This window comes from Streptomyces sp. NPDC050287 (assembly GCF_044459385.1).
Classification (GTDB): domain Bacteria; phylum Actinomycetota; class Actinomycetes; order Streptomycetales; family Streptomycetaceae; genus Streptomyces.
The window spans coordinates 798,677-911,892 of record NZ_JBITIY010000001.1; the positions used below are offsets into that span (position 1 = coordinate 798,677).

Below are 113,216 nucleotides of genomic sequence, written 5' to 3' on the forward strand. Positions count from 1 at the left end.
GACCGACGGCCGACAACGTCCCCGCCGCCCCCGCCGCCCGCGCCCGTTGGCGCCCGCGCAGGCGACTCTCCCCCTCCCCTTCGACCACCCCGCCTCCCCCGCAGGTCGCCGAGGCCCGTTCCCTCGCCGTCCGCCGTGGCCGCGTCCAGGCCCTGCGCCACATCGACCTCACGGTCGTCCCCGGCGAGACGATCGCCCTCATGGGCCGCAACGGTGCCGGAAAGTCGACGCTGCTCGCGGCGCTGGTCGGACTGGTGGCGCCGGCCGCCGGATCCGTGCGGGTCGGCGGGGCCGTACCGCATCGCACGGCCCCGCGTGATCTCGTACGCCGGGTGGGTCTCGTACCGCAGGAACCCCGGGACCTGCTGTACGCCGACACGGTCGCCGCGGAGTGCGCGGCGGCCGACCGGGACGCGGGCGCGGCGGCCGGCACCTGCCGGGCCCTCGTCTGCGAGCTGCTGCCCGGCATCACCGACGACACCCACCCGCGCGACCTCTCCGAGGGGCAGCGGCTCGCGCTCGCGCTGGCCGTGGTGCTCACGGCCCGTCCTCCGCTGCTGCTCCTCGACGAGCCGACCCGCGGCCTGGACTACGCGGCGAAGGCCCGTCTGGTGGGCGTGCTGCGGGGGCTGGCGACCGAGGGGCACGCGATCGTGCTGGCCACGCACGACGTCGAACTGGCCGCCGAGCTGGCGCACCGGGTGGTCCTGCTGGCCGACGGCGAGGTGATCGCGGACGGTCCTACGGCCGAGGTGGTGGTCGCCTCCCCGTCCTTCGCCCCGCAGGTCACCAAGGTCCTCGCGCCACAGAAGTGGCTCACGGCGGCCCAGGTGCGGGCGGCCCTGCGATGACCCCCGTCTGGAAGACATCCGCCTGGAAGACATCCGCCTCTGCCTCCAAGACGTCCGCCTCGAAGACATCCGCCTCCAAGACCTCCGCTCTGATGACCTCCCCCACCACAGCCGTACGCCAGGCCCGCCCCGTCCGCCTGGGTCCCCGCTCCCTGCTCGCCCTCGCCCTGGTCAGCGCGGTCGGCGCGGTCGCGTTCTGCTGGCCGTTCCTCGCCCCGCCGACCTCGCAGGTCAGCGCGCACGCGCAGGACGCGCCGTGGCTGTTCGCGGGACTGCTGGTCCTGCTGGTCGCCGTCGTCGCGGCGACGATCTCCGAGTCGGGGCTCGGTCCGAAGGCGGTGGCGATGCTCGGCGTACTGGCGGCGACGGGCGCTGCGCTGCGGCCGATCGGGGCCGGGACGGCCGGTATCGAGCCGATGTTCTTCCTGATGGTGCTGAGCGGACGCGTCCTCGGCCCCGGCTTCGGCTTCGTGCTGGGTTCGGTGACGATGTTCGCGTCGGCGCTGCTCACGGGCGGGGTGGGGCCGTGGATGCCGTTCCAGATGCTCGCGATGGGCTGGTTCGCGATGGGCGCGGGCCTGCTGCCGGGCCCCGACCGGCTGCGCGGCCGTACCGAACTCGCGCTCCTCGCCGGGTACGGCTTCCTGGCCGCCTTCGCATACGGCACGGTGATGAACCTGGCGGGCTGGCCGTTCATGCAGGAGAACGCGTCGAACATCGCCTTCGACCCGGACGCCACGGTCCCCTCCAACCTGGCCCGCTTCCTCGCGTACTGCCTGGCCACCTCGCTGGGCTGGGACCTGGGCCGGGCCCTGGTCACCGTCGCCCTGACCTTCCTGGCCGGCCCGGCGATCCTGCGCGCCCTGCGCCGGGCCACTCGGCGGGCGGCGTTCGAGGTCCAGGTCACATTCGACACGCACCCGAGCGGGCTGGACGGTGAACCGCCCCACATGACCCAGGTCACCTACTACCGGGGCCAGTAGGAAGATATGCGACATACGCCACCATCCGCACCCCTCTTGACCTGCACATTGGGATCCTGTTCACACCGGCGGCCGCACACCCGAATGCGGCCATAACTAGTAAGGAGGGTCATTGCGGACATCTTCCGCGCCTGCTTCTCTGGATGACGTCGCACGGCGCCGACGTGCCCCCAGGGCCGCGGCGCCGACACATGCCACCGCCGCCACCGCCGCGTATCGCGTGGTTCCGGCATGCCGCGGCCGCCCCGTCCCCGAAGAAATGGTGCCCTGTGTTTCGCTTGTCCGTCTCTCGCCGCCGGCTCCGTCGTATGGCCACCCCGAAGAAGGCCCTCACCGCCGCCGCGCTGGCCGCCGCCACCACCGGCATGGTGCTGGCCGCGGCCCCCGCCCAGGCCGCCCCTTCCTCGGCCGCCCAGGCCCAGTCGGTCGCGCACCGGATGATCCCGAACGCGGCCCAGTACAACGCGTTCAGCAAGATCGTCGACCACGAGAGCGGCTGGAACACCACCGCGACGAACTCCTCCTCCGGTGCCTACGGCCTGGTCCAGGCCCTGCCCGGCTCCAAGATGGCCTCGGCCGGCGCCGACTGGAAGACCAACCCCGCCACCCAGATCAAGTGGGGTTTGAACTACATGAACTCCCGCTACGGCAGCCCGGCCGGTGCCTGGGCCTTCTGGCAGGCCAACGGCTGGTACTGAGCCGCGTTATCTTGCTCGGGTGCCGTGGCCGAAGGCCGTCTCGTCAGCCCAACGGGCTGTCCCGGGCAAGGAGTTGAACATGAGAGCGCAGGACGCGCGGGACGTGCGGGACTTGCAGAACGTGCCGGACGTGCGGGACGCACCCGACACGCAGGCAACGGCCAAGCGGCTTCGGGCCATCTGCGACGAGCTGTCGGACCGTTTCTACGAGCGGGCCGACGTCGTGCGGACGCTGGTGGTGACACTGCTGGCCGGGCAGCACTCCTTGGTGCTCGGCCCGCCCGGAACGGCGAAGTCCGAGCTGGCCCGCGAGCTCACGGGCCGGGTCGAGGGGGCGTCCTACTGGGAGATCCTCCTGTCCAAGTTCACCGCGCCGACGAGGATGTTCGGTCCCATCGACGTCGCCGCGCTGGCCCGGGGTGAGTACCGCCAGGTGTACGAAGGCCGTGCCACGACCGCGCATGTCGCGTTCATCGACGAGATCTTCAAGTGCTCCACGGCGGCGCTGAACGAGACCCTGGGCTACCTCAACGAGCGGATCTACCACCCCGAGAACGGGGGCGAGCCGATCCGCTGCCCGCTGATCGGGGCCATCACGGCGAGCAACGAACTGCCCAGCGAAGAGGACGCGGCCGCCATCTACGACCGGCTGCTGGTGCGGATCGAGGTCGGATACCTGGAAGACCCCTCGAACTTCGCCGCACTGGTCCGCTCCGCCGTCAGCCGCCCGGCGGCACCGGCCCGCACCACCGTCGAACTGGCCGCGTTGCGGCACGCCGTGACCGACGCCGTCCCGGCCGTGGACGTCCCCGACGTGATCGTCGACGCGGTCTGTACGCTGCGGGCCGCCCTGCGCCGCAAGGAACTCGTCGCCTCCGACCGCCGCTGGCGGCAGGCTGTGGGCCTGCTCCAGGCGTCCGCGTACCTCGGCGGCCGCCCTGCGGTCGCCGAGAGCGACCTGTCCGTGCTGACGCATGTCCTGTGGGACTCCCCCGCCCAGCGCCCGACCGTCGAGCGCGAGGTGCTGCACCTGGTCAATCCCGACGCCAAGGAGGCGCTCGACCTTGCCGACGCCATCGAGGAGCTGGAGGCCCAGCTCGACGCGATGGCCGGGCAGTCCCGCGAGGCGCTGAGCGAGTGGGTCATCACGAAGGCCCACAACAAGCTCGCCATGGCGGGGAAGCGGCTGGAGAAGCTGCGCGAGGAGGCGGCGGCCGCCGGCCGTTCCACCGCCGCCATCGACCGGGTCACCGGCCGCCAGCGCGCCGTCCGCGCCCGCGTCCTCACCGAGGCCCTCGGTGTGGACGCGAGCATGCTGCGGACGCAGCTCTGAACACCACGGACACCGAGGGATCAGCACCATGGGGCAGACGGATGAGCCGGGCGAGACGAGCCAAACGGACCGGACGAGCCGGACAACCGGCACGCTCGACGAGTTGGCGGGCCGGGCCGGGAAGTGGCTGCTCCTGTCCGCGGCCGCCACCGCTGCCGAACGGCACACCGGGGCCGTGGTCGCCGACCGGTTCGACCGGATGGCATGGCGCGACACCTACGAGCAGTCGGCCGGGCTGCGCGAGCTGGCGGAGGAACTGTACGAGCGCTACGACCACACCACCACCGACCTCCTGACCGACGTGTTCCTGGCCGCCTACAAGGTCGGGCCGCGCTTGCGCGAGCAGGCGGAGATGGACCTCTCCCGGCTGGTCAACCACCAGATCATCACCTCGCTCATGGAGTCACCGCACTTCGCCGGGCTGCACCGGGAGACGGCCGGCGACCCCTACGCCGCCGCCATGGCCGTACTCGCCCAGGCCGCCGCCCTGCGCCGGATGCTGGAGCGTTCCCGGGACGCCCGGGAACAGGCCGAGCAGGCGAAGAAGGCCCGGCAGGACGCCGGAAGCGCGGCGACCGCCGTGGGCGAAGAGCTCCAGCGGGCCGCCGACCCCGCACCACAGGCGATGAACGCCGAACAGCAGGCGATCGAGACCGCGCAGCAGGCGATCGAGGCCGCCGAGACCGCCGAGACCGCCGCGCGGCAGGCCGCCCGGGACGCCGGGCAGGCCCTCGCGGCCGCGGCCCCCGGTGTCCGGGCCGCCGCGCGGAACGCGACGGCGAACGCCGCCGCGGCCGTGCGGGAGGAGGCGGCGCTGATGCGGGCGTGGGGCGTCGGCCCCGGCAAGCTGGAGCGGATGCCGTTCGACCAGCGGGCCCGGCTCGCCGAGCGGCTGCGCACCGGCCGTCTCGCCCGATGGGCCGAACTGATCGGCCGTTTCCGGCAGATGGCCGGCGGCGAGCGCGCCCGCAAGGTGGAGAACGCCGCCGGGGAGCTGGTCGGCGTCACGCTCGGCAACGACCTCTCCCGCGTCATCCCCTCCGAGCTGGCGGCCCTCGGCGTGCCGGAGCTGCGTGCGGTGTTCGCCGCGCGCTACGCCGCCGGGGAGCTGATGCTCTACGACAGCCAGGGCGAGCAGGCCACCGGCCGCGGCGCCGTCATCGCGTGTGTCGACACCTCGCACTCCATGTACGCGGAAGGGCCCGGCGGAGTCACCCGGGAGGCCTGGGCGAAGGCGTGCGCTCTGGCGCTGCTGGACCAGGCCCGTGAAGCCGGGCGGGACTTCGTCGGCATCCTTTTCTCTGCCCCGGGCAAGATCAAGGTCTTCCGCTTCCCGGCCGGCGAACGCGCCGGCATCGCCAGGACCCTCGACTTCGCGGAGACCTTCCTCGGCGGCGGCACCAGCTTCCAGACGCCGCTGACGGCGGCGTCCGAGCTGCTGTCGGAGGAGTTCGACGACGCCGGCCGGATGCGCGGGGACATCGTGATGATCACCGACGAGGAGTGCGACGTCACCGAGGAATGGATGCGCGACTGGAACGACGCCAAGCACCGGCTGGGCTTCCGCGTCTTCGGCGTGGCCATCGGCGCGCCGCCCGCCGCCGAAGCCGGCTCGGTCCTCGACGCCCTGTGCGACAACATCCGCTCCATCGAGGACCTCACCGACGTCCACGCCGCCGCCGACCTCTTCCGTGTGATCTGATCCGGGCGCGCCCGTGGTGGACTGGGGTGCACCGGATCCGTCCCGCTGACCGGAGGCCGCATGAGCGCGGAGCACGCGGAGAGCTCGGAGAGCGCCGAGAGCACACCGACGTACGACCGTGAGGCGCGCGGACTGCGTCTGGTGGCCGTGCTGTTGGGGCTGACGGTGGTCAGCGGCCTGATCGACGCGGTGAGTTACCTGGGCCTCGGGCATGTCTTCACCGCCAACATGACCGGCAACGTGGTGGTCCTGGGCTTCGCCGCCGCCGGGGCGCCGGGCTTCTCGGTCCCGCACACCCTGGCCTCGCTGGGTTTCTTCCTGGTGGGCGCGGCGGTGGGCGGCCGTACCGCCGTACGGCTCGGCAGCGGTTCGCGCCGTACCTGGGCACGGCTGACCCTCGCCGCCGAGGCGGTCCTGCTGGGCGCGTCGGCGGCGGTCGCCTTCGCCGCGCCCGACGCCACCGCGACCGTCTACGTCCTGATCGCCGTCACGGCCTTCGCGATGGGCGTACGCAACGCGACCGTCCGCAGGCTGGGCGTCCCCGACCTGACGACCACGGTCCTGACCATGACCCTGACCGGCCTGGCCGCCGACTCCCGCGCGGGCGGCGGCCCGGGCACGCATTCCCCGCGCCGTACGGCCTCAGTGGTCGCGATGCCGGCGGGCGCGGCGCTGGGGGCGTGGCTGGTGATCCACCACGGGATGGGGATTCCGCTGCTGGTGACGGCCGTGGTGGTGGCGGTGCTGGCGGCGGTGGCGTCCGGACGGGAGTGACTGCCCCGGCGAAAGGCGGTCCTGGGTGGACGGCGGTCACGCCTGCATGAGTTGCGGTTCCGGCTGCTGGGCGGCGGCGGCCACCGGATCCCACTGCTTCGTGGTCCGCAGGTAGCCGTAGACAACGGAGCCCGCCGCGAGGAGGAGAAGGGGGCCGAACGCCCACGGATGCCGGGCCATCTCCACCGGCAGCCAGCGATACGACACCAGGAGAGCGGTGAAAACCGTCGTGCCGTAGCTGACCAGCAGGATTCCCTGCCGGTCCCAGCCGCGGTCGAAGGAGCGCATCGCCGTCTCGATGGTGAGCGCGAACACCGCACCGGCAAGGAGATCCGCGCCGTAGTGGTAGCCGAATCCCAGCGTCGCGGTGAGCGTGCCGATCAGCCAGAACGTGCCGGCGAACCGCATGAACCGTGGGGCCTTGCGGGAGTGGATGAAGAGCGTGGTGGCCCAGGCGGTGTGCAGGCTGGGCATGCAGTTGCGCGGGGTGATCCCGTCGAACGGGACCGGGTGCGGAGCGGTGAGCGGGGGCGGCGTGCCGGGCCACAGGTCGGCCACCGCCCAGTGACCGCCGTCCGAGCCGTAGGCGAAAACGGGGCCGACGACCGGGAAAATCATGTAGACGGCCGGTCCGATCAGGCCGATGGCCAAAAAGGTGCGCACCAGATGGTGGCCCGGGAAGCGGCGCTCGGCCGCGACGTTGCGCAGCTGGTACAGCCCGAAGAGCGCGGCTGCCAGCGGGAGCTGGCCGTAGATGAGGTGGAGGATGCCGGAGCCGATCGGACCGGTGGCCTCGACGAATTGGCCCACCAGCCACGAGGGGTCGCCCAGCGCGTGATCGGCGGTCGCCACGTACGGGTCGAGCACCGACGGCCGTGTCTTCGACGTGATGAGCAGCCAGGTGTCGCCGGTCTTGTGGCCCGCCACCAGAAGCAGACCCAGCCCGGTGCCCTTCAGCAGCAGGGCACGATCCCGGCCGGTGCGGCGCGTGACCGCGATGACCGCACAGCCCAGAATCACCCACAATGCCCCGTTGCCGAAATTCAACCGGGCGTCGAACACCCACCGCATCAGCAAGAACACGACATCGATACCGAGGGCCGCACCGACCGCGACGAACCGTTGCCGCCAGGTGAGCACCACCAGCATCAGAGCCAGACCGCCGTACAGCAACGGGCCTGACTGGGGGCCGAATATCACCTCTCGTCCCAGGCTGCTGATCGGCCCCCGCGCGCCGTAGTGACGCGCCGTTATCTCCAGCGCGACCATGAATCCGAGGGTCAGCACACCTGCCGCGATCCACAGCGTCATCTGTGGTCGAGCCCGCACAGCAGACGCGATACTGCTGTTTGTTCGCGAAATCGTTCGCGATCTTATAGATATCAACAGTTTGACCGATTTATTAGATTTCAGACGACAATGAGCAATCAGGGCGTTGATCGTGAGCCGGATCATATTATCCGAGCAGGTGTGCTGGAGTTCGCTGCTCCGGCTCATGGCACGAGGACGATCTTCCCGTTGGTGCGCTTCTCCTCCAGTTCCCGGTGGGCCGCGGCGGCCTCGGCGAGTGGGTAGGTGCGCTGGACGACGACCTTCAGCCGGCCCGCCTCGACCCGCTCGGTGATCTGCTCCAGCACCGCACCGGAAGGCTCGGCGGCGACCCACACGTACCGCAGCCCGCGGGCGGCGGCCGCCTGTCCGTCCGTTCCCGGATCGATCGCGGCACCGATCAGCAGCCCGCCCGGCCGCAGGACGTCGAGGGAACGCGGCCCGTAGGCCCCGCCGACCAGATCGAGGACGACGTCCACCGGTCCGACGGCCTCCCGGAAGTCGACGGAGGTGTAGTCGACGAGCTCGTCCGCTCCCAGGCCCCGCAGGAAGGCGTGGTTGGCCGCCCGCGCGGTCCCGATGACATGGGCCCCGAGCTCCTTGGCGAGCTGGACGGCGACGTGCCCGACCCCGCCCGCGGCCGCATGGATCAACACGCGGTCGCCGGGCCGTACTTCGGCCAGGCCGGTCAGGGCCTGCCAGGCGGTGAACGCGACGAGCGGCACGGCGGCGGCGTGCACGAGGTCCAGATTCCTGGGCTTGGGGGCGAGGAGGGCGGCCGGTACGACGGTGAACTCGGCGTAGGCGCCGCGCCGGGAGAGCCCCATCAGCCCGTACACCTCGTCACCGGCCGCGAACCTCGTCACCCCGCCGCCGACCCGTTCCACGACGCCCGCCACGTCGTTCCCCGGCGTCCACGGCAGAGCGACCAGCTCCGGCACCCTCCCCGACCGCAGCACGGTGTCCCCCGGGTTGACCCCGGCACCGGCGACGCGCACGAGCACGTCCCCCGGGCCGGTCTCCGGCACGTCGGTCTCCACATAGGTGAGCACCTCGGGTCCGCCGAACCCGGTCTGGACGACGGCATGCATACGAGCGGACATCCGGGGCTCCTCAAGGGGACAAGTGGGCAGGCTGCAAGGGAGTGCAAGGGGTGCCGGCGGTGCGGGGCCTTTCGGTGATGACCGACCTCATGCTGTGCCCCGGCAAAGGCCCGGCGGAAGAAGGCACTTGTCTGATATCGAGTTTCCTCATGGAAACCGACTCCGGCTTCGACCTGAGACAGCACGGCGGCGTGGACGTCTTCCTGCGGGACTGCCCCACCCGGGCCGTGCTGGAGCTGATCGCCGGCAAGTGGACCATGCTGGTGCTGGTGGCGCTGGAGGACGGCGACCCGATGCGGTTCGCGGAACTGCGCCGCCGCCTGGACGGAGTCACGCCGAAGGTCCTCACCCAGACCCTGCGCGCCCTGGAACGCGAGGGCCTGCTGACCCGCACCCTGTACCCCACGGTCCCGCCCCGCGTGGAGTACCGGCTCACCGGCCTGGGGCGGGAGGTGGGCGCATTGATCCAGCACATCACCGACTGGTCCCAGGCGAACATCACGGCGATCCAGGCGGCCCGCACGCAGTTCGACGAACGGACGGCCGGCCAGGACGCTGCCGCCGTCCCGGCCGGCTTCTGGAGCTCGCCGAGATCGTAGGTGGCCCCGTCGGGTGCGGCCCGTCAGCGACGCGCGCGGGTGTTGAGGCGGGCGGCCTGGCGGGTGAGGTGGTCGCGTTCGGCGAGGCTGGGGGCCTTTCGGGCCGCCTCGGCGTAGAGGCGCGCCGCTGCCGCCAGGTCGCCGTCGCGTTCGTGGAGATAGGCGGCGACCGCGGTGTGGCGGGGCAGGGTGTCGTCCAGGGCGGCGAGTGCCGCGAGGCCGGCGCGTGGTCCGTCGGCCTCGCCGACGGCCACCGCGCGGTTGAGCTGGACGATGGGGCTGTCGGTGAGGCGGGCGAGTTCGTCGTACCACTCGACGATCTGGACCCAGTCGGTCTCCTCGGCGGTGGGTGCGTCGGCGTGGAGGGCGGCGATGGCGGCCTGGGCCTGGTACTCGCCGAGCCGGTCGCGGGCCAGGGCCGTCTGGAGGATGGCGACGCCCTCGGCGATCAGCGCGGTGTCCCAGCGGGTGCGGTCCTGCTCGGCGAGCGGGATCAGGCTGCCGTCCGGTGCGGTGCGCGCGGTGCGGCGGGCGTGGTGGAGGAGCATGAGGGCCAGCAGTCCCGCCACCTCGGGGTGGTCGAACGCGGCCGAGAGCTGCCGGGTGAGGCGGATGGCTTCGGCGGCCAGATCGATGTCACCGGAGTAGCCCTCGTTGAAGACGAGGTAGAGGACGCGCAGCACGGTGGCGACGTCGCCGGGCTGGTCGAAGCGCACCCCGGAGACGGTGCGCTTGGCCCGGCTGATCCGCTGCGCCATGGTCGCCTCGGGCACCAGGCAGGCCTGGGCGATCTGCCGGGTGGTCAGCCCGCCGACCGCGCGCAGCGTGAGCGCCACCGCGGACGAGGGCGTGAGCGAGGGGTGGGCGCAGAGGAAGTACAGCTGGAGCGTGTCGTCCACCGCGGGCGCGGGCCCGGGCACCGGCTCTTCCTCGACGAGGTCCTCACGCCGCCGGCGGGCCGCCTCCGCCCGCCTGCCGTCGAGGAACCGGCGCCAGGCCACGGTGACCAGCCACCCCTTCGCATCGCACGGCGGGTCGGCCGGCCAGACACGGAGCGCCTCGACGAGCGCGTCCTGTACGGCGTCCTCGGCCGCCGCGAAGTCGGCTCCGCGGCGGACGAGGATCCCGAGCACGCTCGGTGTGAGGCTCCTGAGCAGGACCTCGTTCAATGGTGGGCGCACTCCGCGACGGTGGGCGACGCGCCCAGGAACGGGCGCAGCTCCAGCCACTCGTGGATCGGCTTCCCGCCCGCCCCGGGAGCGGCCGACAGCTCCCCGGCCAGCTCGACGGCGCGCTCATAGCTGTCGACGTCGATCACCATCCAGCCGGCGATCAGGTCCTTGGTCTCGGCGAACGGGCCGTCGGTGACCGGCGGGCGCCCCTCACCGTCGTACCGGACCCACGCTCCCTCGGGCGCGAGCGCCTTACTGTCGACGAACTCGCCGGTCTTCTCCAGCCGGGCCGCGAAGTCGTTCATGTACTGCACGTGCGCCGAGATCTCCTCCGGCGTCCACTGGTCCATGGGCACGTCGTTGGCCGAAGCCGGGGCGCCGCGGTAGTGCTTGAGAAGCAGGTACTTGGCCATGGTCGTTCTCCTCGGTCCTGATGCGACCCATTGTGGTCGCCTTCACCACGGGGACGGAGCAGGCCACGGCTTCTCGACATCATCGGCGGAATCACCGAGATATTTTTTTGGGACAAGGACCGGGAACCCGGCGGGGCCGGCCCTCGCCCTGTCGCCCCCGCCGCGTTCACCTCGTTCGTGGACCGGACGGTTACAGCCGCTGAATGATCGTCCCGGTGGCCAGGCCGCCCCCCGCGCACATGGTCACCAGCGCGAACTCCTTGTCGGTCCGTTCCAGTTCGTGCAGGGCCGTCGTGATGAGCCGGGCGCCGGTGGCTCCCACCGGGTGCCCGAGGGCGATCGCGCCGCCGTTGACGTTGACCTTCTCGAGGTCCTGTTCGAAGACCTGGGCCCAGCTCAGCACCACGGAGGCGAAGGCCTCGTTGATCTCGACGAGGTCGATGTCCTTCAGGGACATCCCGGCCTTGCCCAGCACGGCCCGGGTCGCGTCGATCGGGCCGTCGAGGTGGAAGTGCGGGTCGGCGCCGACCAGTGCCTGGGCCACGATCCGGGCCCGGGGCCGTAGTTTCAACGCTCGCGCCATCCGTTTCGACGCCCACATGATCGCCGCGGCGCCGTCGCTGATCTGGGACGAGTTGCCCGCCGTATGGATGGCCGTGGGCATGACCGGCTTGAGCTTCGCCAGCGCCTCCATCGACGTGTCGCGCAAGCCCTCGTCGCGGTCGACCAGCCGCCACATGCCCTGACCGGCCCGCTGCTCGTCCTCGGTCGTCGGTACCTGCACCGCGAACGTCTCCCGCTTGAAGCGCTCCTCGGACCAGGCGACAGCGGCCCGTTCCTGGGAGACGAGCCCGAGGGAGTCGACGTTCTCGCGGGTCAGGCCGCGATGGCGGGCGATACGTTCCGCCGCCTCGAACTGGTTGGGCAGGTCGACGTTCCACTCGTCGGGGAACGGCTTGCCCGGGCCGTGCTTCGACCCGGAGCCCAGCGGCACCCGGGACATCGCCTCGACACCGCAGCTGATCCCGACGTCGATCACTCCCGCCGCGACCATGTTGGCCACCATGTGCGACGCCTGCTGCGAGGAGCCGCACTGACAGTCGACCGTCGTCGCGGCCGTCTCGTACGGCAGGCCGACCGTCAGCCAGGCCGTGCGCGCGGGGTTCATGGACTGCTCGCCGGCGTGCGTGACCGTGCCGCCGACGATCTGTTCGACCGCGTCGGCGGGGATGCCGGTGCGGCCGAGGAGTTCACGGTAGGTCTCGCCCAGGAGATAGGCGGGGTGCAGGTTGGCGAGCGCGCCGCCGCGCCTGCCGATGGGAGTGCGTACGGCTTCGACGATCACGGGTTCCGCGGCCATGGGGAGTTCCTCTCCTCCGGTACCCGCGCGGCGCGGGGGCGTCCCGGCCCAGCCCGCCACGCGGAACTAGTACGTGTTCTAGTTCCACACGCAGTGTGCTGACCGGCCGCCCGCGACCGCAAGGGGCGTGCAGGCAATTCGACGCGCCGTGCCTCTTGCTACTTCTGGAACCCGTTACTACCTTCACGGCGACCTCATTCCTGATGGACCGTCAGAACCAATGCGGCCAAGAACCTCAGCCGGAGTCGCCCATGCCCTGTCCTGCTCTCCCCGACGGGTTCGACTTCACCGATCCCGACCTGCTGCAACACCGCGTCCCCTTCCCGGAGTTCGCCGAGCTGCGCCGGGCGGAACCGGTCCGCTGGATCCCGCAGACGGTCAACGTCGCCGGTTTCCAGGACGAGGGGTACTGGGCGGTGACCCGGCACGCGGACGTCAAGTACGTCTCCACGCACCCGGAGTTGTTCTCCTCGTACCTCAACACGGCGATCATCCGCTTCAACGAGCACATCGAGCGGGACGCGATCGACGCCCAGCGGCTGATCCTGCTGAACATGGACCCGCCGGAGCACACCCGGGTCCGGCAGATCGTGCAGCGGGTGTTCACGCCGAGGGCCATCCGGGCGCTGGAGGACAACCTGCGTGCGCGCGCCCTGGCGATCGCGGCGAACGCCCGCGCCCGCACCGGCTCCTTCGACTTCGTCACCGAGGTCGCCTGCGAGCTGCCCCTGCAGGCCATCGCCGAGCTGATCGGCATACCGCAGGACGACCGGGCCAAGATCTTCGACTGGTCCAACAAGATGATCTCGTACGACGATCCGGAGTACGCGATCACCGAGGAGGTCGGCGCGGAGTCGGCCACCGAACTCATCGCGTATGCCATGAACATGGCCGCCGATCGCAAGCAGTGTCCGGCGAAGGACATCGTGACGACGCTGGTGGCGGCGGAGGACGAGGGCAACCTCAACTCCGACGAGTTCGGGTTCTTCGTGCTGATGCTGGCGGTGGCGGGCAACGAGACCACCCGCAACGCCATCACCCACGGCATGCACGCCTTCCTCACCAACCCCGGGCAGTGGGAGCTGTACAAGAGGGAGCGTCCGGCGACGGCGGCGGAGGAGATCGTCCGCTGGGCCACCCCCGTCAACTCCTTCCAGCGCACGGCGACCCAGGACACCGAACTCGGCGGCAAGCGGATCAGGAAGGGCGACCGGGTGGGGCTGTTCTACGCCTCCGCCAACCATGACCCCGACGTCTTCGAGAACCCGGACGTCTTCGACATCACCCGCGACCCCAACCCGCATCTCGGCTTCGGCGGCGGAGGCCCGCACTACTGCCTCGGCAAGTCCCTGGCCGTGCTGGAGATCAACCTGATCTTCAACGCGATCGCCGACGCGATGCCGGATCTGAGGCCGACCGGAGACCCGCGCCGGCTGCGCTCGGCATGGATCAACGGCGTGAAGGAGCTACAGGTCAGCGCGGGCTGACCCCACCCGGGTACTCGGGCCGACGGCTTCCCGGCGCCGTCGGCCCGTCCCTGCTCAGGACGGAAGGACCGGCCGGCAGTGGCCGGGGCGGGCGTACACGAGGAGTTGCGCGCCGAGGAGCGGGACGCGCCGGCAGACCTCGAAGTCCTCCCTCAGGACCTGCAGTTTGACCTTCTCCTGAGGGAACGGGTCGAGAGGCTGGCCCGGCGGGTCGGTCAGGGCGATGACACGGTGCGCTGCCAGGATGCGGCGGCGGATCTCGGAGGCGGGCAGTTCGGTGCCCTGGAGGGTGCGGGAGGACGCCGGGGGCCGGGCGAGGGCGAGGTCGTCGAGGCGGTCGTAGATCCTGGGGTACGACAGGAGCCACTCGCGGCGGCGGGAGGGCATGAACAGGACGGCGTCGCCCTGCCGCGCGGTCCGCTCCACGGCTCGCGCGACCGCGACGACGTCGTCCTTGCGGCTCTCCGGCGAGCGCACCAGCAAGGACCACGGCAGCAACACCGCGACGGCCGCGACGGCCGTCAGGCAGGCGGCCAGCGCTCGGGGTACGGGGGCGAGCCGGTGCCGCTGCTCGAACGCCCGGGCCAGCGCGGCCCCGGCCGGCAACGCCAGCCCGGTCATGCCGTACAGCACGTACCGGTCGACGTACCAGGGCTTGACCAGCGACACCGTCATCAGGAGACCGGCGGGGGCGATCAGGAGCGGGAGGGAGAGGCGGACGAGTGCGTCGGCAAAGCCCGCGCGCACCAGGAGCCGGCACAGCAGCGCCCCCGCCGCCGAGACCGCGACGAACTGCAGCCATGCGCTCGTGCCGGGCCGCCCCAGCCAGCCCAGTTGCTGCTCGGCCTGCCCCGCGCTCACCGCCACCAGCGGCAGCAGCGCCACCGTGACACAGCCCGCCGCGATCCCCCACCTGAGCCACATCCGACGCGTCACCCGTGCCCACCACAGCGTCAGCCCATGGGCCGCCACCACCAGCACAGCGAACTCGTGCAGCCAGGAGGCGATCCCGAGAGCCAGGGCGTACGCGACCCACCAGCGGTCAGGAGAGCCGCCCCCGGGGCGCGCGTCCGCAGCGGGAGGAGGGCCCCCGGTGCGCGGCCCCTCGGCAGCGCGCGGCTTCTCGGCGGCATGGACGCCACCCGCCCCGCGGACGTCGCCCGCCGCCCGTACGAAGAAATACGTCGCCCACGTCACTCCCGCCGTCACCAACGGGTACGAACGGCCCTCCTGGGCGTACTGCTGGGTGACCGGGAGCACCGCGAAGACCAGGCCCGCCAGGGTGCCCGCCCGGCGGCCCGCCAGGCGGGCACCGATCGCGCCGACCCCCGCCGCGGCCAGCGACGTCGCCACGGCGGACGGGAGTCTGAGGGCCACCGGGCCGCCTTGCTCCCACACGGCGAACACCGCGTGCATCAGGAGGTAGTACAGGCCGTGCACGGCGTCGATGTGGCCGAGCAGGCCCCAGAGGTCGCCCAGTGAGCGGTGGGCCACCTGGTAGGTGACCGACTCGTCCCGCCACATGCTGCCGTGCCGGTCGATGCCCCACAGACCCAGGGCGAGGGAGGCGAGAGCGGGGACGGCCGGCGGCACCGACCGGGCCAGGCGGCCGGCCCGCCGTACGGTGCCGGGCGGCGCGGCCGGGATGTCGGGCGGCGCGGCCGGGGTGCCGTCGTCGCCCGCGGCAGGCGAGTACCGCATCAGTTCCGGGTACCGCCCGCCTCGGCGAGGGGGCTGTCGACCGGCTCCTGCCGGGGGCGGGTCCCGGCGGCGGTCTCCGACGCCGCCCGCGGCCCCGACAGCAGGTAGGTGAGCCCGAACCCGGCGCCCACGATGACCGCGCCCCCGACCGCGTCCAGCACCCAGTGGTTGGCGGTCGCGACGATCGCGGACGCCGTGAACAGCGGATGCAGCAGCCCCAGGGCCTTCATCCACCACTTGGGTGCCAAGGCGGCGATCACGATGCCGCACCACAGGGACCAGCCGAAGTGCAGGGACGGCATCGCCGCGTACTGGTTGGTGACCTCGGTCATCACGCCGTAGTCCGGCTGCGAGAAGTCCTGGACGCCGTGGACCGTGTCGATGAAGCCGAGGCCCGGCATCAGACGGGGCGGGGCGAGGGGGTAGAGCCAGAAGCCGAGCAGGCCGAGCAGGGTGGCGAGGCCCAGTGCGGAGCGGGCCCAGCGGTAGTCGACGGGGCGGCGGACGTAGAGCACGGCGAGGATCGTCAGCGGGACGGCGAAGTGGAAGGACGCGTAGTAGAAGTCGAAGAAGCTCCGCAGCCAGTCCACCTTCACCACGGCGTGGTTCGCCCGGCGCTCGATGTCGATGGACAGCCACTTCTCCAGCGCGTGGATCTCGCGGCCGTGGCGCTCGGCGGTGGCCCGGTCGGCGGTCACCCCGAGCCGTACCTGCTGGTAGGCGGCGTACGTGACGCGGATGAGCAGCAGCTCCAGCAGGACGCTCGGGCGGGTGAGGACGCGGCGCAGGAACGGCAGGAGCGGGACGCGCCGGAAGCGGGCCGGCACCGGGGGCGCGTACGCGGTGGGGACCGGTGACCGGTAGTACGGCGAGGTGCGGCAGAGGAAGGGCACGACCGCGGCGGCGGCGACGGCGGCCAGCAGCACCACGTTGTCCCGCACGATGTACAGCGCCGCCATGTCCGGCAGCATTATCGTCGCGGGCAGGGTCATCACCAGGACGACGGCCACCGGCCACACGTACCGGTCCGAGGCCCGCTTGCCGGCCCGGCCGACGACCGCGAGCACCACCCACAGCAGTTGGTGCTGCCAGGCGGTCGGCGAGACGGCGATCGCGGCGCAGCCGGTGATCGCGACGGCGAGCAGCAGCTGTCCGTCCCGGGCGTAGCGCACGGCGCGGCGCAGGCCGAGGGCGGCGACGCCCACGCCGAACAGCAGGAAGAGTGTGACCTCCAGCGGGCCGGACAGGCCGAGCCGGAGCAGGGCTCCGTGCAGGGACTGGTTGGCGAGGTCGTCGGCCTCGCCGCCCAGGCCGGTGCCGGCCATGTGGTGCACCCAGTACATGTACGAGTCGTGCGCCATCGCCACCCAGGCGACCGCGGTGCACGCGACGAACGTCCCCGCGGTGGTCAGGGCGGCCGTGCGGCGGCCGGTGAACCAGAGCAGCGGGACGAAGAGCAGCACCGTGGGTTGCAGGGCGGCGGCGAAGCCGATGAGCAGGCCGCCGGCCCGCCGGCCGCGTACGGCGAAGCAGCCGAGCAGCACCAGCAGGACCGGGATGATGCTGGTCTGGCCGAGCCACAGCGTGTTGCGCACCGGCAGCGACAGCATCAGCAGGCTGATCGCGACCGGCGCGGCGAGCAGGGAGGTGCGTCTGCTGACCGGCTGGGGCAGGGCGCGCGCTGCGACCAGGCCGAGGGCGGCGACCAGGAGCAGGGTGCCGAAGGTCCAGCCCCAGCCGAGGGCCTGCTCGGCCGTTCTGGTGAGCGGCTTGAGTACCAGTCCGGCGAACGGCGTACCGGTGAACCGCGTCGAGTCGTACAGTGAGCCGTTCACATGCAGGACGCCGTAGGGACCGACCCAGGTCTCCAGATCCGTCAGCCGCTCGCCCCGAGGCGTTCTGAGGACGACGGCCACCTGTCGTGACGCGAGTACTGCAACGACGAGCCACAGGGCCAGCCGCGCCGCGCGCAGTCGGGCCTGAGCAGGCGTCGCCGGCCCGACGGCCGTCGGTCCGAAGGCTTCCGCCGGTCGCCCGCTGCCTTCCGCGTTCGCCACGCCTCGTTGGCCTCCCGCCCCGTCCGCCCCACGCGTCGCATGCGTCGGGAATGCTCGGCGAACCCCGTCGAGGTTCGAACCACCCCCCGAAGGAGGACGCAGGCAGCCCACGCTTCACCTGCCGCCCTTATCGCTTTTGTCCGGATGACGATAGTGCGAGGAGGCTTCGGTTGCCTCCACAAAAGGCGAGAAGGATCACAAATCAGGCCGGTGCGGAACCGTTCGGGCGGGGGATCGCGGGCCTGCTTGCACGGCATTTGGATGCCCCGTGCATCGACTTCCTCACGGTCCGTGTCCGGGGCAGGTGCCCCTAAGGTCGCTTTCCGGCCTGTCCGCCGCCGTCGTCGCCCGGGCCCGTCCCTGTCCCCGTCGAAAGGCAGGCGAGCAAAGCTTTGCCGACCGCCACCGTCGCCACGCCCCCCGCACACAACCCGACCGCCCCGAAGCACGTCACCACCACCGACCCCGCGCTCGTGAAGCGTGCCGTGAAGGCCGCCGCGCTGGGCAACGCGATGGAATGGTTCGACTTCGGTGTCTACAGCTACATCGCGGCCACCCTGGGCAAGGTCTTCTTCCCCTCCGGGAACCCGACCGCCCAGCTGCTCTCCACCTTCGGTGCCTTCGCCGCGGCGTTCCTGGTCCGGCCGCTCGGCGGCATGGTCTTCGGTCCGCTCGGCGATCGCGTCGGGCGCCAGAAGGTACTGGCCGTCACCATGATCATGATGGCCGCGGGCACCTTCGCCATCGGCCTGATCCCGTCGTACGCCTCGATCGGCGTCGGCGCGCCCCTGCTCCTGCTGGCCGCCCGCCTGGTCCAGGGCTTCTCCACCGGCGGCGAGTACGCCGGCGCCTCCACCTTCATCGCCGAGTACGCCCCCGACAAGCGGCGCGGCTTCCTCGGCAGCTGGCTCGAGTTCGGCACCCTCGCCGGGTACATCGGCGGTGCCGGCCTGGTCACGCTGATGACGGCACTGCTGTCCGACGACGCCCTGGTGTCCTGGGGCTGGCGGATCCCGTTCCTGATCGCGGGCCCGATGGGCGTCATCGGCCTGTACCTGCGACTGCGCCTGGAGGAGACCCCGGCGTTCACGGCCGAGGTCGAGAAGGCCGAGAAGGCCGGGCGGACGGAGAAGGCCGGGCAGGCCGAGTCGGACCGTCCGAAGGTGCCGCTGCGCGAGATGATCACCGGCCAGTGGAAGGCGCTGCTGCTGTGCGTGGGTCTGGTGCTGGTCTTCAACGTCACCGACTACATGCTGCTGTCGTACATGCCGAGCTACCTGACAAGTGAGCTGCACTACGACGAGACGCACGGGCTGCTGGTCGTGCTCGGTGTGATGGCCCTGATGATGATCGTCCAGCCGTTCGCCGGCGCCCTCACCGACCGCGTCGGCCGCCGCCCGGTCATCGCGGCGGGCTGCGCGGGCTTCCTGCTCCTGTCCGTCCCGGCCCTGCTCCTGATCCGGCAGGGCAGCCTGGCCGCGGTCGCGCTGGGCATGGCCGCTCTGGGGCTGCTGCTGGTCTGCTTCACGGCGGCCATGCCGTCCGCCCTGCCGGCCCTGTTCCCGACCCGGGTCCGCTACGGCTCCCTCTCGATCGGTTTCAACGTCTCGGTGTCGCTGTTCGGCGGGACGACGCCGCTGGTGGTGACCGCGCTGATCGGAGCGACGGGGAACATGATGATGCCCGCCTACTACATGATGGCGGCGGCCGTCGTCGGCGGGATCGCGGTGTGGTTCATGACGGAGTCGGCGGGCAGGCCGCTGCCGGGGTCGGAGCCGTCGGTGGAGGGCAGGCCGTAGCGTTCCCAGAGGGTGCCGCGGCCCCAAAGGCACCAGCGGCACCAGAGGCCCCAGCGGCCGGGAACCTGGGCCGATCGGCTGAAACCGGCCGCTCGAAATCCCCTGTCCCGCCCTGACATCTCCTGACAGAGGAGCGGTGCGGGGCTATATTCGTTAGCGCGGCTAGTTAGCAGATCTAACTAGCCATACGAAAGGTACAGGTGCATGAGCGAGTCGCAGCTCTGGGACGCCGTCGACGACTACTTCACCGCCCACCTCTCGCCCCAGGACGAGGCCCTCGACGCGACCCTGCGGGACAGCGAGGCCGCCGGGCTCCCGCACATCGCCGTCACAGCGCCCCAGGGCAAGCTGCTCCAGCTCCTCGCCGAGATCCAGGGCGCCCGAACCGTCCTGGAGATCGGCACCCTCGGCGGCTACAGCACCATCTGGCTGGCCCGCGCGCTGCCCGCCGACGGCCGGCTGGTCACGCTGGAGTACGACCCCCGGCACGCCGAGGTCGCCACCCGCAACATCGCCCGCGCGGGCCTCGACACACTGGTCGAGGTCCGGGTCGGCCCGGCGCTCGAGTCACTGCCCCGGCTGGCCGACGAGAACCCGGCCCCCTTCGATCTGGTCTTCATCGACGCGGACAAGGTCAACAACCCGCACTACGTGGAGTGGGCGCTGAAGCTGACCAGCGCGGGCAGCCTCATCGTCCTCGACAACGTCGTACGGGGCGGCCGGGTGACCGACGCCGACAGCACCGCGCCGGACGTCCAGGGCACCCGCACCGCCCTCGAACTGATCGGCAGTCACCCGCGCTTGAGCGGCACGGCGGTCCAGACGGTGGGCAGCAAGGGCTACGACGGCTTCGCACTGGCCCGGGTGCTCGAATGAGGCGCGTCGGGTGCCCGGACGAGGGTACGTAGGGAGAGGTTTGCTCCCGTGAGGCCGGCGGGCACGGTCGCTCACGGGAGCTCGGGCGTCGGAGGACGGCGCTCGCGTCAGGCCTCGTGGTAGAAGCCGACGTTGACGCTGCGCGGAGCGGTGCGGTCCTGGATGATGATCTCGCCACTGCCGCCCCGGGGCAGCGGGACCGTACCGCCGTAGGACAGGGGCTGCGCGTACTCCCCGACGGTCAGCCGGACCTCGGAGGACGGGTCGGGCTGTGAGCCCTGCAGCCAGGTCAGGTGCCAGGTGCCCTCGGGCCCGCACAGGAACTCCAGGTGAACCCGGGAGACGAACAGCCAGTCGTCGGGTGTCGAGAGCCTGCACACCGTCTTGTCCCGGCCCACCCGCAGCACGGCGCCCGGGTCACTGGGCGAGTCGGCCATGAGCATGCCGGCCGTGGCGCCCGAGTCCGCCGCGGAGACGGCGGCCATGGTGAGTTCGAGCACGTGCGCTCCTTCTGAAGTGCCTGAAGTGTCCTTGTACAGCCGCCGTATGATAAATCGCCCGGCCCCGACACGTCCGGCACAATGGACCCATGACCGAGCGAAAGCCACCCGGTGTTCCGTTCGAGTCCTGGGTGGACAAGCAGATCCGCGAGGCAGAACGCCGCGGTGAGTTCGCCCGACTCCCGGGCGCGGGCAAGCCGTTGCCGCAGGGCACCGACACGACGTACGACGAACTGTGGTGGATCAAGCAGAAGATGGCCCGCGAGGGCCTGTCGGTCCTGCCACCGACGCTGGCCCTGCGCAAGGAGGCCGAGGACACACTCGCCGCGGCCCTGCATGCACCCAGCGAACGAATCGTCCGCAAGCTCGTCGAGGACATCAATGTCAAGATCCGCGACGTCATGTTCAAGCCGCCGCCCGGGCCCCCGCTGGGGATGAAGCCGTACGACGTCGAAGAGGTCGTACGCCAGTGGCGGGAGCGCCGGGCGGCGGCTGAGTAGGCAGCACTGAACGGGTAGGGGTCAGTGGGCCTCAGTGGGCCCGTGGGGCGGGGGCCGGCGGCTCAGAGGTGCAGCAGCCGGTCCGCCAGTTCGCGGTAGTCCCGCAGGGCCAGCCGGAGTTGCTCGGTGTCGGCGCTGGTCGCGGGCTTGCCCTCGGCACCGCCGTCCGTGGTCTGCCAGGAGCTGCGGAGCGTACGGCGGCGCTGGGTCACGGCCTCGGTGAAACGGGCGGCCGCCTCCTCCAGCACGTGGTCGGCCTCCGCCACGGAGTCCCGCGGCCCGTCCACGAACCCGGCGACGGCGTGCTGCAACTCCTGGGCGAGCTTGTCGCACTCGTCCCGCGGAAGCAGCCGGCCACCGTGAGCGCCGGCCCCGCTCCCCGCCGCGGCACCGGTGGCCTCACGGCCACGGGCCGCCGCGGAGTCGCCCTGCGTGCGCGTACCGGCCGGGCCGCGGGTGGTGGCCAGGTCCGGGGTGGTGGCGGCCGGCCTGTCCCCGGTGCGCGCCGCCGTGTCGGGGACGCTGTCGCGCCCCGCCGCGGTCTCGCCACCGAGGCCGCCTGCCCGGCCGGTCTCGCCGCCCGTCCCGGGCTCCCGGCCCGTGCGGGGTTCACCGCCGAACGGGCCGGCGCCACCGCGTGCGGTGTCGCCGCCCGATGCCGGTTCACGGCCCCGTGCGGCGTCCGCGCCGGGTTCCATGCCGCCCTGTGCGGTGGTGCCCGACGCCGGGGCGCCGCCGGTCGTCCTGCCGGCCGCTTCGCCCGGGGCGGTCTCACGTCCGTCGAGCGTCTCGCCGCCGAACGGGCCGGTCGTGCCGCCGCGGGCGGTGTCGTCGGCCGTCCCCGGCTGACGGTCCCGTGTGGGGTCCGCGCCGGATGCCGCGCCTGCTCCGGTACCCGGTTCGCCGGACGCCGTCGGCGGGTCCGTCACCGGGTCGTGGCCGGGGGGTGTGGCCGGGAAGGTCGCCCGGCCCCTTGCCTTGCCGTCGCGGGGGGCGCCCTCGGCGCCCGCGCCGCTCGTGGCGTCCGTCATGTCGCTCAACTCCCCTTCGCGTGGCGCCTGGTGAATCCGCGCGGCAGGTGGGCACGGCTGTCGCCGCGGGCAGGTGTGCCGCTGCCGGACCTTTCGAGGGGCTTCCGGGTCCGTGTCTCCACCCGGTCGTCACGGTGGTCGTGGTGGTTCTTCTCGTGCCGGGCCGGGCTCACCAGGTCCTCGAACAGGGCCCGGGCCTCGACCATGGCCTCGCGCATCTCCTCGGTGCCGGCCCGGCCGTCGCCGTCCTGACCGGCGACCGTGCCCGCCTGGGCGACTCGGTGTACCCGCCGATAGCCCTGCACATGGTGCGCGTGGTGGACGGAGAGCGCGGCGAGCTGCTCCTCGTACTGCGTGCCGTCCGGGAAGCCCCGCGTGCCGGCCAGCTCGGCCAGCAGCCGGTCCGCCTCGGCCACGGCCTCCCGCGGCGAGTCGACGAAGCGTTCCTGGGCGGCCGTCCAGCGCGCCTCGTACTGCTCGCGCTCGGCCGGCTCCAGCGGCCGCTCGCGCAGCGCACCGTGCCGCTCCACGCGCTCGGCGAGCTCGCGCTCGGCGGCCTTGGCGTCGCCGTCGTGCCGGGCCACGGCCCGGTCGTACTCGGGACCGAAGCGCCGCTTCAGGTTCTGCCCTGCCGGCCCACGCCGGGCCCGCAGGGCCAGGACGGCCGCGACGACGAGAATCGCCGCGACTATCACGATCAGAGCGATGATCACGCCTGTGGACATGAATGCCTTCCGGGGTTCTCTACCCAACCGGCTCCGTGCGGACCGGTTCCCCGACCGGGTAGCCCCGGCGGCGCCCGCCAAACGGCACCGTCCGCGGTAGTCACCGGGTGTCGATCCGGCGCCGGCCCGATCGACGCGCGGCCGGCGGGCACCGGACGAGTGCCGGGCAGCACATAAGGGGAACCGGCCGGCAGCGTGGGCGTACGCCTGCTGGAGGGCGGGACGACGGCCGAGCTGACCTGGGTCTTCGGGTACGAGGGGATGCGCGGCGGGGCGGCGCCCCGGTGCTCGTCCGGGCGGCGGAGAAACGTGGCACGCGCCCTCGGTGCCACGCGGGTGATCCCGGATGATCCTCGACACCCGCAGCGACCTGCTGGAGACCCGGGCCATGTACGCGCGGACCGGCTACGGGGAGACGGAGCCGCACAACGACGACGTCCCCGTCTCCGCCGAGCACTGGTTCCGCAAGGTGCTCAGCTGAGCCGGGGCGCCCGGCGCCCGTCCTCCACCGGGCGTCCGTCGTGCGGGCGCTCCGCGTCCGAGCCGCACAGTTCGCGGGTCAGCTCCTTCACCAGCTGCACCAGGTCCGTCGGCCGGTCCGGGCCCCACCAGTCGCCGAGGAGCTCGGCCAGCGACTCCTCACGGGCCAGGGAGAGCCGGTCGGCGACCTCGTGTCCCCGCTCGGTCAGGAGCAGGTCGACGCCTTCGCGGGCGGCCAGGCTTCGTTCCTCGACCTGGCGGACGGCATCGATGACGACGGACAGCGGGACCGGGCCGCGCTCGGCGAGCACGGCCGGTTCCACCCGGCCGTACTTCTTGATCCGCAGCAGCAGCCAGCTCGCCGCGGGGAGCAGGTCGTAGCCCGCGCGAGCGGTGATCGTCCGGTAGATCTCGCGCCGGCCCTCGCGGGTGCCGAGCACGGACAGCGCACGGCACACCTCGTCGTACGAGGATCGCTCCACGGGATTGCTGGCGAGGGTCTCCGTGATGTCCGGTGCCGTGACCGAGCCGCGCAGCGGGTCCTCTTTGAGGAACCAGGCCAGCACGAAGCCGAGGAGGGCGACGGGAGCGGCGTACAGGAACACGTCGGTGATCGAGGTGGCGTACGCGTGCAGGGCCGGGGGGCGCAGGGCGGCCGGCAGGGCGCCGATGCCGCGCGGGTCGGCTTCCAGGGCGCCGACGGAGACGCCGGGCGGAAGCCGGATGCCGCTGAAGGCGTCGGTCAGCTGGTCGCCGAGGCGGTTCGCGAAGACCGTGCCGAAGATGGCGACGCCGAACGAGGCCCCGATGGACCGGAAGAAGGTCGCGCCGGAGGTGGCGACGCCGAGATCCTCGTACGAGACGGCGTTCTGCACGATGAGGACGAGGACCTGCATCACCAGGCCCAGTCCCAGACCGAAGACGAAGAAGAAACAGCTCATCTCGAGGGTGGAGCTGTGCTCGTCGAGCTGGTGGAGCAGGAGCAGACCGAAGGTGGTCACGCCGGTGCCCGCGACAGGGAACACCTTCCAGCGGCCGGTGCGGCTGACGATCTGGCCCGAGACGGTGGACGCCAGCAGCAGCCCCGACACCATCGGCAGCATGTGCACACCGGACAAGGTCGGGCTGATGCCATGGACGACCTGGAGGAACGTCGGCAGAAAGGTCAACGCGCCGAACATCGCGAAGCCGACGACGAAGCTGATGACCGCGGAGAGCGTGAAGGTGCGGATCCGGAACAGCCTGAGCGGCAGGACGGGTTCGGCGGCCCGGCGCTCGACGGCCACGAACGCGACGGCGAGTACGACGCCCAGCACCGCCAGTCCGACGGTCTGTGGCGAACCCCAGCCCCAGGTGGTGCCGCCGAGGGACGCCACCAGGACCAGACAGGTGGCGACCGAGGCGATGAGGAAGGTGCCGAGGTAGTCGATGACGTGCCGCGTGGACTTGCGCGGGATGCGCAGGACGACGGCGATCACGGCGAGGGCGACGACACCGATCGGCAGGTTGACGTAGAAGACCCACCGCCAGCTCAGGTGCTCGGTGAACAGTCCGCCGAGGAGCGGGCCGAGGACGCTCGTCGCCCCGAAGACGCCACCGAAGAGCCCCTGGTAGCGGCCGCGTTCGCGCGGCGGGACGAGGTCCCCGACGATCGCCATCGACAGCACCATGAGCCCGCCGCCGCCGGCGCCCTGCAGGGCGCGGAAGCCGATGAGCTGGGGCATGTTCTGCGCGGCGCCGCACAGCGCCGAGCCGACGAGGAAGATCACGATCGCGATCTGGAAGAGCCGCTTCCGGCCGTACTGGTCGCCGAGTTTGCCCCACAGCGGTGTCGCGGCGGTCGAGGCCAGCAGGTATGCGGTGACCACCCAGGAGAGGTGATCCAGTCCGCCGAGTTCACTGACGATCGTGGGCAGCGCGGTCGACACGATCGTCTGGTCCAGGGCGGCGAGCAGCATCCCGAGGAGCAGGGCACCGATGGAGACGAGCACGTTGCCGGACACGTGCTCGCTCCGCTCACCCGGCCGGTCCGGCTCCTCCTGTTCATCCCGCGAGTCCCGTGGGTCCCGCCGGTCCCGTTGGTCCTGTTTGTCCCGCTCGTCCGCTGCGTCTGGCGCCTTCCCCGGCGCAGGGCGCGCGTCCTCGGCCATGAAAGACCTCCTGAGGGTCCCGATTCCCCTCCCATCGTGATCGGTGTGACCGGTTATGGCCTGTTGAGTCCTGTTGGAAGCGACGATTCCGGGGGCTTGTGGGCGACGTTGTGGAGGAGATCTGCATAATCTCTGGAGTTCGCGAGGGGAGGGACGAACACGTGACCGAGCCGAAGACACACCTGTGCCCTGAGTGCGGAACGCCCAGAGGAGCCGACAACACACCGACCTGCGGCTGCACCCGACGAGCGTCCGACGCCCTGCGCGACGCCCGCACGGCGGAAGCAGCGGCGGCGGAGGACTTCGACCCGCTGCGGATACGGCCGTATGTGGAGCTGGGGCCGGATCCAGAGCGGGGGCCCGAGGCGGGTTCCGAGCGGGGGCCTGGGCCCGGTTCCGAGCCGGGGCCTGGGTCGAGGCCCGGTTCCGAGCCGGGGCCTGGGTCGAGGCCCGGTTCCGAGCCGGGGCCTGGGTCGAGGCCCGGTTCCGAGCCGGGGCCTGGGTCGGGCTGTTCGGCGGATTCGCCGGGAGAGGCGGCGGTCGATGCCACGATGATGCTGCGGGCGGTTGATCCCGGGGCGCTGGGGGACGACGGGGCGGGGGCGCCTGGGCGTGGTGCAGGGGACGCCGCACCGACCGACGCGGACCCGACCGCGGCGTTACCCACCGTGGACACACGCACCGGGCGGCGTGCCGCCGGGAGCGCCGCACCAAGCACGCCGTCGCCTGCCACACCCAGCAACGTTCCGTCCACCACGCCGACCGACGCGGACCCGACCGTCGCGCTGCCCACCGTGAACACGGGCACCGGAAGCCGTGCCACCGGGCCCACCGCCCCGAGCACCACCTCGCCCGGCACGAGCGCCTGGAACGCTCGCCTTGACGCGGACGCGGACGCGGACGCGAGTGACGCGACCCGCGCACTGCCCACCCTGGACACGCACTCCGGGAACCGGGCCGCCAGGCCCACCGCCCCGAGCGCCACCGCGCCCGGCACGAGCGCCTGGAACGCTCGCCTTGGCGCGGACGCGGACGCGGAGGAGGACGTGGACGCGGGTGATTCGACTGCCGCACTGCCCGCCTCCGACGGGACCGCCGTGCCCCGCGCGGCCCGCACGACCGGCGCTCGGCGTGCGGCCGACGCGCCGCCGCCCGTCGCGGACGCGGGGCACGGCCCTCGCGCGGCCGGGCCGGCTCCCGCGCCGCACCCGACCGACGTACCCGGCGCCGCCGACGCGACCACCGTGTTGCCCGCGGCCGACGCCACCATCGCGTTGCCCGTCACGGACCCGGTCAACGAGGCAGGCCACGCGGGCCCCTCTGCCGGCGCGTCCGACGTACCCGGCGCGCCGGACGTGACTGCGCCGCTGCCCGTCGCGGGTGCGCCGCTGCCCGACGTGACTGCGCCTCTGCGCGTCGATGACGCACCGCGCCCGCCTGCCCCTACGCCTACGTCGCCCACCGCACCGCCCGCCGACGCGACCTCCGTCCTGCCCACTCCCCTGGCTCCCCCGGCCACCTCCCCCAGCCCCACTGACCTGCGGTTGTTCGAGACGGGTGGGGACGGCCCCGTCGTGTCCGGGCCGGGCGGGGAGGAGCGGCGGCCGACAGGGCGGCGGCGTGGCGTTGTGGTGGCCGCCGGTGGGGCCGTCGTCGCGGTCGTGGCGGCCGCCGGGTTCGCCGGCGGGCTGTTCTCCTATGAGACGCCCACCCGGGAGGGGACACCGCCCAAGGACGTACGAGCGGCCGTCCCGGAGATCTCGACCAGCGCGGCGTCGGTGTCCCCGGCCACGGAGAGCGCGTCGGCGCCGCCGACGTCCGCCACTCCCTCTCCGACGAGCGCGAGCCCCTCGCCCCCGTCGTCACCCAGCTCGTCACCCCCCGCTTCCAGCGCCTCGCCGAGCCCCTCCCGGTCGGCCACGCCGACCGGGACACCGACGAGCAGCGCCACCAGCTCCGACGCGAGCTCGGGAGCCGCCGGAGAGAGCGGCCGCACCGACCGGAACGCCTCCGTCCTGCGGCGCGGTGACCAAGGTCCCGAGGTCACCGAACTCCAGCAGCGTCTGCACCAGCTGTACCTCTACAGCGGCCAGATCGACGGCGACTTCAGCAGCCAGGTCGAGGACGCGCTGCGCAACTACCAGTGGTCCCACAACGTCGGCACCGACGATCTCGGCGTCTACGACCAGGAGACCCGGAAGTCTCTGGAGGCGACGACGTCAGAGCCGTAGCGGTGCGGGGGCACGCTGGGAGCGCTGGACGTGCTGCACGGGCGTGCCGTCGCCGGTGGCACGCCCCCGGTGCCTGCAACACCCCCGGAGTCGGTGCGGGCGCCGCCCTCACCCCACGTACACCCTCAAGGTGCCGTCCCCCGCCGCCTCCACCCGGATCTCCGTCAAGTCCCGCACCACCGCGTCCGGCCCATGGAGCCCGGCCCGGGGACCGACCCCGACCACCCGCATCCCGGCGGCCCGCCCCGCCTGAATACCCGCGCCGGAGTCCTCGAAGACGACACAATCGGCCGGAGCCACTCCCAGCTCGGCCGCACCCTTGAGGAACCCCTCGGGGTCCGGCTTGCTCGCGCCGACGGACTCGGCGGTGATCCGGACGCCCGGCAGGTCCAGTCCCGCCGCGGCCATGCGCGCGGTGGACAGGGGGACGTCGGCGGACGTGACCAGCGCGTGCGGCAGCCCCCGCAGGGACGCGAGGAACTCCTGCGCGCCGGGGATCGCGACGACGCCCTCCATGTCCGCCGTCTCCTCGACGAGCATGCGGGCGTTGTCGGCGTGGTTCTGCTCCACGGGGCGGTCGGGCAGCAGCAGGGCCATGGAGGCGTGGCCCTGGCGGCCGTGCACGACCTTCATGACCTCGTCCCCGTCCAGCCCGTGCTGTTCGGCCCAGCGGCGCCAGATCCGTTCGACGACGGCGTCGGAGTTGACGAGCGTGCCGTCCATGTCCAGCAGGAGGGCGCGGGCGGTGAGAACGGTGGGCACGGTGGTGGCCGTCATCGGCAGCTCCAAAGCGCGGGGGACGAGGGGGCACAGGGAGTTCCCCGGCCGGCCCGGAAGGACAAGGTGGCCCCGCCCGCCGGTCAGGGAAAACAGGCGGGAGCCACTTTGTTCCTCCACGGTACAAAACGAGTGCGCCTTCCCGCCACCATCTCCGGAAAGAGTTCACACCCCGTTCAGCGCCGCCCGACCGCTCCGGAGCACTCAACCGGGCGCCCCGGGTCCCCTCACCCAGCCACAACCAGCCCAGCCCCAGCCCCCTCACCCGGTCGCCGCGAGCCACCCGCAACCAGTCCGAGCCCCCTCACCCGGTCGCCGCCTCCCACAGACTCCACACCCCGAGACCCAGCATCAGCGCAGCCGCGATCTTGGTGATCAGCCGCAAGGGCACCTTCTTCATCAGCGCCCTTCCGCCGACGATGCCGAGACCCGCCACCGCCCACAGCGCGAGCACCGCGCCGAGGCCGACGGAGAGCGGGTCGTCGTAACGGGCGGCGAGGTTGGCCGTCATGATCTGGGTCAGATCGCCGAACTCGGCGACCAGGATGAGCATGAAGCCCGCCCCGGCGACCTTCCAGAAGGACTGGTTCTCCGGCTTGCGGATCCCCTCCTCACCATCGGCCCCGTCGTTCGTCCTCAGCAGCACGGCCGCGCCGCCGAGGAAGAGCACACCGGTCAGCGCGTGCACGATCTGCTGCGGCAGCAGCGTCAGCACGCTGCCCGCCGCGACGGCGAGGGCGACATGGAGCGCGAAGGCGGCGGCGACGCCCGCGAAGACATAGGAAGCGCGGTACCGGGTGCCGAGGACGAGACCGGCGAGCGCGGTCTTGTCCGGCAGTTCGGCGAGGAAGACGACGCCGAAGACGAGCGCCGTCACGGTGAAGCTGATCAAGGTTCCTCAATCGGTCGGGGCCGCCCCACCGAGAGTCATGAGCCTTCTCACCAGACGCCTCGGCACGGCAGCACACGGTCCACCCGTGCCGTACGGCACGGGCGTGCACTGCTTGCCGAAGGTCTCGCTGGCCGGCCCACATCGGTGGGCCTGCCTCCGGGCGCCGGCTCAGACGAGCTGAGCAGTATGTCGACGGTCCGGCGAAGAGCTACTCCCCTTCTGCGCCGTCCATCGTACGCGAGGCTCGCACGAAGCCGACCGCCAAGCAGACCGCCCCGGCTTCCACGTCACATCTCGTCACACGTCTTGTTCTGTCATGAACACGTCACTAACTTCTCACCATACGCACATCTCCCCGCAACACGGCGTGGCGAGCATTCGAACGCTCGCACTCCAACGCCCCCACACCCCAAGGGAGTTCGCATGCCGAAGTTCTACGCGCGTCGACGGCTCAGCATACTCGCGGCGCTCACCGGAGTCATGGCCTCGATCGCCGTTTTCAACGGTCCGACCGCCTCCGCCGCCCTCCCCACCCCGGTCAGCGCCGCCACCGCCCGCACCTACCTCGCCTCCCTCACCGTGGCCACCGAGGACCGCACCGGCTACGACCGCGACCTGTTCCCGCTCTGGATCACCCAGTCCGGCACCTGCAACACGCGCGAGACGGTCCTCAAGCGCGACGGTACGAACGTCGTCACCGACTCCGCCTGCGCCGCCACCAGCGGCAGTTGGTACTCCCCGTACGACGGCGCCACCTGGACCGCCGCCTCCGACCTCGACATCGACCACCTCGTCCCGCTCGCCGAGGCCTGGGACTCCGGGGCCGACGCCTGGACGACCTCGCGGCGCCAGGCCTTCGCCAACGACCTGACCCGGCCGCAGCTGATCGCCGTCACGGACAACGTCAACCAGGCCAAGGGCGACCAGGACCCGGCCACCTGGATGCCGTCGCGCACGGCCTACCGGTGCACCTACGTCCGCGCCTGGGTTCAGGTGAAGTACTACTACGACCTCTCGGTCGACTCGGCCGAGAAGAGCGCACTCACCAACTACCTCGCGAGCTGCTGACGCCTCTTCCGCCGGCTGCCGGCCCTCGTCCCGCCAACAACTGACCACCGTCCCCCGAGCCACTGACCACCGGGCAACCGGGCAACCGTCCCGCGAGCCGCCGACACAGGATCCGCACACCGGGATTCCCGAACCGTGACCCGCGGAAACTCCCCGCCCACCTCCGTCGTTCCGTACCGTACGGGGCGACGGAGGAGGGCGATCACGTGGCGGGACTGCGCCTGGGACCACTGCTGAGGTACGTCGACGGCACGTCCGCGACCGTGTGGGTCGAGACGAGCCGTCCCTGCACCGCCGAGGTGCGCTGCGCCGACGGCACCGGCGGCGAGGCCCGCACCTTCCAGATCGAGGGCCATCACTACGCGCTCGTCCCGGTGACCGGCCTGACGCCGGGTACGACACGGGCGTACGAGGTCCACCTGGACGGCACGCGCGTGTGGCCGCTGTCCGACGCACCGTTCCCGGAGTTCCCGGACTCCGTCATCCACACCCCCACCGACCGGGCCGCCGTCCGCGTCGCCTTCGGTTCCTGCCGCTGGGCCGCACCCCCGTCCGGCGAGAAGGACCCGGTCGGCCCGGACGCCCTGGACACCCTCGCGACCCGGATCGCGGCCGACCCCGGCGGCGAACGGCCCGACGTACTCCTGCTGTTGGGCGACCAGGTGTACGCCGACGAGACCAGCCCCGCGACCCGCCGCTGGCTGGCCGCCCGCCGCGACCTGGGCGACCCGCCGGGCAACGAGGTCGCGGACTACGAGGAGTACACCCACCTCTACTACGAGTCCTGGCTCGACCCCGAGGTGCGCTGGCTGCTGTCCACCGTGCCCAGCTGCATGATCTTCGACGACCACGACGTCATCGACGACTGGAACACCTCCGCCTCCTGGCTCGCGGACATGCGGACCACCGGCTGGTGGCAGGAGCGGCTGCTCAGCGGCCTGATGTCGTACTGGGTCCACCAGCACCTGGGCAACCTCCCCCCGGCCCAACTGGCCGCCGATCCGCTCTACGCGGCCGTCCGCGCGACCCCGGACGGCACGGCCGTCCTGCGCTCCTTCGCCGCCGAGGCCGACGCCGACGCCACCGCGGCGCGGTGGAGCTACCGGCGCGACTTCGGCCGCGTCCGCCTGCTGATGGTGGACTCCCGGGCGGCCCGCGTCCTCGACGAACCGAACCGCTCGATGCTCGACCCGGGCGAGGCGCGGTGGCTGCGCGAACAGGCGCTGGACGCGCGGGAGTCGTACGACCACCTCCTCATCGGCACCTCACTGCCCTGGCTGCTGCCCCACCTGGTGCACGACGCCGAGGCCTGGGACGCGGCGCTGTGCCGGGGCGACAAGGGCGCCCGCTGGGCCCGCTTCGGGGAGAAACTGCGGCGCGCGGCCGACCTGGAGCACTGGGCGGCGTTCCCGGCCTCCTTCGAAGCGCTGGCGGACCTGATCGCCGAGGCCGGTTCGGGACCGGACGCGCCGGCGACCGTGCTCGTCCTGTCCGGGGACGTGCACCACGCGTACGTGGCCGAGGCGAAGTGGCCCACGAGGTCACCGGACGCGCGTGTCCTCCAGCTGACCTGCTCCCCCGTCCACAACTCCATCCCGCTGTCGATACGGCTCGGCTTCCGCTTCGGCTGGAGCGCCGCGGCCCGGGCCCTCGGCCGGCGCTTCGCCCGGCACGGAGACTGCGCCCGGCCGCCGGTCAGCTGGCGGAAGACGGGCGGCCCCTGGTTCGGCAACCAGCTGATGACCCTGACCCTGCACGGCCGTTCCGCCCGACTCCGGCTCGAGCAGGCGCGGGAGGCGCGAGGGGAGCGGGGAGAGCGGGGGGCGGCGACCGCGGAGCTGCGGACGGTCGTGGAGTCGGAACTCGTCCCGTAGTTCACGGGGTTCATACGCGTACGTCACGGTACGCCCCGCCCACCCGCCATGCCCGGCGGATGCGTATCTCAACGGTAATCTCCCTGTTGGGTCCGTTTGTTGCGCCTGTGACCCGTGATGCTCGTGACACGTCCCACACTCCGCACCTCCAGGGGTCGGCTCCCGCTGCCCCCGACGGCATGATGAGGCGGACCGTCCGCTTCCAGCCACAGGCCCGACCCGATCCTCCAGCCGCACGCCCGCCCAGATCTCCAGCCATGTGCCCGCCCCGGTCCCACCCCCATTGCCCGCCCCATGCCCGCCCCCACCCTCCACTCGCACGCCCGCCCCGAACGGGTTCCGCCACGCGCCCCACACGCCCGGGAGAACCACCCTTGCCCGCACCGACCACGGACCATGCACCCGTCTCCGTCGCCCTGGTCGGCGCCGGTCCGCGCGGCACCAGCGTCCTGGAGCGCCTCTGCGCCTCCGCACCCGAACTCCTCCCGCCCGGCACCGGACTGACCGTCCACGTCGTCGACCCGGCCCCGCCCGGTCCCGGCCGGGTCTGGCGCACCGCGCAGTCGTCCGAGCTGCTGATGAACACCGTGGCCTCCCAGGTGACCCTGTTCACAGACGACAGCGTGGACTGCTCGGGTCCGATCCGGCCGGGTCCCAGCCTGTACGAGTGGGCGGGCGGCGCGCTGGGCCCGGACGAGTACCCGACCCGCGCCGAGTACGGCCGGTACCTGGAGTGGGTGTTCACTCGGACGGTGCGCGAGGCGCCGCCCGGGCTGTGTGTGCGGACGCACGCGGCACGCGCGGTACGTCTGGACGACGACCCCGGCGATCCCGACGGCCGTCAGACCCTCACCCTCGACGACGGCCGGGTACTGGCCGGCCTGTCCGCCGTCGTCCTCGCCCAGGGCCATCTGCCGGTCGTCGCGGACCCGACGGTACGGCGGCACGCCGCGTACGCCGAACGCCACGGTCTGCGCCACATCCCGCCCGCCAACCCCGCCGACGTCGACCTGTCCGCCGTGTCCCCCGGCGAGCCGGTGCTGTTGCGGGGCCTGGGCCTCAACTTCTTCGACCACACGGCCTTGCTGACGACCGGCCGCGGCGGCCGCTTCGTCCCCGACGGTGACGGGCTGCGGTACATACCCTCCGGCCGCGAACCACGGCTGTACGCCGGTTCGCGGCGCGGCATTCCGTACCAGGCGCGCGGCGACAACGCGAAGGGCCCCTACGGCCGTCACCTCCCGCGTGTGCTGACCGACGAGGTGATCGCCCGCTTCCGCAAGCGCGCCGACTCCGGTGAGGCCCCGGACTTCCTCGCTGAGATATGGCCCCTGGTCGCGAAGGAGGTGGAGACGGTCTATTACGAAGGCCTGGTCGGGGAAAGCGAGTTCGGCGCCACGGAACTGTGGGCCACCAAGTTCGGCCCCTCCACCTTCCGGGACCGTTTCCTCGCCACGGCGCACGGCACTCCCGAAGAGGCCTCCGTACTCGACGAGTTCGGCGTGCCGGAGGCAGACCGCTGGTGCTGGGACCGGATCTCCCGCCCGTACGCGGGACACGCCTTCCCCGACCCCGCCGCCTGGCGGGAGTGGCTGCTCGGACACCTCCGCGAGGACGCCGCCCAGGCCGCCCTCGGCAATGTCCAGGGTCCCCTGAAGGCGGCCCTGGACGTGCTGCGCGACCTGCGTAACGAGCTGCGGCAGATCGTCGACCACGGCGGACTCACGGGCGCCTCCCGCCGTGACCACCTCGACCGTTGGTACACCCCGCTCAACGCCTTCCTCTCCATCGGCCCGCCCCGCCGACGCATCGAGGAGCTGGCGGCGCTGGTGGCGGCGGGCGTGGTGGAGGTGCTCGGGCCGCGTCTGGAGGTGCGCGAGGCGGACGAGGCGGACGAGGCGGAGGACAACGCGGACGGGTGGCAGGGGGCGGGCGGGGCGCCGGGGGCGGCCGGGGCGAAGAGGGCGGGCGGGGCGGCGTGGGTCGCCCGTTCGCCCGACGTGCCGGGCTCCGCCGTACGCGTGACGACCCTCATAGAGGCGCGGCTGCCGGAACCCGACCTGCGCAGGACCGCCGACGACTTGCTCGCCCGGCTGCTGGAGAACGGTCAGTGCCGGCCGCACACAGTCGACGGTTACGAAACCGGGGGACTGGACGTGACACGACGCCCGTACAATCTGATGGACCGTCAAGGAGGCGCGCACACAAGGCGGTTCGCCTTCGGTGTCCCCACGGAGGGCGTTCACTGGGTGACCGCGGCGGGAGCCCGGCCGGGTGTGGATTCGGTCACGCTTTCGGACGCGGATGCGGTGGCCAGAGCCGTTCTACGTGCGACAACAGCTGGGACGGAAGGGAAAGCGGGTGTGAATCATCGGCTAAATGTTGAACTTGCAACCATCGATTAGGCGCACCTAACGTGGATGCTCCGCTCGGTTCGTCCCCAGACCGGTCCCCCCACGGACCGGCCAACCGAAGGAGTCACCCCCACCATGACCGAACGCCTCAACAGCGCCCAGCCGTACGCCGTCGGCCTGTTCCGCATCGTCGTCGGCCTGCTCTTCGCCTGCCACGGCGCCGCCACGCTCTTCGGCGTCCTCGGCGGTGCCGACGGCAGCGGCGGCACCGCCGAGACGGGGGCCTGGCCCAACTGGTACGCGGCCGTCATCGAACTCGTCGGCGGTTCCCTCGTACTGATCGGCCTGGGCACGCGGGTCGCCGCGCTCATCTCGTCGGGCTCGATGGCCTACGCCTACTTCAAGGTGCACCAGCCCAACGCCCTGTGGCCCATGGAGAACAGCGGCGAGGGTGCCGCGATGTTCTGCTGGGCCTTCCTGCTCCTGGTCTTCACCGGATCCGGCGCCTTCGGCCTGGACCGCCTGTTCAGCAAGGGCTCGGCGTCCACGGAGAAGGCGTCCGAGCGGCAGACGCCGGTGGCAGCTTGACCTGGTGGCAGCCTGCCCTGGAGGCAGCCTGATCCGGCAACCGGTCAGGACGACCGGTCCAGGCACGACGACGGCGCCCGTTCCCGCGGCTCACGCGGGGCGGGCGCCGTTGTCCACCCGGTGAACTGACTGTCACACCTCAGGCGTACGCTGTATGGCTGTTATGGGCCGCCCCTGCCGCACCCCCGCGACACCTGCGGCGAGACAGCACGACCGGCCACGGGGGATACGGGGAGACGCGGGGAGACGCGGTGTTCGAGAGTGTGGGGGCGTTGATCGGCAGCCCCTGGATCTACGCCATGGTGGCGCTGTCGGTGCTCCTGGACGTTTTCCTGCCGGTCCTGCCGAGCGGTGTCCTGGTCATCACGGCCGCGACCGCGGCGGCCGCGAGCTCGGGCGCGGCGACCGGCGAGGTACCGCACCGCGTGCCGGACATCCTGGCGCTGGTGCTCTGCGCGACCACGGCGTCCGTCCTCGGTGACCTGGTGGCGTACCGGCTGGCCTGGCGCGGCGGCGAACGCCTCGAGGCCGCGATCGCCCGTTCCCGTCGGCTCAGCATCGCGCAGGAACGTCTCGGCGCGGCCCTGTCCCGGGGCGGCGGCGCCCTGGTCGTCCTCGCCCGCTTCGCCCCGGCCGGCCGCTCGGTCGTCTCCCTCGGCGCCGGCGCCGCCCACCGCCGCGCCCGCGACTTCCTCCCTTGGTCCGCCCTGGCCGGCCTCTCCTGGGCCGCCTACAGCGTCGCCCTCGGCTACTTCGGCGCCCACTGGCTCGGCACGACCTGGCTGGCGACGGGGGTGTCGGTACTGGCCCTCTTCGGAGCGGGGGCGGGAGCGGCGTACGTGATGCGACGGCAGCCCAGGGCGGCGGAGGCGTCGTAGCGAGGGAGGTGACGGCGGCCGGTCGCCGTGACCGGCCGGGCGGCGGTGACCGGCCGGGCGGCGGCACGGGGTCCCTGAGCGGTCGGCGGGCTGTCCGCATACTCAAGAATCCGCAATACTCCAGATTTCGCAGACGCGATCCGCAGAATCCACAGACGCGCCGCCGGTGCGGCACCCGGCCGGCGTCGGTGGGCGAACCCACCCGGCGTCAGTCCGGCGCCGGCCCAGGCCCACGCATCGCCCGCCGCCAGGACGCCGCACCCCCCGCCGGCCCGTCCTACCCGGCCCTTCGCGCGGGCGCCCCCCGCACCTCCAGTCCGGCCAGCAACTCGGCCGTGGCCTCGGCGATCGCGTCGACCGCCCGGTCGAACACCTCCTGGTTGTGCGCGGCGGGCGCCCGGAACCCGGACACCTTCCGCACGTACTGGAGGGCAGCGGCCCGAATGTCCTCCTCCGTCGCCTCCTCGGGCAGAACCGGCGGACGGAGCGTCTTGATACTGCGGCACATGCTCCCAGTCTCGCCCCTCGGACCGACACCTGTCCCGGGAACCCGACGCCTGCGATGATCATCCGTGAGGCGGCCACCACCGAGGGGCCGACCGACGAGAGGAACCCTCACCATGGCGCACGGGCCGGCACCCGCATCGGCGCAGGAACTCACCGTCGCCGTCCTCGGCCCCGGCGGCACCGGCGGTCTCCTCGCCGGGCTCCTGTCCCGGGCCGGTCACCGCGTGATCTGCCTGGCCGGTGAGGAAACGGCCGCCACCCTCCGTACGGCCGGAATCCGGGTCCGCAGCGCACGGTACGGCGACTTCACGGCCCGCGTGGAAGCGGACACCGTCCTGCGCGCACCGGTCGACGCCTGTGTGATCGCGGTCAAGCACACCTCCCTGGACGCCGCCCTCGACCGCGTCCCGCCCACCGCGCTCGGCGACGCCCTCCTCGTCCCGCTCCTGAACGGTGTCGAACATCCGGCGGCCCTGCGCGCCCGCTACCGGCCGGACCGTGTCGCGCCCACCGTCATCCGCGTCGAGTCGACCCGGGTGGCCCCGGGCGTGATCGAGCACGCCAGCCCGTTCGCCGAGGTGGATCTGGCGGGCGACGGCGTCCCCCGCGAGCGTCTCGACACGCTGGCTCAGGCCCTCACCGCCGCCGGTCCGGCCGCCCGCGTCCTGGCCGACGAGACGGCGTCCCTGTGGGCGAAGATGTCGTTCCTCGCGCCCTTCGCCCTGCTGACGACGCGCTACGGCCTCCCACTCGGGGACATCCGCACCCGTCACCGCGAGGAGCTGACCGCTCTGGTGGAGGAGGCGGCCGCGGTCAGCTCAGCGTCCGGCGGCCCGGCGGACCCGGCCCAGGCACTGGCCCGCTACGACGCCTTCCCCCCGGCCGCCAAGTCGTCGATGCAGCGCGACGCGGAGGCGGGCCGCCCCCTCGAACTGGACGCCATCGGCGGAGCGTTGCTCCGCGCGGCCGAGCGCCACGGGGTGCCGGCACCGGTGACGGCCCGCATCGTCAGCGAGTTGTCGTCCATGGGCCCTCGCCCGTGAGCCGCCGGTGGTCATGCACTGAGTCCGGTCGCGGCTTTGCCGAAACGGCAACAACGCTCGCGGCCCCTCCCCGGGACCTCGCAGGATCGTCGTACGAGCAGCCGTAGCACCGCCGCAGGCCCCCGTCCCGCGGCCGGTGCACCTGACGTACGGAGGACGACGCGATGCCGCAGCCGGACCCTCGGCCCACGGATCTCACCCACCGCCTGGTCCCCGGCCCCGCCGGCCGGATCCACCTGGTGGAGCAGGGGACGGGACCGCTGGTCCTGCTGCTGCACGGATTCCCGGAGTCCTGGTACTCGTGGCGGCACCAGCTGCCGGTGCTGGCCGCCGCCGGGTACCGCGCGGTCGCCGTGGACGTGCGCGGCTACGGGCGCTCCTCGAAGCCCGCCGCGGTGGACGCGTACCGGATGCTGGACCTGGTGGCGGACAACGTGGCCGTCGTCGAGGCGCTGGGCGGGCGGCCCGCGGTGGTCGTCGGGCACGACTGGGGTGCGACGATCGCCGCGCACTCCGCCCTGCTGAGGCCCGACGTGTTCCGCGCGGTCGGCCTGCTGAGCGTCCCGTACACCCCGCCCGGCGGACCCCGGCCCACCGAGATCTTCGCCCGACTGGGCGGCGGGGAACAGGAATTCTACGTCTCCTACTTCCAGGAGCCGGGCCGCGCCGAGCGGGAGATCGAGCCGGACGTACGCGGCTGGCTCGCCGGTTTCTACGCCGCCCTGTCCGCCGGAACGATGCCCGCACCCGACGCCCCGGATCCGCATTTCGTCAGCCCCGGCGGCACCCTGCGGGCCCGTTTCCCGGACCGTCGGCCGGCCTGGCTCGGCGAGCACGAACTCGACGTCTACGCCGGGGAGTTCGAGCGTACGGGCCTGACCGGCGCCCTGAACCGCTACCGCGCCCTGGACCTCGACTGGAAGGACCTCGCCGACCGCACCGGCGCGCCGATCCCTCAGCCGTCCCTGTTCCTCGGCGGCTCCCTGGACGCCTCCACGACCTGGCTGTCCGACGCGATCGACGCCTTCCCCACCACTCTGCCGGGCCTGTACGCCTCCCACCTCCTCGACGGCTGCGGCCACTGGATCCAGCAGGAACGCCCCGAGGAGGTCAACGCCCATCTGGTGGAGTGGCTGGCCTCCCTGCCCGCCGGCGCCGACGGCCGTCAAACATGAGTGCATACGGCATGACGGGCGGCCTCCCGTGGCCCGACGGCAGCCGCCTACGGATCACCGACCGCCGCCCTCCGGCTCGGCGACGACTCGCCCACGCTCCCGACAGACGGGCCACCTGACGGCGGCGCGGCAGGCGTATCGCGGGCGGCGTCGGCGTAGCGGCGGGCCAAGTACCCGAAGGCGGCCTTGAGTTCCGGCGGGCCGACGACCTTCATGTCGGCGTCGAACATGCCGATGGCGGCGGCCAGGCCGGGCCAGGACCAGGAGCCGAGGACGAGCCGGCAGCGGTTCGGGCCGAGTTCCTCGACGAGTCCGTCATGGGCATGGCGGGACACCGCCGCGGCGGGCAGGTCGAGGATCACCTCGCCGCGGCACGGCCAGTCACCCGAGCCGCCGGAGCCGTCGGAGCCGCGGAACCGTGCGGCGACGAAGGCGGCCACGTCACCGCCGGGCACCTCGCGTGGGGTGAAGCGGGGGCCTGTGGGCACGCGCGGGGTGATCCTGTCGGCGCGGAAGGTACGCCAGTCCTCACGGTCCAGGTCCCAGGCCACGAGGTACCAGCGCCCGCTCCAGGTGACGAGGTGATGGGGCTGCACCCGGCGAGGCGGGGACGCGGCGGGGTCACCGGCGCCGGTTCCCGGTGGGGAGGCGTAGTCGAAGCGCAGTCCCTCGCGGGCGTGGACGGCGGCGCTCAGCGCCATCAGCACCCTGGTGTCGACCCGGGGGGCCGGCCGGGTCGCGGCCCGCTCGACGGCGGTGACCCGGAGGATGTCGATGCGGTGGCGCAGCCGTGCGGGCATGACCTGCCGGACGGTGGTCAGCGCCCGTGCCGCGGCTTCTTCGATGCCGGCACCGCTGGTGGTGGCGACCTGGAGCGCGACGGCCAGTGCGACGGCCTGCTCGTCGTCGAACAGCAGCGGCGGCAACTCCGTACCGGCGTCGAGCCGGCACCCGCCGTCGGGACCCTTGAAGGCCACGATCGGATAGCCGAGCTCGCGCAGCCGGTCGACGTCGCGGCGCACGGTGCGCGGGCTGACGTCCAGCCGCTCGGCCAGCAGGGCCCCAGGCCAGTCGCGGCGCGCCTGGAGCAGGGAGAGCAGTGACAGCAGGCGCGCTGAAGTCTTCGGCATGAACGCCATCCTGCCCCGGATAGCGGCCACACCCTGTCCGCTACCCCTGCGACGGTTACCTCGTACCGGACAACGCCACCGACCGAAGGACCCGATCGTCGTGCCTCATTCCATGACTTCCTCACCTTCCTCGACCACTTCAGCTTCCTCTGTGCCGTCGGGTCCCTCAGGCCTCTCGGCCCTCGACGCCGAGCGTGCCGACCTGCTCGACGCGCTCGCCACCGCGCGCACCGCCTTGACCCACACGGTCCGCGGGCTCAGCGACGAGCAGGTCGGCGAACGGCCGACGGCCGGCGCGCTGTGCCTGGGCGGGCTGATCAAGCACGTGGCCTCCATGGAGGAACGGTGGATGCGCTTCGTGGTCGAGGGTCCGTCGGCGATGCGCTTCGACCTGCCCGACGGCGTCACCTGGGCCGACGTGGCGGGCGGTACCGCTCGCGCGATCCCGCAGTGGATGACCGACCACCAGAACGACTTCCGGATGCTGCCCGACGAGACGTTGGCCGACATCCTCACGCGCTACGAACAGGTCGCCGCCCGCAGCGAGGAGGTCATCGCCTCCGTGCCCGACCTGTCGACGACCCACCCGCTGCCGGAGGCGCCCTGGCACGAGCCGGGAGCAGTGCGCAGCGTGCGGCGGGTGCTGGCGCACGTCATCGCTGAGACCGCCCAGCACGCGGGCCACGCGGACATCCTGCGCGAGTCGCTCGACGGGCAGACGTCGACCTGACCGAGAACCAGGGCGAGTTGGCCGAAGCGAGGCCCGTTGGACATGGAAGGCAGGACAGTCACCATGAAGATGAGCGAGCCGGCAAGGACCCGTACCCCCGGTGTCACCTCATGACCGTTCTCGACACTCGCGCGCTCAACCGCGCCACGCTCGCCCGCCAGTTCCTGCTCGACCGCGCCGACGTACCGGTCCTCGACGCCGTCGCGCACCTCGGCGGGCTGCAGGCGCAGGAGCCGCAGGAGCCGTTCGTCGGCCTCTGGTCGCGGCTGCGTGCGTTCGACCCCGCGGAGCTCTCGGACCTGCTGACCGGGCGGCGCGTGGTGCGGACCCACCTCATGCGCCGCACCGTCCACCTCGTCACCGCCGACGACGCCCTGGCCTGGCGGGCCCGCCACGACACCATGCTGCGTCAACGGGTCCTCGGGACCTACCGCCGTGAGCTCGCGGGGGTGGACCTCGACGAACTCGCGGCGGCGGGCCGGGCGGTGATGGCCGACGGCGAGCCCCGCTCGATGACCGAGCTCGCCCGGGCCCTCGCCGACCGCTGGCCGGCGCCTGGTCCGCGGGCCCTGGGCGAAATGCTGGTCGCCGCTCTCGTGCCGATGGTGCAGCTGCCGCCGCGCGGGCTGTGGCGCACGAGGGCGGGAGTACGCAACGCCCTGCTGTCCTCATGGCTGGGACGGGAGATCGACCCACCGCCCCCGGACGGCTCCGATCCGGTCGGCAAAGCGCTGGTACGGCGCTATCTGGCCGCGTTCGGCCCCGCCGCCTCGGCCGACCTGCGCGCCTGGTGCGGCCTGGCCGGACTGCCGGCCGCGGTCGCCGCCGTACGCGAGGAACTGGTCGCCTTCCGCGACGAGCGAGGCCGGGAGCTCCTGGACCTCCCCGACGCACCGCGCCCCGACCCCGACATACCGGCCCCGGTACGGTTCCTGCCGGCGTTCGACAACGCGATCCTCGGCTACCGCGACCGCAGCCGGATCATCGACGACGCCCATCGCGGCCTGTCGGTCACCGGCGCCCGCGTCGTCCTGGTCGACGGCCGGGTCGCCGCGACCTGGAACGCCAAGGCCGACACCGTGACCATCACCCCGCTGCGCCGCTTCTCCCACGCGGAACGAACCGCCGTCACCGAGCAGGGCGCCGCACTGGCGCGGTTCCTCACAGACGGCTCGGACCACTCCGCCGACTCCGCCGACTCAGCCCACAGGGACAGCCACCGCGTCCGGATCGACCTGTACGTATGAACGAACCGCTGCGCTGGCCGGAGGCCCCTGCGCGTAAGAGGGCTGCCTGAAGGCGTGCGAGGAGTCACGACAAGTGCTCGCTCGGGTGACCGACGATCCTCCCCGCCCGGCCTTCAATCGTCTTTCCTGCCTGGCCGCCGAAGGCTAGTGTTCGGGTTCGGCGAGTGACCCACGAGGAGCGAGGACATGCCCGGTTATCCGAGCGCGCGTTGACGTTGTAGGCCGTGATCGGCCTGTCATCGCGTGCTGCCCTTGACAGTGCGGCACAGCGAGCCTTCCCCTGCCTGAGCCATCGGTGCGCCTGTCGCGCGCCGGGTGTCGGGCCTCGTTGTCGGCAGTCCAAGGGATCCCCGTGCCCTCCGCTTCCTCCGCTGCATCCGATTCAAGTCGACCGGTCCCCTCACGTCTGTGGCGGGACAGTGACTTCCGTAGTCTCTGGGTGGGCCAGACGGCCTCCCAACTCGGCGAACACACAAGTCTGTTGGTGTTGCCGCTCTTCGCCGTTCTGACACTCGACGCCGGTGCCGGCCAGTTGGGCGTCCTCCGTGCGGTGGGGCAGGCGCCGATCCTGTTGCTCTCGCTCTTCGTCGGCGCGTGGGTGGACAGATGGCGGACCCGCACGGTGATGGTGCTGACGGACGTCGGCCGGACCCTGGCACTGGGCGCCGCCGCGTTGGCCGGCCTCCTCGGCCGGCTGGGCCTGCCCGCACTGTTCGTGGTCGCCTTCGCCGTCGGGGTCCTGTCCGTGTTCTTCGACGTGGCGTACCAGGCGTCTCTCGTGCGGCTGGTGAGACGCGATCAGTTGGTGCGAGGCAACAGCGCGCTCGAGGGCAGCCGGTCCGCGGCGCAGATCACCGGTCCCGCCCTCGGCGGTGCGTTGGTGTCACTGCTGTCGGCGCCGGTAGCCGCCGCCTCCAGTGCGCTGTTCTTCGCGCTGTCGTTCCTGTCGATCCGACGGATCCGTCACCACGAATCCATCCCGGAGCACTCGGAACGTCCCCCGCGCATCTGGCGTCGCATACATGAGGGCCTTCGTTTTGTCGTCAGCGATACCTCGCTGCGGACCGTGTGCCTCGCCTCGGCCGCCTTCCAGTTCTCCTTCGCGGCCATGATGACCGTCTACCTGCTCTTCCTGCCGAGGGAACTGCATCTGTCGGGCACCGCCGTCGGGCTGTCGCTTGCGGCGACGGGGCCGGGCGCGCTCCTGGGCTCGCTGCTGGCCGCCCGCCTGCCGAGCCGGTTCGGTTACGGTGCGGTGCTCGTGTCCGCGGCAGCACTCGGCGACGCCGCGTTCCTGTGTGTGCCCGCGCTGAACGGCTCCTCCGCGGTGACGGTTCCCGCGCTCCTTGCCGTCAGCTTCGTGTTCGGGTTCGGCAGCCAGTTGGTGAATGTCACGGTCATGGCCGTCCGGCAGGCGGTCACTCCGGACGGGATGCAAGGCCGTGCGGCCGCCACGATCACGTTTGTCGGCATGGGGATGACCCCGCTCGGCTCGCTGCTCGGGGGATTCCTGGCGGCGGAGTGGGGTTTGCGCACCAGCCTCCTGGCGACCGCCGCGGGCATGACGCTGTCCCCTGTCCTGATGGCCCTGTCCCCGCTCGCACGCCTGGGACGGGCGCTTCCGGCCCTCCCAGGACGCACGGCCGACCCACGATCTGCCTGACTCAGGGACGCACCCCGTTGTGACTGAGCACCTCAGTCGGGTCTGACCGCGCTTCCGTGATGACTACGGCTGTATGAGGATGCGAGTTCCGAGAAGGGTGAGGGAGGCTCGTCGCGCGGTCCCGTCGGCAGACACACGATGATCGTCCGCCTCAGTGTGCGTCGCTTCTTCTGCGATCAACGCCAGTGCAGGCGTCGTACATTCGCGGAACGGGTGGAGGGCCTTTCCGAGCCACGACGCCGCTGTCCGGCCGCGCTACGGTCTGCGATGAAGGCAGTTGCGGTAGAGCTCGGCGGTCGTCCGGGCCAGCGCCTCTGCGCGAAGTCACGGCCTCACGGCCGACGGACTGCGCGTCGGGGGCTCCTGGCTGGTGGCCTTGGTGAAGGCCGTCAGCCGGTCACGGCACACGACGATAATCGGACTGGGGTCTCGTGGTGGGACCTGCCGACGCGTTGCGGGTCGTAAAAGACCGTCTACGAGCGGCACGGACGCTGATCAGCGGACGACACGTGGGACCGGATCCTGCGGGCCACCCCGGCCGGTACCGACGCGGAAGGCCGGATCGAATGTCGTGGACCTGACCTCCTGCCGCGCTCACCAGCACGCTGCCGGGGCCCGCAGGAAAAGCACCGCGCGTCCCGCAAGAAGACTGGCCGGCATGGGGTGCGGGCCCCGCAGTTCGCGGAGCCCGCACCGCCCCCCCATTCAGCAGGCGTACCAACCGCTCCAGCCGCTGGAGTAGGAGTTGCACCAGAGCTTGTGCGTGGCGTTGGAGTTGATCACCTGCACGGTCGGCCGACCGCCGGAGTAGAAGGTGTCCCAGACGTTGGTGGCCGTGCCGCCCATGCTCTTCCAGCCTCCCGAGGACGCCGAGATCCGATACACCTGGTAGTTGGTGCCGATGACGAACGTCTCGGTGTGGCCGTCGGCCCAGGTGGTGTCGTGAACGTCACTGGAACAGGTCTTGTAGCCGGTGTAGCCGTAGCGCGTGATCGCGCACCCAGCCCGGACGTCTTCCTGCGCCTGGACCGACCCGCGAGCGCTGCCCGGCGCCGCGGTTGCCGTGCCGCCCAAGACCGCTGCCGTGGCCAGCCCAGCGACAGCCGTGGTGGTGAGGAACTTCTTGAACACCGCATGTCCTTCCTGAGAACGGTAGTCGACTCGGCGCCTGCCCCCGTCCGGACGCCGCACGGCCCACTGTTTCCGGCCGACTGTGGCCAAACCTTGGACAGACCTTGAATGGCCAGGTCAGGGTGTTGGGTGGGCCGGTAGGACGCCGTTCGGCATGGCTCTACGACGGCATGGGAACGACGAAGCGGCTGGGGACCGGCCGTGGGGACAGGAGGTTCGGTGCGGTGACGGCGCAGTTCACGGTGCTCGGTGACATCGCGGTTCGGGTGGATGGCCGGCCGCTCGGCATCGGGCACATGAGGCAGCGCTGTGTGCTGGCGGCGCTGCTGGTCGACGCCAACCGCACCGTCTCGGTGGACCAACTGGCCGACCGTGTCTGGGCGGACCGGCTCCCGCAGCGGTTCCGCTCCACCCTCTACAGCTATCTGTCCCGCCTACGACAGGCCCTGATCCTGGTTGGGGGCGCCGGAGCACGAATCGAGAAGGGACCGGGCGGTTACCAGCTCACCGTCGACGCCTCAGCGGTGGACCTGCACCGGTTCCGGCACCTGGTGGCACAGGCCAGGACTGCCGAGGACGGCGAGCGTGCCGTGGCCCTGTTCGAGGAAGCACTCGACCTGTGGCGGGCCGAGCCGTTCGCCACCCTGGACACGCCCTGGTTCAGCGCGCTGCGCGAAACGCTCGTCCGCGAACGGCTCGCGGCCGAGCTGGACCGCAACGACCTCATGCTGCGTCAAGGCCGTCATGGCGAGTTACTGGCCGAACTGACCGCGAGGGCCGAGGCGCACCCGATGGACGAGCGGCTGGCCGGTCAGCTGGTACTCGGTCTGTACCGATCCGGGCGCGCAGCCGACGCACTGGGCCACTACCGGCGCACCCGGGAACGGCTCGCCGGGGAACTCGGCGTGGACCCCGGGGCGCCGTTGCGGGAACTGCACCAGCGGATACTCACGGCCGACCCCTCGCTGGACCCGCCGCACTCCCTGCCGGCGGTCACCTCCCCGCTGCCCGTGCCCCGCCAACTGCCCGCACCGCCCGGGATGTTCACCGGCCGCGCCAAGGAGCTGGACCAGCTCACCGAGGCCCTGGACGGCTCGGCAGGTGCCGGTGGCGGCCCGGGCGGGACCGTGGTGATCTCCGCGATCGGCGGCATCGGCGGCATCGGCAAGACCTGGCTGGCCCTGCGCTGGGCGCACGAGAACGCGCACCGGTTCCCGGACGGGCAGTTGTACGTGAACCTGCGCGGGTTCGACCCGGCCGAGCAACCGATGCCCACCGCCATCGTGGTGCGCGCCTTCCTCGATGCGCTGCACGCCGACCCGGACAGCATCCCGGCGGACCCGGATGCGCAGACCGCGCTGTACCGGAGTCTGGTCGCCGGGCGGCGCATGTTGATCCTCCTGGACGACGCCCGCGACGCCGACCAGGTCCGCCCCCTGTTGCCAGGCAGCCCTTCGTGCACCGTTCTGATCACCAGCCGCAGCCGGCTGGCCGCCCTGGTGGCGACGCACGGCGCCCAGTTGGTGGCGCTCGACGTCCTCGGACGGGACGAGGCGCACCACCTGTTGGTCAGCCATCTCGGCGTACCCCGGGTCGCAGCCGAACCCGAGGCCGCGACCGTGCTGATGGACCACTGCGCGGGGCTGCCTCTGGCCCTTGGGATCGTGGCCGCCCGCGCCGCCACCCACCCGGACTTCCCGCTCGCCGTCCTGGCCGCGGAACTGAACCAGGCCGCCGACCGACTCGACGCGCTGGATATCGGTGATCTCACCGCCAGCCTCCGCGCAGCTTTCGCCGCCTCCCACCGCGCGCTCACCTCGCCGGCCGGCACCATGTTCGTCCTCCTCGGCCTGGCGCCCGGCCCGGACATCAGCTTCGCCGCGGCGGCGAGCCTCGCCGCGCTTCCCCCGGCCCGGGCCCGGGCTCTGCTGACGGAACTGGAGTCCGCCCACCTGGTGCGACAGGACAGCCCGGGCCGCTATCGGATGCACGACCTGGTTCGTCTGTACGCCGCCGAACTCGCCCATCAGCAGCCCGGCCAGGGCAGCGAGGCCGCCCTGACCCGGCTCGTCGACTTCTACGTGCACACCGCTTACGCGGCCAACCGTCTACTGGACGGTCCGAACACGCCGTTCGATGCCCGGCTGCAGTCGCCGGTGCCCGGGTGCAGCCCGCTGATTCCGGCGGACGCCGCGGCCGCGCTCCGGTGGTTCGATGAGGAACACGCGTGCCTCCTCACCGTCCAGTCCCTCGCCCTCGCCACCGGTCGCCACCCCCAGGTGTGGCAACTGGCCTGGTCCCTCATCTCGTACCAGCAGGGCGGCTACCACCTGCGGGAGTACCTCACCGTATGGCGAGCCGCCCTGACGGCAACTGAACGCCAGGGCGACCCCACCCCTAGAGCCCTGGCCCACTGGCGCTACGGCCACGCCCGCTCTCTGACAGGGGACTACGGCGAGGCCCTGGACCAACTCGGCCTGGCCCTCACCCTGGCCGAACGCACCGACGACACCGCCGGCCAGGCACACATCTGCCGCACCCTCGGCCGGGTCTGGGAGCAGTACGGCGACGACGAGCGCGCGCTGGAGTACGCACTGCGCGCCCTCGCCCTCTACCTGCAGTTGGACAACCCCGTCTGGCAGGCCAACCAGCTCAACGCCGTCGGCTGGATGCACGCCCAGCTCGGCCGCTATCCGCAGGCGCGTACCCACTGCGACCGGGCGCTGCGTCTGTACAGCGAACACGGCCGTCCCGCCGACGCCGCCTCCGCCCTTGACAGCCTCGGCTACATCGCCCATCACACCGGCCAGCACGCGCAGGCCCTGGAGTACTACCAGCAGGCCCTGGCCCTCTTCCGCGAGCACGCGGACTCCTCGAATGAGGCGGACACCCTCGCCAACCTGGCCGAGACCCACCACGCCATGGGCCATCCCGCCCTCGCCCGCGAAGCCTGGCAGCAGGCCCTGACCCTGTACCGGGTCCAGAACCGCACCGCACAGGCCGAACAGGTACTGGCCCGGCTGCGCGCCTAGCCAGGAGGGAAGCACAACCGAAACAGTCGCGTCCTCGTTGGCGTCTTGCTGCCCGGGAGCGGGGGCGCAGGTCAGCCAACGTGATGCTCAGAGGGGCCGAGTAGGGCGCGGGCGTCCAGGACCAGCTCCGTCTGTTGAAGGCCACCCCCGGCCTGCTCGCCGAAGGGCACATGCCCGAGTACCTCGTCGGTCGCGCCAACGGCGTTGTCGGCCTGGCCCAGGCAGGCATCTCGCGGCGTCAGCTGTCGTCCGGGCCTGGGCCACGCAGGGGCACTACCCGCTTGCACCGACGCTCCAAGACCGGCAACACCGCCTCCCCGCACCGCAGATGCGTGAGGTCAAGGTCGAAGCCCGTCACATCAACCGGTCCGGCCCCCGCGACTGACGTGGCAGCCTCCGGCGGCTTCCGCACAAGTCACTGCGTGACTACTGTCCGCGACCTCACCACACGGATCGACGCCGCGCAAAGAACCCTCCCAAGTAACTCGCAACCCAAAATCGAACAGGCGTAGCATTGTGCCGTGGCTACGACCTATGACTTTCCGAGTGACCTCCTCGCCGGTCAGGAGGAGCTGCATCAGGTCCGAGCTGAGCTGTCGGCCCTGCTCAAACGGCTCCCCTGGTCGGTCGAGCCGCTGGACGGTTTCAGCGACGACAACGGCTGGCGCAAGGTGGAACGCCCCGCCTCCCCCGGCTGGACTTCCGACGAGCAGGCCGAAGTGGAGAAGCTCCGGCAGCGCGAGCACGAACTCGCGGTCTTCGTGAGCTGCCACCGGTTCTGGACAGAGGTCGTGGCGGCGGAACGCGTGAACGCCCGTATGAAGCTGAAGCACGCACACGAGGCCCAGGAGCAGCCGCAGATGTGAGAAACGCCGAAGACCCCGGCCGCGATCGGCCGGGGTCTTCGGCGTGGTGTGGGCGCGGACGGTTTCGAACCGCCGACATCCTGCTTGTAAGGCAGGCGCTCTACCCCTGAGCTACGCACCCGAGACGAGTCGACAGCCTACCTTGCCGCGGGCGCTGTCCCGCAAACCGTATCGGGACAGTCCGCGACGGCCTCGTGCGGGGGATAACCCCACCGGGAATCCGGGAGCGCACTGGATCCCGCGGCGGGGGCCGGGTCCGTACGGTCGAGGGGCGAAGAGCGGAGAGGAGCGGGCGCGCGGGGTGTCCGCCGAGCCTTCGCCAGCCGTCCCAGGGGGAGTTCGTCATGGCCCGTACCATCGCCGCCCGTACCGCCGCCGCAGCAGGAGTCGTCACGCTGCTCGTCGTGGGGGTCGCCGCGTGCGGTGCCTCCGCCGGGGACGACAAGGACCCCGAGCACCGGTCCTTCGCACTGCAAGGGCGCACCCTCACCATCGACTCCGACGACTCCGCGCTGGAGATCGTCGCCACGGACGGCCGGCCGGCGGGCAAGGTCCAGGTGACCCGCTGGTTCCAGGGCACGGTCGCCATCGGCAAGGATCCCGAGGTCACCTGGTCCATGAAGGACGACCGGCTGAAGCTGCGCATGAAGTGCACCGGGGTGGTCGCCGACTGCGCGGCCAGCCACCGTATCGAGGTACCGCGCGGGATCGCCGTGAAGGTCGAGGACGGCGACGGCAGCGTTCGGGCCCGCGGCTTCGAGGACGCACTGAGCATCCGTACGGGCGACGGTTCCGTCCGTGTCACCGACACCACCGGCCCGCTGGACCTGCACACCAGCGACGGATCCGTCCGCGCCGAGGTCACCTCCCGGCAGGTCCGCGCCCGGACCGGCGACGGCTCGGTCCACCTCGAACTGGGCGCCGTGCCGAACCGGGTGGAAGCCCGCACCGGAGACGGCTCCGTCACGATGGTGCTGCCCCGCGCCACCTACCGCGTGACGACCCGGACCGGCGACGGCGGCGTGGATGTGTCCGTGCCCCGGGGCGACGCCAGCTCCCATGTGGTGTCCGCACAGACCGGCGACGGCAAAGTCACCGTTCGAACGGCGAACTGACCGGCCCGTGTGTTCGTCCCTAACCGGTGGGAGAATGGCACCGGGCCGGATGGATCACAGCACGGGAGAGGCACGTGACGGCGACACCACCGCAGTCGGACTCGCCGTCGGTGCCGCGCGCACCGCAGCCCACGCACCTCGCGTTCCGCGACGCCCTCACGCTGATCGGCCTGCCGCTCGTCGCCGCGCTCGCGCTGCCCGCCGCCTTCGCCGGCGGCGGTACCCGGCGCTGGTTCGGCGGGCGCGCGGAGAGCCAGCGCGCCGAGGCGCAGGCCGCGAAGGACGCCGCCGCCGCCGCGTTCTACGAGCTCGACACCGCCCAGCGTGACCTGCGGATCTCGATAGAGACCATCACGGCCGTCGACGACTCCCCGGCCGCCCGGCGCACGGTCGCCGACTTCGACGCGATCGGCCGCCGCATCGACGAGGCCAGCCGCCAGTACATCGAGGCCGTCGACGCGCACGACCTCGACCGCGACGACCTGGAGGCTTCGGCCGCCGCCCAGGCCCGCACCGCGCTCACCCGGGCCAAGGACGAGCTGGGCCGGGTGAAGCAGGAGCTGGACCGGTTCGCGAGCGGGCTCGGACCGCTGCTCGGCAAGGCCGAGACCCAGCTGGCCCGCCTCGCCCCCGCCGTCGAACGGGCCCGCCAGGGACTGCTCGCCGCCTCCAACGCCCTCGACGCCGTACGAGCATCAGGGCTGAAGGCGGACGACCTCGCCGCCCGGCTCGCCGCCCTCGGACCCGAGCTGACCAAGCTGAACCAGGGCGCCGGTCAGCACGGCGTCCCCCAGACACTGGAACGCGCCGAGCGGGTGGCGCGAGAGGCCGAGGCGGTCCGGGCGGAGGCCGAACGGCTGCCCGAGCGGGCCGCCGAGATCGACCACCGGCTGGTCTCCCTGCGCACCCGCGCCGAAGCCCTCACCACCCGCGCCGGGCAGGTCGAGCCGATCCTGAGCGAGCTGCGCCGACGCTTCACCGCCGCCTGCTGGCAGGACCTCCAGCACGTCCCGGAACAGGCCGGACAGAACGTGGCCCAGGCCGAGCAGAAGCTGCGCGAGGCCCGCGCCGCCCGCGACGACCAGCGCTGGCCGGACGCGACCGCCCTCCTCTCGACGGTCCGCGCCCTGCTCAACGCGACCGACGAGTCCGTCTCCGCCGCCGGTGACCGGCTGAGCCGCCTGAACGCCGTCCAGAAGGACCCCCAGCAGGAGGTCGACCGCACCCGCTTCGCCATCCGCGACGCCCAACGCCTCGCCATGGCCGGCCGCAACACCCCCGACCCGCGCCACGCCCGCCCCCTGGACAACGCAGTCACCCGCCTCGACCAGGCAGTCAGCACCCTCGAAGGCCGCCACCCCGACTACTGGCACTTCCTGACAGAAACAGAGGCGGTACGTCGATCCGTGGCCCAAGTGGTCAGCCAGATCCGAGGGGAACGGGGGGCCGGCCACTGAGCCAGGGGCACGAAGCCGGTCCCCGAGGCTCGCCGCAAGGCCGGTCACTGCGTCCTGAGTGCCGAGCTCGCTCCTTGTCCGACTGAGTCCGACTGAGTCCGACTGAAGTCCCGACGCTTGTTCAGGCTTCCGGCTCGTGCCCTACGAGGTTCGACGGGAGCCGGTTAACCTGTGCGTATGCCTCGCTACGAGTACCGCTGCCGGACCTGCGGCGACACCTTCGAACTGAGCCGCCCGATGGCGGAGTCCTCCGCCCCCGCGGCCTGCCCCGCGGGCCACGACGACACGGTGAAGCTCCTGTCGACGGTGGCGGTCGGCGGCTCGGCCTCCGCCCCGGCGCCCGCACCCCGAGCCGGTGGCGGCGGAGGCGGTTGCTGCGGCGGCGGCTGCTGCGGCTGACGACCGCCACGATTCAACGCTCACTCCCTCAACAAGGTCGTCCAACAAGGTCGTCGCAAGGTCGGTCCCGAGGGCGGCTGCCGGCGTCCAGGCCCCGGGCCTGCCGACGCCGCGGGCGCGCTCCCCCATTCCTGGCTCAGCTCCCCAGATATCGCAGCACCGCCAGCACCCTGCGCGAATATCCCTCACCCCCTGCCAGCTCCAGCTTGTCGAAGATCGCGTTGATGTGTTTCTCGACCCCGCTCTGCGAGATGTGCAGCCGGTCGGCGATGGTCGCGTTGGTGTGTCCCTGGGCCATCTCCGCCAGTACGTCCCGCTCCCGGGTGGTGAGCCGGCCGAGCAGGTCGGTGTGCGTGGTGCGGCCGAGCAGCTGCCGTACGACCTCCGGGTCGAAGGCGGCGCGACCGCGGGCCACCCGCTCCAACGCGTCCAGGAACTCGTCGACTTGGACCACCCGGTCCTTGAGCAGATATCCGACTCCTTCCGATCCTTCCGACTCCCCGGTCAGCAGCTCCGTCGCGTAGCGCTTCTCCACGTACTGAGACAGCACCAGCACCCCGACCCCCGGCCAGCGCTCGCGGATCTCCAGGGCCGCCCGCAGCCCCTCGTCGGTGTGCGTGGGCGGCATGCGTACGTCAGCGACGACCACGTCCGGCTGATCCTCTGCGACCGCCTTCAGCAACAGTTCGGCGTTGCCCACGGCGGCGATCACCTCGTGTCCCTCCTCGGCGAGCAGCCGCACCAGCCCCTCCCGCAGCAGGGTCGAGTCCTCGGCCAGCATCACGCGCATGGCAGCTCCGCGGTCACCAGAGTGGGGCCGCCCGGCGGGCTGGTCACCCCGAGTATCCCGTCGAGGGCCGCGACCCGCCGGGCGAGCCCGAACAGTCCGCTGCCCGAGGCGTTCGCGCCGCCGCAGCCGTCGTCCTCGACACTCACGCACACCATCCCCTCGTCACGGCCGACCGCCACCGCTATCCGGCTCGGCGCCGCGTGCTTCACCGCGTTCGTCACCGCCTCGCAGACGACGAAGTACGCGACCGTGGCCACCGCCTGGTCCGGCTCCTCGGTGAGGTCGTACTCCACCCGTACCGGCACCGGCGCCCGCTCGGCGACCGTCTCCAGCGCCGCCCGCAGCCCGGCCTCGTCAAGCGTCGTCGGATAGATCCGCCAGGCCACCTCACGCAGTTCGTCCAGCGCCTGACGGCTCTCCTCATGGGCCTGGCGCAACAGCCGGTCCACGCGGTCGGTGTCCTGACTGCGCCGGGCGCGGCCGATCAGCATGCCGAGGGCGACGAGGCGCTGCTGAACTCCGTCGTGCAGGTCGCGCTCGATGCGGCGGCGCTCGTCGTGCACCGCGTCGACCACGGCCGCGCGGCTCGCGGACAGCTCCGCGATCCGCCGCTCCAGCTCGTCCTCATGGCGAGGGCCGAGGAGTCGGCGTGCCAACTGCCGCTCCAGCTCGGTGACTCCGCCTATCCCCTGCGTCGCGAGAAACAGCAGGAACAGGCCGCCCAGGCTGCTGAAGACCAGCGACCAGGGACTGCGGACGTCGTCCAGCAGCAGCCATCCGTATATCCACACCGTGCCGTACGCCAGGCCGGTCGCCACCGACAGCATCACGACCCCGCCCAGGACGCCGAGGGCCCACCGGCAGGACAGATACCGCAACGCCTGCACGTCCTCGTACGCCGGCGGAACACGCAGACCCAGCCATGCCTTCAGCCGGGCTCGCTCCAGCTCCGTCATTGTCCGCGCGCACGCGAGGACCGGGCGGAGCACAGCGCTTCGGCCGGTCGGCCAGGCCGCCACGAGCGCCAGGACCAACGCGGCCAGAATCGTGAAGGGCACCTCGACGGCGGCGGTGGCGGCTCCTGTCAGGAGCCCCACACCGCGCCGCGTCCCCCGTCGTGCAATGTCTCGCATGATCGCGAGGCTAGCCGGGGGCGAGGACCGCGCACACTGCGGAAAACCGCAATTCCGGACTGCGGTCGACCGCAGCGGATCGTGCGGTCTTCCTCAGGGCTCCTTCAGCCGGGATTTTCTACCGTGATCGGCATGACAGCCATCGCAGCGCAGACAGTCACGGACGGGGGTGCGGCCCCGCGGTGGATCAACGACCTCATGGACACGCTGGGCGCGCCCGGCGCGGGCATCGCCATCGCCCTGGAGAACCTGTTTCCTCCGCTGCCGAGCGAGGTGATCCTGCCGCTCGCGGGATTCGCGGCGAGCGCCGGGCGGATGAACGTGTTCGCCGTCCTGTTGTGGACCACAGCGGGTTCGGTGATCGGCGCGCTGGCGCTGTACGGGGTCGGTGCGCTGCTCGGCCGTAACCGCACGGTGGCGATAGCGGGCCGGTTGCCGCTGGTGAAGGTGACGGACATAGAAAAGACGGAAGCGTGGTTCCTGCGGCACGGCACCAAGGCGGTGTTCTTCGGCCGCATGATCCCGATCTTCCGCAGCCTGATATCGGTGCCGGCCGGCGTCGAGCGCATGCCCCTTCCGATGTTCCTCGGCCTGACCACGCTGGGCAGCGCGATCTGGAACACCGCGTTCGTGCTCGCGGGGTACGCCCTGGGCGACAACTGGGAGGAGGTCACGGCCATCGTCTCCGCGTACTCGAAGGTGGTCCTCGCCGTGGCCGTCCTGGCGGTCCTGGTGTTTGCCGGCATACGCCTGCTGCGGCGCCCGGGATCGGGGCGTCGCAGGCGAGGGCGGGACATACGCCGGCATCCGTAGCCGCGTTCTTGGTGCTGCTCAGAAGTACTGGTCAGTGGTGCTGCTCAGCGCGCCGACACGTCGTCCAGTTCGGCGGCGAAGAGCTGGGCGGGGTCGAAGCCCATCCCGGTGAAGTGGCCCGCGAGTTCCAGGGAAAGGACACCGTGCAGGCGGGTCCAGAAGCTCAACGCCCGGTGCAGGGCGGTGTTGGGCGCGGAGGGGTTGTCCGCCCACTGACGGCCGAGGCCGTCGAGGTGGGTGTCGAAGGCTGTCGCGGGGCGGTTCGAGGGGAGCGCCGCGCATGCGTCGAGCAAGCTGGCCATGATCTCGGACGCGATCGCGCTGACGTCGTCGGGCGCGTGATAGCCGGGGACGGGTGTGCCGTAGACGAGGAAGTACCGGTGAGGGTCGTCCAGAGCCCAGCCGCGCAGGGCGTGGGCCAGAGCGGCGAGGTCGGCACCTGAGGCGCAGGCCTCGCGGAAGGTGTCGGCGAGGCTGCGGTACGCGTCCCTGATGAGCTCGGTGATCAGCTCGTCGCGCCCGGCGAAGTACCGGTAGAGGGCGGGCCCGCTCATGCCCATCTGTTTGGCGATGGCGTTGAGGGACAGCGCGGACGCCCCCGCCGTGGCGATCTGCTCCCACGCGTGTTGCTTGATCTCCCCGCGCACCTGGGAGCGGTAGCGCTCGCGCGGGGTCTTCGTACCCGTCTCCGCCATGGCCTGCCACCGCCTTTCAACACCCACATCACTACACCATCAAAGTCCAGTTAGAAGGTATCACGAAAGCTGTTGACGTCCACTTTCTCGCTGCGTTATAAGTTCTAACGAACACAAGAGCACGTAACTCAGGATGCCGAACAGTGGAGGTCGTCATGAACGCCGAGGAACTCGTCGAGGTCGTCCTGCCGGGCAAGGTGGAGCCGGAAGGGTTGGAGATCCGGCACGGGGCCGTTCCCGTCGCGGGACCCGGGCAGCTCGTGATCCGGATGGAGGCGACCGGGGTCTCCTTCGCTGAGCAGCAGATGCGCCGCGGCCGGTACTACGACCAGCCGCCATTCCCCTTCGTTCCCGGCTACGACCTGGTCGGCAGGGTGCTGGCAACCGGTGCGGGAGTCGAACCGGGCCTGATCGGCACCCGGGTGGCCGCTCTGGTCAAGGTCGGCGGCTGGGCCAGCCATGTGGTCGTCGACGCGGCGGACGCGGTCGAGGTGCCCGAGGGGATCGGTGCGGCGGAGGCGGAGACCATGGTCGTCAACGGCGTCACCGCCTGGCAGATGCTGCACCGCAAGGCGCGGGTCCGCGCCGGCCAGACCGTCCTGGTGCACGGTGCCAACGGCGGCGTCGGCTCGGTCCTGGTCCAGTTGGCGCAGGCGGCGGGCGCGAAGGTGATCGGCACGGCGTCCGCACGCCATCACGACGCCCTCCGAGGGCAGGGCGTGACCCCCGTCGACTACCGCACGCAGGACGTCGCCGCTCGGGTCCGCGAACTCGCCCCGGGCGGGGTGGACGCCGTCTTCGACCACGTCGGCGGCCACGGCATCATCGACTCCTGGCGGCTCCTCGCACCCGGCGGCACCCTTGTCTCCTACGGCAGCGCCTCCACCCGGGACGACGAGGGGTCCGGGCAGTGGCCCGTGTTCAAGCTGCTCGGCCGGGTGTGGCTGTGGAACGCGCTGCCCAACCGCCGCCGGGCCTACTTCTTCAATGTCTGGGCCGGACGCGCCCTGGCCAAGAACCGCTTCCGGGCCCGTCTGCGCACCGACCTCACCCAGGTCTTCACCGCCCTCCAGCGTGGTGAGGTCACCGCCCGGATAGCCACCCGACTGCCGCTCGCCCGCGTCGCCGACGCCCTGCGGCTGGCCGAGTCCGGCACCACCGCCGGAAAGATCGTGCTGAACCCGTAGCGCCACGCCGTCGCACGCATCGGGACTCCGGCCGGCGGCACCGGCTCCCGCCGCCCGCACCGATTCCCGCCGCGCGCACGGTCGCCCAGCCCACCGGCACACCTGGCCAGGTCCACCCGATCACGCCACCCAGCCACGCCATCCGCCTGCGTCACCCCGTCACGCCACCCATGAAATGAGGAACACCATGTCCAGCCTCCGCACCGCCGCCCTCGCCGCCTCGCTCATGGTCGCCGGCATCCTCGGGACCACCGTCCCGGCAGCCCAGGCCGCCCCCGCCACGCCCGGCCGGACCGCCTCCCGGCCCGAGGCCCAGGCCCAGGCCACCCGCCACACCCAGCCCGCGCCCTCCCAGTGCGGTGGGGAGGGCGTCGACCCCACCGCCCTCATCCGCTATCAGGCCGACGTGGTGATCAAGGCTCCGCTGAGCACCGTGTGGAAGCTGCAGACCGACGTGGAGGGGTGGCCGTCCTGGCAGCCGCCCGTCACCACCAGCGAGCGCCTCGACCACGGCCCGCTCCGGAAGGGCTCGCGGTTCCGGTGGACGACACCCGCGCCGGCCACCCCGACAACCCCCGCCACCACGTTGGACATCACCTCCACGGTCCGGCGACTCCAGCGCCACAGCTGCGTCCTGTGGAGCGGGCCCGCCGTCGGTGAAGGGCTGCGCATCGACGAGGGTGTCCACCTGTGGACGTTCAAGAAGGTCCCAGGCGGCGTCCAGGTCCACACCGAGGAGACCTGGACCGGCGCCCAGGTCGAGGCGGATGTGCCCACCGCGACCGCGGCGCTCGGCGCGGGCCTCGAAGCGTGGCTGAGCGACCTGAAGGCCGCCGCCGAAGCCACCGCCCGTTCGTGATGAGCCCCACCATGATGGTGACCACGAGGACCACCCTCACGGTCACCATGAGGGTGGTCCTCACCGATGGCCGATCCTCAGACGGTCCCCTGCCGTGCCACCCGCAGGAACTCCCGCAGGATCCGCTCCCCCGCCAGCACTCCGCGCTCGGGCAGCGCGCTGATCGCCGGGGCGGTCCAGCCGGCGTCGGCCAGTTCGCCGTGTCCTGGGCGCCAGCCCCGGTCCGCGGCGAGGAGAAGGTCGGCGTCGAGGAGGGAGTCGCCGGCGGCGAGGGTGAGGGCGGCGCCGGTGCGGCGGGCGACCTCACGCACGGCCGCGCTCTTGGTGAGCGGCTTCGGGACGGCGTAGATCTTGCGGCCCTGGAGGGAGACCGTCCAGCCCCGGTTCTCCGCCCACACCGCGAGTTCCTTCACCCAGTCCTCGGGGAGGAGTTCGCGCTCGACGACCAGGTAGGCGAAGAGGTCCTCGGCGATCCGGTGCTTGCGCACCCACAAGGGGTCGGCCGTGGCCATCAGGTGGTCGCGCACCTCGTCCAGCGAGGCGCACTCGTCGGCGAGCCGGGCCGTCACGCGCGCGTGCCAGCCGGGGTCGGAGACGCCGTCCACCAGGAGATGGCCGCCGTTGGCGCAGATCGCGTACGCGGGCGGCGGGCCCGGCAGGCTGATGCGCTGGTACTGCTTGCGGGTGCGAGTCGTCGTCGGCACGAAGACCGCCGCGTCCCCGAGCTCCGAGAGCAGCCCGGCGGCCGTCTCCGTCAGGTAGGACAGCGGCTTGCTCTCGTGCACCTCGACGCACAGCAGCCGGGGCGCCCGCGCGTCCGGCATGGTCAGCGCGAGGGCCGCCGCGGAGTAGATGAGTGTGCGGTCGAGGTCGCTCGCCACCAGCACCGGCATCAGACCGTCACCGCCCTGCCGTCGGCGCCCGTCGCGCCCCGCGTGTACTTCGGGTGGATCAATCCCACGCAGGTGTACGGGAGTTCGGCGACCTCTTCCACCGGGACACCTCTCTGTTCGGCCAGCAGTCGGACATGGTCGAGGTCGGCGCCGGCGCCGGCCCTGGCCAGGATCTTCCAGGGCACCCGGCGCAACAGCACCCGGGTGGTCTCGCCGACACCGGGCTTGACGAGGTTGACGTCGTGAATGCCGTACTCCTCACTGATCCGCTCGACGGCCGCCCAGCCCTCCCAGGTAGGGGCTCGGTCGCCGGACAGCAACTCCTTGGCCTGCGCGTCCACGTCCTCCACGACGTCCGGGAAGCGGGCGGTGACCGCGTCCAGGAAGGCGACGGACACATCGGCGCCGGCGAGTTCGCGGTAGAACTTCGCGCCGTGGAAGTCGTCGGGGCCGACCAGGTCGGTGCGCAGGACGGTGCGCGAGATCAGGCCGGACACGGTCGAGTTGAGGCAGGCGGAGGGGATGAGGAAGTCCTCGCGGGTGCCGTACGTGCGCACGCAGGAGCCGGGGTCGGCGAGGACGGCGATCTCCGGGTCGAAGCCGGCCGCACCGCCGCCCGCCTCGAACTCCTTGACAGCGTCGGCGAGTTCGCGGGTGATGGCGCCCTTGCCGGTCCAGCCGTCGACGAAGACGACGTCACGGGGGTCGTGGTGGGCGGCCAGCCAGCGCAGCGCGTTGGCGTCGATGCCCCGGCCGCGCACGATGGACACGGCGTAGTGCGGCAGGTCGAGGCCGTGCCGGAACTGGGCCCAGCGGCGCATCAGCACACCGATCGGGGTGCCCGCGCGGGCCAGCGAGACGAGCACCGGGCGCGGCGACCGCTCGGCCAGCACCAGCTCGGTGACGGCGCCCACCCCCTTCGCCAGCCGCCCCGCCGAGGCCTCGAGGGCCGTGTGGAACAGCTCTTGGTACTGCTCGCTGGGCTGGTACTCCACGGGCAGCGACTCGGCGTAGTGCGCGCCGCCGCTCTGGATGGCCTCCTCACGCTCCTCGGTCGGCGCCTCCAGCGTCACCTCCGAGAGATCCTGGAGCAGCCAGCCGACCTCCTCGGCCGGGTACGAGGAGAAGGCGGGGCCGCGGAGGGGCTCGGGCAGCATGGCAGGCCTTTCAGGGACATACAGCGACTCGGGGACGTAGGAAGGAACGACCGCGAGCAGGACGTGCGGGGTGTGCGCGGCGAGCTGGGCCAACAGGCCGTCGGGCGCGTGCAGTTCGGGGGTGTCCGCGACCGAGTCGACGACGGCGACGACAGTGTCGAAGCCGGCGCCCGCCACGTTGTAGGCATAGCGCTCGCCGGGTCCGTCGGCCGGGTCGTCATGGGCCGGGAAGACGAGGCGGCTGCGTATCGCGTACCCGGGGTCGTCGACCGCGAGGACGGGCGAGCGGGTGGTGGTCGAGTAGCGCACCTCGGAGTCCGTGACCTGCTCCAGTTCACGGGCGAGCCGCAGCGGCGCGTACATCAGCTCCTCGAAGCCGAGCACGAGGACGCGCCGGGCGTCGTCGGGTATCGCCTCGGCGAGCCGGGCGGCCATGGCGGGCAGGGCGTTGTCGAGGCGTATGCGATGCCGGGGCGTGAAGCCGTGCCGCCCGCCGTCGGGCAGGCCGCGCGGCCAGCACAGGTCGACCCGGGCGATCCGGGCGACCTCGCCGTGGGGTTCCTGGCCCTGCCGGGCAGGGGACTCGTGCCGGGCGACCAGCTCCTGGCCTTTCTCCAGCACGCCGTCCGGGAGCCGTACGGTCCCCGAGGCCGCCGCCACCAGGTCCACGCGGGCGCCGATCTCCTGGGCGAAGACGTCCAGCCGGCCGGCGTCGGCCGGCGAGCGCATGTCGACCAGGGCGACCACCACATAGCGTCGCCGCGGGTAGCGTTCGTGCAGGTCACGGATGGTGTTCAGGACGGTGTTGCCGGTGGAGAACTCGTCGTCGACCAGCACCAGGGGCCCGTTGCCCGCCAGCAGTGCCGGCTCCTCCGGCAGGAGGAGATGGGAGGTGGCGTGCGAGTGGGACTCCTCGAAGCCGCCCGCGGGGGGCACGCCCGGGACCGGGCGGCGGGTGGAGTGCAGGTACCGGGCCAGGCCCAGGCCGTCCGCGACGGAGTGGCCGAGCCCGGTGGCGGTCTCCGCGTACCCGAGGACGACCGCCCGGCCGGCCTCGTCGGCGCCCAGCAGCTCACGGACGCGCCGGCCGAGGGCGAAGCCGTAGCCGTACACGACGGACGGCGACTGCGGTACGTGCTTGCCGAGCACGTGGGAGACGAGCAGGTGCGCCCGCTTGGGGTTGCGGCGCAGCGCGAGCCCCAGCAGGTCGGTCAGCGTGTCGTCGCCCACGAGTTCGACGCCGAGCCGCTCCGCGACCCAGCTGCCGGACCACACCCCGTTGTTCACTGCGTTGTTCATGCGTCCCTTGAGTAGAAGCCGGTGGAAAGGAGCCGGTTCAGGTCGGGATCCCGGCGGCGAGGAGGTCCACGAAGCCGACGTCCTCGTTCGCCACACCGAACACCTCGGCGCGCAGCAGGGTCCGCTCGGCCCAGGCGCGATGCGGCTTCACTTCATTCATTTTGTTCGTGTACGCCGACCTGAGCACCCCGCCGCCGCCACGTTCGGGCCGCAGGATGTCCTGGGCGTCACTGAACTCCTCGTGGCTGACCACGGAGAGTGCGTGCACCGGCAGTACGTGGGAGGGGTGGATGCAGGTCTTGCCGAGCAGTCCGTTGGCCTGGTCGAGGGTGATCTCGCGCAGCAGACCGTCCATGGCGTGCTCCAGGAGGGCCTCGCGCAGTTCCTCGGCCTGGCCCTCGAGGAAGGGGCTGCGGCGCAGCTGCGGCTTGAACATGCGCTCCTGGACGCGGAAGTACTCCCACACCGGCCCGGTCACCGTGAACCCGGTGCCGTCGGCGCGGCCCAGCATGTTCACCACGTCGGCGATCACGGAGGCGACGATCTGGACGTCGTACGCGGTCATGTCGGGGGCCCTGCGCAGGCCGTACGAGGAGCAGAAGTCGGTCACGCCCAGGCGCAGCGCCAGCACCCGCTCCCGGTACTTGTCGACCGCGCGGAAGACGCCCTCCAAGGTCTCCACGCGGGACTCGCGGTACAGCAGCTCGGGCGACTCCAGCACCGGCATGGCGAACAGCCGCCGCCCGCTCTGGACCTCGGCGGTCTGCAGGGCCTCCAGGAAGGGGATGCCGCGTTCCTCGGTGAACTTCGGCATCACGAACCCGGACAGCAGCCGGGCGTCAGGCCCCAGCCGCCGCACGAGATCGGGGATCTGCTCGGGTGCCCGGACCCGGATGAACAGCAGCGGCAGGTCCGCGAGGCCGCGTCCGGCGAGGTCGGCGAACTGGCGTACGAGGTTCTCCTCGCCGTCCGCGACGTCCTCGTCGCCGATCGAGTCCTCCAGGCACAGCACCATCGAGACCACACCGCGTTCGGTCTGCTTGATGATGTCGTCGGCGAGGCGCGGCCGGGTGGCCGGGCTGTAGAGCGTGGCGCCCAAGGCCGCGGACAGCAGCCGGGACGGGGAGTCCGGGGTGAACGCGGCGGGTTCCTGGTGGAAGAGGCGCTGCCGCACCTCAGGGGCGATGTGCCCGAAATGACGCATGAACTCCCCCGTGGTGGCCGAGCGACCCCTGTGATCCGTTCACAGGTGGCCGGTAATAGTACGTAGACATCCATGTCCGGGATTCCCGCCAGGCATGAATTTCAGGTAACACAGACGAACACAGACGAACACAGACAAGTCGACGGAGAGACGAAATCTCCGGCGATCCGGCACCCCCGCGTTGTCGTGACCAGGACCGAGAGGGCAGGATGACCGCATGACGCACGCCATGCTGAAAGGGTCGAACATCCCCCTCGAAGCCACCACGGTACGCGCCGTGCTGCGCTGGGCTCCCGGGCAGGGGGTGGACGTCGACGCCTCGGCGCTGCTCCTCGGCCCCGACGGTCGTGTGCGATCCGACGAGGACTTCGTCTTCTACAACCAGCCCCGCCACCCCTCGGGCAAGGTCTGGCGGCTCGGCAAGAAGCGCGTCGCCGAGGGCCTTACAGACACGATCCAGACAGATCTCGCCGGTGTCGAGCCCGATGTCAGTCAGATTTTCCTGGTCGCTTCGGCGGAGGGCGTCACCTTCGACCGCGTCCAGGGCCTGTGCATTCTGCTGTACGACGCCTCGGTCGCCGACGGTGAGCCGCTGACCACCTTCGACATCCGGCCGACGACGGGCGAGGAGACCGTCCTGATCTGCGGCGAGCTGTACCGGCGCGGCGAGGGCTGGAAGTTCCGCGCCCTGGGCGAGGGCTACGACAACGGCCTGCAGGGCCTGGCGATGAACTACGGCATCTCGGTCGACGAGTCCGAGGGCATGGCAGAGGGGCCGGAGGCGGCGCCGGAGATCATGGCGACCGCGATCGTCCCGGCACCGACCCAGCCGAGCGCCCCGACCCAGCAGGCGTCCGACATCTCCTCCCAGCCGCTGCCCCCGGAACAGCCGACCGCGGTACCCACCCAGCCGGCCTACGGCTACCCCCAGCAGCCCGCGGCCGCCGCCACGGTCCAGCCGGCCTACGGCTATCCGCACCCGACGAGCCAGCCGGCGTACGGCTACCCCCCGACGGCCACGACCCCGGACCCGGAGTTCCGCCTGCCGCCCCAGGGCCCGCAGTTCGTCGGGCGCTGAGCGCTCCGAGGGGAGCACCACGAGGTGCCGTCGACCGTCTGCGGCTCCGTCACGGCCGGTCGCACGGCTCCCCGTGCCCATGCGGGGCGCCGGCGCGTCAGCGTTCGGCCTTGGCCTTGTAGCCGCGCCCCCACTGCAACCCCCACCCGTACAACCGGTCCAGCTCTGCCTGGAACCCGTAGACGAACTTCACCTCACGCCGTACCACCAGCTCCCCCTTCACGTTCTCGATCATCACCACCGCGCACGACCGGGCCTGGGGGTGCCGTTCGTCGAGATGTATCTCGATGCGCGGACCGTTGCTGGGGTACAGCGTGACGATGGCGTGCGTACGGTCGAACGCCGGCGTCTGGTCGTATATGTAGACGAAGACCAGCAGCCGCTTGATGGCGTCGCGGTGGTCGAGGTTGACGTACATCGTCTCCCCGGACGCGGACCCGAACCGGTCGTCCCCGCTGAGCTTCACGTACGGCGCGGCGTTGACGTCGCCGAGATAGCTCCCGAGCGGCTGTACGACCCCTTTGGTTCCGTCCTGGAGCTCGTAGAGGCAGCCCAGGTCGAGGTCGACGTTGACCATGCTCTGGCTGTGCCCGAGGACCTCCGGCGGCTTGAGCGCCATGAAGGGATGCCGCAGCAGGCTCTCCCGCTGGGGACCTCCCATGTCGGAGGTCCGCATCCGCCAGGCCAGGTTGATGCGCAGATGCCCGGTGGCCGCGCCCTGCTTGGTGAGCGAGACCTGGCTGTGCCGTTTGGTCAGTTCGATCGAGTTGGTGGCGGCGTTGCCCGAGTCGAAGTCGGCCTCGCGCCCACGCCGGAGTCCGTCGAAGAAGCCCATTTCCCGCCCCACGTTCCAGTTGAAGAACCGCGGGCCGTCATGCACCCGCTGTCCTTGACGGCCGACGGGGCGGCACCGGGGGTCGTCCCCGACACCGCCCCGCACAGAGCGTTCCTCACTCACAAGGTGATCACACCCCGGACGAGACCTCAGTCTTCTCGTCCGAGCCCGCCGCTTTTCCCTCGGCCGCTGCCAGGGCCTTGTTGCGGCGCACTGAGGACCAGAAGGACCAGGCGATCAGGAGCACGCCGACGGAGCCGGTGATGACCTCGTGGATCTGGTACTGGATGGTGACCATGAGGATCACGGCCAGCGCGCCGATCGCGTAGTGCGCGCCGTGCTCCAGGTAGACGTAGTCGTCGAGGGTGCCCTGGCGGACCAGGTACACGGTGAGCGAGCGGACGTACATGGCGCCGATGCCGAGGCCGAGAGCCATGAGGACGATGTCGTTGGTGACGGCGAAGGCGCCGATGACGCCGTCGAAGGAGAAGGAGGCGTCCAGGACCTCCAGGTACAGGAACATGAAGAAGGCGGCCTTGCCGGCCAGGGTGACGGCCGAACGCTGCTTGCCGCTGCGCTTGGCCTCTTCCTCCTCCTCGTGTTCGCGTTCCTCCTCTTCCTCGAGCTTGTCCTCGAAGTAGCCGGAGAGGCCGCCGACGACCATGTACGTGATCAGGCCGGCGATGCCCGAGATCAGGACCGTCTGCGCCTTGTCGGCATGCGCTCCGCCGTGCTGGTGGGCGTGGGTCGCGAAGGTGAAGGCGGTGATCAGCAGGACGACCAGGGCGATGCAGACCGACAGCATGTCGACCTTGCCCAGCTTGGCCAGCGGCCGCTCCAGCCAGGAGAGCCACTTGATGTCGCGGTCCTCGAAGATGAAGTCGAGGAAGATCATGAGCAGGAACATGCCACCGAAGGCGGCGATCGCCGGGTGGGCGTCGGTGACCAGTTGCTGGTACTGGTCCTTGTTGTTGAGGGCGAGGTCGACGGCGTCGATCGGGCCGATCTTGGCGCTGATGGCGACGATGACGACGGGGAACACCAGCCGCATGCCGAAGACGGCGATGAGGACACCGACCGTGAGGAAGATCTTCTGCCAGAAGGCACTCATCTTCTTCAGGATCCCGGCGTTGACCACCGCGTTGTCGAAGGAGAGAGAGATCTCGAGAATGGAGAGGATCGCCACGATACCGAAAGCGGTCCACCCCCCGTAGAAGACCGCCGCGACCAGGCCGAGCGCGGTGACCGCGAACGACCAGCCGAAGGTTTTCAGAAGCACTGGCTACCCAATCGTGTATGTACGGGTCTCCCCCGCGCCGTACTCGGCTTTACGAAACGTTGACTCCGAAGTCTAGAGCGATGCCCCGCAGCCCCGACGCGTACCCCTGCCCCACGGCCCGGAACTTCCATTCGCCCTGGTAGCGGTAGACCTCACCGAAGATCATCGCGGTCTCCGTGGAGGCGTCCTCACTGAGGTCGTAGCGCGCGAGCTCCTGGCCGTCGGCCTGGTTGACCACCCGGATGAAGGCGTTGCTGACCTGGCCGAAGGTCTGTCCCCGGTTGTCGGCGTCATGGATCGAGACCGGGAAGACGATCTTGTCGATCTGGGCCGGCACCTTGGAGAGGTCGATCAGGATCGACTCGTCGTCCCCCTCGCCCTCGCCGGTGAGGTTGTCACCGGTGTGCTCGACCGAGCCGTCCGGGCTCTTGAGCTGGTTGTAGAAGATGAACCACTCGTCGCCCAGCACCCGCCCGTTGCTGCACATCAGGGCGCTGGCGTCGAGGTCGAAGTCGGCTCCGGTGGTGGAGCGCGCGTCCCAGCCGAGCCCGACCATCACCTGGGTGAGGTTGGGTGCGGCCTTGGACAAGGAGACGTTGCCTCCCTTGGCGAGCGTGACGCCCATGTGCTGGTCCCTCCCCGAGACGGTGGTGCTTCCCATGTCCTGCGCGTCCGGCGCCGCACGCGAACCGTGCGGCGCCGGACGGTGAAGCTCTTGGTCGGCCGGATCGGGTCAGACGTTGACGCCGAAGTCCTGCGCGATGCCGCGCAGGCCCGACGCGTAGCCCTGGCCGATGGCGCGGAACTTCCACTCCGCGCCGTTGCGGTAGAGCTCGCCGAAGACCATGGCCGTCTCCGTGGAGGCGTCCTCGGACAGGTCGTACCGGGCGATCTCGGCGCCGCCGGCCTGGTTGACGACGCGGATGAACGCGTTGCGCACCTGGCCGAAGGACTGCTGGCGGTTCTCGGCGTCGTAGATCGACACCGGGAAGACGATCTTGTCGACGTCGGCCGGCACACCGGCCAGGTTGACCTTGATCTGCTCGTCGTCGCCCTCGCCCTCACCGGTGAGGTTGTCGCCGGTGTGCTCGACCGAGCCGTCGGCGCTCTTGAGGTTGTTGAAGAAGACGAAGTTCGCGTCGCTGGCGACCTTGCCCGACGAGTTCAGCAGCAGCGCGCTGGCGTCCAGGTCGAAGTCGGTGCCGGTCGTGGTGCGGACGTCCCACCCGAGGCCGACGATGACCGCGGTCAGGCCTGGCGCCTCCTTGCTCAGTGATACGTTGCCGCCCTTGCTGAGGCTGACTCCCACGAGTCCTCCATTGGTGTCCAGGGGCGGGGAGCCCCGCCGTGCGTCTGATGTCGGATCAACGATTCGATCCTAGTGACGGGTTCCCGCACCCCGCAGTCCCTGGACCCGAACAATCACAGGGTGTCGAGCGCCTTGACGTACTCGTTCAGGTCACGCGCGTCCGGCAGGGCGTTGACGACGGTCCAGCGGACGACGCCCCCCTTGTCGATGACGAAGGTGCCGCGCACAGCGCAGCCCTTGTCCTCGGCGAAGACGCCGTAGGCGCGGGAAACCTCGCCGTGCGGCCAGAAGTCGCTCAGCAGGGGGTATTCGAGGCCCTCCTGCTCGGCGAAGACGCGCAGGGTGTGGATGGAGTCGTTCGACACGGCGAGCAGCTGGGTGTCGCGGTCGGAGAACTGCGGCAGGTTGTCACGCAGCTCGCACAGCTCGCCGGTGCACACGCCGGTGAAGGCGAAGGGGTAGAACAGCAGGACGACGTTCTTGTCGCCTCGGAAGTCGGACAGCTTCACGGTCGCGCCGTGGTTGTCCTTCAGCTCGAAGTCGGGGGCCTTCTCGCCGACCTGGATCGCCATTTCCTGGATTTCCCTTCGGTGGGGCTGTTCGGGTGGCACCCACCCTAGGCCGCCCCGAAACACACGGACGGCACGGCCCGAGACGGAGAGCCACGGCCAGGAAGCGCAATGGAAGGCCCGGCCGAGGTACGAGAAGGACGGCCGAGGCACGGATGGTACGGCCGAGGGCATGAACGGCACGGCCTGCGCGGCGATCACCGCACGGCGTCCGGCGGGCCGGACACGGCGGCGACCGGCCGGAGACGACATCGGACGGGCTGGCGGTGGTGCCAGCCCGTCCGGCGTTCCAGGGTTACTTCTTCGACTTCGCGGCCTTCGGCGTCACCAGCCGGCTGCCGCTCCAGTCCTTGCCGACGCTGACGCTCTTCGACGCGGAGAGCCCGGCGGTCGTCGCGGCTTCGGAGATGTCGCTGGGCTCCACGTAGCCGTCCCGGCCGGTCTTCGGCGTCAGCAGCAGGATCGAGCCGCCCTCCTCGATGTACGTGATGGCATCCACCAGCACATCCGTCAGGTCGCCGTCCTCGTCGCGGAACCACAGCACCACGGCATCGGCTACATCGTCGTAGTCCTCATCCACAAGGTCGCTGCCGATGACTTCCTCAATGGCCTCGCGGAGTTCCTGGTCTACGTCGTCGTCGTAGCCGATCTCCTGGACCACCTGCTCGGGCTGGAACCCCAGCCTGACGGCAGGGTTCGTCCGCTCCTCCGCGTGGTCCGCGGTCGCGCTCACGGGTTGCCTCCTGATCATGTTTAGTGAATGTCTCAGCCACGCGCGTGCGCGAAGCATTGGCCGTAGTCCACACGGGCGGGACGGATCGCGCAAGTACCCGGCCGTCCAGACCGCCGAAACGGTGACGTTCCGGGCCGTGTCGCCGCAACTTACGGCACACCGGCCCAGCCCGGGAGTGACACAGCCCACACCTTTCTGCCCCGTTTGTGCGTTTGGGAACCTTCCACGGGGAGAGAGCGGGGACGTGCCTCTCGGCCATGTGCCGACCCGAGCCGGCCCGACTGCCGGACCAAGGTCGAGTTACCCCACAGTAGAGGTGACGTTTGCCGCGCCGAGGTACACGATGGGGAACGGTGCAGGCATACCGAGAACGCAGCGAAAAACCCAGCGAAACCCAGGGAAATGCAGCCCTCTGACAGGTAAGGAACAGCGTGGCTTCCGGATCCGATCGCAACCCGATCATCATTGGCGGCCTTCCGAGTCAGGTTCCTGACTTCGATCCCGAGGAAACCCAGGAGTGGCTCGACTCCCTCGACGCCGCCGTGGACGAGCGCGGCCGGGAGCGGGCCCGTTATCTGATGCTGCGCCTGATCGAGCGGGCCCGCGAGAAGCGCGTGGCCGTGCCCGAGATGCGCAGCACGGACTACGTCAACACCATCCCCACCAGGGCCGAGCCGTTCTTCCCGGGCAACGAGGAGATCGAGCGGAAGATCCTCAACGCGACCCGCTGGAACGCGGCCGTGATGGTCTCCCGCGCCCAGCGCCCCGGCATCGGCGTCGGCGGCCACATCGCCACCTTCGCCTCCTCCGCCTCGCTCTACGACGTCGGCTTCAACCACTTCTTCCGCGGCAAGGACGAGGGCGACGGCGGAGACCAGGTCTTCTTCCAGGGCCACGCCTCGCCGGGCATCTACGCCCGCGCGTTCCTGCTGGACCGGCTCAGTGAGCAGAACCTGGACGGGTTCCGCCAGGAGAAGTCGAAGGCGCCGCACGGCCTGTCGAGCTACCCGCACCCGCGGCTGATGCCGGACTTCTGGGAGTTCCCGACCGTGTCGATGGGTCTCGGCCCGATCGGCGCGATCTACCAGGCGCGGATGAACCGCTACATGCACGCGCGCGGGATCGCCGACACCTCGAAGTCGCACGTGTGGGCGTTCCTGGGCGACGGCGAGATGGACGAGCCGGAGTCGCTCGGCCAGCTGTCCATCGCCGCCCGGGAGGGCTTGGACAACCTGACCTTCGTGGTCAACTGCAATCTGCAGCGGCTCGACGGCCCGGTGCGCGGCAACGGGAAGATCATCCAGGAGCTGGAGTCGATCTTCCGGGGCGCCGGCTGGAACGTGATCAAGCTGGTCTGGGACCGCACCTGGGACCCGCTGCTCGCACAGGACCGCGACGGTGTGCTGGTCAACAAGATGAACACCACGCCGGACGGCCAGTTCCAGACGTACGCCACCGAGACCGGCGCGTACATCCGCGATCACTTCTTCGGCGACGACCAGCGGCTGCGCGCGATGGTCGAGAACATGACCGACGACCAGATCCTGCACCTGGGGCGCGGCGGCCACGACCACCGGAAGATCTTCGCGGCCTACAAGGCGGCCGTGGAGCACAAGGGCCAGCCGACAGTCATCCTGGCGAAGACCATCAAGGGCTGGACGCTGGGTCCCAACTTCGAGGGCCGCAACGCCACGCACCAGATGAAGAAGCTGACGGTCGACGACCTCAAGCGCTTCCGCGACCGGCTGCACCTGCCGATCTCCGACAAGGAGCTGGAGTCCGGCGCGCCGCCGTACTACCACCCGGGCCGCGACTCGGAGGAGATCCAGTACATGCACGACCGCCGCAAGGGCTGCGGCGGATACGTCCCCACCCGCGTGGTGCGCTCGAAGCCGCTCGCACTGCCGGACGACAAGACGTACGCGACCGTGAAGAAGGGCTCCGGCCAGCAGTCCATCGCCACCACCATGGCGTTTGTACGGCTGCTCAAGGACCTCATGCGGGACAAGGAGATCGGCAAGCGGTTCGTGCTGATCGCGCCGGACGAGTACCGCACGTTCGGCATGGACTCCTTCTTCCCGAGTGCGAAGATCTACAACCCGCTCGGCCAGCAGTACGAGGCTGTGGACCGGGACCTGCTGCTCGCCTACAAGGAGTCGCCGCAGGGCCAGATGCTGCACGACGGCATCTCTGAGGCGGGCTGCACGGCCTCGCTGATCGCGGCGGGCTCGGCGTACGCCACGCACGGCGAGCCGCTGATCCCGGTGTACGTCTTCTACTCGATGTTCGGTTTCCAGCGCACCGGCGACCAGTTCTGGCAGATGTCGGACCAGCTGGCGCGCGGTTTCGTACTGGGGGCGACCGCCGGCCGTACGACCCTGACCGGTGAGGGCCTGCAGCACGCGGACGGCCACTCGCAGCTGCTCGCCTCCACCAACCCGGGCTGCGTGGCGTACGACCCCGCCTTCGGTTTCGAGATCGCGCACATCGTCAAGGACGGTCTGCGCCGGATGTACGGCGGTTCCGAGGAGCACCCGCACGGCGAGGACGTCTTCTACTACCTCACCGTCTACAACGAGCCGATCCAGCACCCGGCCGAGCCGGCGAACGTGGACGCCGAGGGCATCGTCAAGGGCATCCACCGCTTCAGCGAGGGCACCTCGGGGTCGGTCCCGGCGCAGATCATGGCGTCCGGCGTGGCGGTTCCCTGGGCGGTCGAGGCGCAGAGGATCCTCGCCGAGGAGTGGAACGTGAAGGCCGACGTCTGGTCGGCGACCTCCTGGAACGAGCTGCGGCGCGAGGCCGTGGCCTGCGAGGAGTACAACCTGCTGCACCCGGAGGAGGAGCAGCGGGTGCCGTACGTGACCCGGAAGCTGACCGGTGCGGAGGGTCCGTTCGTGGCCGTCTCCGACTGGATGCGATCGGTTCCGGACCAGATCGCGCGGTGGGTCCCGGGGACGTACCAGTCGCTGGGCGCGGACGGCTTCGGCTTCGCGGACACCCGGGGCGCGGCCCGGCGGTTCTTCCACATCGACGCGCAGTCGATCGTGGTGGGCGTGCTGACCGAGCTGGCCAGGGAGGGCAAGGTCGACCGGTCGGTGCTCAAGCAGGCGATCGACCGGTACCAGCTGCTCGACGTGTCGGCGGCCGACCCGGGGGCCGCGGGCGGCGACGCGTAGCGCCACGCCGGGCGGGAACGGCTGAGGGCGGTGGAGCCGGCGGCTCCACCGCCCTTACCGCTTCTTTACGATGCGGACATGAAGCAACTGTCGGCGCAGGCCCGGTGGGAGCAGTGGACGCAACGGCCGCTCCTGGCGCTCGCCGTGCTGTTCGCCGTGGCCTACGCGGTACCGATCGTGGACACCTCCGCCGGGTCGACCGTGACCTTCGCGTGTTCGGTGGTCGAGTGGACGGTGTGGGGGGCGTTCGCGGCGGACTACGTGGTGCGCCTGGCGCTCACTCCGTACCGGCGTGAGTTCGTCCGTACCCACTGGCTGGACCTGTGCGCGGTGGTGCTGCCGATGCTCCAGCCGCTGCGGCTGCTGCGGCTGGTCTCGACCCTGATGCTGGTGGGGCGGCGGGCGCGGATGGCCTCGCAGATCCGGGTGACCACGTATGTGGCGGGGGCCGTGGTGGGCCTGCTGATGTTCGGGTCGCTGGCCGTGCTGTCGGTGGAGCGCGAGTCGCCGGACGGGAACATCCGGACGCTGGGTGACGCCGTGTGGTGGTCCTTCACGACGATGACGACCGTCGGGTACGGGGACCACGCCCCGACCACCGGACTGGGCCGGATCATCGCGGTCGGGCTGATGCTGTCCGGCATCGCGTTGCTGGGTGTGGTGACCGCGAACATCGCCGCGTGGTTCATCGAGCGGTTCGAGAAGGACGACGTGGAGGAACAGCGGCAGACGGAGGCGATCCGGGAACTGGCGGCCGAGGTGCGGGCCCTGCGGGCCGAGGTCGCGGCGCTGCGGAAGACGTCTGCCGAAAGATCCGGCGCGGAGAGATGACCGGCGACGCGGGCGAGCGGGTCGCGGATGACCGGCGATGCAGGGCGCCGACGGGCTGCGGATGTGGGTGACCGGCGACGCGGGGCGTGGACGGGATGCGGACGCGGGTGGGCCCCCGGTCGTCCCACCGGGGGCCCTTCCCTCACATTCCCGGGGTCAGAACAGTCCTGTCCCCGGGGTGGCCGCTCCGGCGAGCCAGATGACCGCCAGGAGCGTGTCGATGGCGCCCAGGACCACGGCGATCAGGGCAGGCACCGAGCGGGTGCCCGTCCACGTGCGCCCCATCGCGAGCCAGCCGCAGACGATCGCCACCGGGCCGAGAATGATCCCCAGCACAAAGAATCCGGCGACGGCGCAGATGACTCCGATGATTTCCAGCGTCGCGCGATCCGGCCCGGTCCGTGACCACGTCCGGCCACGTGAGCGGGGGTACCTGCGCGTTCCTTGTCCGAAGCCCGCCATCATCAACTCCCTGAACCCCTCGGTTGATTCGGGTCGTTCCGGGTTCAATGACGCGAGTACCCACGCTGCGCTTCCCAATCCTCCGGCCTTGCGGCGCGCCGCCCCCCTCCGGCAGCGCGCCGCAGCACCGGCCGCCCTCCTCGTCGTACGAACTCGCACACACCTGCGCGAACTTGCACGAACCCGCATGGACCGTACGGATACGTACGAACCCCATGGATACGCACGAACCTGTACGAACTCCCCGAAAGTGCCCGGGGAATGTGCCGTACCGGAGGGCTTGACCCACTGTGACGTGCGGCGCGTACCGGGGTCGAGGAATCTTTAGCGTTGTCACCCTGATAGGGGAACTCCGCCTGATTCCGCCGCAGTTCGGCGGGCCGGCAACCGGCGTCAGATGTGGCCGACGCCCGCCCCCGCCTCCGCGTTCTCACCGCGCTTGGTGAGCAGCGCGACCAGGATGGCGACGGCGGCGACTCCGCAGGCGACCAGGGACGCCAGGCTCATCCCGGAGATGAAGGTGTCGTGCGCGACATCGGCGATCTTCGCGGCGACCGGCGCGGGGGTGTTCGGGGCGACCGGCGCCATACCGACCTGGACCGCTTCCGAGGCCTGGTGGAGCTGGGTGGGATTGAGCTCCGGGAGGCCTGCGGCCTTCCAGTTGCCCGCGAGGTCGTTGTCGACCTTGGAGGCCATCACGGCACCGAGGACGGCCGTGCCGAGGCTGCCGCCGATCTGCATCGCGGCCTGCTGGAGACCGCCGGCCACACCGGAGAGCTCCATCGCGGCGTTGCCGACGATGACCTCGGTGGCACCGACCATGACGGGCGCGAGGCCGAGGCCCAGCAGGGCGAACCAGAGGGACATGGCGGCGCTGCCGGTGTCCGTCTCCAGCGTGGACATGCCGTACATGGCGATCGCGGTGGCCGCCATACCGCCGGCCAGCGGGACCCGCGGACCCAGCTTGGAGATCATCGCGCCCGCCAGCGGGGAGCCGACGATCATCATGCCGGTGAGCGGGAGGAGGTGCAGGCCCGCGTCGATGGGGCTCATCCCGTGGACGTTCTGGAGGTAGAACGTCACGAAGAACAGGCCGCCCATGAAGGCGATGGCCATCAGGACCATCAGCACCACACCCGCGGACAGCGGGACGGAGCGGAACAGCGCCAGCGGGATCAGCGGTTCCTTGACCTTCGTCTCCCAGAAGGCGAAGAGCGCGAAGCCGACCACGGACGCGACGACGAAGGCCCAGGTCTTGCCGTCGCCCCAGCCCCAGGCGGGAGCCTTGATGAGGGCCCAGACCAGGCAGAACATCGCGCCGGACAGCAGCACGATGCCGAGGATGTCGAAGGAGCGCGGCGCGTTCTCGGCGCGGTGGTCGCGCAGGATCAGGACGCCGAGGACCACGGCGAGGACGCCGACCGGCACGTTGATGAAGAACACCGACTGCCAGTTGACGTGCTCGACCAGGACCCCGCCGAGGATCGGGCCGCCGGCCGTGGAGGCGCCGATGACCATGCCCCAGAGGCCGATGGCCATGTTGAGCTTCTCGGCCGGGAAGGTCGCCCGCAGCAGACCCAGCGCGGCCGGCATCAGCAGGGCACCGAACAGCCCCTGCAGGACCCGGAAGGTGACGACCAGCGCGATGCTGCTGGACATCCCGATGGCACCGGAGGCGGCGGCGAAGCCGACCACACCGATCAGGAAGGTCTGCCGGTGCCCGAAGCGGTCACCGAGCTTGCCCGCGGTGATCAGGGAGACCGCGAGGGCGAGGAAGTAGCCGTTGGTGATCCACTGGACGTCGGCGAAGCTCGCCTTGAGGTCCTGCTGGATGGCCGGGTTGGCGATGGCGACGATGGTGCCGTCGAGGGCCACCATCATGACGCCGACCGCGACGGTTATGAGGGTGAACCAGGGGTGGCCGCGCAGCCCGGAGGCCGGGGCCCCGTCCGACGGGGACGCCGGTTTCCCGCTCCCCGGCCCCGTCGTGTCGATGGTGGTCTGACTAGTCATGCGTCGAGGCTAATGACAGCCGCTGACAATTGACAAACCAAATCACAAGTCAGTAACTGACCCCTATGGAAACACTGCGCGAACGCAAGAAGCAGCGCACCCGCGACGCCCTGCTGCGAGCCGCCCTCGAACTGTTCACCACTCGGGGTTACGAGGGCACCACGGTCGACGACATCGCCGACGCCGTCGATGTCTCGCAGCGCACCTTCTTCCGCTACTTCGCCGGCAAGGAGGAGGCCGCCCTCACCCTCCAGGAGATGACGGTGGCGCACTTCATCGAGCTGGTGCGCGAGCGTCCGCCGCAGGAGGCGCCGATGGTGGCGCTGCGCCGGGCGGTCCTGGAGGGCTGGGGCACCCTCAACGACGTCGTCGAGGCGATCGTCCCGGTGGAGCTCTACCTGCGCATGTACCGGGTGATCGAGTCGACCCCCGCGCTGCTGGCCGCGCATCTGCGCCGCTCCGACGAGGCGGAGGAGGAGATCGCGCGCGTGCTCGCCGCTCGGGAGGGCCTCGATGTGGACGCGGACCCGCGGCCTCGGCTGGCGGTCGCCGTCTTCAGCGGTGTGATGCGGGTCACGGGACGGCAGTGGAGCACCGGAGAGGACTTCAGCCTGGAGGCGATCCGGGAGCTGACGGCGCGTTACCTCGAGCAGGTGGGACCGGCGCTGGCGGGAAACTGGCGATGATGCGGAAAGCGCCCCCCGAACGCCCCTTTTGTCCAAACGTGATTCACGCCACTTGGCTAACGCGAGACCGTCCCGTTCTCCTAGTGTGTCCTCCCAGTGACTTCCTTCGACACCTCCCCGCAACTGAACGTCTGGCGCGCACTGCTCGCGTTGGCCGTGGTGTTCGTGATGCTGGCGACCACCGGTTGGACCGCTCTGCGCACCCACCCGGGCGCCACCGCACTCCAGGCCTCCCTCTCCCAGTGGGAGCACGGACACCTGCACGGACACCGGCTGCCCGACCCGGACACGGCCCCCGGACGTCTCGCCCGCTTCTTCGCCTCCCTCACCGCCCAGGAGCGCGCCACCCTCGCGGCCCGTTACCCGCTCGCGGTCGGCAACATGAACGGCGCTCCCGTCGAACTGCGCTACCGCGCCAACCGGATCGCCATCGGCAAGGCACGCGGAGTCGAGCGCAGACGCATGCACGACCCCCGGCTCTCCCCGAACGGCCAGCAGGACGCCGGCCGGCGCATGAACCGCTACGAGTCGCTGCTCGCCGGGGGCCGCCGCTTCCTGGCCTTCGACCCCGGCGGCTCCGGCCGGATCGCCGAGGTGTTCGGCGACCTGGACAAGGCCGAGCGGGTCTCCGTCGTCGTCCCCGGCGTCGACACCGACCTGATGACCTTCCAGCGCGCCAGCCGCAGTTACTCGGCGCCCGTCGGCATGGCCGCGGCCCTCTACCGGACCGAGCGCACGGTGGGCCCGGCGACGCGTACCGCGGTCATCGCCTGGGCCGACTACACGGCACCCGCCGGGCTCGGCATCGACTCCGCCACCGCGACCCGCGCCGCGGAGGGCGCGGTCCGGCTGAACCGGCTGGTGCGGGCCCTGCCCGGCCGCTCCCCGGTTTCCCTCTTCTGCCACAGCTACGGCTCCGTGGTGTGCGGCCTGGCCGCACACACCCTGCCGGAACGGGTGGCCGACATCGCGGTGGCGGGCAGCCCGGGGATGCGGGTCGCGAACGCCTCCCGGCTGCGCACCTCCGCGCAGGTGTGGGCGATGCGGGACGGCCGCGACTGGATCCAGGACGTGCCGTACCTGGAGGTCGGCGGGTTCGGCCACGGGGCCGACCCGATGTCCTCCGCGTTCGGCGCCCGCGTGCTGTCGGCGCGGGGCGCGGACGGACACAGCGGCTACTTCGTACCGGGTACGGACAGCCTGCTGAACTTCGCCGAGATCGGCGTCGGCGCATACCGCTCGGTGCGGTGCGCGGGTGAAACGGAGGCCTGCCGGACGGGTTTGTCCGGTACGTCGATGGCCGGACGCGCGTAGAGGCGCAGGAACCGCGGTCTGCGCGGGAAGGGGACGAAGGAGCTCGTGCCGCATACGATGAGCCGCATGGGTGATGTACTGGCCGGATTTCATGCCGCCTGGGAGTTCGACTCCGACTCCGTGCTCATCCGCTACGAACGGGGGATCCGCACACCCAAGCTGTTCCAGGCCCTTGGGGAACGGCGCGTTCCGCTGGCCGCGCTGTCCGGGGTGACGCTCACCCCCGGCCGACGCGGCACGGTCGTCCTGCGGGCCGAACCGCGCCCCGGCGCCGACCCGTTGACGGAGGCGGCCGCGGGGCAGCTGAAGGAGAACTGCGATCCGTACCGGCTGGTGCTGCCACTGGAGCGCGAGACGCTCGCGGAGTACTACGCCGACGAGTTGCGGGCGCGGCTGACCGAGACGGACGACGGTCCCGCCGAACGGTTTCTCGTACCGGCGCCCGAGGTGCCCCTGCAGTTCAAGGCGTACGACGGGAAGGCGTCCTTCGACGGGCGGACCGTGCACTTCCGCTGGTTCTGGACGGGGGCGTCGTCGGCGAAGTGGAAAGCCGGCGACCAGAGTTTTCCGGTGTCCGAGCTCAGCGGGGTGGAGTGGCGGTCGCCGGAGGTGTTCGAGGGGCATCTGCGGTTGCTGCGGCGCCCCTCGGACACGCAGGCCGCCCAGGCCGCGCGACCAGCCCAACCCGCCCAGGCCGACCAGGATCCCGCCGCCGTCGTCTTCGGGCTCGGATACGGGCCCGTGCACGAGTCGTTGCCGTTCGCCGCGGCGGTCCTGGCGGCCACACGTGAGCGCGGGCCGGGGGGGGGCGGGGGCGGGCCCCCCCCCCCCCCGGGGGCCCCCCCCCCCCCCCCCCCCCCACCGCCCCCCCCGGGCCCCCCCCCCCCGCGGGGGGGGGGGGGGCGCGCGGGGGGGGGGGGGGGGGGGGGGGGGGGGGGGGGGGGGGGCCGGCGGGGGGGGGGGGGGGGGGGGGGGCGGCCCCCCCCCCCCCCCCCCCCGCGCCGGGATCCCGCCGACATCGCCGAACGCATCCGTCACCTCGGGGAACTGCACCAGGCGGGCCTGGTGACGGACGAGGAGTTCTCCATGAAGAAGGCGGAGTTGCTGGCGGAGCTCTGACTGCTCGCGGAACACTCCCGAACTGCTCGCTCGCGGAATGCCCGAGAACTACTCGCGTCCGGCGGACGTGAACCTCATGTCCGCGTAGCGGTCGCCCGCCACCTGAGCCGCGATCGGCTCCAGGAGCGCCAGGTCCTCCTTGGTCAGCTCGATCCTCGTGGCCGCCGTGTTCTCCTCGATCCGGCTGACCTTGCGCGTGCCCGGGATCGGGACGACCGGCTGGCCGTGCACCGCCGCCTGCTGCTGGACCCAGGCCAGCGCCACCTGGCCGAGGGAGACCCCGTGGGACTCGGCCACCGCGCGGACCGGCTCCAGCAGGGCCGCGTTCGCGGCGGCGTTCTCGCCGGTGAATCGGGGCTGCTGGCGGCGGAAGTCGCCGCTGGTCAGGTCCGTCTCGGCGTTGCTGAAGGACCCGGTGAGGAAGCCGCGGCCCAGCGGGGAGTACGGCACCAGGGTCACGCCCAGTTCCCGGGCGGCCGGTACGACCTGTGCCTCGATGTCCCGGCTGAACAGCGACCACTCCGACTGCACGGCGGCGATCGGGTGGACGGCCTGCGCGGTCCGCAGCTCACTCGCCGTGACCTCGCTGAGGCCCAGTTGCTTGACCTTGCCCTCGCGCACCAGCTCGGCCATCACGCCGACGGTCTCCTCGATCGGCACGTTCACATCGCGCCGGTGCATGTAGTAGAGGTCGATGACGTCGACGTCGAGGCGCGTCAGGCTCGCCTCGACGGCCTGGCGGATGTAGGGCGGGTCGTTGCGGATGATGCGCCGGGTCGGGTCGTCCGGCGGTATCGCCAGGGCGAACTTGGTGGCGATCACGACGTCGTCGCGGTGCGCCTTGAAGAAGGGGGCGAGGAACCGTTCGTTCTCGCCCGCGCCGTACGCGTCCGCCGTGTCGTACAGGGTCACGCCGAGCTCCAGCGCCCGCTCCAGGGTGGCCCGGGCCTCGTCGGCGTCCGTGGGGCCGTACCCGAAGCTCATGCCCATGCAGCCGAGGCCCTGCACGCCCACCTCGGGGCCGTCGTCGCCGAGCCGTACCGCGGGGATCTTGCCGTTGGTCATCAGGACCTTTCCGACGCCAGGGCACGCCCGGCGTCCGCGTAGAAACCGATCTTCCGGTCGAGGACCGCGAGCGTGTCCTGGAGTTCGGCGATCCGGGCGAGGACGTCCTCGCGGGTCGCCTTCAGCAGCTCGAAACGGTCCCCGTAGGTGTGGTCGCCCTCGCGCACCAGTTCCGCGTAGCGCACCATGTCCGCCACCGGCATGCCGGTCAGGCGCAGCTTGCCGACGAGGGCGAGCCAGTCGAGGTCGCGGTTGCTGTAGCGGCGCTGGCCGGTGTGCGAGCGGTCGATGTGCGGCATCAGGCCGATGCGCTCGTACCAGCGCAGGGTGTGCGCGGTCAGCCCGGTCAGGGCGACGACCTCGCTGATCGTGTAGCTGTCCTGACCTTCCGGACGCCTGCCGAACTGCGGCGGTACGGCACAGCTGTCGGTCCTGGTACCCGTGGTCTCCATCACCGTCATGGCCTCAACGCTAGGGCCTTGGAGTGCACTCGAAGCAAGCGGAACCGGCAATAAATCGACGGGACATGACTCGGGCGGGCTGGCTAGCGTGCGGGGCATGAGTCTCGTACGACGTGCCACGGTAGAGGACGCGCCGGAAGTGCTGCGGCTGCGCCAGGTGATGATCGATTCCGTGTTCGCAGGTGCGGATACGGCGGCTGCGGCCACGGAGTGGCACTCTGCGTCCCTGCCGACCCTGCGGGCCCGGCTCGCCGAGCCGGACGGGGACTTCGTGGCGTTCGTCGTGGACCATCCGGAGCGGCCGGGAGCGCTTGCGGCACTGGTGGCCGGGACCCTGGAGTACCGCATCGGGCGGGCGGACAATCCGCACGGCCGGGTCGGCCATGTCTTCAGCGTCGCCACCGACCCGGACGCCCGGCGCCGCGGGTACGCGCGCGCGTGCATGGAGGAACTGCTCCAGTGGTTCCGCGAGCGGGGCGCCCCGCATGTGGACCTGAACGCGTCCGCCCAGGCCGAACCGCTCTACGCGTCGCTGGGTTTCGCGCGCAAGCCGGACCCCTCGATGCGGCTGACGTTCTGAGCGCCTTAGGCTCCTGGGCATGACCTTGCAGAGCCTCGCGTTGATCGAGAACTGGCCGGTTCCCACCGCCGCGGCGGCCGTCGTACGCGCCGACGGGACGCTGCTCGGCTCCCACGGCCCGGCCGGGCACCGCTTCCCGCTGGCCTCGGTCACCAAGCCGCTCGCGGCCTACGCCGCCCTCGTCGCGTACGAGGAGGGGGCCATCGACCTCGACGAACCGGCCGGCCCGCCCGGGGCCACGGTCCGGCATCTGCTCGCGCACACCTCGGGGCTGGCCTTCGACGAGCACCGGGTGACCGCCCCGCCCGGCGAACGGCGGCTGTACTCCAACGCCGGCTTCGAACAGCTCGGCGACCACATCGCCAAGGCCACGGAGATCCCGTTCGCCGAGTATCTGCGGCAGGCGGTGCTGGAGCCGCTGGGGATGGCGGCGACGAGCCTGGAGGGCTCTCCGGCCAAGGACGGAGTCTCGACGGTGCGGGACCTCGCGCGGTTCGCCGCAGAGGTCCAGGCGCCCCGCCTGCTCGACCCGCGCACGGTCGCGGAGGCGATGACGGTCCACTACCCGGGGACGAAGGGCGTGCTGCCGGGCTACGGCCACCAGAACCCCAACGACTGGGGGCTCGGCTTCGAGATCCGCGACGCCAAGTCCCCGCACTGGACGGGCTCTTCGTCCTCCCCGCGCACCTTCGGACACTTCGGCCAGTCCGGTACGTTCCTGTGGATCGACCCCGACGCGCGGACGGCCTGCGTGGCGCTGACCGACCGTGCCTTCGGCCCCTGGGCGATCGAGGCGTGGCCGGCGTTCACGGACGCGGTGCTCGCCGAGCTTCAGGACACCTGAGCTCTCAGGACACCTGAGCTCTAGGACATCTCCCACAGCAGCAGCTCCGCCCCCGTCGCCCCCACCGCCTCCAGATCCTTCGCGTCCGTGATCCTCGCCGCGTCGCCCGGGCCCAACTCCTCGCCGTCCAGGGTCACTTCACCGCGCACGACATGCACGTACACGTGCGCCCCGTCCGGTACCGCCGTCCGCTCCCCCGCCGCCAGGCGCCGGACGTGGAGCATCGCGCCCGCCTCCGGGACGGCGTACGGGGTGGAGTCCGCGATGCCGGGGACGATCTCGTAGGACGGGGTGCCGCCGGGCCGCAGCGGGGCCAGCCACATCTGGACGAAGGTCAGGGGGGCCCGGCCGTCGTTGCGCTCCACGTGCCGGACGCCGGCGGCGGAGCTGAGGCGCTGGACGTCGCCGGGGCGGACGACCGTCTCGTGGCCGGTGGAGTCGCGGTGGGTGAGCTCGCCCTCGGCCACCCAGGTGACGATCTCGGTGTGGCTGTGCGGGTGCTCGTCGAAGCCGGCGCCGGGGGCGAGGCGCTCCTCGTTGCAGGCGATCAGCGCGCCGAAGCGGAGGTTGTCGGGGTCGTAGTGCGGGCCGAAGGAGAAGGCGTGCAGCGACTCGATGCCGGCCTCCGGCTCGCCGCCTCGGTAGCGCTCCGTCGCGCGCCGTACGTCCATCACGTGCACCACGGTAAACCTCACCCGCCACCCGGCGACGCGCACTCCCGTCCGGATAAGGCAGTCTTGTCCCGTGCCCGAACCAGTGACCCGCCGCCCCGACGCCACCGCGCCCCCCCACTCGCACCCCGCGACCCTGAAGCGGCTGGAGAAGTCGTCCGGCAGTCTCGCCGCGCAGGCGATCGCGCGCATGGACGAGACGCTGCCGTGGTACCGGGCGATGCCCCCGGAGAACCGTTCCTGGATCGGACTGGTCGCCCAGGCCGGTATCGCCGCCTTCACCGAGTGGTTCCGGCACCCGGACGCGCCCCAGGCCATCTCCACCGACGTCTTCGGGACCGCGCCGCGCGAGCTGACCAGGGCCATCACGCTGCGCCAGACCGTCGAGATGGTGCGCACCACGATCGAGGTCATGGAGTCCGCGATCGACGAGGTGGCGGCCCCCGGCGACGAGAACGTGCTGCGCGAGGCGCTGCTGGTGTACGCCCGCGAGATCGCTTTCGCCACCGCCCAGGTGTACGCCCAGGCCGCCGAGGCGCGCGGTGCCTGGGACGCCCGGCTGGAGTCGCTCGTGGTGAACGCCGTGCTGAGCGGCGAGGCCGACGAGGGAGCCGTGTCCCGGGCCGCCGCCCTCGGCTGGAACTCGCCCGAACATGTGTGCGTGGTGTTGGGGACGGCGCCCGACGGTGACAGCGAGCTCACCGTCGAGGCCATCCGGCGGGCGGCCCGGCACGCCAAGCTCCAGGTCCTCACCGGAGTGCTCGGCACCCGGCTCGTCGTCATCGCGGGCGGCAGCGACAACCCCCTCGCCGTGGCCAAGTCGCTGATCGGGCCCTACGCGGCCGGACCGGTCGTCGCGGGGCCCGTCGTGCCCGACCTGCTCGCCGCGACCCGGTCCGCACAGGCCGCCGCCGCCGGGCTCAAGGCGTGTTCCGCCTGGCAGGACGCCCCGCGGCCGGTGCTGGCGGACGATCTGCTGCCGGAGCGCGCGATGGCCGGTGACCCGGGCGCCCGTGAGCAGTTGGTGGAGGAGATCTACAGACCACTGGAGGAGGCCGGGTCGGCGCTCCTGGAGACACTCTCCGTCTATCTCGAGCAGGCGAGCAGTCTGGAGGGCGCCGCGCGTATGCTCTTCGTCCATCCCAATACCGTCCGCTACCGGCTCCGACGTGTGACTGACGTCACCGGCTGGTCACCCTCCGATGTGCGTTCGGCGTTCACGCTGCGCATCGCGCTCATCCTGGGGCGTCTGGCCGACTGCGATCTCCAGCCCTAGGCTTTTGTCGGGGGTCCACAAAACCCCCTGCTGTTCTTCGTCCCTGTCCCCACGGGCGGCCTTGGCCGTCCACAAGAGAGAGTGTGAGAGTGCTCGTACTCGTCGCTCCCGGCCAAGGCGCCCAGACGCCCGGCTTCCTGACTCCCTGGCTCGAACTCCCCGGTGTCCGCGGCGCCCTTGAGGCATGGTCCGAGGCCGTGCAGCTCGATCTGATCCGCTACGGCACCGAGGGCGACGCGGAGGAGATCCGCGACACCGCGGTGGCGCAGCCGCTGCTGGTCGCGGCCGGACTGGCCTCCGCGTACACACTCTTCGACGACCCGGCCGAGCTGCCCCGCAAGGTCGGCGCCATCGCCGGGCACAGCGTCGGCGAACTGACCGCCGCCGCTCTCGCCGGTGTCCTCTCCGACGAGGAGACGATCCGGCTGGTCCGCGCCCGCGGCCTGGCCATGGCCGAGGCGGCCGCCGTCACGGAGACCGGTATGTCGGCGCTGCTCGGCGGCGACCCCCAGGTGAGCGTCGCCCACCTGGAGAAGCTGGGCCTGACCCCGGCGAACGTCAACGGCGCCGGCCAGATCGTGGCCGCGGGCACGCTGGAGCAGCTCGCCGCGCTGAACGAGGACAAGCCCGAGGGTGTCCGCAAGGTCGTCCCGCTGAAGGTGGCCGGCGCCTTCCACACGCACCACATGGCCCCCGCGGTCGACGCGCTGGCGAAGGCCGCAGAGGACCTGACGCCCGCCGACCCGAGGCTCCCCTACGTCTCCAACAAGGACGGGCAGACCGTCGCCACCGGTACCGAGGTCCTGACGCGGCTGGTCGGCCAGGTCGCCAACCCGGTCCGCTGGGACCGGTGCATGGAAACCTTCAAGGAACTCGGTGTCACGGCCCTGCTGGAGGTGTCCCCGGGTGGGACGCTGACCGGGCTGGCCAAGCGTGCGCTGCCCGGCGTGCAGACGCTGGCCCTGAAGACCCCCGACGACCTCGACGCGGCTCGCGAGCTCATCGCCGAGCACAGTTCCTGACAAGGAGTCCGAGCAGCATGTCGAAGATCAAGCCCAGCAAGGGCGCCCCGTACGCGCGGATCCTCGGTGTGGGCGGCTACCGCCCCACCCGGGTCGTGCCGAACGAGGTGATCCTCGAGACGATCGACTCGTCCGACGAGTGGATCCGCTCGCGCTCCGGCATCGAGACGCGTCACTGGGCGAACGACGAGGAGACCGTCGCCGCGATGTCGATCGAGGCGTCCGGCAAGGCGATCGCCGACGCCGGGATCTCCGCCGAGCAGATCGGCGGCGTGATCGTCTCGACCGTCTCGCACTTCAAGCAGACCCCGGCCGTCGCCACCGAGATCGCCGACAAGCTCGGCACGGACAAGGCCGCGGCCTTCGACATCTCGGCGGGCTGCGCGGGCTTCGGCTACGGCCTGACCCTCGCCAAGGGCATGGTCGTCGAGGGCTCGGCAGAGTACGTACTTGTCATCGGCGTCGAGCGGCTGTCCGACCTGACCGACCTGGAGGACCGCGCCACGGCATTCCTGTTCGGCGACGGGGCGGGCGCGGTCGTGGTCGGCCCCTCGCAGGAGCCGCACATCGGCCCGACCGTGTGGGGCTCCGAGGGCGACAAGTCGGAGACCATCAAGCAGACCGTCCCGTGGAACGAGTACCACATCGGCGACGTCACCAAGCTCCCGCTCGACCGCGAGGGCAACGTCAAGTTCCCCGCCATCACGCAGGAGGGCCAGGCGGTGTTCCGCTGGGCCGTGTTCGAGATGGCGAAGGTCGCCCAGCAGGCGCTGGACGCGGCCGGGATCAGCTCGGACGACCTGGACGTCTTCATCCCGCATCAGGCCAACGAGCGGATCATCGACTCGATGGTGAAGACTCTCAAGCTGCCGCAGTCCGTCACGGTCGCCCGTGACGTACGCACCACCGGCAACACCTCGGCCGCCTCGATTCCGCTCGCGATGGAGCGGCTTCTGGCGACCGGCGAAGCGAAGAGCGGCGACACGGCGCTCGTCATCGGATTCGGGGCGGGTCTCGTCTACGCCGCCACTGTCGTTACCCTCCCCTAGGCACTTCGTGCCGGATCTTCGGGTCCGGTGCGGGAACCACAGCCAACACCCTCTGAATATCTACGAAGGAGCGCCCACCATGGCCGCCACTCAGGAAGAGATCGTCGCCGGTCTCGCCGACATCGTGAACGAGATCGCCGGCATCCCGGTTGAGGACGTCCAGCTGGACAAGTCCTTCACCGACGACCTGGACGTCGACTCGCTGTCCATGGTCGAGGTCGTCGTCGCCGCCGAGGAGCGCTTCGACGTCAAGATCCCCGACGAGGACGTCAAGAACCTCAAGACCGTCGGTGACGCGACCAACTACATCCTCAAGCACCAGGCCTGATCCCTCAGGCCGGTCGCCTGCCCCGCCACCCGGCGGTGGCGCCGCTGAATCCCGATCCGTTGGAGAAAGAATTCCCGTGAGCTCGACCAATCGCACCGTGGTCGTCACCGGTATCGGCGCAACCACACCGCTGGGTGGCGACGCAGCCTCTACCTGGGAGGGCCTGGTCGCCGGCAAGTCCGGCGTCAAGCCCCTGGAGCAGGAGTGGGCCGCCGACCAGGCGGTCCGCATCGCCGCTCAGATCGCCGTGGAACCGACCGAGGTCATTCCGCGGCCGCAGGCCCGCCGCCTGGACCGTTCGGCGCAGTTCGCGCTGATCGCGGCCCAGGAGGCCTGGAAGGACGCCGGCTTCACCGGCAAGGCCGGGGAGGACGGGTCCGACGGGGCCGTCGACCCCGACCGGCTCGGCGCGGTCATCGCCTCCGGCATCGGCGGCGTGACGACCCTGCTGGACCAGTACGACGTGCTGAAGGAGAAGGGCGTCCGCCGCGTCTCCCCGCACACCGTCCCCATGCTGATGCCGAACAGCCCCTCCGCCAACGTGGGCCTGCTCGTGGGCGCCCGGGCGGGCGTGCACACGCCGGTCTCCGCCTGCGCGTCGGGCGCCGAGGCCATCGGCTACGCCATCGAGATGATCCGCACCGGCCGCGCCGACGTCGTGGTCGCGGGCGGCACGGAGGCGGCGATCCACCCGCTGCCCATCGCCGCGTTCGGCAACATGATGGCGATGTCCAAGAACAACGACGACCCCCAGGGCGCCTCGCGTCCCTACGACACCGCCCGCGACGGCTTCGTCCTGGGCGAGGGCGCCGGCGTGATCGTCCTGGAGTCCGCCGAGCACGCCGCGGCGCGCGGTGCGCGGGTGTACGCCGAGGCGGTCGGGCAGGGCATCTCCGCCGACGCCCACGACATCGTGCAGCCGGAGCCGGAGGGCCGCGGCATCTCGCACGCCCTGCAGAACCTGCTGGACCGCACCGATCTGGACCCGGCGGAGATCGTGCACGTCAACGCGCACGCGACGTCGACGCCGGCCGGTGACGTGGCCGAGCTGAAGGCGCTGCGCAAGGTGTTCGGCGACGACGCGGACCACATGGCGGTCTCCGCGACCAAGTCGATGACCGGTCACCTGCTGGGCGGTGCGGGCGGCGTGGAGTCGGTCGCGACCGTCCTCGCCCTGTACCACCGGGTCGCTCCGCCGACCATCAACGTGGAGAACCTCGACCCGGAGGCTGCCGCCAACGCGGATGTCGTTCGCGGTGAGGCACGCAAGCTGCCGGTCGAGGGCCGTATCGCCGCGCTGAACGACTCGTTCGGGTTCGGTGGGCACAATGTTGTATTGGCGTTCCGTACGGTGTGACAGCGCCGTTGGATGAAAGTGGCCCGGTCTCCTTGTGGAGGCCGGGCCATTCGCTGTTGGCGGATCCGTTGTCAGCCGACCGCAGGCCGGTGGGGGTTGATCGTGCACACGCGGCGGAGCCTCACACCGATACAGCCCCGCGCCCCTGAGGGGCGCTTCACACCACCTGGTGCAACCACCGCACCGGAGCGCCCTCGCCCGCGTACCTGAAGGGTTCCAGTTCGTCGTCCCAGGGCTTGCCCAGGAGTCTGGCGATTTCCGCTTCGAGGTCCGTCTCCTCGCGCTGGGAGCGCTGGAGGGCCGCGCGGAGGCGGTCCTCGGGGATGAGGATGTCGCCGTGGATGCCGGTGACGGCGTGGAAGATACCGAGTTCGGGGGTGCAGCTGTAGCGCTCGCCCTCGGCCTTGGGGCAGGGTTCGGCGGTGACCTCGAAGCGGAGGAGGTGCCAGCCTCTCAGAGCCGAGGCCAGTTTGGAGGCGGTGCCGGCCTCGCCCTGCCAGGAGAACTCGGAGCGCCAGGTGCCGGGCGCGGCGGGCTGCCGGATCCAGTCGAGGTTGACGCGTGTGCCGAGCACCCCGGCGACGGCCCACTCGACGTGCGGGCACAGCGCGCGCGGCGCGGAGTGCACGTACAGAACTCCACGTGTCGTCACCGGGACCTCCGGGCAGAGCGGGACAGTCTTGCAGGCTGGCATGGCGGCGGTGGCAGGGCAGCCACGTTGAGGGCGAGGCTACCGTGCGGCGGGGCGAGGAGTGTGACGTACCGTCGGTCCCAGTGCCCCGAAACACCCGCCTTTCACCCGGCAGGACGCTTGTACGGGGGCGAAACGTTCCACGGAGCGTGGTCGGGAACTCCCGCGCGTTGTTATGGATGCGGGGGCGGGAAGGGCTGGAAGTGCACTGGAGGATCGCGATGGGGGGTCCATCGCGTGTCGACCGAGGGGATCACCACCGGATGCGGAAGCAGCGTCATCGCTCGCGTGCCGTGCTCGCCGCCGCTGCGGTGGCCGTTCTCGGGGTCGCCGGCTGTGATGCCGTCGGCGGCGACTCGCCGGGCCCGAGCGGCACCGGCGCCCACAAGGCGAAGCCGTCCCCGACGCCGACGTGGGACAGCAGTCCCGCCTCCATCGCGGCCGTGGGGGACTCCATCACGCGCGGGTTCGACGCGTGCGCGGTGCTGACGGACTGTCCCGAGGTGTCCTGGGCGACCGGAGGCAGCGCCGAGGTCGACAGTCTCGCCGTACGGCTGCTGGGGCGGGCGAGGGCGGCCGAGCGGAGCTGGAACTACGCCGTGACCGGGGCGCGGATGGCGGATCTGCCGGTTCAGATGGGCAAGGCGGCGGCCCGCAAGCCGGATCTGGTGGCGGTGATGGTGGGCGCTAACGACGCCTGCCGGAACAGCACGGCGGCGATGACCTCGGTGACCGACTTCCGGGCCGGCTTCCAGGACGCGATGAGCACCCTGCGCGAGAGCGCGCCCGAGGCGCAGGTGTACGTGGCGAGCGTGCCGAACCTGAAGCGGCTGTGGTCCGAGGGCCGGACCAACCCGGTGGGCAAGCAGGTGTGGAAGCTGGGCCTGTGCCCGTCGATGCTGGGTGACGCGGACGCGCTGGACGCGGCGGCCACCGCCCGGCGGGACATCGTGCAGAAGCGGGTCCAGGACTACAACAAGGTGCTGGCAGAGGTCTGTGCCAAGGACCGCCACTGCCGGTTCGACGGGGGCGCGGTGTACGACTACCGCTTCGGCACCGGCCAGCTGAGCCAGTTCGACTGGTTCCATCCGAGCGTGAACGGCCAGGCGCGGCTGGCGGAGATCGCCTATAGGACGGTCACCGGGAAGAAGGCCTGAGCCGGAGGAGAGGCTGCCTGAGCCGGAGGAGGGGCGGCCTGAGCCGGAGGAGAAGGGGCCTGAGCCGGAGAGACGAAGACGCGAGGCGGAGGGAGCAAGCCGCGCCCCGGAGCGCGTGACTACAGTTCCGGACATGAACGAACTCTTCGGCGCGCTTCCCGACGGCACCCCGGTCCACCGCTGGACCCTGCAGCGGGCGGGTGTCCGCGTACGCGTCCTGTCGTACGGCGGGATCGTGCAGTCGGTCGAGGTGCCGGACCGGGAGGGGCGAGCCGGGAACGTGGTGCTGGGGTTCGCTGACCTGCACGGCTATCTGGCGCACCCGGAGCCGTACTTCGGCGCGCTGGTCGGGCGGTACGCGAACCGGATCGCGGGGGCCCGTTTCACGCTGGACGGCGAGACGTACGTGCTGGCGCCCAACAACCCGCCCAACTCCCTGCACGGCGGCGAGCGGGGCTTCGACAAGCGGGTGTGGGACGTGGAGCCGGTGGCGCACGGGGTGCGGCTGAGCCGGGTCAGTCCCGACGGCGAGGAGGGCTTTCCGGGGCGGCTGGAGGTCACGGCGACCTGCACCCTGGAGGAGTCCGGGGCCCTGCGGATCGGGTACGAGGCGGTCGCGGACGCGCCGACGGTGGTGAACCTGACCAATCACAGCTACTTCAACCTGGGCGGATCGGGCAACGCGGGCGGCCACGAGCTGCGGATCGCCGCGTCCCGGTACACCCCGGTGGACGCGGACCTGATCCCGACCGGTGTCCTGGAGGAGGTGGCGGGGACCCGCTTCGACTTCCGGGCGGCACGGAAGGCGGGCGCCGGCTACGACCACAACTTCGTGCTCGACAAGGGCGTGACGGGGGCCCCGGTCGAGGTCGCCGAGCTGCACGACCCGGCGTCGGGCCGGGTGCTGACCGTCGCCACCACCGAGCCCGGTCTCCAGCTCTACACGGCGGACCACCTGGGCGAGCCCTTCGCCCCCGGTGACGGGATCGCGCTGGAGACCCAGCACTTCCCCGACTCCCCCAACCGTCCGGAGTTCCCGAGCACGGTACTGCGGCCGGGCGAGGTGTTCCGGTCGGAGACGGTGTACGGGTTCTCCACCCGCTAAGTGTGGCTCACGAGCCCCGGCCCAGGGGTCAGGTCCCGGGCCGGGGCTGCTTGTGGGGGATGGTTCCCGCAGTCAGACGTTAATGGTCGCGGTGAGCCGGCGGTCGGAGATCGAGCGGCCCGCCTGGATTTCGTACGAACCCTTCACAAATGACCATGAGTTGGTCTTCTCGTCCCAGGTCTCGAAAGCGCGGCGCGGTAGTTCGACGGTGGTCTCGACGACCTCGCCGGGGGCGGCCTCCACTCCCCCGAAGCCGGCCAGGCGGCGGGCCGGGCGCTCGGCGTCGGGCTCGGCGGGGGCCAGGTAGATCTGGACGACCTCGCGGCCGGCGCGGGTGCCGGAGTTGCGGACGCGGACCGTCACGGTCGTACCCCGCACCTCGACGGACTCGTAGGTCCAGTCGGTGTAGCCGAGGCCGTGGCCGAAGGGGTACGAGGGGGTGCGGCCCGCCTTCTCCCAGGCGCTGTAGCCGATGAAGACGCCCTCGCTGTAGGGGAGCACGCCGTCGTCGGGGGTGACCTGGGTGACCGGGGCGTCGGCCAGGGCGCCCCAGGTGGTGGGCAGCCGGCCGCCGGGCTCGTGGGCGCCGGTCAGCACGTCCGCGAGGGCGGCGCCGCCCTCCTGGCCGGGGAACCAGCTCAGCAGGACGGCGGCGACCTCGTCGCGCCACGGGAGTTCCACCGGGGAGCCGGAGTTGACGACCACGACGGTGTTCGGGTTGGCGGCGGCGACCGCGCGGACCAGGTCGTCCTGGCGGCCGGGGAGGGCGAGGTCGGTGCGGTCGTAGCCCTCCGACTCGACGCGTTCGGTGGTGGCGACCACGACGACGGCCGTGTCGGCGGCGCGGGCGGCCGCCACGGCCTCGGCGATCAGCTCGTCCGGGTCGCGCTGGGGCTCCTGGTGGGCGAGGGTGAAGGTGACGACCTTCATCGCGAGGCCCTCGGGGAGCTGGACGACGTGGGTGAGGGAGACCTCGACCGGGCGGCCCGCGGTGAGCTCGACCTGGGCGCGGGGCTCGGGGGCGCCGAAGAAGGTGATGAACGGGTCGTCCTTGGCGGGGCGTTGGACGTCGTCGTAGTACGTGGTGCCGTCGACGCGCAGGGTGAAGGCGCCGAGGCCCTTGATGCCGAAGGTGTGCCGGCCGGACTCGCGCGGGGTGAAGGTGCCGGTGAGTTCGACGGTGTGGAGGGTGTCGTGGGTGACGCCCTCGGGCAGGTCGTCACCCATCCACTGGAGGAGGCCGCTGGGGGCCATGCCGGTGCCGATGACCGTGCCCGCGGCGTCACGGCAGACCGCGTGCAGCTCGAAACCCTTGTCGGCGGCGGTGAGTTCGGTGTTCGGGTCGGCGCCGACGACATAGCTGAGGGTGCCGTCGGGGAGGGCGGCGGTGAGTCCGTCGAGCGGGGAGACGGTCCGGGCCGGGAAGACGGTGGCGGAGCCGCCGCCGAGGACGCGGGCGTCGCGGGCGGCGGCGCCGATCAACGCGACGGTGCCGTTCGGCCTCAGCGGCAACGCGCCCCTCTCGTTGCGGACCAGGACGAAGGAGCGGCGGGCGATCTCGCGGGCCAGCGACTCGCCGTCGACGGTCCCGGGCAGCTCGGTGACGACCGGTTCGGCGCCCTGAAGGATGCCGACGCGGGCGGCGAGCCGCAGGACGTTGCGGACGGCCGCGTCGACCTTGGCCTCGGCCACCTCGCCGTCCCGTACGGCCTGCGCGAGGGCCTCGCCGTACACGGTCCGCGGGCCGGGCATGGCGACGTCGAGGCCGCCCTCGATGGCGCCGACGGTGGAGCGGGCGGCGGTCCAGTCGGAGACGTTGAAGCCGTCGAAGCCCCATTCGCCGCGCAGGATCTCGTTCACCAGGTGGTGGTGCTCGGTCATCGTGGGGCCGTTGACCGAGTTGTAGGCGGTCATGATGCCCCAGGGGCGGGCGTTCTCGACGATCGCCTCGAAGGGGGCGAGGTACAGCTCGCGCAGGGCGCGCTCGGAGACGAGGTTGTTCACGGTGAACCGGTCGGTCTCCGCGTCGTTGGCGACGAAGTGCTTGACGGTGGTGCCGACGCCGCCGGACTGGACGCCGGTCACATAGCCGGAGCCGATGACGCCCGTGAGATACGGGTCCTCGCTGTAGGCCTCGAAGTGCCGGCCGCCGAGCGGGGAGCGGTGCAGGTTGACGGTGGGCGCGAGCAGCACGTGGACGCCCTTGCGGCGGGCCTCCTGGGCGAGCAGCACCCCGGCCCGGCGGGCGAGTTCGGGGTCCCAGGTGGCGGCCAGGGCGGTCGGCGAGGGCAGCGCGACCGACGGGTCGTCGGCGGTCCAGCGCACGCCCCGGACGCCGATGGGTCCGTCCGACATGACCAGGGACGGCAGGCCGATCTCCGGTAGGGCGGGCAGGGACCACATGTCCTTTCCGGACAGGAGCCGGGTCTTGGCGTCCAGGTCCAGCTTGCGGAGGGCGGCCTCGACGGCGGCCTCGCGGGCTGTGTCGGCCGGGGTGGTTCCCAAGGGTGCCGCCATCGCGGTGCCTCCTCATTGACGCGTCCGTGCGGTGGCTCCATCGTGCATCGCTAACCTGGTGATCGGTAGGTTTCGTTATCCTGTCGTTATTTTACGATGGTCGGGATGACGTACGGTGACGTCATGAACGCCAGGCAGAGGACCAGCGCCCGGGGCGAGGAGCGGCGGTCCGAGATCGTCCGGGCGGCCCTGGAGGTCATCGCCGAGCGGGGTTACCGGGCGGCGAGCCTCGCCGCGGTGGCGGAGCGGGTCGGGCTGACCCAGCAGGGCCTGCTGCACCACTTCCCGAGCAAGGACGCGCTGCTGGTCGCCGTGCTGGAGGAGCGCGACAAGTGGGACGCCGTCTCGGCGGGGACCTGGCGGCCGGAACTGCTCGCGTCGCTCGTCGAGTACAACGCGACGCGCCCGGGGATCGTGCAGACCTTCTCGGCGCTGCTCGGCGAGAGCGTGACGGACGGGCATCCGGCGCGGGAGTACTTCACGGAGCGCTACGTCCGGGTCCGGACGTCGATGGTGGCGGCCCTGCGCACGGAGTACGGCGACCGCCTGCCGAACGGACTCACCCCCGAGCGCACGGCCCCTCTTCTGGTCGCGGTGATGGACGGGCTGCAGTACCAGTGGCTGCTGGACCCGGACTCGGTGGACATGCCGGGCGCGTTCCGGGACTTCCTGGCGTTGCTGGGCGAGTCGTCCCCCACCGGGGGAACCACCGCCGGGGGAAGCACAGCCGAGGGAACCACTGCCGGGGGAACAACCACCGAGTGAACCCCATGCCCCGCCCGTCGCCTGAGTCACACCCCATGGCGTAGACCACTTCTGTCACGCGATACTGCGGCCGATCGGCAGCGGCAATGCTTCCCCCCACGGCGACAGAAGGGCTCGAACTGCCTTGACTTCTCTACGTGTTCGGATCGGTGTTATCGGACTGACCCTGCTGGCGGGGCTGGCCGCCCCCAGCACCACCGCGACCGCCGAGACCGCGCCCTCGCCCACCGTCGAGGAGCGGCGGCTCGACGGGGCGGTGCCGCAGGAGATACTCCGGCGGTCCGGATTCGACTCGCTGACCGCCCGGTTCGCGCGGGAACTCGGCGCGGCGGGCTCGTACGCCGAGGCCCGCCGGCTCGTCGTACGGGACGGGTCGGCGTTGTGGCGGCGGGCCGTGGAACGGGCGCAGGGGCGGGGGCCCGACGGAGGCGACCTCAGCCGGGACGACGACCGGCCGTTGTACTGGGCCCGGCTGGAGATGACCCGCCAGGTGCGCACCTGGGCGCCGGGCTTCGGGCTGTCCGCCACCCGACGGACCGCGCTGCTCGACGAGTTGGAGCGGACCTCGCGCGGGCAGGCCGCCGTCCGCTATCCCCAGGGCAAGAAGGTCAAGCGGATCCTCGTCACCGGGTTCGATCCGTTCACGCTGGACCGGGACATCCGGATCTCCAACCCGTCCGGGGCCACCGCGCTGGCGCTCGACGGCACGGTGATCGAGACGGCGGACGGGCCGGCGCGGATCGAGACCGTCGTCTTTCCCGTGCGCTGGCAGGACTTCACGGAGGGAACGGTGGAGCGGACACTGCGGCCGTATCTGAGGAAGGTGGACCTCTTCACCACGGTGAGCCAGGGGCGCGTGGGCCGCTTCGACGTGGAGCGGACCAACGGGGCCTGGCGGGGCGGATTCGGCGACAACGACACCATCGGCGTGACCGGGACCGTCCCCGTAACCGACCCGGCCTCGCAGCCGCAGTGGACGACGACGACCCTGCCGTACGCGAAGATCGTGGCCGCGGACACCGGACGGTTCCCCGTGTACGACAACACGAAGGTGACCGAGATCCCGGCGGGAGGCACCGAGCCGGTCGTCCGGCCGGACGGGCCGACGCCCGGGTCGAGCGCCCGGGAGGGCGGCGGCGGGAACTACCTGTCCAACGAGATCGCCTACCGGGCCACTCTGCTGCGGGACCGGCTGGGACTGCACGACGTGCTGCCGGGCGGGCATGTGCACACGCCCGTACTGCAGTTCGGGGCCGGCAACACGGACCCGGCGACCGGAACGGTGACCGACCCTGAGTTCGTGCGCAACCGGCTGGACATCATCGCCCAGGTGCGGTCGATCCTGGCGGTGGCGGCGGGATCGCAGGAGCCGGAGCAGTCGCAGTAGTCGGAGTGACGGCCGGCGGGGTGTTCTCGTCGCCGTCCGGCCGGCCGTCGGCCGTCTCCTCGCCGAGCAGGTCGCGGGCCATCAGCGTGGCTCCCGCGACCGCGCCCGGCATCAGGAAGACGGCGACGAACGGCACCAGGAAGGCCACGGCCAGCGGGGTGCCGAAGCCCCAGACCAGCGTCTTGCGGGCGCGCAGGAGGGCGAGGCGGTCGCGGAGTTCGACGCGGCGGCGCTGCAGGGCGACCGCGGTGAGTTCCTCGGTCAGGAAGAACCCGGTGACGAAGAAACCGACCACCGGGACGACCGTCTGGCCGACGAACGGGACGAAACCGAGCGCGAAGAGGAGGACGCCCCAGACGGCGGCCCGCACGACGATCCGGAGGCTGTCGCGCGCCGAGATCCACAGCTCGCGCCAGAGCGGCAGCCCCGACTCGGGGGCGGTGCCGTCCGGGGAGACGTCCCGGTCGACCTTCTCGGAGAGGTTCTCGTAGAAGGGCTGGCCGACGAGGAGCGTGACCGCGGTGAAGGTGACCACGGACAGCAGCAGCCCGAGCGCGAACAGGACCGCGGTGAGGAAGCCGCGGAACAGGCCGAGCCAGGGGCTGGACCAGTCGTCGGCGAAGGGGGTGGCCCAGCCGACGAAGTCCTCGCCCCACAGGGCAAGCGCGACCAGGACCGCCGCGTAGAGGACGAGGGTGATCAGGCCCGGGAGCAGGCCGAAGCCGTACTGCTTGCCGTGACGGGCCACCCAGTGCTGGCCCTTCAGGAGGTACTTGAACCCTGCCCCGAGATCGCGCATGGGAAAACTCTATCGACTCCCTCCAGGACCGAACCGGCACCGGTCACAGCTCGATCGCGCTGCCCGGATCAGGAGCCCGTGGGCCCCGGCCGACAACCGTCACGGGCGCGGGCACGTCCCGCGCACGGGCAGCCACCCCCACACCACGTCGGCGTACGCCGCCGGGGTCAGAGGAGGTCGGCCCAGGCGGTCCAGCCAGTGGTGGCCGCGGTCGCGCGGCCCGGGGACGGACTCGGCCCGGTTCCCGTCGCTACTTCAGCTCCTTGGCGGTGTAGTAGCCGTCCCTGACCAGGATGTCGTAGTTGGTCTTGTCGATGCTCTGCGGCTCGAGCAGGTAGGCGGGCACGACCTTGACGCCGTTGTTGTAGTTGTATCGGTCGTTGATCCGCGTCACCCGGTCCTTGAGGATGTCGTCGACCATCCACGCGGCCGCGTCGGCGAGCTCGCGGACGTCCTTGAAGACGGTCTGCGACTGCCGGCCCGCGATGATCGACTTCACCGAGGGCAGCTCGGCGTCCTGGCCGGTGACGACCGGGAAGGGCTTGCCGGCGGAGCCGTAGCCCTGCGACTCCAGCGCGGACAGGACACCCCGGGAGATGCCGTCGTACGGCGACAGGACCGCGTCGACCTTCCTGCCGACGTACCACCGGGCGAGCAGGCGGCTCATGCGCTTCTGCGCGGTGGGCCCGTCCCAGCGCGGGGTGGTGAGCTGGCCCATCCGGGTCTGACCGGACGGGACGACCAACTGCTTGCTGTCCAGATACGGTTGCAGGAGCTCCATCGAGCCGTTGAAGAAGTACTTGGTGTTGTTGTCGTCGGGGGAACCGGCGAAGAGCTCGATGTTGAACGGGCCCTTGCCCTTCGCCAGGCCGAGCTTCTCGATGATGTGGCCGGCCTCCTGCCGGCCGACCATCTCGTTGTCGAAGGAAACGTAGTAGTCGACGTTCCCGGTGCCGAGGATGAGCCGGTCATAGGAGATCACCAGGATTTTCGCGTCGGCGGCCCGCTGAAGCACGCCGTTCAGCGACTTGGCGTCGATGGCCGCGATGATCAGCGCGTCGACGCCCTGCTCGACCAGGGCCTCGATCTGTGACAACTGGGCTTTCGGGTTGTCGTCGCCGTAGACCAGCTTCGTCTTGTACCCCTTGCTCTTCAGACTCTTGACGACGCTCTTGCCGTCGGTGAGCCAGCGCTCGGAGGACCGGGTCGGCATGGCGATGCCGACGGTACCGCCCTTGGAGCGGCTGCGGGTGCTGCCCTCGCTCTCCTCGCCGCAGGCGGACACGGTGAAGGCGAGGGAGGCGGTTCCGGCGAGGGCGGCGAGGGCAGCTCTTCGGTTGAGCATCGTGAATGGGTCCTTGTTCTTCTCGTCGTTCAGAGCATGTCGGCGCATCAGACGTGCCCGCACCCGGACGGGTACCGTGCGAGTGGATCCCCGAATGCCCTGGACGGGCCGAACGTCAGGGGGTCGGCGGTCCCGCCGTACAGGCCTCGGGCTCCCGCCGTTCCGGGCGTGCACAGCGCAATCGCCTTCAAAGGTTCGATATTTCGTCACACGTTCTACATGGCGGCGCGAGAGTAGAGGCCGGCGTGGGGGGTGTCAACGGTGTGAACATGATCGGTTACAGAAAGGCGAACGCCGGACCAGGCGTACGACTCCGCGGTCGTCTCGCACAGCGCGCGCAGCACCTCCCGCCCGAACCGTCCAGCGGATCGAAGGTGTTGAGGGCGATCCTGGCTCAGCATGCCGGTCCGGGCCGCCCGGGATGCGCCGTCCGGGCATCCGCGACACCAACTCTCCTTCTGGCGGTTGAGTCGAACGGGTGCACCTCGCCGTACCGATCTCCGGAGACCCCTGAGGAGGTACGGGTGCGCACCACGAGAAACGATCCTGCGAGACCGAGACCCGTTCCGCTCGCCACCGCCCTCGCCACCCGCGTGTCCCCCGCCGGGACGAACGAGGGCAACGGGGAGGCCAAGGAAGTGATCCACGTGGTGAACGCGGGCCCGGTGACGGCCGGGTTGCCGGACCGGCCGTCACCGGCGCCCGGGTACGCGCCCGTGTGGTTCACCGACCGCGGACCGGACATCCGGGTGGAGCGGTCGTACGCGACCGGGAACCCGCTCGTTCGTGGAGACCGGCGAGCACCGCAGGACGGCTCCGGCGGTCCCGCGGAGGCGGACGGACAGGCCTCGGTGGTCAGCGGCCCCGGGGCCGTCCTGTTCGGCACCGAGCCTCTCTTCCGGGATCATCCCGAGAGGGAGTTCGCACAGGTCGCACGCGCGTTGTTCACTGTGGGACACGCGAGCAGCGGTTCAGGTGAGGAGAACGGATGACGCAGGAGATCCACGGCACCGTCGCGGACGGCTTCGAGCCGGTACGTGAGGAGTTCGCGGCGTTCGTCGCGGGGGAACTCCCGGATTACGAGGGCCAGGTGTGCGCGTACGTACACGGCCGCAAAGTCGTCGACCTGTGGGCCGGTGACGGTGTCGACGGCGGCTCCCTCTACGGGGTGTACTCGTCGACCAAGGGAGCGGCCCATCTGGTGACCGCGCTCCTGGTCCAGGACGGCACGCTGGAACTGGACCGCAAGGTCACCTACTACTGGCCGGAGTTCGCGGCGGAGGGCAAGGGCGCGCTGACCCTGCGCGATCTGCTCGCGCACCGGGCCGGCGTGGTCGGCCTGGACGCCGGCTTCTCGGAGCAGGAACTGGCCGACGACCGGGCGATGGCCGAACGGCTCGCGGACCAGCGGCCGTTCTGGCGCCCGGGCACGGCCTTCGGCTACCACGCCCTCGTCGTCGGCGCGCTCACCGGCGAGGTCGTCCGGCGGGCCACCGGCCGCACGCTCCAGGAGGTGTACGAGGAGCGGGTCCGCGCCCCGCACGGGCTGGACTTCTTCCTCGGGCTGCCCGAGGCGCTGGAGCCCCGCTACCGCTCCGTGCAGCCGATGGCTCCGACGGCGGCGCAGCAGGTCGTTCTCGACGCGATGCCGCGGGGACCGCACACCCTGTCCTCGATCGCCTTCAACACCCATGTGGCCGAACCCGGGAGCATGGAGGGCTACGCGAACTCGCGCGCCGTACGCGCCAAGGGCCCGGCGTCGGCGGGCGGTGTCGCCGCCGCGCGCGGTCTCGCCGGGATGTACGCCGCGGCGATCAGCGACGTGGACGGACGCGGGCCCCTGCTGAAGCCGGACACGGTCGCCGAGGTCGGCCAGATCCACTCCGTCGGGTACGACCTGGTGGCCCGGGCCCACAAGTCGTACGGCCTCGGTTTCCAGGCGACGGCGGACACCTGGTACCCGTTCCTGGACGCCGGCGCCTTCGGCCACAGCGGTGCGGGCGGCTCCCAGGCATTCGCGGACCCCCGCAGCGGCCTGGCTTACGGCTACACCCGCCGCCGGATGGCCTTCCCGGGCGGGGCGGCACCGGAGAACGAGCGGTTGGTGAAGGCGGTGCACAGGGCGGCGCTGGCTGCGGACTGAGGCACGACACGGGCGGAGGCCGCACCCCACGTCCAGGGATGCGGCCTCCGTCGTACCCAACGAGTGGGGTCGGACCGGCGTCACGGTGATGTCACCCTGGGCCGGATCGGATTACGGGCAGACCCGGGGGCCTCACACCTTGACGATCATCTTCCCGGTGTTGTCGCCGCGCAGAACGCCGAGGAACGCCTCCAGGTTGTTCTCGATGCCCTCGACGACCGTCTCGCGGTACTTCAGCTCGCCCGAGGCGACCAAGGGGCCGATCTCCCGGACGAACTGGGGCTGGAGATCGTAGTGGTCGCCGACCAGGAAGCCCTCGATGCGGCCGCGGGTCTGGATGAGGCGGGCGAGGTTCTTCGGGCCCGGGGCGGGCTCGGTGTTGTTGTAGACGGAGATCATGCCGCAGACCGCGATCCGGCCGCCCTGGTTGAGGGAGCCGATGGCGGCCTCCAGGTGGTCGCCGCCGACGTTGTCGAAGTAGACGTCGATCCCGTCCGGCGCGGCCTCGCGCAGCTGCTCGCTCACCGGGCCGCTCTTGTAGTTGAAGGCCGCGTCGAAGCCGTATTCCTCGACGAGGAGCTTGACCTTGTCGTCGGAGCCGGCCGAGCCGATGACCCGGGAGGCGCCCTTGAGCTTGGCGATCTGGCCGACCTGGCTGCCGACGGCACCGGCCGCGCCGGAGACGAACACGGCGTCGCCCTCCTTGAAGGAGGCGGTGCGCAGGAGGCCGACGTAGGCGGTGAGGCCGGTCATGCCGAGGACGCCGAGGTAGGTGGACAGGGGTGCGGCTTCGGGGTCGACCTTGACGGCCTGCTTGGCGTCGAAGGTCGCGTACTCGCGCCAGCCGCCGAAGTGCAGCACGTGGTCGCCGACGGCGATGTTCTCGGCCTCGGAGGCGACGACCTCACCGACCGCGCCGCCCTGCATGGCCTTGCCGAGCTCGAAGGGGGCGGTGTACGACTTGGCCGCGCTCATCCGGCCGCGCATGTACGGGTCCACCGAGAGGTACGCGTTGCGCACCAGGACCTGGCCGGGGCCGGGCTGCCTGATCTCCGCCTCGGCGAGCTCGAAGTCCTCGGGCTTCGGCCAGCCGACGGGACGGCTGAGCAAACGCCATTCGCGGCTGATGGCGGGGAGGGCGGAGTCGGTCATGGGTGAGCTGCCTTTCACGTGTAGCACGCCGGGAAATTGTTTCATTACCTGAAACAACCATGCGCCCGGATATTTCAGACTGTCAAATAAGTGGGTACCCTGAGACCATGGCCGCCTCACATCCGACCCCTACGACCTCGCTGCCGAACGCTCTGACCATGGAGGTCGTCGAGCTGATCGGCGAGGTCGTGGCCCGTTTCTACGAGGACTACGAGGAAGCCGCCGCCGACCACGCCCTCACCGGCGCGCAGGCCCGGCTGCTGAGCCTGCTCTCCCGGGAGCCGCTTCCCATGCGCAAGCTGGCGCACCGGCTGAAGTGCGAGCCGTCCAACGTGACCGGCATCGTCGACCGGCTGGAGTCCCGCGGTCTGGTCGAGCGGCGCCCCGACCCGGCCGACCGGCGCGTGAAGCTGGCAGCGGCGACGGACGAGGGCCGGCGGGTCGCCAAGGGGCTGCGGGAGTCGCTGCGGTTCGCACGGGAGCCGCTGGCGGGGCTGGGGGAAGAGGAGCGGCTGGTGCTGCGGGGGTTGCTGCGCCGGATGCTGGGAGCGTAAAAGCGCAGGAGGAGCGCGGCGCGGCGCGCGCCGGTGGCCGGACGATCGGGTGCGGCCGGCTCTCAGTCGTCCGAGTCCGGGCCTGAACCCGAACCCGACTTCCGTCCCGTACGGGTGGCGGCGCTCACCAGTTCGGCCGCCGCCAGGGTCACGACGGCCACGGCGCGTGCCCAGCGCGGGCCGCCGCGCGCCGCCCACCAGACGCAGGCGCAGCCGCCGAGGACGAGTACCACGATCACCGAGAGAATCAGCGCGATCACGCTCCTCCCCCTCCTTCCGCTGTGACTTCCGCCGCGAACTGGTACTGAGGTTCGCAGAGATGACCCGGCTGCACCATCACGGTCACCTCGACGGCACGGTCGCCGCGGCGAACGACGACGCACGGCCCGCGGCCCCTGTCACCGCCCGCGCGGAGCGTCGGCGGTGACAGGGGCAGCGGGCCGGTGACGCCGGTTCCGGCTCACGACTTCTGGCGGGTCGTCATGAAGCGCTGGACGAGGATGAAGGCGCACAGCAGCACACCGGTGGCGATCTTCGTCCACCAGGAGCTGAGCGTGCCCTCGAACTGGATGATGCTCTTGATCAGGCCCAGCACCAGCACCCCGAACAGGGTTCCCAGCACATATCCGGAGCCGCCCGTGAGCAGCGTGCCGCCGATGACGACCGCGGCGATCGCGTCGAGTTCCATACCGGTGGCGTGCAGCGGGTCACCGGACTGGATGTACAGGGTGAAGAGCAGTCCTGCCAGCGCCGAGCAGAACCCGCTCACGGTGTACACGGCGATCTTCGTGCCGCCCTGCGGGAGACCCATCAGCAGGGCCGACTGCTCGTTGCCGCCGATGGCGTACACCCGGCGCCCGAAGCGGGTGTAGTGCAGGACGTAGAACGCGACGCCCAGGACGATCAGCGAGACGATCGCGCCGATCGACAGGAACCCCATCCCCAACGACACCTGCGCCGTGGCCATGCTGCTCACCGAGGAGTCGCTGATGGAGATCGACTCCTTGCTGATGACCAGGCACAGACCGCGGAAGAGGAAGAGGCCGGCGAGGGTCACGATGAAGGGCTGGATCTCGAAGTTGTGGATCACATAGCCCATCAGGAAACCGCCGAGGGCTCCCACCGCCAGCGCCATGGGGACCACGACCAGGAGCGGAAGTCCCTGGCGCTCCACCAGCCAGGCCGTGAACATCGTCGTGAAGCCGATCATCGAGCCGACGGACAGGTCGATGCCGCCGGACAGGATGACGAAGGTGACACCGACCGCGGCGACCAGCAGATAGCCGTTGTCGATGAACAGGTTCAGGAACACCTGCGGTTCGGCGAACCCGTAGAACTGGTAGCGCGCCAGGCCCCCGAGGTACATCAGCAGGAAGAGCAGAGCCGTCACCGCCACGGGCAGACGCCGGTCACCGAGCAGCCGCGCCGCCTTGGAGGGGGTACGGCTGCCGGAGGCAGTGGGGCTTTGAGTGGTCGCGCTCATCACGACACCTCCATCGTGGGAGCGGCCTCGGTCGCCGCGGCGGTGTCCGCCGGGGCCGCGGCCGGCGTGACGCTTCTTTTCGCGCCGAACCTGGCACCGAAGACCTTGGCGCGGAACTTCGGCGACTGCATCAGGCAGACGGCGATGACGACAGCCGCCTTGAAGACCAGGTTGGTCTGGGTGGGCACGCCGATCGTGTAGATCGTGGTGGTCAGGGTCTGGATGACGAGGGCGCCGACCACCGTGCCGCCGACGGAGAACCGGCCGCCCAGCAGTGAGGTACCGCCGATCACCACGGCGAGGATCGCGTCGAGTTCGATCCACAGACCGGCGTTGTTGCCGTCGGCTGCCGAGGTGTTGGAGCTGATCATCAGGCCCGCGATGCCCGCGCACAGCGCGCAGAACATGTAGACCATGATCTTGATGCGCCGGGACCTGATGCCGACCAGACGGCTGGCCTCGGCGTTGCCGCCGACCGCCTCGACCAGCAGACCCAGAGCCGTCCGGCGGGTCAGCACGGTGGTGACGGCCACGACCGCGGCCACCACGAAGATCGAGAACGGCAGCGTGAGCCAGTAGCCGCCACCGATCAGTTTGTACGGGCTGCTGTTGATGGTGATGATCTGGCCGTCGGTGATCAGCTGGGCGACACCGCGTCCGGCGACCATGATGATCAGGGTGGCGATGATCGGCTGGATGCCCATCCTGGCGACCAGGAAGCCGTTCCACAGCCCGCAGACGACCGCGGCCAGCAGACCGAGGCCCATGGCGAGCAGCACCCCGGACAGGGCGCTCTGGTCGGACTGGTCGCTGATGTAGGAGCAGGCCAGTGCTCCGGTGATGGCGACCACGGCGCCGACGGAGAGGTCGATGCCGCCGGTGGCGATGACCAGGGTCATGCCGACCGCCACCAGGATGAGGGGCGATCCGAACAGCACGATCGAGACGAGGCTGCCGTAGAGGTGGCCGTCCGCCATGCGGATGGAGAAGAAGTCGGGCGTGAAGGGAACGTTGACGAGCAGCAGGAGGACGAGGACCGCTACCGGCCAGAACAGGTGATGGCGGGTCAGCCCTCGCCATCGGGACGAGGTGGAAGGGGTGGTCACTGGTGCTCTCCGCTCGCGATGGTCTCCAGGATCCGGCTCGTCGTGATCTCGGGCCCGTTGGCGATCTGCGCCACCAGCCGGCGGTCGCGCAGCACTCCGATGGTGTGACTGAGCCGGAGGACCTCCTCCAGCTCTGCCGCGATGTACAGGACGGACATGCCGTCCTCGGAGAGGGAGACGACGAGCTTCTGGATCTCCGCCTTCGCGCCGATGTCGATGCCGCGCGTCGGCTCGTCCAGGATCAGCAGCTTCGGCTGGGTGATCAGCCAGCGGGCCAGCAGCACCTTCTGCTGGTTGCCGCCGCTGAGCCGGCCGACCCTGGCCTCGGGGCTGGCGGGGCGGATGTCCAGCGCCTTGATGTACTTGGCGACGAGCTCGTCGCGCTGGGAGACGGGGATGGGCCGGGTCCAGCCGCGCGAGGCCTGCAGGGCCAGAATGATGTTCTCCCGCACCGTCAGTTCGGGTACGAGGCCCTCGCTCTTGCGGTTCTCGGAGCAGAACGCGACGCCGGCGCCGATCGCGTCGTTCGGCGCGCTCATCGAGACCTGCCTGCCGTCGATGGACACCGTGCCGCTGTCCGGTTGGTCGGCGCCGAAGAGCAGCCGGGCGAGTTCGGTCCGGCCCGATCCGAGCAGACCGGCGAGCCCGATCACCTCGCCCTTCTTGATCTCCAGGTCGAACGGGGCGATGCCGCCGGTCCTGCCGAGGCCGTCCGCCTGGACCAGGGTCTCGCCCGCGTCGGAGCGCAGCTGATGTTCGTGGAGCTCGTCCAGCTGGCCCATGGCCTTGCCGAGCATGAGCTGGACGAGCCCGACCTGGTCGAGGTCGCGCACCATGTGCTCACCGACGAGGGTGCCGTTGCGCAGCACGGTCATCCGGTCGCAGACCTCGTAGATCTGGTCGAGGAAGTGCGAGACGAACAGGATCGCGACGCCCTCGTCCTTCAACCGCCGCATGAGGGCGAACAGCTGGAGGACCTCGTCGCGGTCGAGGCTGGAGGTCGGCTCGTCGAGGACGAGCACCTTGGTGCCCGGCCCCTCGCCGTCACCGGTGCCCAGCGACCTGACGATCGCGACCAGTTGCTGCACGGCCAGCGGGTACGAGGACAGCGGGGCGCTGACGTCGATGTCGAGTCCGAGCCGGTCCACCAGTTCCGCGGCCCGCCGGCGCAGCTGCTTCCACTGGATGCGACCCAGGCGGGTCGGTTCACGCCCGATGAAGATGTTCTCCGCCACCGACAGGTTCGGGCAGAGGTTGACTTCCTGGTAGACCGTGCTGATGCCGGCCTGCTGCGCCTGCAGCGGGCTGGCGATCCGTACGGACCGGCCGTCCAGCGTGATCGTGCCGCCGTCCAGGGAGTAGACCCCCGTGAGCACCTTGATGAGGGTGGACTTGCCCGCCCCGTTCTCGCCCATCAGGGCGTGGATCTCGCCGGGGAAGAGCCGGAAGTCGACGTCCGACAGAGCCCGTACCCCCGGAAACTCCTTGACTATGCCCGTCATCTCCAGGACGGGCCGCGGCTCTGCCATAAGTCTCCTAGCGAGGGACCACCGGCTTTGTCCGGTGGGTGAGTTCACTGCGTGTCAGGTTGATCGCGCCCCGCGAGGGGTCGCTTCGGACTGGACCACGGTTTTCGGTCTGGAAGCCCCTCGCCCGGGGCGGAGTCGCGGCGGCGCCCTTCATGAGATCGAGCTGCCGCAGACCCACAGGGCGCGGCCGACCGGAATGCCGGTCGGCCGGAGGCTCCCTGCCAGTGGTGCGTCGGTCAGTACTTGCGGGTCGGGAGCGCGGCCTTCGCCTGGTCCTGCATGAAGTCGCCCTCCTTGGTCTTGATCCAGCGCTCGACCGTCTCGCCGTTCTTGACCTTCTTCACGACTTCCATCAGCTGGGGGCCGAGCAGCGGGTTGCACTCGACGATGGCGTTTATCTTGCCTTCGGACATGGCCACGAAGCCGTCCTTCACGCCGTCGATCGAGACGATCAGAATGTCCTTGCCGGGCTTTTTGCCCGCCGCCTCGATGGACTGGATGGCGCCGATGGCCATGTCGTCGTTGTGTGCGAAGAGCACGTTGATGTCCGGGTTGGACTGCAGGAAGGCCGCCATGACCTGCTTGCCGCCGGCGCGGGTGAAGTCACCGGTCTGGCTGACGACGATCTTCCAGTCGTCCTTGTGCTCGGCGTCCATGATCTCCTTGAAGCCCTTGGCGCGCTCGATCGCCGGGGCGGCGCCGGTGGTGCCCTCCAGCTGGGCGATCTTCACGGCGCCCTTGTGACCGGCCTTCGTCAGGACCTTTTCGAGGATCCTGGCGGCGCGGCGACCCTCGTCGGTGAAGTCGGAGCCGACCAGCGTGACGTACAGGGAGTCGTCGGAGGTCTCCACGGAACGGTCGGTGAGGACCACCGGGATCTTCGCGGCCTTGGCCTCCTTCAGCACCGCGTCCCAGCCGGTGACGACCACCGGCGAGAAGGCGATGACGTCGACCTTCTGCGCGATGTAGTTGCGGATGGCGGAGATCTGGTTCTCCTGCTTCTGCTGGGCGTCGGAGAACTTGAGGGTGTAGCCCGCCTCCTTGGCCGCGTCCTTCACCGAGGTGGTGTTGGCGCTGCGCCAACCGCTCTCCGAGCCGACCTGGGAGAAGCCGAGCGTGAGCGCCTTGGTGCCGCCCGCGGAGGAGGAGCCGGTGGAGCTGTCGTCCTTCTTGGCGCAGGCCGCCAGGCCGCCCGCGGCTGCCACGCCGACCGCCGCGGTGAGGAAGTTTCTTCTGCTGAACATGTTCTTCTCCTTTGAAGAGCCGGTCCAGGTACGGACCTGCTGGTACTCGATGGGACCGGCCATCCTGCGTCCAGTCTGTCGATCATCGTTCGGTATATCGGCCACTCTGCTGGGCAGGTGCGTCCGATTTGTCGGTCAGAGGGGTGCGCGATCCGATTGAGCGGTGTACGGGAACGTACTGGCGCGCACGACGAGTTGGGGTTCGATCGCGATCCGGGACGTGGCGGCGGGGGGCCGTCCCTCGATCAGATCCAGCAGCACGGTGATGCCTCGCTTGCCCACCGCCGAGAAGTCCTGCCGGACGGTGGTGAGCGGCGGAGCGAAGAACTCCGACTCCGGGACGTCGTCGAAGCCGACCACCGCGACGTCCTCGGGAGTTCGGACCCCCGCCTCACGCAGGGCCCGCAGGACTCCCAGTGCCATCTGGTCGTTGGCGACGAAGACGGCGGTCAGCCCCCGGCCCACCCAACCGGCCAGTTCCTGGCCCGCACGGTAGCCCGACAGCGGACTCCAGTCCCCACGCAGCAGCATGGGCGGCTCGAGACCCTCCGCTTCGAGGGTCTCCCGCCAGCCGGCGGCCCGGTCGGCCGCCTCCTGCCAGTCCTCGGGCCCGGCGAGGTGCCAGACCGTGCGGTGACCGGCGGCCAGCAGATGGCCGGTGGCCAGCCGCCCCCCGAGATGCTGGTCCACACTGACGCTGGGGATGTCCACTCCCGGCCCGCTGCCCACGATCACCACGGGGAACGGGTGGCGGAGTTCGGCCATCGCGTCCACCGCCGACCGCTGCGGAGCGATGGCGACCACCCCTTCGACCCCGCCCTCGCTGAGGTGGTCGAGGGCCTCGGACAGCTCCTTCACGGTCAGTTTTCGCAGACTGACCGTCGAGACGAGATAGCCCTCGGCGCGTGCCGCCTCCTCCAGAGCGAACAACGTACTGGCCGGCCCGTAGAGGGTGGTGTCGGAGGCGACCACTCCCAGCGTCCGGGTGCGCCGGGTCACCAGGGCTCGTGCGGACGAGTTGCGGCGGTAGCCCATCTCCTCGATCGCCCGCAGCACCCGGGCCCGCGTCTCCTCCCGCACGTTGGGGTGGTCCCCCAGTACGCGGGAGACGGTCTGGTGTGACACGCCGGCCAGGCGTGCCACGTCGGCCATGGTGGGCGGCCGAAGCTGCGTGTGGGTCACGGCCGCACCTCCTTGGCGCTCGTCTGCCGATAAGTCCTGTGATGTGGATGACCGATCCCGCGCCGCCGGCTTCACGCCGGGCTTCCGGTGAAGCCGGCGGCGCAGGAAGGCAAGGGAAGTCGGGGTGTCAGGGGCACAACGATCGTGACTCCCGTGTTCACGTCGGATGATGACTGGTGAATGCGGAGGTCATTGTGAGCGCTAACAATTCCTTGCGGTCAAGGGGGCTGCAGCGGAAGCTCATCACGGTTCCGTAACGCGCCTGCGGTCATGGCATATCCGCCCCGGTCAGAGGCTCGGGGCCGACCGACGCGCGTACCGAGCTGCGACACGGCGACGACCTGTGCGACGGCCTGTGCGACGCCAACACGCCGAACCGGAACCGTGCCGGCTGAGGTGCGGGCATACCGGGACGTCGGCCGCACCGTCCTGGACGGCCGTCCAGCCGGGCCGGCGCCCGCTCAACGGCGCACAGGACGCACACTCGGCGGGATCGGACGAGGAGCGCTCCGCGCGACCGGAGCCCTACGAGCACCACCACAGGAAGCGCTTGCACGTTTCCGACGGGGACGGCGACGGCTTCGGGGAGGCGGGCGGGTCGGCGGGCGCAGTGGAGTCCGAGTCCGCCGGGGTCGTCGGTCCGGAGGTCGGCCTGGAGGAGCCGGGGTGGGTGGCCGACTGGGCTTCCCCGTCCGGGGTCCGGGTGGCCTTGTCGCCCTTCGAGGACTCCGATGCCGACGGGGAGGCGGAGGCGCTCGGGGAGGCCGAGGGGCTCGATGAGGCGGAGGACCTGCCCCCGCCCACGTCCGCCCTGTCGTCCGTCGGCTGCGCGGACGCGCTCGGCTCGGATGTGGACCCGTCGACCTCGGACGACTCTCCGCCGGCCACCGCGGGGTTGCGGGAGGGCGCGAACCCCGGCGCGTCCACGCCGAGTTCGGCCAGGCTCAGGCCGCCCGCCGCCAGGGCGAAGCCGACGGCGATCAGCAACACGCGTCTGCGGCGCCGGCGGTGGGCCGAGGCTTTGCGGTCGCGACGGCTCGCGTCCGGTGCGGCAGCCGTGCCTCTGGAGCTCCTGCGGCCACTCCGGCCCTGCTCACGGCGGCGCGCGGCGCGCCCCTGGGGCTCGCCGCTCCCGGCCTCGTGATCGCCATGACCGCCTCGATCGTCACGGTCACCTCGATCGTCCGAGTCACCGGGCGCCTCATGCGCCGACGCGTCCCGCGCGGACGGCTCCGGCCCGTACGTGGCGGACGGATCCGCGGGTGGCCGTTCGGCAGGTGCGCCGCACCCCGGGCAGGCGAGGGCGCCGTTGAGGTGCCTTCGGCACGGGTGGCAGTAGTCCATGACGCGGGAAGATTAAATTGCGCTCAGGACACGTTCCTAGTCACAGCTGTGAAAGTTGTGTAGGGAACCGGGCGCTCCGGTGCGGCCGCTTGCGGTCAGGGCCGACATCGCGCCGAAACCGCCGCCGAAATCCTTGTCGAAAGCAGTGTCGAAACCGTTATGTGCTGGAACCATTGACACCCCCCTCACCCCGTCCTTACTGTCACGTCAGCATTTCGAACGTGTGACGAAATTTCGAACACACGCCATCGAGCCGCCGCAGCAGACGAAGAAGACGAAGCAGCAGACGACGCAGCAAGGGGCAACTGCCGTGCGCATCACCGGAATCAGCACACACGTGGTCGGGACGCCGTGGCGCAACCTGACGTACGTCCAGGTGCACACCGACGAGGGCATCACCGGAGTCGGCGAGACCCGGATGCTGGGCCACACCGACGCGCTGATCGGCTATCTGCAGGAGGCGCAGGCCAATCACATCCTCGGTTCCGACCCGTTCGCCGTCGAGGACCTCGTGCGCCGTATGAAGTACGGCGACTACGGGCGGGCCGGCGAGATCGTGATGTCCGGGATCGCTGTGATCGAGATGGCCTGCTGGGACATCAAGGGCAAGGCTCTCGGCGTGCCGGTGTGGCAGCTTCTGGGCGGCAAGGTCACGGACAAGGTGAAGGCGTACGCCAACGGCTGGTACACCACCGAGCGGACCCCGGAGGCCTACCACAAGGCCGCGCAGGGCGTGATGGAGCGCGGGTACAAGGCGCTCAAGATCGACCCCTTCGGCACCGGGCACTTCGAGCTGGACCACCAGCAGAGCCTGTACGCCGTCTCCCTGATCGAGGCCGTGCGTGACGCGATCGGTCCGGACGCCGAGCTGATGCTGGAGATGCACGGCCGCTTCTCCCCCGCCACCGCCGTCCGGCTGGCCAAGGACCTCGCTCCCTTCAAGCCCGCGTGGCTGGAGGAGCCGGTTCCGCCGGAGAACCTGAAGGCGCTGGAGAAGGTCGCCGCCAAGGTGGACATCCCGGTCGCGACCGGTGAGCGGATTCACGATCGCATCGAGTTCCGCGAGCTGTTCGAGAGCCAGGCCGTCGACATCATCCAGCCGGACGTCGGTCACATCGGCGGCATCTGGGAGACCCGGAAGCTGGCCGCGACCGCCGAGACGCACTACATGCTGGTGGCCCCGCACAACGTCGGCGGCCCGGTCCTGACGGCCGCCTCCCTCCAGGTCGGCTTCACCTCGCCGAACTTCAAGATCCTGGAGCACTTCAACGACTTCGCGGACGCGGAGATCAAGAAGGTCGTCAAGGGGGCGCCCCAGGTGATCGACGGGTACTTCCACCTGTCGGACGCGCCCGGTCTCGGCGTCGAGCTGGACACCGACGCCGCCGCCGAGTTCCCGCAGCAGCAGGCCCGTTTCGACCTGTGGGCCGAGGGCTGGGAGCAGCGCAACCCGAAGGGTGCCAAGAAGTGACTGCCCCCGCCGCCGTCGTCATCGAGGCACCCGGTGAGCACCGGCTCACCGAGCACACGCCCCGGCAGCCGGAGGCCGGCGAGGCCCTGGTGCGCGTGCACGCCGTCGGCATCTGCGGCAGCGACCGCGAGGTGTACCAGGGCAACCGGCCCGAGGGGTACGTCCGCTACCCGCTGACCCCCGGCCACGAGTGGTCCGGGACGGTCGAGACCGTGGGCGCCGGGGTGCCCTCCTCCCTCGTCGGCCGCAAGGTCGTCGGGGAGGGGTTCCGCAACTGCCAGGTGTGCGACCGCTGCCACGCGGGCGAGACGACGCTGTGCACGGCGGGGTACGAGGAGACCGGGTTCACCCAGCCGGGTGCCATGGCGACCACGCTCACCCTCCCGGCGCGTCTGCTGCACGTCCTGCCGGAGGACGCCGACCTGACGGCGGCGGCCCTGCTGGAGCCGGCCGCGTGCATCGCGGCCGCCGCGATCAAGGCGAACGCGCTGCCGGGCGAGCGGGTGGCCGTGGTCGGCACCGGCACGCTGGGCATGTTCGCCGTGCAGTTCCTGAAGGCCGGCTCCCCGGCCGAGCTGCTGGTGGTGGGCACCCGGGGCGACCGGGAGGCGCTGTCGCGGCAGTTCGGGGCGAGCGACTTCCGTACGAAGGACCAGCCGCTCCCCGACGACTTCGACGTCGTCATCGAGACCGCCGGGTCCGCGTCCGCCGCACGCACCGCCGCCTCCCTGCTCAGGCGCGGCGGACGCCTGGTCCTGACGGGGCTCCCGGCGCCGGGCGCCGAGGGTCTCGACCCGACGGACCTGGTCGTACGGCAGCTGGAGGTGCACACCGTCTTCGGGGCGCCGCCGGACGCCTGGGCGCACACGGTGCGGGTGTTCGGGGCCGGACTGCTCGATCCGCTGCCGCTGGTCACGCACGAGCTGCCGCTGGCCGGGTTCCCGCAGGCCATCGAGCTGGTCGGGTCCGGTGATCCGAAGGTCGGAAAGGTGCTGCTGCACCCCTAGACGTACGCCGGTCCGAGGGTTACCTGACGGCCCCCGGACCGGCGTACCACCACCTCTTCCATCCCGTCCCGGTGCCCCCCACGTCCACCCCGAGCCGCGAACTTCGTCCGACATACCGAACACTAAGGACAACTTGTGACCGACGCTTCCACCACGGCAGCCCGTAGGCCCGGTGAGCAGGCGCTCACCGCCCTCGGCCTGGGTGCACCCGCCCTCGATCCCGCCGACGCCTCACCGCACACCTTCCCCGAGGGCGGCCGCTGGCGCACCGAGGTCCCCTCCTGCGAGGGTCCCGAAGCGCTGGCCGTCGTCCTCAAGGAGTCCTCGCGCCTCGATGTGCCGATCCACCGGATCAGCCAGGGCAGCGGCGTGTGGATGCTCACCGACGCCGAGATCACCGAGATGGTCGAGGCCACCGCCGAGCGCGACATCGAGCTCTGCCTGTTCACCGGCCCGCGCGGCACCTGGGACATCGGCGGCTCGACCAGGACCGACTCGCGCGGCGGGGGCCTCAGGGCCCGCGGCCACGACGCGGTGGCCGGCTGTGTCGAAGACGCCGTACGGGCCACGGAGCTGGGCGTCAAGTGCCTCCTGGTCGCCGACGAGGGCGTGCTGTGGACGCTGCACCGGGCGCGGGTGGCCGGGATCATCCCGGCCGACACGACCCTCAAGGTGAGCGCCCTCATCGGGCCGGTCAACCCGGCCGCGTACGCGGTCTACGAGAACCTGGGCGCCGACTCCGTCAACGTGCCCAGCGACCTGACGCTCGATCACCTCACCGAGATCCGGCGGGTGTCGGGCGCCCCGATGGACATGTACATCGAGGCACCCGACGATCTCGGCGGTTATGTGCGGATGTACGAGGTCGCCGAGCTGATCCGGCGCGGCGCACCGATCTACCTGAAATTCGGTCTGTCCAAGGCCCCGGCGATCTACCCCTACGGGCACCACCTGCGCGATGTGACCCTGAATTCGGCCCGGGAGCGGGTGCGGCGCGGCCGGCTCGCCCTGGACCTGCTGGCACGGCACGGAGTGGACGGCGACATGGCGCCGCTCGGCTCACGGCTGCCGGGCGTACTGCGTCGGTTCGAAACACCCTCATAACGTTCCGGACAAGGCCTCTTCACAAAAGGCGACGCAGCCGCACACAATCCGACACACCCTCTTCCTCGGTCTCATTTCCTGTCGGCGCCACGGACCATCCCGCACCGCCAGACCGAGCCCGTCCCGACATCAAGGATGATGATCATGCGTACTCGTCGAGCCACACTGGCAGCCATAGCCGCCTCCGCCTCCCTCGCGCTCACCCTGTCCGCCTGCGGACAGAGCAGCGAGGGCGGCAGCGAGGAGAAGGCCGGCAGCGCCAAGGGCGGGACCATCGGCATCGCGATGCCGACCAAGTCCTCAGAGCGCTGGATCTCGGACGGCAAGAACGTCGTCAAGGAACTCCAGGCCAAGGGCTACAAGACCAAGCTCGTCTACGGTGAGGACGACCCCGACCAGCAGGTCTCGCAGATCGAGAACCTGATCACCCAGGGCGTCAAGGGCCTGATCATCGCGGCCATCGACAACAAGTCGCTGAACAACGTGCTGCAGCAGGCCGCCGACGCCAAGATCCCGGTGATCTCCTACGACCGCCTGATCCTCGGTACGAAGAACGTCGACTACTACGCGTCGTTCGACAACGAGAAGGTCGGCAAGCTGCAGGGCGGCTACATCGCCGACAAGCTCGGCCTGAAGGACGGCAAGGGCCCGTTCAACATCGAGCTGTTCGCCGGCTCCAACGACGACAACAACACCCGGTACTTCTTCAACGGCGCGATGAGCGTCCTGCAGCCGTACATCGACAGCAAGAAGCTCGTCGTCAAGTCCGGTCAGACCAAGCTCACCCAGGTCACCACCCTGCGCTGGGACGGCACCACCGCCCAGCACCGCATGGAGGACGTCCTGACCTCCTCCTACAAGAGCGGCCGGGTCGACGCGGTGCTCTCGCCGTACGACGGCATCTCCATCGGCATCATCTCCGCGCTGAAGTCGGACGGCTACGGCTCCGCGAGCAAGCCGCTGCCGGTCATCAGCGGCCAGGACGCCGAGCTCGCCTCGGTGAAGTCGATCATCGCGGGTCAGCAGACGATGACGGTCTACAAGGACCTCCGCAAGCTCGCCAAGGTCGCCACGAACATGGTGGACGACGCGCTCAACGGCAAGAAGCCCGAGATCAACGACACCAAGAGCTACGACAACGGCACCAAGGTCGTCCCCGCCTACCTGCTGCAGCCGGTGAGCGTCGACAAGTCCAACTACGAGAAGGTGCTGATCGACGGCGGCTACTACACGGCTGACCAGGTCAAGTAAGCCCTCGGCTCCCAAGATTGGAAGGCACGACCATGGCGGGACCCGTCCTGGAAATGCGCTCGATCGTCAAGACCTTTCCCGGCGTCAAGGCGCTGTCGGACGTCACCCTGACCGTCCGCCAAGGCGAGGTCCACGCCATCTGCGGTGAGAACGGCGCCGGAAAGTCCACCCTGATGAAGGTGCTCTCCGGCGTCCATCCGCACGGCACGTACGAGGGCGAGATCCTCTTCGAGTCGGAGGTCTGCGAGTTCAAGGACATCCGGGCGAGCGAGCAGCACGGCATTGTGATCATCCACCAGGAGCTCGCTCTGGTGCCGTACCTCTCCATCGCGGAGAACATCTTCCTCGGCAACGAGCACGCCAAGGGCGGGCTCATCAACTGGAACGAGACGCTCAAGCACGCCACCGAGCTGCTGCGCCGGGTCGGTCTCACCGACCACCCGGAGACCCCCGTCACCGACATCGGCGTGGGCAAGCAGCAGCTCGTGGAGATCGCCAAGGCGCTCTCCAAGAAGGTGAAGCTGCTCATCCTGGACGAGCCGACCGCGGCCCTCAATGACGAGGACAGCGGCAAACTCCTCGATCTCATCCTGGAGTTGAAGAAGCAGGGCATCACCTCGATCATCATCTCCCACAAGCTGAACGAGATCCGCAAGGTCGCCGACTCGGTGACGATCCTGCGCGACGGGCGCTCCATCGAGACGCTCGACGTGAAGGCGCCGGAGACGACCGAGGACCGGATCATCAGCGGCATGGTCGGCCGCGACCTCGACCACCGCTTCCCCGAGCGCACCCCGCACGAGGCGGAGGTGGGCGCGGCCCCGGCCCTGGAGATCCGGGACTGGACCGTGTTCCACCCGGTCGACCAGCAGCGCAAGGTCGTCGACAACGTTTCTGTCCAGGTACGGCGCGGGGAGATCGTCGGCATCGCCGGCCTGATGGGCGCCGGCCGCACGGAGCTCGCGATGAACGTCTTCGGGCGCACCTACGGCCGGTACGCGGGCGGCACG

Annotated in this window: 101 protein-coding genes and 1 tRNA gene (2 of these 102 running past the window's edge); 57 read left to right on the forward strand and 45 right to left on the reverse strand. The window is 71.0% G+C overall.

Annotation, left to right across the window (positions count from 1 at the left end):
* From ACIBK3_RS03530 to ACIBK3_RS03555, 6 genes are all read left to right on the forward strand, one after another.
* Window positions 1–851 carry the end of an ABC transporter ATP-binding protein gene (locus tag ACIBK3_RS03530; protein ID WP_399361426.1) on the forward strand. Its footprint begins 877 nt before the window's first position, so the window shows 851 of its 1,728 coding nt (coding positions 878–1,728); its start codon lies off the left edge, out of view; the stop codon is at window positions 849–851.
* 92 nt (window positions 852–943) lie between these two features.
* Window positions 944–1,834 (forward strand): ECF transporter S component, encoded by an 891-nt coding sequence (locus tag ACIBK3_RS03535; protein ID WP_399362099.1) that lies wholly within the window; start codon window positions 944–946, stop codon window positions 1,832–1,834.
* A gap of 308 nt (window positions 1,835–2,142) precedes the next feature.
* Window positions 2,143–2,532, forward strand: coding sequence for a transglycosylase SLT domain-containing protein (locus tag ACIBK3_RS03540; protein WP_399361428.1), 390 nt, complete (start codon window positions 2,143–2,145; stop codon window positions 2,530–2,532).
* A 79-nt stretch (window positions 2,533–2,611) separates the two neighbouring features.
* Complete coding sequence (locus ACIBK3_RS03545) at window positions 2,612–3,865, forward strand: AAA family ATPase (protein ID WP_399361430.1); 1,254 nt, start codon at window positions 2,612–2,614, stop codon at window positions 3,863–3,865.
* A gap of 28 nt (window positions 3,866–3,893) precedes the next feature.
* Complete coding sequence (locus ACIBK3_RS03550) at window positions 3,894–5,567, forward strand: VWA domain-containing protein (protein WP_399361432.1); 1,674 nt, start codon at window positions 3,894–3,896, stop codon at window positions 5,565–5,567.
* 60 nt (window positions 5,568–5,627) lie between these two features.
* A complete protein-coding gene (locus ACIBK3_RS03555) occupies window positions 5,628–6,341 on the forward strand; it encodes a YoaK family protein (RefSeq protein WP_399361434.1) in 714 nt (237 codons plus the stop codon).
* 36 nt (window positions 6,342–6,377) lie between these two features.
* Here ACIBK3_RS03555 and ACIBK3_RS03560 read toward each other — a convergent pair whose 3' ends face one another.
* Together ACIBK3_RS03560 and ACIBK3_RS03565 are read right to left on the reverse strand one after the other, a co-directional pair.
* Window positions 6,378–7,652 carry a phosphatase PAP2 family protein gene (locus ACIBK3_RS03560; RefSeq protein WP_399362101.1) on the reverse strand — a complete coding sequence of 425 codons (1,275 nt, stop codon included), beginning with the start codon at window positions 7,650–7,652 and terminating at the stop codon, window positions 6,378–6,380.
* Window positions 7,653–7,834: 182 nt separating this feature from the next.
* Window positions 7,835–8,773 (reverse strand): NADP-dependent oxidoreductase, encoded by a 939-nt coding sequence (locus ACIBK3_RS03565; protein ID WP_399361436.1) that lies wholly within the window; start codon window positions 8,771–8,773, stop codon window positions 7,835–7,837.
* 149 nt (window positions 8,774–8,922) lie between these two features.
* Here ACIBK3_RS03565 and ACIBK3_RS03570 point away from each other — a divergent pair, with 149 nt between their 5' ends.
* Window positions 8,923–9,372, forward strand: coding sequence for a winged helix-turn-helix transcriptional regulator (locus tag ACIBK3_RS03570; RefSeq protein WP_399361437.1), 450 nt, complete (start codon window positions 8,923–8,925; stop codon window positions 9,370–9,372).
* A 23-nt stretch (window positions 9,373–9,395) separates the two neighbouring features.
* On the opposite strand, the gene ACIBK3_RS03575 is transcribed toward ACIBK3_RS03570, so the two are convergent.
* The 3 genes from ACIBK3_RS03575 to ACIBK3_RS03585 form a co-directional block, all read right to left on the reverse strand.
* The gene (locus ACIBK3_RS03575) at window positions 9,396–10,541 is read right to left on the reverse strand and encodes an RNA polymerase sigma factor (RefSeq protein WP_399362103.1); all 1,146 of its coding nucleotides are present in this window, start codon (window positions 10,539–10,541) and stop codon (window positions 9,396–9,398) included.
* Entirely contained in the window at window positions 10,538–10,957 is a 420-nt protein-coding gene (locus ACIBK3_RS03580) for a YciI family protein (protein WP_399361439.1), read from the reverse strand. The genes ACIBK3_RS03575 and ACIBK3_RS03580 overlap by 4 nt, the downstream gene beginning before the upstream one ends.
* Window positions 10,958–11,147: 190 nt before the next feature.
* A complete protein-coding gene (locus ACIBK3_RS03585) occupies window positions 11,148–12,317 on the reverse strand; it encodes a steroid 3-ketoacyl-CoA thiolase (RefSeq protein ID WP_399361441.1) in 1,170 nt (389 codons plus the stop codon).
* A 251-nt stretch (window positions 12,318–12,568) separates the two neighbouring features.
* Between ACIBK3_RS03585 and ACIBK3_RS03590 the strand changes: the two genes are divergently transcribed.
* Window positions 12,569–13,804, forward strand: a complete 1,236-nt coding sequence (locus ACIBK3_RS03590) for a cytochrome P450 (protein WP_399361443.1) — start codon at window positions 12,569–12,571, stop codon at window positions 13,802–13,804.
* Window positions 13,805–13,858: 54 nt separating this feature from the next.
* On the opposite strand, the gene ACIBK3_RS03595 is transcribed toward ACIBK3_RS03590, so the two are convergent.
* Window positions 13,859–15,505, reverse strand: coding sequence for a hypothetical protein (locus ACIBK3_RS03595; protein ID WP_399361445.1), 1,647 nt, complete (start codon window positions 15,503–15,505; stop codon window positions 13,859–13,861).
* The gene (locus tag ACIBK3_RS03600; RefSeq protein ID WP_399361447.1) at window positions 15,505–17,562 is read right to left on the reverse strand and encodes a bifunctional glycosyltransferase 87/phosphatase PAP2 family protein; all 2,058 of its coding nucleotides are present in this window, start codon (window positions 17,560–17,562) and stop codon (window positions 15,505–15,507) included. The genes ACIBK3_RS03595 and ACIBK3_RS03600 overlap by 1 nt, the downstream gene beginning before the upstream one ends.
* Before the next feature lie 392 nt (window positions 17,563–17,954).
* On the opposite strand from ACIBK3_RS03600, the gene proP reads away from it, so the two are divergent.
* Both proP and ACIBK3_RS03610 read left to right on the forward strand, forming a co-directional pair.
* Entirely contained in the window at window positions 17,955–19,361 is a 1,407-nt protein-coding gene (gene proP / locus ACIBK3_RS03605; RefSeq protein WP_399361449.1) for a glycine betaine/L-proline transporter ProP, read from the forward strand.
* 204 nt (window positions 19,362–19,565) lie between these two features.
* The gene (locus ACIBK3_RS03610) at window positions 19,566–20,237 is read left to right on the forward strand and encodes an O-methyltransferase (RefSeq protein ID WP_399361451.1); all 672 of its coding nucleotides are present in this window, start codon (window positions 19,566–19,568) and stop codon (window positions 20,235–20,237) included.
* A 107-nt stretch (window positions 20,238–20,344) separates the two neighbouring features.
* Here ACIBK3_RS03610 and ACIBK3_RS03615 read toward each other — a convergent pair whose 3' ends face one another.
* On the reverse strand, window positions 20,345–20,737 hold the full coding sequence (locus ACIBK3_RS03615; RefSeq protein WP_399361453.1) for a hypothetical protein: 393 nt from the start codon (window positions 20,735–20,737) through the stop codon (window positions 20,345–20,347).
* A gap of 89 nt (window positions 20,738–20,826) precedes the next feature.
* Between ACIBK3_RS03615 and ACIBK3_RS03620 the strand changes: the two genes are divergently transcribed.
* Window positions 20,827–21,237 (forward strand): DUF1992 domain-containing protein, encoded by a 411-nt coding sequence (locus ACIBK3_RS03620; RefSeq protein WP_399361455.1) that lies wholly within the window; start codon window positions 20,827–20,829, stop codon window positions 21,235–21,237.
* A gap of 62 nt (window positions 21,238–21,299) precedes the next feature.
* Here ACIBK3_RS03620 and ACIBK3_RS03625 read toward each other — a convergent pair whose 3' ends face one another.
* Together ACIBK3_RS03625 and ACIBK3_RS03630 are read right to left on the reverse strand one after the other, a co-directional pair.
* A complete protein-coding gene (locus tag ACIBK3_RS03625; RefSeq protein ID WP_399361457.1) occupies window positions 21,300–22,268 on the reverse strand; it encodes a hypothetical protein in 969 nt (322 codons plus the stop codon).
* Window positions 22,269–22,273: 5 nt separating this feature from the next.
* Window positions 22,274–22,993, reverse strand: coding sequence for a hypothetical protein (locus tag ACIBK3_RS03630; protein ID WP_399361459.1), 720 nt, complete (start codon window positions 22,991–22,993; stop codon window positions 22,274–22,276).
* 346 nt (window positions 22,994–23,339) lie between these two features.
* Between ACIBK3_RS03630 and ACIBK3_RS03635 the strand changes: the two genes are divergently transcribed.
* The gene (locus ACIBK3_RS03635) at window positions 23,340–23,474 is read left to right on the forward strand and encodes a hypothetical protein (protein ID WP_399361461.1); all 135 of its coding nucleotides are present in this window, start codon (window positions 23,340–23,342) and stop codon (window positions 23,472–23,474) included.
* Here the strand turns inward: ACIBK3_RS03635 and ACIBK3_RS03640 are convergent.
* The gene (locus tag ACIBK3_RS03640; RefSeq protein WP_399362106.1) at window positions 23,467–25,431 is read right to left on the reverse strand and encodes a DHA2 family efflux MFS transporter permease subunit; all 1,965 of its coding nucleotides are present in this window, start codon (window positions 25,429–25,431) and stop codon (window positions 23,467–23,469) included. The genes ACIBK3_RS03635 and ACIBK3_RS03640 overlap by 8 nt on opposite strands.
* 860 nt (window positions 25,432–26,291) lie before the next feature.
* Here ACIBK3_RS03640 and ACIBK3_RS03645 point away from each other — a divergent pair.
* Complete coding sequence (locus ACIBK3_RS03645) at window positions 26,292–27,854, forward strand: peptidoglycan-binding protein (RefSeq protein ID WP_399361463.1); 1,563 nt, start codon at window positions 26,292–26,294, stop codon at window positions 27,852–27,854.
* 108 nt (window positions 27,855–27,962) lie between these two features.
* On the opposite strand, the gene ACIBK3_RS03650 is transcribed toward ACIBK3_RS03645, so the two are convergent.
* Together ACIBK3_RS03650 and ACIBK3_RS03655 are read right to left on the reverse strand one after the other, a co-directional pair.
* Complete coding sequence (locus tag ACIBK3_RS03650) at window positions 27,963–28,631, reverse strand: HAD family hydrolase (protein ID WP_399361465.1); 669 nt, start codon at window positions 28,629–28,631, stop codon at window positions 27,963–27,965.
* Window positions 28,632–28,935: 304 nt separating this feature from the next.
* The gene (locus ACIBK3_RS03655; RefSeq protein WP_399361467.1) at window positions 28,936–29,523 is read right to left on the reverse strand and encodes a TMEM165/GDT1 family protein; all 588 of its coding nucleotides are present in this window, start codon (window positions 29,521–29,523) and stop codon (window positions 28,936–28,938) included.
* Between the two features lie 423 nt (window positions 29,524–29,946).
* Between ACIBK3_RS03655 and ACIBK3_RS03660 the strand changes: the two genes are divergently transcribed.
* The 5 genes from ACIBK3_RS03660 (at window position 29,947) to ACIBK3_RS03680 (ending at window position 36,285) form a co-directional block, all read left to right on the forward strand.
* Window positions 29,947–30,591, forward strand: coding sequence for an HNH endonuclease family protein (locus tag ACIBK3_RS03660; RefSeq protein ID WP_399361469.1), 645 nt, complete (start codon window positions 29,947–29,949; stop codon window positions 30,589–30,591).
* Between the two features lie 206 nt (window positions 30,592–30,797).
* Window positions 30,798–32,465 carry an alkaline phosphatase D family protein gene (locus ACIBK3_RS03665; RefSeq protein ID WP_399361471.1) on the forward strand — a complete coding sequence of 556 codons (1,668 nt, stop codon included), beginning with the start codon at window positions 30,798–30,800 and terminating at the stop codon, window positions 32,463–32,465.
* 374 nt (window positions 32,466–32,839) lie between these two features.
* On the forward strand, window positions 32,840–34,870 hold the full coding sequence (locus ACIBK3_RS03670) for an FAD/NAD(P)-binding protein (RefSeq protein WP_399361473.1): 2,031 nt from the start codon (window positions 32,840–32,842) through the stop codon (window positions 34,868–34,870).
* Between the two features lie 84 nt (window positions 34,871–34,954).
* Entirely contained in the window at window positions 34,955–35,407 is a 453-nt protein-coding gene (locus ACIBK3_RS03675) for a DoxX family protein (protein ID WP_399361475.1), read from the forward strand.
* A gap of 251 nt (window positions 35,408–35,658) precedes the next feature.
* Window positions 35,659–36,285 (forward strand): DedA family protein, encoded by a 627-nt coding sequence (locus tag ACIBK3_RS03680; RefSeq protein ID WP_399361476.1) that lies wholly within the window; start codon window positions 35,659–35,661, stop codon window positions 36,283–36,285.
* Window positions 36,286–36,562: 277 nt separating this feature from the next.
* On the opposite strand, the gene ACIBK3_RS03685 is transcribed toward ACIBK3_RS03680, so the two are convergent.
* Window positions 36,563–36,793 carry a DUF2277 domain-containing protein gene (locus ACIBK3_RS03685; RefSeq protein WP_399361478.1) on the reverse strand — a complete coding sequence of 77 codons (231 nt, stop codon included), beginning with the start codon at window positions 36,791–36,793 and terminating at the stop codon, window positions 36,563–36,565.
* 112 nt (window positions 36,794–36,905) lie between these two features.
* On the opposite strand from ACIBK3_RS03685, the gene ACIBK3_RS03690 reads away from it, so the two are divergent.
* Together ACIBK3_RS03690 and ACIBK3_RS03695 are read left to right on the forward strand one after the other, a co-directional pair.
* Window positions 36,906–37,835 (forward strand): ketopantoate reductase family protein, encoded by a 930-nt coding sequence (locus tag ACIBK3_RS03690; RefSeq protein WP_399361480.1) that lies wholly within the window; start codon window positions 36,906–36,908, stop codon window positions 37,833–37,835.
* A 164-nt stretch (window positions 37,836–37,999) separates the two neighbouring features.
* Window positions 38,000–39,010, forward strand: a complete 1,011-nt coding sequence (locus ACIBK3_RS03695; protein ID WP_399361483.1) for an alpha/beta fold hydrolase — start codon at window positions 38,000–38,002, stop codon at window positions 39,008–39,010.
* Between the two features lie 47 nt (window positions 39,011–39,057).
* Here the strand turns inward: ACIBK3_RS03695 and ACIBK3_RS03700 are convergent, their stop codons facing one another.
* Window positions 39,058–40,140, reverse strand: coding sequence for a helix-turn-helix transcriptional regulator (locus tag ACIBK3_RS03700; RefSeq protein WP_399361485.1), 1,083 nt, complete (start codon window positions 40,138–40,140; stop codon window positions 39,058–39,060).
* 112 nt (window positions 40,141–40,252) lie between these two features.
* On the opposite strand from ACIBK3_RS03700, the gene ACIBK3_RS03705 reads away from it, so the two are divergent.
* The 3 genes from ACIBK3_RS03705 (at window position 40,253) to ACIBK3_RS03715 (ending at window position 43,780) form a co-directional block, all read left to right on the forward strand.
* Entirely contained in the window at window positions 40,253–40,870 is a 618-nt protein-coding gene (locus ACIBK3_RS03705; protein ID WP_399361487.1) for a DinB family protein, read from the forward strand.
* 110 nt (window positions 40,871–40,980) lie between these two features.
* The gene (locus ACIBK3_RS03710) at window positions 40,981–42,117 is read left to right on the forward strand and encodes a winged helix DNA-binding domain-containing protein (RefSeq protein WP_399361489.1); all 1,137 of its coding nucleotides are present in this window, start codon (window positions 40,981–40,983) and stop codon (window positions 42,115–42,117) included.
* A gap of 352 nt (window positions 42,118–42,469) precedes the next feature.
* Complete coding sequence (locus ACIBK3_RS03715) at window positions 42,470–43,780, forward strand: MFS transporter (protein ID WP_399361491.1); 1,311 nt, start codon at window positions 42,470–42,472, stop codon at window positions 43,778–43,780.
* 705 nt (window positions 43,781–44,485) lie between these two features.
* On the opposite strand, the gene ACIBK3_RS03720 is transcribed toward ACIBK3_RS03715, so the two are convergent.
* Window positions 44,486–44,911 (reverse strand): hypothetical protein, encoded by a 426-nt coding sequence (locus ACIBK3_RS03720; protein WP_399361493.1) that lies wholly within the window; start codon window positions 44,909–44,911, stop codon window positions 44,486–44,488.
* Window positions 44,912–45,135: 224 nt separating this feature from the next.
* Between ACIBK3_RS03720 and ACIBK3_RS03725 the strand changes: the two genes are divergently transcribed.
* On the forward strand, window positions 45,136–47,943 hold the full coding sequence (locus ACIBK3_RS03725; protein WP_399361495.1) for a BTAD domain-containing putative transcriptional regulator: 2,808 nt from the start codon (window positions 45,136–45,138) through the stop codon (window positions 47,941–47,943).
* 521 nt (window positions 47,944–48,464) lie between these two features.
* Window positions 48,465–48,809: a hypothetical protein gene (locus ACIBK3_RS03730; RefSeq protein ID WP_399361497.1), complete on the forward strand. Its 345-nt coding sequence runs from the start codon at window positions 48,465–48,467 to the stop codon at window positions 48,807–48,809.
* Window positions 48,810–48,858: 49 nt separating this feature from the next.
* Here ACIBK3_RS03730 and ACIBK3_RS03735 read toward each other — a convergent pair.
* Window positions 48,859–48,930 (reverse strand) — tRNA-Val (locus ACIBK3_RS03735).
* Window positions 48,931–49,153: 223 nt separating this feature from the next.
* Between ACIBK3_RS03735 and ACIBK3_RS03740 the strand changes: the two genes are divergently transcribed.
* From ACIBK3_RS03740 to ACIBK3_RS03750, 3 genes are all read left to right on the forward strand, one after another.
* Complete coding sequence (locus ACIBK3_RS03740; protein WP_399361499.1) at window positions 49,154–49,924, forward strand: DUF4097 family beta strand repeat-containing protein; 771 nt, start codon at window positions 49,154–49,156, stop codon at window positions 49,922–49,924.
* Between the two features lie 74 nt (window positions 49,925–49,998).
* The gene (locus ACIBK3_RS03745) at window positions 49,999–51,381 is read left to right on the forward strand and encodes a hypothetical protein (RefSeq protein ID WP_399361501.1); all 1,383 of its coding nucleotides are present in this window, start codon (window positions 49,999–50,001) and stop codon (window positions 51,379–51,381) included.
* Window positions 51,382–51,558: 177 nt separating this feature from the next.
* On the forward strand, window positions 51,559–51,780 hold the full coding sequence (locus tag ACIBK3_RS03750; RefSeq protein WP_361369628.1) for a zinc ribbon domain-containing protein: 222 nt from the start codon (window positions 51,559–51,561) through the stop codon (window positions 51,778–51,780).
* A gap of 136 nt (window positions 51,781–51,916) precedes the next feature.
* Here the strand turns inward: ACIBK3_RS03750 and ACIBK3_RS03755 are convergent, their stop codons facing one another.
* Both ACIBK3_RS03755 and ACIBK3_RS03760 read right to left on the reverse strand, forming a co-directional pair.
* The gene (locus ACIBK3_RS03755; RefSeq protein ID WP_399361504.1) at window positions 51,917–52,570 is read right to left on the reverse strand and encodes a response regulator; all 654 of its coding nucleotides are present in this window, start codon (window positions 52,568–52,570) and stop codon (window positions 51,917–51,919) included.
* Entirely contained in the window at window positions 52,561–53,703 is a 1,143-nt protein-coding gene (locus tag ACIBK3_RS03760; RefSeq protein WP_399361506.1) for a sensor histidine kinase, read from the reverse strand. The genes ACIBK3_RS03755 and ACIBK3_RS03760 overlap by 10 nt, the downstream gene beginning before the upstream one ends.
* A gap of 132 nt (window positions 53,704–53,835) precedes the next feature.
* On the opposite strand from ACIBK3_RS03760, the gene ACIBK3_RS03765 reads away from it, so the two are divergent.
* On the forward strand, window positions 53,836–54,516 hold the full coding sequence (locus ACIBK3_RS03765; RefSeq protein ID WP_399361508.1) for a DedA family protein: 681 nt from the start codon (window positions 53,836–53,838) through the stop codon (window positions 54,514–54,516).
* Window positions 54,517–54,560: 44 nt separating this feature from the next.
* Here the strand turns inward: ACIBK3_RS03765 and ACIBK3_RS03770 are convergent, their stop codons facing one another.
* On the reverse strand, window positions 54,561–55,211 hold the full coding sequence (locus tag ACIBK3_RS03770) for a TetR/AcrR family transcriptional regulator (RefSeq protein ID WP_399361510.1): 651 nt from the start codon (window positions 55,209–55,211) through the stop codon (window positions 54,561–54,563).
* Window positions 55,212–55,366: 155 nt separating this feature from the next.
* Between ACIBK3_RS03770 and ACIBK3_RS03775 the strand changes: the two genes are divergently transcribed.
* The gene (locus ACIBK3_RS03775; protein WP_399361512.1) at window positions 55,367–56,398 is read left to right on the forward strand and encodes a medium chain dehydrogenase/reductase family protein; all 1,032 of its coding nucleotides are present in this window, start codon (window positions 55,367–55,369) and stop codon (window positions 56,396–56,398) included.
* Between the two features lie 187 nt (window positions 56,399–56,585).
* Window positions 56,586–57,257 carry an SRPBCC family protein gene (locus tag ACIBK3_RS03780; protein ID WP_399361514.1) on the forward strand — a complete coding sequence of 224 codons (672 nt, stop codon included), beginning with the start codon at window positions 56,586–56,588 and terminating at the stop codon, window positions 57,255–57,257.
* Window positions 57,258–57,334: 77 nt separating this feature from the next.
* Here the strand turns inward: ACIBK3_RS03780 and ACIBK3_RS03785 are convergent, their stop codons facing one another.
* Genes ACIBK3_RS03785 through ACIBK3_RS03795 form a run of 3 tightly spaced genes read right to left on the reverse strand, consistent with a single transcriptional unit; the run spans window position 57,335 to window position 61,810 of the window.
* Window positions 57,335–58,150 (reverse strand): HAD family hydrolase, encoded by an 816-nt coding sequence (locus tag ACIBK3_RS03785; RefSeq protein WP_399361516.1) that lies wholly within the window; start codon window positions 58,148–58,150, stop codon window positions 57,335–57,337.
* Window positions 58,150–60,606: a phosphoribosyltransferase gene (locus ACIBK3_RS03790; RefSeq protein WP_399361518.1), complete on the reverse strand. Its 2,457-nt coding sequence runs from the start codon at window positions 60,604–60,606 to the stop codon at window positions 58,150–58,152. The genes ACIBK3_RS03785 and ACIBK3_RS03790 overlap by 1 nt, the downstream gene beginning before the upstream one ends.
* A 37-nt stretch (window positions 60,607–60,643) precedes the next feature.
* Entirely contained in the window at window positions 60,644–61,810 is a 1,167-nt protein-coding gene (locus tag ACIBK3_RS03795) for an HpcH/HpaI aldolase/citrate lyase family protein (RefSeq protein WP_399361520.1), read from the reverse strand.
* A gap of 217 nt (window positions 61,811–62,027) precedes the next feature.
* Between ACIBK3_RS03795 and ACIBK3_RS03800 the strand changes: the two genes are divergently transcribed.
* Window positions 62,028–62,888 carry a TerD family protein gene (locus ACIBK3_RS03800; protein ID WP_399361522.1) on the forward strand — a complete coding sequence of 287 codons (861 nt, stop codon included), beginning with the start codon at window positions 62,028–62,030 and terminating at the stop codon, window positions 62,886–62,888.
* A gap of 97 nt (window positions 62,889–62,985) precedes the next feature.
* On the opposite strand, the gene ACIBK3_RS03805 is transcribed toward ACIBK3_RS03800, so the two are convergent.
* From ACIBK3_RS03805 to ACIBK3_RS03830, 6 genes are all read right to left on the reverse strand, one after another.
* The gene (locus tag ACIBK3_RS03805; RefSeq protein WP_399362108.1) at window positions 62,986–63,723 is read right to left on the reverse strand and encodes a Tellurium resistance; all 738 of its coding nucleotides are present in this window, start codon (window positions 63,721–63,723) and stop codon (window positions 62,986–62,988) included.
* 130 nt (window positions 63,724–63,853) lie between these two features.
* Window positions 63,854–65,002 carry a DUF475 domain-containing protein gene (locus ACIBK3_RS03810; protein ID WP_399361524.1) on the reverse strand — a complete coding sequence of 383 codons (1,149 nt, stop codon included), beginning with the start codon at window positions 65,000–65,002 and terminating at the stop codon, window positions 63,854–63,856.
* A 49-nt stretch (window positions 65,003–65,051) separates the two neighbouring features.
* Entirely contained in the window at window positions 65,052–65,627 is a 576-nt protein-coding gene (locus ACIBK3_RS03815; protein WP_030678254.1) for a TerD family protein, read from the reverse strand.
* Window positions 65,628–65,735: 108 nt separating this feature from the next.
* Window positions 65,736–66,311, reverse strand: coding sequence for a TerD family protein (locus ACIBK3_RS03820; RefSeq protein ID WP_399361526.1), 576 nt, complete (start codon window positions 66,309–66,311; stop codon window positions 65,736–65,738).
* A 113-nt stretch (window positions 66,312–66,424) separates the two neighbouring features.
* Window positions 66,425–66,883, reverse strand: a complete 459-nt coding sequence (locus ACIBK3_RS03825; protein ID WP_399361528.1) for a peroxiredoxin — start codon at window positions 66,881–66,883, stop codon at window positions 66,425–66,427.
* A 292-nt stretch (window positions 66,884–67,175) separates the two neighbouring features.
* Window positions 67,176–67,613: a DUF3052 domain-containing protein gene (locus tag ACIBK3_RS03830; protein WP_030678242.1), complete on the reverse strand. Its 438-nt coding sequence runs from the start codon at window positions 67,611–67,613 to the stop codon at window positions 67,176–67,178.
* Window positions 67,614–68,044: 431 nt separating this feature from the next.
* Between ACIBK3_RS03830 and aceE the strand changes: the two genes are divergently transcribed.
* Together aceE and ACIBK3_RS03840 are read left to right on the forward strand one after the other, a co-directional pair.
* Entirely contained in the window at window positions 68,045–70,792 is a 2,748-nt protein-coding gene (gene aceE, locus ACIBK3_RS03835) for a pyruvate dehydrogenase (acetyl-transferring), homodimeric type (RefSeq protein WP_399361530.1), read from the forward strand.
* 78 nt (window positions 70,793–70,870) lie between these two features.
* Window positions 70,871–71,623: a potassium channel family protein gene (locus tag ACIBK3_RS03840; RefSeq protein ID WP_399361532.1), complete on the forward strand. Its 753-nt coding sequence runs from the start codon at window positions 70,871–70,873 to the stop codon at window positions 71,621–71,623.
* A 156-nt stretch (window positions 71,624–71,779) separates the two neighbouring features.
* Here the strand turns inward: ACIBK3_RS03840 and ACIBK3_RS03845 are convergent, their stop codons facing one another.
* Window positions 71,780–72,088, reverse strand: coding sequence for a small hydrophobic protein (locus ACIBK3_RS03845; protein ID WP_399361534.1), 309 nt, complete (start codon window positions 72,086–72,088; stop codon window positions 71,780–71,782).
* A gap of 390 nt (window positions 72,089–72,478) precedes the next feature.
* Complete coding sequence (locus ACIBK3_RS03850; RefSeq protein ID WP_399361536.1) at window positions 72,479–74,098, reverse strand: MFS transporter; 1,620 nt, start codon at window positions 74,096–74,098, stop codon at window positions 72,479–72,481.
* A gap of 65 nt (window positions 74,099–74,163) precedes the next feature.
* On the opposite strand from ACIBK3_RS03850, the gene ACIBK3_RS03855 reads away from it, so the two are divergent.
* From ACIBK3_RS03855 to ACIBK3_RS03865, 3 genes are all read left to right on the forward strand, one after another.
* Window positions 74,164–74,784 (forward strand): TetR family transcriptional regulator, encoded by a 621-nt coding sequence (locus ACIBK3_RS03855; RefSeq protein WP_399361538.1) that lies wholly within the window; start codon window positions 74,164–74,166, stop codon window positions 74,782–74,784.
* Between the two features lie 96 nt (window positions 74,785–74,880).
* Window positions 74,881–76,098, forward strand: coding sequence for an alpha/beta hydrolase (locus ACIBK3_RS03860; RefSeq protein ID WP_399361540.1), 1,218 nt, complete (start codon window positions 74,881–74,883; stop codon window positions 76,096–76,098).
* Window positions 76,099–76,164: 66 nt separating this feature from the next.
* Window positions 76,165–77,217: a DUF4429 domain-containing protein gene (locus ACIBK3_RS03865; protein WP_399361541.1), complete on the forward strand. Its 1,053-nt coding sequence runs from the start codon at window positions 76,165–76,167 to the stop codon at window positions 77,215–77,217.
* A gap of 48 nt (window positions 77,218–77,265) precedes the next feature.
* Here the strand turns inward: ACIBK3_RS03865 and ACIBK3_RS03870 are convergent, their stop codons facing one another.
* Both ACIBK3_RS03870 and ACIBK3_RS03875 read right to left on the reverse strand, forming a co-directional pair.
* Complete coding sequence (locus tag ACIBK3_RS03870) at window positions 77,266–78,282, reverse strand: aldo/keto reductase (protein WP_399361543.1); 1,017 nt, start codon at window positions 78,280–78,282, stop codon at window positions 77,266–77,268.
* Window positions 78,282–78,743 carry a MerR family transcriptional regulator gene (locus ACIBK3_RS03875; protein WP_399361545.1) on the reverse strand — a complete coding sequence of 154 codons (462 nt, stop codon included), beginning with the start codon at window positions 78,741–78,743 and terminating at the stop codon, window positions 78,282–78,284. Before ACIBK3_RS03875 ends, ACIBK3_RS03870 begins: the two co-directional genes overlap by 1 nt.
* A gap of 97 nt (window positions 78,744–78,840) precedes the next feature.
* Here ACIBK3_RS03875 and ACIBK3_RS03880 point away from each other — a divergent pair, with 97 nt between their 5' ends.
* Both ACIBK3_RS03880 and ACIBK3_RS03885 read left to right on the forward strand, forming a co-directional pair.
* Window positions 78,841–79,323, forward strand: coding sequence for a GNAT family N-acetyltransferase (locus tag ACIBK3_RS03880; protein ID WP_399361547.1), 483 nt, complete (start codon window positions 78,841–78,843; stop codon window positions 79,321–79,323).
* Window positions 79,324–79,342: 19 nt separating this feature from the next.
* Window positions 79,343–80,167, forward strand: a complete 825-nt coding sequence (locus ACIBK3_RS03885) for a serine hydrolase domain-containing protein (RefSeq protein WP_399361549.1) — start codon at window positions 79,343–79,345, stop codon at window positions 80,165–80,167.
* 20 nt (window positions 80,168–80,187) lie between these two features.
* On the opposite strand, the gene ACIBK3_RS03890 is transcribed toward ACIBK3_RS03885, so the two are convergent.
* Window positions 80,188–80,838: a pirin family protein gene (locus ACIBK3_RS03890; protein ID WP_399362109.1), complete on the reverse strand. Its 651-nt coding sequence runs from the start codon at window positions 80,836–80,838 to the stop codon at window positions 80,188–80,190.
* 73 nt (window positions 80,839–80,911) lie between these two features.
* Here ACIBK3_RS03890 and fasR point away from each other — a divergent pair, with 73 nt between their 5' ends.
* The 5 genes from fasR to fabF all read left to right on the forward strand — a co-directional run bounded on the left by fasR (window position 80,912) and on the right by fabF (window position 85,870).
* Window positions 80,912–82,114, forward strand: coding sequence for a fatty acid biosynthesis transcriptional regulator FasR (gene fasR / locus ACIBK3_RS03895; protein ID WP_399361551.1), 1,203 nt, complete (start codon window positions 80,912–80,914; stop codon window positions 82,112–82,114).
* A gap of 89 nt (window positions 82,115–82,203) precedes the next feature.
* Window positions 82,204–83,136 carry an ACP S-malonyltransferase gene (locus tag ACIBK3_RS03900; RefSeq protein WP_399361553.1) on the forward strand — a complete coding sequence of 311 codons (933 nt, stop codon included), beginning with the start codon at window positions 82,204–82,206 and terminating at the stop codon, window positions 83,134–83,136.
* Between the two features lie 17 nt (window positions 83,137–83,153).
* Entirely contained in the window at window positions 83,154–84,185 is a 1,032-nt protein-coding gene (locus tag ACIBK3_RS03905) for a ketoacyl-ACP synthase III (protein WP_399361555.1), read from the forward strand.
* A 79-nt stretch (window positions 84,186–84,264) separates the two neighbouring features.
* Complete coding sequence (locus tag ACIBK3_RS03910) at window positions 84,265–84,513, forward strand: acyl carrier protein (protein ID WP_030931809.1); 249 nt, start codon at window positions 84,265–84,267, stop codon at window positions 84,511–84,513.
* Window positions 84,514–84,589: 76 nt separating this feature from the next.
* Window positions 84,590–85,870, forward strand: coding sequence for a beta-ketoacyl-ACP synthase II (gene fabF, locus ACIBK3_RS03915; RefSeq protein WP_399361558.1), 1,281 nt, complete (start codon window positions 84,590–84,592; stop codon window positions 85,868–85,870).
* 157 nt (window positions 85,871–86,027) lie between these two features.
* Here fabF and ACIBK3_RS03920 read toward each other — a convergent pair whose 3' ends face one another.
* Window positions 86,028–86,522, reverse strand: coding sequence for a DUF3145 domain-containing protein (locus tag ACIBK3_RS03920; RefSeq protein WP_399361560.1), 495 nt, complete (start codon window positions 86,520–86,522; stop codon window positions 86,028–86,030).
* A 302-nt stretch (window positions 86,523–86,824) separates the two neighbouring features.
* Between ACIBK3_RS03920 and ACIBK3_RS03925 the strand changes: the two genes are divergently transcribed.
* Together ACIBK3_RS03925 and ACIBK3_RS03930 are read left to right on the forward strand one after the other, a co-directional pair.
* A complete protein-coding gene (locus ACIBK3_RS03925) occupies window positions 86,825–87,718 on the forward strand; it encodes an SGNH/GDSL hydrolase family protein (RefSeq protein WP_399361562.1) in 894 nt (297 codons plus the stop codon).
* Window positions 87,719–87,851: 133 nt separating this feature from the next.
* The gene (locus ACIBK3_RS03930; RefSeq protein ID WP_399361564.1) at window positions 87,852–88,823 is read left to right on the forward strand and encodes an aldose epimerase family protein; all 972 of its coding nucleotides are present in this window, start codon (window positions 87,852–87,854) and stop codon (window positions 88,821–88,823) included.
* Window positions 88,824–88,895: 72 nt separating this feature from the next.
* On the opposite strand, the gene ACIBK3_RS03935 is transcribed toward ACIBK3_RS03930, so the two are convergent.
* Window positions 88,896–91,340 (reverse strand): beta-glucosidase H, encoded by a 2,445-nt coding sequence (locus ACIBK3_RS03935; RefSeq protein ID WP_399361566.1) that lies wholly within the window; start codon window positions 91,338–91,340, stop codon window positions 88,896–88,898.
* Between the two features lie 105 nt (window positions 91,341–91,445).
* On the opposite strand from ACIBK3_RS03935, the gene ACIBK3_RS03940 reads away from it, so the two are divergent.
* Complete coding sequence (locus tag ACIBK3_RS03940) at window positions 91,446–92,105, forward strand: TetR/AcrR family transcriptional regulator (protein WP_399361568.1); 660 nt, start codon at window positions 91,446–91,448, stop codon at window positions 92,103–92,105.
* Between the two features lie 124 nt (window positions 92,106–92,229).
* Complete coding sequence (locus ACIBK3_RS03945; protein WP_399361570.1) at window positions 92,230–93,492, forward strand: pyroglutamyl peptidase; 1,263 nt, start codon at window positions 92,230–92,232, stop codon at window positions 93,490–93,492.
* Here the strand turns inward: ACIBK3_RS03945 and ACIBK3_RS03950 are convergent.
* Both ACIBK3_RS03950 and chvE (ACIBK3_RS03955) read right to left on the reverse strand, forming a co-directional pair.
* Complete coding sequence (locus ACIBK3_RS03950) at window positions 93,425–94,291, reverse strand: EI24 domain-containing protein (RefSeq protein ID WP_399361572.1); 867 nt, start codon at window positions 94,289–94,291, stop codon at window positions 93,425–93,427. The two genes, ACIBK3_RS03945 and ACIBK3_RS03950, sit on opposite strands and share 68 nt — an antisense overlap.
* 250 nt (window positions 94,292–94,541) lie before the next feature.
* Window positions 94,542–95,636 carry a multiple monosaccharide ABC transporter substrate-binding protein gene (gene chvE / locus ACIBK3_RS03955; RefSeq protein WP_399361574.1) on the reverse strand — a complete coding sequence of 365 codons (1,095 nt, stop codon included), beginning with the start codon at window positions 95,634–95,636 and terminating at the stop codon, window positions 94,542–94,544.
* A gap of 524 nt (window positions 95,637–96,160) precedes the next feature.
* Between chvE (ACIBK3_RS03955) and ACIBK3_RS03960 the strand changes: the two genes are divergently transcribed.
* Both ACIBK3_RS03960 and ACIBK3_RS03965 read left to right on the forward strand, forming a co-directional pair.
* Window positions 96,161–96,628 (forward strand): hypothetical protein, encoded by a 468-nt coding sequence (locus tag ACIBK3_RS03960; RefSeq protein ID WP_399361576.1) that lies wholly within the window; start codon window positions 96,161–96,163, stop codon window positions 96,626–96,628.
* The gene (locus ACIBK3_RS03965; RefSeq protein WP_399361578.1) at window positions 96,625–97,779 is read left to right on the forward strand and encodes a serine hydrolase domain-containing protein; all 1,155 of its coding nucleotides are present in this window, start codon (window positions 96,625–96,627) and stop codon (window positions 97,777–97,779) included. Before ACIBK3_RS03960 ends, ACIBK3_RS03965 begins: the two co-directional genes overlap by 4 nt.
* A gap of 132 nt (window positions 97,780–97,911) precedes the next feature.
* Here ACIBK3_RS03965 and ACIBK3_RS03970 read toward each other — a convergent pair whose 3' ends face one another.
* Complete coding sequence (locus ACIBK3_RS03970) at window positions 97,912–98,931, reverse strand: NADP-dependent oxidoreductase (RefSeq protein ID WP_399361580.1); 1,020 nt, start codon at window positions 98,929–98,931, stop codon at window positions 97,912–97,914.
* 107 nt (window positions 98,932–99,038) lie between these two features.
* Between ACIBK3_RS03970 and ACIBK3_RS03975 the strand changes: the two genes are divergently transcribed.
* Window positions 99,039–99,485 (forward strand): MarR family winged helix-turn-helix transcriptional regulator, encoded by a 447-nt coding sequence (locus ACIBK3_RS03975; RefSeq protein WP_399361582.1) that lies wholly within the window; start codon window positions 99,039–99,041, stop codon window positions 99,483–99,485.
* Between the two features lie 62 nt (window positions 99,486–99,547).
* Here the strand turns inward: ACIBK3_RS03975 and ACIBK3_RS03980 are convergent, their stop codons facing one another.
* The 6 genes from ACIBK3_RS03980 to ACIBK3_RS04005 all read right to left on the reverse strand — a co-directional run bounded on the left by ACIBK3_RS03980 (window position 99,548) and on the right by ACIBK3_RS04005 (window position 106,029).
* A complete protein-coding gene (locus ACIBK3_RS03980) occupies window positions 99,548–99,745 on the reverse strand; it encodes a hypothetical protein (protein ID WP_399361583.1) in 198 nt (65 codons plus the stop codon).
* Window positions 99,746–99,945: 200 nt separating this feature from the next.
* Window positions 99,946–100,968 carry a galactofuranose ABC transporter, permease protein YjfF gene (gene yjfF, locus ACIBK3_RS03985; protein WP_399361586.1) on the reverse strand — a complete coding sequence of 341 codons (1,023 nt, stop codon included), beginning with the start codon at window positions 100,966–100,968 and terminating at the stop codon, window positions 99,946–99,948.
* Window positions 100,968–102,074, reverse strand: coding sequence for an ABC transporter permease (locus ACIBK3_RS03990; protein ID WP_399361587.1), 1,107 nt, complete (start codon window positions 102,072–102,074; stop codon window positions 100,968–100,970). The genes yjfF and ACIBK3_RS03990 overlap by 1 nt, the downstream gene beginning before the upstream one ends.
* Window positions 102,071–103,603 (reverse strand): sugar ABC transporter ATP-binding protein, encoded by a 1,533-nt coding sequence (locus tag ACIBK3_RS03995; protein WP_399361589.1) that lies wholly within the window; start codon window positions 103,601–103,603, stop codon window positions 102,071–102,073. The genes ACIBK3_RS03990 and ACIBK3_RS03995 overlap by 4 nt, the downstream gene beginning before the upstream one ends.
* Before the next feature lie 236 nt (window positions 103,604–103,839).
* Window positions 103,840–104,847 (reverse strand): ABC transporter substrate-binding protein, encoded by a 1,008-nt coding sequence (locus tag ACIBK3_RS04000; RefSeq protein ID WP_399361591.1) that lies wholly within the window; start codon window positions 104,845–104,847, stop codon window positions 103,840–103,842.
* A 135-nt stretch (window positions 104,848–104,982) separates the two neighbouring features.
* Window positions 104,983–106,029, reverse strand: a complete 1,047-nt coding sequence (locus tag ACIBK3_RS04005) for a LacI family DNA-binding transcriptional regulator (RefSeq protein ID WP_399361592.1) — start codon at window positions 106,027–106,029, stop codon at window positions 104,983–104,985.
* A 550-nt stretch (window positions 106,030–106,579) separates the two neighbouring features.
* On the opposite strand from ACIBK3_RS04005, the gene ACIBK3_RS04010 reads away from it, so the two are divergent.
* From ACIBK3_RS04010 to mmsA, 6 genes are all read left to right on the forward strand, one after another.
* A complete protein-coding gene (locus tag ACIBK3_RS04010) occupies window positions 106,580–107,173 on the forward strand; it encodes a hypothetical protein (RefSeq protein ID WP_399361594.1) in 594 nt (197 codons plus the stop codon).
* A gap of 510 nt (window positions 107,174–107,683) precedes the next feature.
* The gene (locus tag ACIBK3_RS04015; RefSeq protein ID WP_399361597.1) at window positions 107,684–108,844 is read left to right on the forward strand and encodes a mandelate racemase/muconate lactonizing enzyme family protein; all 1,161 of its coding nucleotides are present in this window, start codon (window positions 107,684–107,686) and stop codon (window positions 108,842–108,844) included.
* Entirely contained in the window at window positions 108,841–109,851 is a 1,011-nt protein-coding gene (locus ACIBK3_RS04020) for a zinc-binding dehydrogenase (protein ID WP_399361599.1), read from the forward strand. Before ACIBK3_RS04015 ends, ACIBK3_RS04020 begins: the two co-directional genes overlap by 4 nt.
* 135 nt (window positions 109,852–109,986) lie before the next feature.
* Complete coding sequence (locus ACIBK3_RS04025; RefSeq protein WP_399361600.1) at window positions 109,987–110,955, forward strand: hypothetical protein; 969 nt, start codon at window positions 109,987–109,989, stop codon at window positions 110,953–110,955.
* Between the two features lie 144 nt (window positions 110,956–111,099).
* Window positions 111,100–112,206 (forward strand): multiple monosaccharide ABC transporter substrate-binding protein, encoded by a 1,107-nt coding sequence (chvE, locus tag ACIBK3_RS04030; RefSeq protein WP_399361602.1) that lies wholly within the window; start codon window positions 111,100–111,102, stop codon window positions 112,204–112,206.
* A gap of 32 nt (window positions 112,207–112,238) precedes the next feature.
* Window positions 112,239–113,216, forward strand: partial view of a multiple monosaccharide ABC transporter ATP-binding protein gene (gene mmsA, locus ACIBK3_RS04035; protein ID WP_399361604.1) — the 5' portion only. 573 nt of this gene lie beyond the right edge of the window; only the first 978 of its 1,551 coding nucleotides appear in the window; the start codon lies at window positions 112,239–112,241; its stop codon lies off the right edge, out of view.

Bases quoted from the DNA above. Each gene is read 5' to 3' on its own strand.
- ACIBK3_RS03940 (WP_399361568.1), top strand. From the start codon at position 91,446: ATGACGTACGGTGACGTCATGAACGCCAGGCAGAGGACCAGCGCCCGG.
- ACIBK3_RS03775 (WP_399361512.1), top strand. From the start codon at position 55,367: ATGAACGCCGAGGAACTCGTCGAGGTCGTCCTGCCGGGCAAGGTGGAG.
- ACIBK3_RS03760 (WP_399361506.1), bottom strand. From the start codon at position 53,703: ATGCGAGACATTGCACGACGGGGGACGCGGCGCGGTGTGGGGCTCCTG.
- ACIBK3_RS03970 (WP_399361580.1), bottom strand. From the start codon at position 98,931: ATGACCGACTCCGCCCTCCCCGCCATCAGCCGCGAATGGCGTTTGCTC.
- ACIBK3_RS03875 (WP_399361545.1), bottom strand. From the start codon at position 78,743: ATGACGGTGATGGAGACCACGGGTACCAGGACCGACAGCTGTGCCGTA.
- ACIBK3_RS03560 (WP_399362101.1), bottom strand. From the start codon at position 7,652: ATGACGCTGTGGATCGCGGCAGGTGTGCTGACCCTCGGATTCATGGTC.
- ACIBK3_RS03995 (WP_399361589.1), bottom strand. From the start codon at position 103,603: ATGGCAGAGCCGCGGCCCGTCCTGGAGATGACGGGCATAGTCAAGGAG.
- ACIBK3_RS03580 (WP_399361439.1), bottom strand. From the start codon at position 10,957: ATGGCCAAGTACCTGCTTCTCAAGCACTACCGCGGCGCCCCGGCTTCG.
- ACIBK3_RS03805 (WP_399362108.1), bottom strand. From the start codon at position 63,723: ATGGGCTTCTTCGACGGACTCCGGCGTGGGCGCGAGGCCGACTTCGAC.
- ACIBK3_RS03740 (WP_399361499.1), top strand. From the start codon at position 49,154: ATGGCCCGTACCATCGCCGCCCGTACCGCCGCCGCAGCAGGAGTCGTC.
- ACIBK3_RS03790 (WP_399361518.1), bottom strand. From the start codon at position 60,606: ATGAACAACGCAGTGAACAACGGGGTGTGGTCCGGCAGCTGGGTCGCG.
- ACIBK3_RS03925 (WP_399361562.1), top strand. From the start codon at position 86,825: ATGCGGAAGCAGCGTCATCGCTCGCGTGCCGTGCTCGCCGCCGCTGCG.
- ACIBK3_RS03690 (WP_399361480.1), top strand. From the start codon at position 36,906: ATGGCGCACGGGCCGGCACCCGCATCGGCGCAGGAACTCACCGTCGCC.
- ACIBK3_RS03855 (WP_399361538.1), top strand. From the start codon at position 74,164: ATGGAAACACTGCGCGAACGCAAGAAGCAGCGCACCCGCGACGCCCTG.
- ACIBK3_RS03555 (WP_399361434.1), top strand. From the start codon at position 5,628: ATGAGCGCGGAGCACGCGGAGAGCTCGGAGAGCGCCGAGAGCACACCG.
- ACIBK3_RS03540 (WP_399361428.1), top strand. From the start codon at position 2,143: ATGGCCACCCCGAAGAAGGCCCTCACCGCCGCCGCGCTGGCCGCCGCC.
- ACIBK3_RS03705 (WP_399361487.1), top strand. From the start codon at position 40,253: ATGACTTCCTCACCTTCCTCGACCACTTCAGCTTCCTCTGTGCCGTCG.
- chvE (WP_399361602.1), top strand. From the start codon at position 111,100: ATGCGTACTCGTCGAGCCACACTGGCAGCCATAGCCGCCTCCGCCTCC.
- ACIBK3_RS03905 (WP_399361555.1), top strand. From the start codon at position 83,154: ATGTCGAAGATCAAGCCCAGCAAGGGCGCCCCGTACGCGCGGATCCTC.
- ACIBK3_RS03550 (WP_399361432.1), top strand. From the start codon at position 3,894: ATGGGGCAGACGGATGAGCCGGGCGAGACGAGCCAAACGGACCGGACG.
- ACIBK3_RS03675 (WP_399361475.1), top strand. From the start codon at position 34,955: ATGACCGAACGCCTCAACAGCGCCCAGCCGTACGCCGTCGGCCTGTTC.
- ACIBK3_RS03770 (WP_399361510.1), bottom strand. From the start codon at position 55,211: ATGGCGGAGACGGGTACGAAGACCCCGCGCGAGCGCTACCGCTCCCAG.
- ACIBK3_RS03535 (WP_399362099.1), top strand. From the start codon at position 944: ATGACCTCCCCCACCACAGCCGTACGCCAGGCCCGCCCCGTCCGCCTG.
- ACIBK3_RS03815 (WP_030678254.1), bottom strand. From the start codon at position 65,627: ATGGGCGTCACGCTCGCCAAGGGAGGCAACGTCTCCTTGTCCAAGGCC.
- ACIBK3_RS03710 (WP_399361489.1), top strand. From the start codon at position 40,981: ATGACCGTTCTCGACACTCGCGCGCTCAACCGCGCCACGCTCGCCCGC.
- ACIBK3_RS03750 (WP_361369628.1), top strand. From the start codon at position 51,559: ATGCCTCGCTACGAGTACCGCTGCCGGACCTGCGGCGACACCTTCGAA.
- ACIBK3_RS03545 (WP_399361430.1), top strand. From the start codon at position 2,612: ATGAGAGCGCAGGACGCGCGGGACGTGCGGGACTTGCAGAACGTGCCG.
- ACIBK3_RS03565 (WP_399361436.1), bottom strand. From the start codon at position 8,773: ATGTCCGCTCGTATGCATGCCGTCGTCCAGACCGGGTTCGGCGGACCC.
- ACIBK3_RS03765 (WP_399361508.1), top strand. From the start codon at position 53,836: ATGACAGCCATCGCAGCGCAGACAGTCACGGACGGGGGTGCGGCCCCG.
- ACIBK3_RS03620 (WP_399361455.1), top strand. From the start codon at position 20,827: ATGACCGAGCGAAAGCCACCCGGTGTTCCGTTCGAGTCCTGGGTGGAC.
- ACIBK3_RS03795 (WP_399361520.1), bottom strand. From the start codon at position 61,810: ATGCGTCATTTCGGGCACATCGCCCCTGAGGTGCGGCAGCGCCTCTTC.
- ACIBK3_RS03930 (WP_399361564.1), top strand. From the start codon at position 87,852: ATGAACGAACTCTTCGGCGCGCTTCCCGACGGCACCCCGGTCCACCGC.
- chvE (WP_399361574.1), bottom strand. From the start codon at position 95,636: ATGCTCAACCGAAGAGCTGCCCTCGCCGCCCTCGCCGGAACCGCCTCC.
- ACIBK3_RS03910 (WP_030931809.1), top strand. From the start codon at position 84,265: ATGGCCGCCACTCAGGAAGAGATCGTCGCCGGTCTCGCCGACATCGTG.
- ACIBK3_RS03840 (WP_399361532.1), top strand. From the start codon at position 70,871: ATGAAGCAACTGTCGGCGCAGGCCCGGTGGGAGCAGTGGACGCAACGG.
- ACIBK3_RS03890 (WP_399362109.1), bottom strand. From the start codon at position 80,838: ATGGACGTACGGCGCGCGACGGAGCGCTACCGAGGCGGCGAGCCGGAG.
- yjfF (WP_399361586.1), bottom strand. From the start codon at position 100,968: ATGAGCGCGACCACTCAAAGCCCCACTGCCTCCGGCAGCCGTACCCCC.
- ACIBK3_RS03625 (WP_399361457.1), bottom strand. From the start codon at position 22,268: ATGACGGACGCCACGAGCGGCGCGGGCGCCGAGGGCGCCCCCCGCGAC.
- ACIBK3_RS03695 (WP_399361483.1), top strand. From the start codon at position 38,000: ATGCCGCAGCCGGACCCTCGGCCCACGGATCTCACCCACCGCCTGGTC.
- ACIBK3_RS03610 (WP_399361451.1), top strand. From the start codon at position 19,566: ATGAGCGAGTCGCAGCTCTGGGACGCCGTCGACGACTACTTCACCGCC.
- ACIBK3_RS03845 (WP_399361534.1), bottom strand. From the start codon at position 72,088: ATGATGGCGGGCTTCGGACAAGGAACGCGCAGGTACCCCCGCTCACGT.
- ACIBK3_RS03590 (WP_399361443.1), top strand. From the start codon at position 12,569: ATGCCCTGTCCTGCTCTCCCCGACGGGTTCGACTTCACCGATCCCGAC.
- ACIBK3_RS03975 (WP_399361582.1), top strand. From the start codon at position 99,039: ATGGCCGCCTCACATCCGACCCCTACGACCTCGCTGCCGAACGCTCTG.
- ACIBK3_RS03965 (WP_399361578.1), top strand. From the start codon at position 96,625: ATGACGCAGGAGATCCACGGCACCGTCGCGGACGGCTTCGAGCCGGTA.
- ACIBK3_RS03630 (WP_399361459.1), bottom strand. From the start codon at position 22,993: ATGTCCACAGGCGTGATCATCGCTCTGATCGTGATAGTCGCGGCGATT.
- ACIBK3_RS03950 (WP_399361572.1), bottom strand. From the start codon at position 94,291: ATGCGCGATCTCGGGGCAGGGTTCAAGTACCTCCTGAAGGGCCAGCAC.
- ACIBK3_RS03650 (WP_399361465.1), bottom strand. From the start codon at position 28,631: ATGACGGCCACCACCGTGCCCACCGTTCTCACCGCCCGCGCCCTCCTG.
- ACIBK3_RS04000 (WP_399361591.1), bottom strand. From the start codon at position 104,847: ATGTTCAGCAGAAGAAACTTCCTCACCGCGGCGGTCGGCGTGGCAGCC.
- ACIBK3_RS03870 (WP_399361543.1), bottom strand. From the start codon at position 78,282: ATGACCAACGGCAAGATCCCCGCGGTACGGCTCGGCGACGACGGCCCC.
- ACIBK3_RS03585 (WP_399361441.1), bottom strand. From the start codon at position 12,317: ATGGCCGCGGAACCCGTGATCGTCGAAGCCGTACGCACTCCCATCGGC.
- ACIBK3_RS03865 (WP_399361541.1), top strand. From the start codon at position 76,165: ATGGGTGATGTACTGGCCGGATTTCATGCCGCCTGGGAGTTCGACTCC.
- ACIBK3_RS03755 (WP_399361504.1), bottom strand. From the start codon at position 52,570: ATGCGCGTGATGCTGGCCGAGGACTCGACCCTGCTGCGGGAGGGGCTG.
- ACIBK3_RS03880 (WP_399361547.1), top strand. From the start codon at position 78,841: ATGAGTCTCGTACGACGTGCCACGGTAGAGGACGCGCCGGAAGTGCTG.
- ACIBK3_RS03885 (WP_399361549.1), top strand. From the start codon at position 79,343: ATGACCTTGCAGAGCCTCGCGTTGATCGAGAACTGGCCGGTTCCCACC.
- ACIBK3_RS03635 (WP_399361461.1), top strand. From the start codon at position 23,340: ATGATCCTCGACACCCGCAGCGACCTGCTGGAGACCCGGGCCATGTAC.
- ACIBK3_RS03780 (WP_399361514.1), top strand. From the start codon at position 56,586: ATGTCCAGCCTCCGCACCGCCGCCCTCGCCGCCTCGCTCATGGTCGCC.
- ACIBK3_RS03660 (WP_399361469.1), top strand. From the start codon at position 29,947: ATGCCGAAGTTCTACGCGCGTCGACGGCTCAGCATACTCGCGGCGCTC.
- ACIBK3_RS03595 (WP_399361445.1), bottom strand. From the start codon at position 15,505: ATGCGGTACTCGCCTGCCGCGGGCGACGACGGCACCCCGGCCGCGCCG.
- ACIBK3_RS03935 (WP_399361566.1), bottom strand. From the start codon at position 91,340: ATGGCGGCACCCTTGGGAACCACCCCGGCCGACACAGCCCGCGAGGCC.
- ACIBK3_RS03850 (WP_399361536.1), bottom strand. From the start codon at position 74,098: ATGACTAGTCAGACCACCATCGACACGACGGGGCCGGGGAGCGGGAAA.
- ACIBK3_RS03800 (WP_399361522.1), top strand. From the start codon at position 62,028: ATGACGCACGCCATGCTGAAAGGGTCGAACATCCCCCTCGAAGCCACC.
- ACIBK3_RS03825 (WP_399361528.1), bottom strand. From the start codon at position 66,883: ATGGCGATCCAGGTCGGCGAGAAGGCCCCCGACTTCGAGCTGAAGGAC.
- ACIBK3_RS03700 (WP_399361485.1), bottom strand. From the start codon at position 40,140: ATGCCGAAGACTTCAGCGCGCCTGCTGTCACTGCTCTCCCTGCTCCAG.
- ACIBK3_RS03685 (WP_399361478.1), bottom strand. From the start codon at position 36,793: ATGTGCCGCAGTATCAAGACGCTCCGTCCGCCGGTTCTGCCCGAGGAG.
- ACIBK3_RS03570 (WP_399361437.1), top strand. From the start codon at position 8,923: ATGGAAACCGACTCCGGCTTCGACCTGAGACAGCACGGCGGCGTGGAC.
- ACIBK3_RS03640 (WP_399362106.1), bottom strand. From the start codon at position 25,431: ATGCTGCTCGCCGCCCTGGACCAGACGATCGTGTCGACCGCGCTGCCC.
- ACIBK3_RS03785 (WP_399361516.1), bottom strand. From the start codon at position 58,150: ATGCCGGTGCTGGTGGCGAGCGACCTCGACCGCACACTCATCTACTCC.